This is a genomic window from Cutibacterium avidum 44067 (assembly GCF_000367205.1).
In the GTDB taxonomy this organism is placed as follows: Bacteria; Actinomycetota; Actinomycetes; order Propionibacteriales; family Propionibacteriaceae; genus Cutibacterium; species Cutibacterium avidum.
Genome location: NC_021064.1, coordinates 2128412 through 2243754 on the forward strand (window position 1 = coordinate 2128412; position 115343 = coordinate 2243754).

Below are 115343 nucleotides of genomic sequence, written 5' to 3' on the forward strand. Positions count from 1 at the left end.
TCTCCCCGGAACCTGCAACTTGCATTGGCGTCTCGACCTACCCACACCGTAGGTTCCTAGAACGCAGCAGATGCCCTTGCCCACTAGGCTCGCTGGCCATTAACCCTCGCTTAAGTCAGTGCAAGCACGGGTTTCCGACGCCCCAATGCGTCCTCCCCGGTCTCCCGAGGCAAACCTTTCCCGGCCCCAACGACGGGAGTCACTCAACCTCACGAACCAGCTGCAGTGGCGACCTTCAGCATTAAATGAGACTAATCTGAAATCTACACGGTCGTTACTTAATTGTGACACCCTCTACGTTATGATTTCGGCTGTGTCGTCCATACGGCCCTCTCTTCAGATCCCCTTCGTCTATCTCACTACTGTCTGCCTCCTCGCAACAGCCGCACCTGCCTCTGCACATTCCACAACCTCCCTCAGTGCAGACGACAGTGCAGCACTCACCCGCAGTGCAGCCGCCTCCGCCAGTGTCGCACCAACAACATACCGAGAGTTCGTTAGTGATAGTCCTACGACTGCATCAACAGCTCAGGACACCGAACGTACTGAAGTTCGTGCCTCTAACAGCGGTAATTCAATTACTCACTTCTCAAACAATGAGTCTTTCTCAGTTTCCCTACCCGGGTCCTCCAGCACCGTCACGAGGAGCAGCGATAGCACAGTCGCAACTCTCGGCGACGGTGCCAGATCGGATAACTTTACACTAGCTATCACCAGCCCTGCTGAAGGTGAAGCAGCAGTCCACTCAATCCTCCTGACTGAGAGCGCTCCTCAAACGTTCTCCTACACCTTCCACGACATCACTCGGATCAGCAGCGACGGGCATGGCGGCGCTGATCTGTTTTATGCGGATTCGAACGACGAACTCGTTCAAGTTGGGCACGTCGAGCGTGCATGGGCTCGCGACGCAATCGGCCGGCCTGTGCCAACGCATTACGAGATCCATGGTAAAAAGCTCACCCAGGTCGTTGATCACAGAAGCGGTGGCTACACCTATCCAATCGTCGCCGACCCATCGTGGTCGGAAATCTGGTCCGCAATCAAGCATGGCGGATCGAAGGTCGCCAGCGCAGCCAAGTGGCTTGGCTCGAAAGCTGGATGGGTCGTTGGCAAGAGTTGGTCAGGCGTCAAGGTAATGGCCCCAAAGGGACTCAAAGCGGGGAAGTTCCTCGCGAAGAAGGTCGGACCGGGGGCCATTGTGCTCTGTGCTGCGGGAGCTGGCTGGGCTTGGTACCGCTCCGACGCACACGGCTGGGTCCGCGTTGGTGACACTGTCAGCGGCTGCCTATTCTAGTCTAAGGATATTCATCACCATGTCTCAACACTCTTTGCGCAACGCCTTCCTGGCCTTGGTCGGCTGGCTTGTCGCCGGTTTCATCGTCGTCAAAATCACCGATGCGCTCACCCACGGCACGCACTGGTGGATCTACATCCCGTTCGCTGTGATCGGCCTCGCGTCAGGGGCCATTCATGCTGCCACCGCACGTAGTAGAAGCTCGGACTCTCATTGACGCAGGCGCCTCCCGCCAGCCCCGCACGCAATACGCCCCCACCCCACGGCCCTGCCCTGCTCCCACCCCCGTGTGGTATTCGCGCTCCTGACACGGACCCGTGCCACGAGAGATGGCACCACCGGCACGCAGAACCCGCATCACCACACGCCGACACACAACCAGGCGGCCCCGGTCAAACCGGGACCGCCTGGCCTGGACGCGTGTGAACTACCTGGCGTGCCTCATCACGCCAGGGTCCGAATCACTGATCGTCCACGACGATGACGTAGAGCTGACGGGGCCCATGCACGCCATCGATACGTGCCAACTCGATGTCGGAGGTCGCCGAGCCACCGGAGATGAAGGTCAACGGGTGACCATCGTGAACCGCGGGCTTGACGATCTGTATGGCCTCCGGGACGTCGGAGACGACCTGGCTGGCCTTGATGACACACACGTGGCGGTCCGGAACGAGGGTAATGGCCCGACGTCCCTGGTCCTCGACGTGAGTCAGGACGATCGAACCAGTGTCGGCGATCCCAGCCGCCGAGGCGGTGACGACGGCGTCGGTGTCGTTGAGCTCCTCCTTGGACAGCTGGGGCTCGTCGACGCGGGCGTCGATACCGGCTCCCTTGATCGCCTCGACCCAGGACTCGTCCAGCCCAACCGGCACGACGGCGCTGTGCTCGGCGCCGGTGACCTTGAGCCCCTCAACGACGGCCTTGGGAACGTCAGCCCCCTGAACCCGCACGACGGTGGCCTTGTAGTCGATAACCTTCTCGACGAAGGTTCCGACGACGTCGTCCATCTCGATGCCAGTGCCATACTCCCACTCGACCGGCACATCAGCGACCGGGTCGGAATTGGTGATGTCCGAGCTGGCGCGACGAATCCGGGCAAGGATCTCGGTACGCGCCACCGGATCAGTGCTGATGGTGGTCATCGCTTTTCCTCCCTGTTCTTCTTCCACCAGGTACGGAACGTGTCGGTCGGCGGCGCATCGACGTCGCGGTACTTCAGCCACCGCTCGGCCACCGGCACCGGAACCGGTCCCATCTTCTTTCCGCGCAGGACACGTCCCACGCCGCGCGAGCCGACCTGGATCGCCTCGAAGTGCTTGTAGTCACTGAACGCCCACGACGCGGTCTTCATGAGACCCATCTCGCCGGCAACCTCGTAGTCCTGCGGGATCTTGTCGGCCTTCTCGGACTTGACGACCTTGTTGCGCAACTCGAGGAGGATGTCGGTGAAGGGAATCTTCACCGGGCAGACCTCGTTGCAGGCACCGCACAGGGAACAGGCGTACGGCAGACCACGATCAACCGGGTGTTCGACGCCACGCAGCTGCGGGTTGAGCACCGCACCGATCGGTCCGGGATAGACCGAGCCGTAGGCGTGACCGCCGGCCCGCTCGTACACCGGACAGATGTTGATGCAGGAGGCGCAACGGATGCACCGCAGCACCTCACGCCCGAGGGTGTCGGCAAGGACGTTGGTACGGCCGTTGTCGAGGAAGATGACATGCTGCTCCTGCGGACCGTCACCCTCGGTCACGCCGCTCCACACCGAGTTGTACGGGTTCATCCGCTCACCGGTGGCCGAGCGCGGCAGCAGCTTGAGGAAGACCTCGAGGTCGTCGAAACTCGGCAGCACCTTCTCGATGCCGACAACGGACACCAGGGTGTCGGGCAGGGTCAGGCACATACGGCCGTTGCCCTCGGACTCGACGATCACCAGCGAACCGGTGTCGGCAAGGACGAAGTTGCCACCCGAAACCGCCATCTCGGCACGCAGGAACTTCTCGCGCAGGTGCAGACGAGCAGCGTTGGCCAGCTCCGGCGGGTTTTCCGAGATGTCCTCGGGTGCCGGACGACCGTAGTTCTTCATCTCATGGAGGAAGATCTCGCGGACCTCGGCACGATTACGGTGAATGGCCGGCACCACGATGTGGGAGGGACGGTCATGTCCGAGCTGCACGATGAGCTCGGCCAGGTCAGTTTCCCAGGTCGCAATGCCCTGCTCCTCGAGGTACTCGTTGAGGTCGGTCTCCTGGGTGGTGATCGACTTGATCTTGACGACCTCGTCGACCCCCTTCTCCTTGGCGATCTGGGCGACGATGCGGTTGGCCTCCTCGCCGTCACGGGCCCAGTGGACGTGGACGCCGTTGGCGGTGAGGTTCTTCTCAGCCTCGATCAGGTAGTGATCCAGGTGACGGCCGACGCGGTTCTTGATGGCCTCGGCGGCGTTGCGCAGATCCTCCCAGTCCGGGGACTCGGAGACGCGCAGGGCGCGCTTGTTGCGAATCGTCGTGGTGGCATTGCGCATGTTCTTGCGCTGCACCGACAGATTCAGCTCATTCTTGGCGGCCTTCGAGAACTTCGGCATACCCATGTACGTACCGGGCTTGTCGGGGGCCGGGGTCAGCCGGGCGACACCGTGATTCCCGTAGGTGACGCGACGTAGTTCGGTGCTCATGGGTCAGTCCTCCTCAGTGTTGGCGAGGATTTCGGCGATGTGAATCGGCTTCACGCCCGAGTTCTGACGGGACAGCACACCACCGATGTTCATGAGGCAAGAGTTGTCGCCTGCGACGACGTACTCAGCCTCCGTCTCACGAACGTGGCGAGCCTTGTCGCTGGCCATTGCCGCGCTCATGTCGGGGTTCTTGATGCAGAAGGTTCCCCCGAACCCGCAGCACTGCTCGGCCATCGGCAGGTCGACCAGGGTCATGCCGCGGACGTTCTTGAGCAGCTCATGGGGACGATCTCCCAGCTTGAGCAGACGCTTGCCGTGGCAGGACGGGTGGTACGTCACTCGGTGCGGGAAGTACGCGCCGACGTCGGTGACCCCGAGGATGTCGACGAGGAACTCCGGCAGGTCGTAGGTGATCTGGCTGGTGTGCTCGACCTCCTTGAGCAGTCCGGAGTCGCCGGCGTGCTCGGCGAGCATCGGGTGCTGGTCGCGGACGGCAGCGACACAGGATCCCGACGGGGCGACCACGTAGTCGTAATCCCCGAAGGCCCGCACATACTGACGGACGGTGGGAATGCCCTCGTCGAAGTAACCGGTGTTGGTCGTCATCTGGCCGCAGCAGGTCTGCTCCCGCGGGAACTCGACGTTGCAGCCCAGACGCTCCAGCAGGGTGGTGACGGCCACGCCAGTCTGGGGGAACATCACGTCATTGATGCACGTGATGAACAGCCCGACGGTGATGCCCGCCCCAGGCAAACCGGGCGAGGCAGCCCTGGTACCAGGGCTCGTAGTGGTTGTCATGGTGACCTCCATTGAGGATGAACGGATGCCAGGCGGTGTCAACCGTCAGCAGAATCAGGGGACCATCCATCCGAGCACCGGGGTCGACATGAGGCCGACGATGATGCACATCAGGACGAGCAGGATGATCGAGAACTTGAAGACCTTGCGCAGGATGACCGACTCGCCGCCAGCCAGGCCGATCGCGGTGGCCGCGATGGTCAGCGACTGCGGGGAGATCATCTTGCCGACGACACCACCGGAGGCACCGGCACCGACCAGTAGGTGACGCATGCCCTCGACACCGAGGTGGGACCCGGCACCGACCTGCTGACCGACGCTGCTCTGCAGGCCGGAGAACAGGATGTTGGCGGAGGTGTCAGATCCGGTGACGTAGGTGCCGATCCAGCCAAGGATCGGGGCGAGGAACGGATAGAGCGCTCCAGCGCCAGCAATGAACATACCGAGAGCCAGGGTCTGGCCGGAATCACCCATGACATAGGCGAGGGCGACGACCAGGCCGATGGTCAGCATCGAGAACTTCATCTTCTTGGTGTTGACCCACAGCTCCTTGAAGACGTCGGAGAGGGACACCTTGTAGATGAGGCCGACGAGGATGGCGACGACGGCCAGCAGGAAGCCCGGCTGGGACAGCCACTGCCAGGTGTAGGACTGGTGGGCCGCTGCCTTGCCACCAGTGGTCATGAGGCCGGACAGGCCAGGCCAGGCCATCTTGGTGTCGGCAGTCTTGAGGCCCTCCTTGACGGCCGGGATGGCGGCGATGCCGAAGACCACGATGACGAGGATGTAGGGCACCAGGGCCATGAAGATGCGGTTGCCGGTGAGGTCGGAGGTGTCGACCTCCTGAGCCTCCACGGGCTCGGTCTCGACGGCCGGGTCCATCGGGATGCCGATGCGCTCGGCGGCCTCGCGGCCACCCTTCGGCTTCCAGGCCTTGAGGAAGAGCAGGGAGAGGGCGACGGTGACGACGGCGGCGAAGATCTCGGTCAGGTTGTAGACCGGGGTGCCGCCGACGATGATCTTGGTGACGCCGAAGACGATGCCGACGAACAGACCAAAGGGCCAGCACTCACGCACACCCTTGCGGCCGTCCATGATGGCCAGCATGAGGAAGGGGACGACGAGGCAGAGAACCGCGCAGATACGGGCGGACACCGGGGCAACCATCGAGACGTCCAGGCCGCCGGTCTTGGCGGCCATGAGCACCGGCAAGCCGACGGCACCGAAGGCCACCGGGACGGTGTTGGCGACCAGGGCGGTGACGGCACCGCGAAGCTTGCCGAAGCCAATGGCGATCAACATGGCAGCCGCGATGGCGACCGGGGCGCCGAATCCAGCAAGGGCCTCGAGCAGACCGCCGAAGCAGAAGGCGATGAGGATGCCGAGGACACGCGGGTCGTCACTGATGAGGAAGAAGGTGCGGCGCAGGTCGTCGAAACGACCGGAGATGACCGTCACCTGGTACATCCAGATGGCGCCCAGCAGAATCCACGAGATCGGGAACAGACCGTAGAGGAATCCCTGAGCACTCGAGGAGATTGCCATACCGATCGGCATGTGGAATGCGGTGATTGCCACGATGAGGGCGACGCCCCACGAGAAGAGGCCAGCCAGATGCGCCTTCCAGCGCAGCGCACCAAGGGTGATGAGCATGGCCAGCACCGGCAGCACGGCAAGGAGGGCCGAGAGCCACTGCGACCCCAGCGGGTTGGCCGATGGGGTGAAGGTCTGGAGAAGAACCATCGAAGAACTCCGTTGTTCAACCATTGCCTCCGGTCGGCGAACCGTCGGCAAGGTCGGGCCGATTTGGTCCGACCAATAGTACGGTAGGACCATTACTTACAAACGTCAAGAACTCCCGTTCAATTGGCGAACGGACGATCAACCATCTGTGCAACAAATGAGGGTTGCCTAATTTCGGACCCTTTTCAGAGTCCTTTCATGTACTCAACCCGCTTCACAAAGTTGTTGGGCATACCATGCATGTTCGGTGACAATGAAGCGACTCACCGATGAGGATCTCAGCCATGACACAGACCCGCGACGCGGACGCCAGCCAGCCAGGCGCACATCCCGGACACTGGGTGTCAGAGTCGCACCCAGAATCAGGCGCTGACACTGATGCGAGATCCGGCGGATTCTCGGTCGTCATGCATCACATCGATGACGAGATCCTCACCGGGACCTGGGTCAATGGTTCGCGCCTCCCCCCGGAACGAGAACTCGCCGCCACCCTGGGCGTCAGCCGGGGAGCAGTCCGGGAAGCCATCCGCGCCCTGGAGGCCCTGGGAATTCTGACCTCGGGCACCGGTCGAGGCAACGGAACGCGCGTCGATGCCCATCCTTCCGACGCCATGGGCCGCATCCTGCGCCTGCAACTGGCCCTCGACGTCGTCTCCTTCGCCGACCTGACCGAGACCCGCGTGGCCCTGGAGAAGGCTGCCTGCGCGGCGGCAGCAAAGGTCCGCGCCCCCGGGCCACTGGCACGAGCCACCGACCTCCTCGGTCAGATGCATGACGCCATGCAGCCGGACTCCTTCAACACCCTCGACACCGCTTTCCACGTCGCCCTCGCCGAGGCTGGGGACAACCGCCTCATGAGCGATCTGACGATGGCCATCCGCGAGGCGGTACACCTGCCCATCCTGGAGGCAGAGCATTCCCTCATCGGGTGGGACAACTGGCGTGACGGCCTCGTCTGCGACCACGAGGAGATGCTCACCGCGATCGAGAACGGCGATCCGATTCGGGCAGCCGAGGTCACCGAGGCGCACATTCGCAACGCCTACGAGACCCTGCTGCTCGGACGGGACTGACGCCGCGCCAGTCCCGCTCGGCCAGTGTCCTCAGCCCTGCTGCTTGTCGAGCTGAGCCTGCAGGCGCTCGAGCTTGGCGTCCATCTCACCAGTGCGTCCGGGGCGGATGTCGGCCTTGAGCACCAGCGACACCCTGGTGCCGTACTGGGCAACCGCTTCGGTAGCTTCCTTGACGACGCCCATGACCTCGTCCCACGAGCCCTCGATCTCGGTGAACATGGACGAGGTGTGGTTGGGCAAACCGGACTCGCGAACGACGCGAACGGCAGCAGCCACGGCATCGGAGACGCCACCGTTTTCCCGCGAAGCTCGGCCACCGCTGGGTACAAGACTGAAGGCAACGATCATGCCCCCAGTCTTGCACCGCTCACCCACCACCCAACCAACCTCGCCGGGAGCACCACACCGAGCGCCGCAGAGCGTGAACACCATTAATTTTCGATACGCCAAACGTGCGTTATTACGTCATTGTCACAAGGTTTAGGAAAACATTCCTGCACCAAATCTCATTCCTCATACCCTGCCGTGCACGACCTTTCACACGTGGTCTAACATCGATTGCAGGTTCGCTTGTGAACCCCACATTCACGATCCGAAATGCCGCATTTCCAACAGGAAGAGCCAGGTATGAGCGCCGAGACCACGACGAGTGACACGACCGTCACCGACAACCAGAACGGGTACGTCATCAGGGAGAACCAGGACATCGCCGCACGTCCTGACCTCGCCCGCACGACAGGTCGCGTCACCCCGACCCGCACCCGCAGACCCGTCTACCTCGACATGCTCCCTCCTTGTAATGCCGGTTGCCCGGCGGGCGAGAACATCCAGGAATGGTTGCGTCTCATCAAGGCCCATGAAGAGGAGAAGGCATGGCGTCAGCTCACTGCCGACAACCCCTTCCCTGCCATCCACGGTCGTGTCTGCTACCACCCCTGCGAGGTGGCCTGCAACCGCGCCGACCTCGACGGCGCAGTGTCCATTCACTCCGTCGAACGTTACCTCGGTGACCTCGCCATCGAGAAGGGCTGGAAGTTCATCAAGCCCGTCGATGCCTCCGGACACCGCGTCCTCGTCATCGGGGCCGGCCCCGCCGGCCTGTCCGCCGCCTACCACCTGGCCATGCTCGGCCACGACGTCGAGATTCACGACGCCGGCGACAAGGTCGGCGGCATGATGCGCTACGGCATCCCGGAATACCGGCTACCCCGCGAGATCCTGGATGCCGAGATCGAGCGTCTCACCGATCTCGGCATCCAGATCGTCCTCAACCACCCCGTCAACGACCTCATGGAGGAGAAGGCGAAGGGACGCTTCGACGCCGTCTTCGTGGCCATCGGCGCCCACCTGTCCAAGCGCGTCGACATCCCGACCGTGGACGCCTCCCGCATGGTCGACGCGGTGAGCTTCCTGCACAACGTCGCCGCTGGCGAGAAGCCCCTCATCGGTCGTCGCGTGGCCGTCTACGGTGGCGGCAACACCGCCATGGACGCCGCTCGGGTGGCCAAGCGACTGGGTGCCGAGGAGTCCATCGTCGTCTACCGCCGCACCGCCGAGCAGATGCCGGCCCACGCCGAGGAGCGTGAGGAGGCCGAGCGCGAGGGCGTCCAGATGAACTGGCTGCGCACCATCACCGACGTCGGGGACGACCTGACAGTCGAGGTCATGGAGCTCGACGAGAACGGCAAGCCGCGTGGCACCGGACGTTACGAGAAGCTCGAGGCCGACACCGTCATCCTGGCCGTCGGACAGGATGCCGACACCGGATTCCTGCACAAGATGCCCGGCATGCGATTCCGCAACGACGTCGTCGACGTCAACCCCTCGACCCTCATGACCGACGTTCCCGGTATCTTCGCCGGTGGCGACACCGTCCCCTCTGAGCGCACCGTGACGATCGGTGTCGGCCACGGCAAGCGTGCCGCCCGCCAGATCCATCTGTGGCTCAACCGCGAGTCCGGCTATCCGGCCCCCAAGAACACCACAGTCGGTTTCAACGACCTCAATCTGTGGTACTTCGGTGACCACCTGCGTCGTCACCAGCCCGAGCTCGACCCGACCCAGCGTGTCGGATTCGACGAGGTCGTCGGCGGTCTCGACGACGAGCAGGCCCACTTCGAAGCCGGACGATGCCTGTCCTGCGGAAACTGCTTCGAGTGTGACGGCTGCTTCGGCTCCTGTCCCGAGGACGCCATCATCAAGCTCGGCAAGGGCCACCGCTACGAATTCGACTACGACAAGTGCACTGGATGCGCCACCTGCTTCGACCAGTGCCCGGTCCATGCCATCGAGATGATCCCCGAAGGCACCGATCCGGCAACCGTGCAGGGGTCCGGCAACCCCACCCCCGGATGGGCAGTGCGTCCTGAACCCAATCCACAACGGTCAGCTTCGATGAAGTTCACCGTCGACTCCGAGAACTGAGAAGGAGGACTGACCATGGCAACTAGCTCCGACTCCCGCGTCCGCACCATTGCCGACGGCAACACCGCCGCCGCCTCGGTCGCCTATCGCTGCAACGAGCTGTGCTCGATCTACCCCATCACCCCGTCCTCCCCGATGGCCGAGACCGCCGATGAGTGGTCCGCCGCCGGACGGAAGAACATCTGGGGCGACATCCCCACCGTCATGGAGATGCAGTCCGAGGGTGGCGCCGCCGGCGCCATGCACGGCGCTCTGCAGGGCGGCGCCCTGAGCACCACCTTCACGGCCTCCCAGGGCCTGCTCCTCATGATCCCGAACATGTACAAGATCGCCGGTGAGCTCACCAGCACGGTCTTCCACGTGGCCGCCCGATCGCTGGCTGCCCAAGGCCTGTCGATCTTCGGTGATCACCAGGACGTCATGGCTTGTCGTCAGACCGGATTCGCCATGCTGTGCTCCTCGACGGTGCAGGAATGCCACGACCTGGCCCTCATCGCCCAGGCCGCGACGATGCACTCCCGGGTGCCCTTCATGCACTTCTTCGAGGGCTTCCGCACCTCCCACGAGCTCAACGTCCTCGAGATGTTGTCAGACGACGACATTCGTCACTTCATCACTGACGACCTTGTCCACGCCCACCGGGAGCGCGCCCTGTCTCCGGCCCACCCGTTCATCCGTGGCACCGCCCAGAACCCCGACACCCACTTCCAGGCCCGCGAGGCCGCGAACAAGTACTACGAGAGCGTGCCGGGCATCGTCCAGTCCCTCATGGACGAGTTCGCCCAGGTCGTCGGACGCCAGTACCACCTCGTCGAGTACCACGGCGATCCCGAGGCCACCGAGGTCATGGTCTGCATGGGTTCCGGCGCCCGCACCATCGAGCGCACCATCAACCGTCTCAACGCCCAGGGACACAAGCTCGGCCTCGTCGAGCTGCACCTGTTCCGTCCCCTCCCGGCCGCCGAGATCGTCAGGGCCATCCCGGAGACGGCCCGCACCGTCGCCGTCCTGGACCGCACCAAGGAGCCCGGCTCCAACGGCGAGCCCCTCTTCCTCGACGTGCTGGCCGCCCTGTCCGAGGCCCACTCCCGTGGCACCCGCAACAACATGCCGATCGTCTCGGGCGGCCGCTACGGCATCTCTTCGAAGGAGTTCACCCCCGGCATGGTCGCCGGCATCGCCGCCGAGCTGGAGCTGGAGCAGCCGCGTCCCCGCTTCACCATCGGCATCGAGGACGACGTCACCGGCCTGTCCCTGCCGTGGGAGCCCCTCGACATCGAGGATCCCAAGACCATCCGCGCCGTCTTCTACGGCATGGGTTCTGACGGCACCGTCGGCGCAAACAAGAACACCATCAAGATCCTCGGCTCAGACCCCAACACCTACGCCCAGGGCTACTTCGTCTACGACTCCAAGAAGTCCGGATCGAGGACGACCTCCCACCTGCGCTTCGGACCCGACCCGGTCGAGGCCCCTTACCTCATCAGCCAGGCCGGATTCATCGGTATCCATGCCTGGGGAATCCTGGAGTCCATCGACGTCCTGACGATGGCTCGCGAGGGCACCACCGTCCTGCTGAACTCCCCCTATGACGCCGACGAGGTGTGGGACAAGCTGCCTGACACCATGCAGCGTCAGGTCCTCGAGAAGCACCTCGACCTGTGGACCATCGACGCCCTGTCCGTGGCCCGCAAGGTGGGTCTGCGCAACCGCACCAACACCATCCTGCAGACCTGCTTCTTCGCGATCTCGGGTGTGCTGCCCAAGGACGAGGCGATAGCCAAGATCAAGGACTCGATCCAGAAGACCTACGGCAAGAAGTCTCAGCAGATCGTCGAGATGAACCACGCTGCCGTCGACGCCTCCCTGGAGCATCTGCACCAGGTCAAGGTGCCTGAGCGGATGACCGCCAACCACAGCCTCATCCCGGCCGTGCGCGAGGACTCCCCGGAGTTCGTCAAAAACGTCACTGCCCGCATGATCGAGGGATTCGGCGACCTGCTGCCTGTCTCGGCCCTGCCCGACGACGGCACCTACCCCGCCGGCACCACCAAGTACGAGCAGAGGACGCTGTCCGACGTCATCGCGACCTGGGAGCCCGAGGCCTGTATCCAGTGCGGTAACTGCGCCTTCGTCTGCCCGCACGGCGTCATCCGCGCCAAATACTGCTCACAGTCCCAGCTCGAGGGAGCCCCGGAGTCCTTCCAGTCCGCCGAGCTCAACGCCGCGGGTCTGCCGGAGTCCCGTTACACCCTGCAAATCGTCCCCGACCAGTGCACCGGCTGCGGCCTGTGCGTCGAGGCCTGCCCGGCCCACCCGGTGGGCGAGCCCGACCGCAAGGCCATCAACCTCGAGGAGCATCTCGACAAGACGGTCCAGCGCGAGAACGTGAGGTTCTTCGAGACCATCCCGGTCAACGACCGCTCCCGTGTCGACTTCGCCACCGTGCGAGGCACCCAGTTCCTAGAGCCGCTCTTCGAGTTCTCCGGAGCTTGCTCGGGTTGTGGCGAGACGCCGTACGTCAAGCTCATCACCCAGCTCTTCGGCGACCGCGCCGAGGTGGCCAACGCCACCGGCTGCTCCTCCATCTACGGCGGTAACCTGCCGACGACCCCGTGGGGCAAGAACGCCCAGGGCCGTGGCCCGGCATGGTCGAACTCCCTGTTCGAGGACAACGCCGAGTTCGGCCTGGGCATGCGGATGGCCGCCAACGTCCAGACCGACCTGGCCAGGCGTCGGCTCCAAGAGGTCTCCGACCAGCTCGACCCTGAGTTCGTCGACGACCTGCTGCACGCCCCACAGCTCACCGAGCACGATCTGCAGCGTCAGCAGCGTCGGGTCAAGCAACTGCAGGCCAAGCTCTCCGACATGGAACAGACCCCGGCGGTGCGCGACCTCATGAGCGTCGCCGATCACCTGCTGCGTCGCTCGGTGTGGATCATTGGTGGTGACGGTTGGGCCTACGACATCGGTTCGGGCGGCGTTGACCACGTGCTCGCCTCCGGACGCGACGTCAACGTTCTGGTTCTCGACACCGAGGTGTACTCCAACACCGGTGGCCAGGCGTCGAAGTCGACCCCGCTGGGTGCCGTCGCGAAGTTCGCGTCCGCCGGCAAGCCGACCGCCAAGAAGGACATGGCCATGCAGGCCATCGCCTATGGATCGGTGTACGTGGCTCGCGTCGCCCTGGGAGCCGATCCACAGCAGACCCTGCGGGCCTTCCGCGAGGCGGAGGCCTACCCGGGCCCGAGTCTCGTCATCGCCTACAGCCACTGCATCGCCCACGGCTACGACCTGCGCAACGGCCTCGATCAGCAGTACAAGGCCGTCCACTGTGGACACTGGCCGCTGATGAGGTACAACCCGGTGTTGGCCGATGAGGGACGCAACCCGTTCCTGCTCGACTCTTCCAAACCCGACAAGACGTGGCGGGAGTACACCAAGCTGGAACTGCGTTACCGGATGCTGGCCAAGGCCCACCCGGAGGAGGCCGAACGTATGCTGGATCTGGGTCAGCGCCAGGTGGAGCGTCGTTATGCCGAGTACGCCGAGATGGCTTCCCGTACTGCCGAGGACTTCGCCGTCGATGCCCGTATGTCCCAGCTCGCCGCTTCATCCAACCGCGCCTGACAGCCCACGAAGGAATGACGTTTCATGAGTGATCTTCACACCAGGTACATGGGGCTCACCCTGAGGTCACCGCTGGTGGCCTCGGCCGGCCCCATCCAGCAGAAGGTCGACGGGGTCAAGGCCCTCGCCGACGCCGGGGTCGGAGCCATCGTCATGTACTCCCTGTTCGAGGAGCAGGTGAGGCATGAGGAGGCCCGACAGGCCGAGATCGAGTTGGAGTACATGGACTCGTTCGCCGAGTCGCTGAGCTTCTTCCCGACCGTGGCCAGCAACGAGGGCGGTATCACCGAGCGCTACCTCACCCATCTGGAGGCCAGCGCCAATGCCGTCGACATCCCCATCATCGCCTCGCTGAACGGCGCGACGAACGGTGGTTGGGTCGACACCGCGAAACGGATGGAGGATGCCGGCGCCGCGGGCATCGAGTGCAACATCTACATGGTGCCCGGTGACCTCGAGCAGTCCGCCGAAGAGGTCGAGGACCGTCACGTCGAGATCGTCCAGGCAGTCAAGGATGCCGTGACCGTCCCGGTGGCCGTCAAACTCTCGCCGTTCTTCTCGGCCCTGGGCAACATGACCACCCGTCTGGACGCCGCCGGGGCCGACGCCCTGGTGATGTTCAACCGCTTCCTGCAGCCCGATATCAACATCGAGAAGATGCAGGTCGAGCCCGGTGTGTGGCTGTCCTCCCCGGCCGACGCCCGCCTGCCGCTGACGTGGATCGCCGCCCTGTCGGGTCGTATCAATGCCTCGTTGGCTGCATCGTCGGGTGTCGAGACCGCCGATGATGTCGTCAAGTACCTTCTTGCCGGCGCTGACGTCGTCATGACCACTTCGGCGCTGGTGCGCCACGGTGCCGGGTATGCGGCCGAACTGCAGAAGGGCCTGGAGTCCTACCTACAGCGCAAGGAGCTCGGCCTCGACAAGCTGCGCGGCATGCTCGCCATCCCGGCCGACGCCTCGACCGCCGAGTACGAGCGCAACGGTTACGTCGCGGCCCTTGAGAAGGCCAAGACGACCTACGGATCCTGAGCGAATTCACGGCTGAGGGGCCGGTGGCCAATGCCACCGGCCCCTCGTTCTGTGCCATCCCTCGTCGTCGCCACCCACACTCGTGTGGTGATCGGGGTGTTGACAAGGCCAGCTGCCACCTCACATAGCAATCCCCCGGGTCGTAACCGCAATTACCACAGGCACGTCGGGTGTCGCCCACTCTGCTGCCAGATCCCATCTGACGAGGCCATATGTCGTCGTGACATGATCGGGGCCGGCGACAACAGTCACCGGCCACGGTCATCCCACTATCACGGGTGGAACGAGCATGACAGGGACGCGGATGAACGCCCGGTAAGGTTGTCCGCACGAGACGTCCAGGAGGAACGATGCCCCAACGCAAGGTCAGCGTGATCAACCACTACGCCTTCCCACCGGGGTCGGGTGGCATCACCCGCAACTTCGACATGTTCTCACGATTGCGCGGCTGGCAGCCCCACTTCTACGCCGCCAACATCAACCACACCTCTGGCGAGAGGATGACCGTTGACGACCCGCGTTACACCCTCGTCCCGATTCCGGAGTACAAGGGCAACGGGGCCAAGCGTGTCCTCGGCTGGATCGCCTTCGCCGCCGGTGCCGGCGCCCGGACGCTGGTACGCCCGGCCGACGTCATCTTCGCCTCCTCCCCACAGATCTTGGCCCCAGCCGCTGGCATGGTCGTCGCCGCTCTGCGTCGCAAGCCCTTCGTCGTCGAGGTGCGCGACCTGTGGCCGGATTCGCTGGTCTCCGGCGGCGCCCTCAAGGAGGGATCGGCCCTTCACAAGGTGCTCCAGGGGCTGGAAAAGACCATCTACGCCCATGCCCGCCAGATCGTCGTCGTGACGAAAGGCTGGGAGGACCACTTCCGCGAGCTCGGCATCAACGTCGACAAGGTCACCGTCGTCCCCAATGGCGCCGACCTGGCCGAGTACGAGGTCAACGAGTCCCGCGAGGACCTGCGCAAGGAGTTCGGCATCGAGGGATTCACCGCGGTGTTCTCCGGCACCCATGCCAACTACGTCGGGCTGGACCTCATCGTCGACGCGGCCCGTCGTCTGCCGGACGTCAACTTCCTCCTCGTCGGTGCTGGAGCTCGCAAGCAGTGGGCCATCGACGAGGTGAAGAAGCTGGGACTGACGAACGTCAAGTTCCACGACCAAGTACCCAAGTCCGAGCTGGTGCGCATCCTCTCGGCCTGTGACGTCGGTTTGCACACCGTCTCCCCGCAGTCGGTCTTTGACAAGGGCATGAGCCCCAACAAGCTCTACGACTACATGGCCGCCGGACTGGCCGTCGTCTCGAATGCCAAGGTGCCGATCCGCGACGTCATCAGTGACGACGAGGTGGGCGCCTGCGTCGATCCGACCGAGCTCGTTTCTGGGATCGAGCGGGTGCGTGACGCCGACGAGTCCACCATGAAGCGTTGGCACGAGCGGGCCCGCGAGCTCATGACGAACAAGTACTCCCTGCAAGCATCGGTCGACAAGCTCGAGACGGTGCTGGAGAAGGCGCTGTACCGATGACGTCGGAAACGAGCGGCTGGGGTGGGCAACCCCAGCCGCTCTGCATCGTCGGAGTCCATCACCCCAGCAGTGCCGCTGCAATGGCCGGGACGGCGATGACGAGGACAGCCAACGCGACTCCCCACAGGTCTCGTGTTCGCCAGCGCGACTCGACGGCGTAGGTACGACGAGTCGCCGTCGCGAAACCGCGAGAGTCCATGGCCCGGCTGAGCACCTCTGACGACCTCATGGCGTACAGCACCATCGCGAATGTCATCGAGGACAGGTACTTGACCCGAGATGACAGGGAGTACGTCGGCCCCATCCCGCGCAGGCGGCGCACATCGGACTGGACGCGCCACTGGTCGCCCAGGTGACCCATCCGGATCACACCTGCCACCGACGCCACCACCGGGCGCTGCGGAAGGTGGGTCTGCTGAGCCAGGGCGTCGCCGAACCGGGTGGGATCGACCGCGGCCGAGGCCAGTGCGCCCGGCAGGACGAAGACGAGGATCCTCAGCCCCTGACGGGTCGCCTCACTCCACACCGCTGGGTTCGTGAACCCGTTGTGGAGCAACAGGGTCGTCCAGACCAACATCACCGCAGCGATGAGGACCGGAATCGTCCGAACCGCCAGGGGCTTGACGCGGCGGGAACACATCGGAGCCATGGCGACGGCCGGGATGAGCCCGATGGCGCCGATGAGCGGAGATCGCACGAAGAGGGACCCGACAATGCCCGCGACGGCGATGAGGAGGACGACGAGAGGGTTGACCGTCGTCAGGAATGCCGACTTCCCCTGGGGGTTCTCGTCCGGGGCAGGATCCGGATCGCGGTACGAGGCGACGTCAACGACCTCGTCAGCCATCTCGATGAGCTGGGGGTCGTGGGCGGAGACGACGACGGCAACCCCGGAGTCCGCCGCGGCGCGGATGGCCGCCAGGACACTGGCACCGCGGTCGTCGTCGAGGCCGACGGTCGGCTCGTCGAGGAGCAGCAGGTCGGGTTTCTGAGCGAGTGCCGCCGCGATGGCGAGGCGCCTCTTCTCCCCGCCCGAACAGGTCATGGGGTGGGAGTCAAGGATCGGCTTGAGCCCGAAGGTCCTGACGAGGTCCCGCAGATCGGCATCCTCAGGGACCATGGGCGAGGCGAATAACTCGTCAGCAGCTGTGCGGGCGACGAGGTAGTTCTCCGGGTTCTGCGGCACCCAGGCGGTGTGCTCGGGCTGGGGGAGGGCGAGCTCGCCGGCAGCAGGGTCGTCAAGCCCGGCCAGCAGCCTCAGCAGGGTGGACTTGCCGATCCCGCTAGGCCCTGACAGGACCGTGACGTAACCGCGTCGGGCCGACATCTCGACGCCACGAAGCAGCACGTCGTCAGACTGCGGACGGTGAGCATCGAGGGCGACGGCCCGAGCGACTGCCTCGCCGGGAGTAGCGGGGTGCCACGGCACTTCGGTGGGCTCGCGCGAGTCGAGGTAGTCCTCGAAATCCCAGATCCGTTTGAGGCTGCCGTGATCGGTCAACTCGACAACCTGGTCGAGGATCCCACGCCACTGGTCCGGATGGTGGTCGACGACGAAAACCGTCCGGTCGTGGGCCATCCTGGCGACCTCGTCGCGAATCGCGCTGGCCGATTCCTCGTCGAGCATCGAGATCGGCTCGTCGAGGAGGAGAAGACCGGGGTCGGTGGCCAGGATTCCGGCGATGACGAGACGCTGCATCTGCCCGCCCGACATCTTCGTGGTGGAGTGGTCACAGGGAATGGTGAACCGGGCACGGCGTCGGGAGTCCTCGACGATCGGCCAGATCTCCTCGCGGGGAACGCGATGATTCTCCGGACCAAAGGCGATGTCACGTCCACAGGTCGCGGCGACGACGGAGTGGATCGGCTCCTGCTGCAGCAGACCGACGCTGTCGTCGCCCCACGTACTCACTTGACCCGTCAGGTCGTGACTCTCCTCCTCCAGCAACCCTCCGACGGCGTGCAGCAGGGTCGTCTTGCCAGCACCCGAAGGCCCTGTGACAAGCACCCTTGCGCCAGCCGACAGGTGGAGGTCGATGGGCCCGAGGATGGGAGCGTCGCGGCCCGGGACGCCGACAGTCAACCCCTCGACATCCACTGGCACCGCCCGCCGAGCGGAGACGTCGTCAGCCTGGTCAGTACGGGCCAAGACGTCAGTCATGACAGATTCCGTGCCGACGCCGTACTCCGCTTTCCTCCATGCAGTTCACGAGAAACCGCGAAGGGGTTGAGGGCGCCGGCGGCCGCCAGGCCGCGGACGATACCCCACGCCAGCAGACCGCCGAGCAGGGCTCCGGAGACGACCATGAGGATGAGGTAAACGACGGTGTCCCCGAAACGGAACATCGGGTAATAGGAAATACGTTCGTAGATACCCTCAGCGATACCGGTGAGAGCTCCGGCAACCATGGCGAGCTTCGGTCCAGCCTTGCGATAGGCGACGGCGAGCAGGCACAGCTCCATCGGCAGAGCCTGGATGAGACCCGAGATGAGGGTCCCGGCTCCCCACTGACTGCCAAGGGCGGCCTCAATGGATGCAGCGAGGACCTCCGCGAGAAGGGCAGCGCCGGGTTTGCGGACGATGAGGCCGGCGATGAGGGCGGGTAGGAACCAGATGCCGGCGAGAATACCCTCGGCCGGCAGGTACACCGAGGCCACCGGCTTGAGAAGGCTGTAGAGGGCGCCGTAGCCGAGGAAGATGACACCGAATGCCACCGCAATCATCACCGGAGTGACGATGTCAATGGTGCGGTACCGCATGGCAGGTTTGTCGTTGGTCATGGAAATCCTTCCGTCCCTTCGGAAGGGGGCGCACATGCGCGAAGAGCCCGACTCCCTACGCCGGTCCTAACCGGTTCAGGTTCGAGGGTCTGGGCGGTGCCCACTCTCAGCATCCGATGATGCTCCCCTGTCGTTGAGAGCCATCGTAGTCGCGGTTGGCGGGAAGTCTCCACCCACAACGGGTTCGGCGATCCTTGCGCGGGGCTCGGATGTCGTCGGGCGGGGTCCGTAGCCCGGACCTCGACGATGTCGGATCCCGACTCCTGGTGGAAATCGGGGTCATGAACCCCCGTCGTGCCATCTCCCGTAGCAGCTTTCACCGTCAGAACCCCGATCTCCACAAGGTTGCGGGTGGACCGGGACGGGAAGGGACACGTTGCTTGGGAACACGTCCTCAACTCCCGGGCTCAGCGTGGGTGCTGGACATGGCCCGCCGTCAGCTATGCCCCAACGCCCGATTCGTGCGCTTCGTGGGCATGGCTGTCAGTGGGTCCTCGGGCCAGGGATGTTTGGAATAACGTCCACGATTCTCCGCTCGCACCGAGGGGTAGACGTTGGCCCAGAAACTGGCGAGATCGTCGGTGACGGCCAACGGACGTCGGGCTGGGGACAACAGATGGAGCACCACCTTCACGCGGCCGTCACAGATCATCGGGCCGTCGGTCCACCCGAAACACTCCTGGAGCTTCACCGCGAGCACCGGAGCAGCGTCACTGCCGGGTTCCGGGTAGTCAACGCGGATTCGCGACCCGCTGGGGACCGTGACCGTCTCGGGGATGATCTCGTCAAGACGTGCCGATTCCTGCCACCCCAGCATCCCGCGTAGGCCAGAGGTGGCGTCACTCCCCTGCCCTGCGGCCAGGCCATCCAGATCGAGCCATTCCTCGGCGCGGGAGAGCAGAGCCTCATCACTGACGTCAGGCCAGGGGTCTCCGAGTACCTGGTGGGCCAGGGCGAGCCGACGCCTCAGGGACTCACCGTTCTTCGTCAGGCCTATAACCTCGAGCCCGCGGGATCTCACTTCTTCCAACACCGCTCGACGAGCCTCATCACGCCCTGGCCGGACCGGGGTGGACGACAACTCGATGGCACCAAGCCGCGAAACGCGTCGACCGCGAGCCTTGCCGCCATTCCAGGTGACCGTGGTCTCGGTCGCGAGCATCGCTGCACCGGCATCCAGAGCCGCTGATTCCGCTAGCGGGACCGCTGCCCGGATGAGGGCGCCGCTCGTGACGCGGGAGGTTCGGGCAACGGCCAACCAGGGCTGCCCAAGCAACCCGGGTGGGCAGTTGCGGGGTAGTTCAACCCCGGTGCCACAAGCCAACAGATAGGACGACGACCCCTCACCACGGCTGCGAGCGATCCAACCTGGGCGAGCCAGGGAGACGACCGTGGCGACAGCATCATCGTCGGTGATGTTGGTGTCGGGGACACCGTCAGTGAGACGCGAAAGCCGGTCAGCCTCGCGACGCCACACCCTCCCATCGGGGTGACGACCAGTCCGCAGCTGGCGCCACTGCCCGACGAGGTCGACCTGTCCGTCGTCGAGGCCGAGCATGGCGACGATCTCGGCGCAGCGACGAGACCCGACAATCGGTGCGCCGTCAATCAGGGCCCTTGCCAGACGCGGGTCCACCGGAACCGTCGCGAGCTGACGCCCTCTCTCGGTGACTCGACCGTCAGCGTCAACAGCACCCAGGTCACGCAGTTCCTCCTCGGCCTCGGCCACCCGGTCCTGTGGCAATGGGGTTGGTAGGGCCATGCCTTCGCCACGAGGCGAGCCCCAGACGGCCAGCGCAAACAGCGGCGCCACAAGGTCGGCATGATCAACCTCGGGGGCCGCGTCGGCATCCATCCCAGACCAGTCCTGGGGCCGCAGGCTCCGCACCGCGACGCCAGGGCCGAGACGAGCTGCGCGTCCGGCACGCTGAATTGCCGAGGCTCGAGATTCCCGGACTGTCACCAGGCCCGTCATGCCGCGATCACGATCCAGGCGCGGTTCCCGGGACAGACCCGAATCGACGACGAGCCTCACCCCCGGCACCGTCAGGGAAGATTCCGCAACCGCCGTCGAGACGATGACACGGCGCGCATCACCTGGGTCCGACAAGGCATGATCCTGCTCACGCACCGACATCGACCCTGACAGCCCGACGATCTCGACACCGTGGAGCCGGGAGCGCAGATCCGCGACGACGTGATCGACCTCACGCGCCCCCGGCACGAAGACCAGCGCCGAACCATCCGGGTGGCGATCGAGGGCCTCGACGGTGACACTGCCAAGGTGACTGAGGAATTCGGGAGTCACACCCCGAGAATCCACAGGGGATCCCGAGGCTGGGGCCCACTCGATCTGGAGCTCATGCAGGGCCGAGGGCACCTCGACGACCGGTGCCGGCTCGTCCGCACCGAGGAGGCTCGCCCACCCAGAGCTGTCGACGGTGGCCGACATCGCCAACACCATGAGGTCCTCACGCAACTGGGCCACCTCGCACACCATCGCGACGGCGAGGTCGGCATCGAGATGACGCTCATGGACCTCGTCGAGGATGACGGCGTCAACCCCTGTCAGGTCAGGATCGCGCATCAGGCGGCGAAGGAGAACCCCGGTCGTCACGAACTCAACCCTGGTGTCGCGGGTTGTCGTCGACTCCCCGCGCACGGTGTGGGAGGCGAACTCGCCGGGGCGGGTCCGGGTGAGTGTGGAAAGTCGGCGTGCGGCGGATCTGGCTGCCACCCGTCGTGGCTGGGTGACGATGACCCGACCCGAACACCGCGATGCAACCAGCGGCGGGACGAAGGTCGTCTTGCCGGTGCCCGGTGGGGCGACGATGACCGCCCTCCCAACGTCCAGGGCTGTGGTGATCTCGTCGCAATGATCGGCAACCGGATGCCCGGAGCCTATTGCGTCGAGGTCGGGACTCTGCGTCACTGGGCCGTCCTCCACCCCTCGGTCTCCCTCTCGTCCAGGGGATCAGGGGCAGTGGCCTCGGCGACCGTGCGGTTCGTCATTGCCTCCGTGGGGGCATCCTCCAGCGACCAGTCCGTCGCCCGGATAGGAATCCAGGAATCGGCCACCCGCTCGACGATCATCGTCATGATCATGACGGCATCGGGCTCGGCCCCCGGGAGCGCGGCGAACTCGTCAGGGCTGACCCACTGAAGCTCCAGAGACTCGCCAGGACGCGGTTTCTCCGCCGGATCACCATCAGCAACCATCGCCATGGCGATGTCGGAGTGGAAGTGCCCTGGGTAGGGGCTGTGGGTGTTGAGAAGCACCGGCGTCGGGTGCATGAGGTCATGGACCCCGTCAGGAAGCCGATTCCAGGGCTGCAGGACGCTCAACTGGTCAATGTGATAGCCAGTTTCCTCGTGAAGCTCGTGAACAAGGGCCTGCCAGGGGTTCTCGGTGTGCTCGACGTGTCCGCCCGGCTGAATCCACAAATTCATCTTGCGGTGTTTGTGCACGAGGGCCTTCCACTGCCAGCCACGTGAGCTGTCAGATGGAAACCTTCTCAGGATCCACGCACTGATCGTGACGTCGTGTCCATGTGGCTGGGTGTGGAGATGTGGCATGGTCCAAGCCTGTCACGCTGCAAGCTGAAGTGCCCGGCCCCAACCTACCCATGGGGCTCACATTATTGCGAAATACAGCACATTTTTGGGACAATCAGTATGTATCACCATCATTCGGAGGATCAGATGGACATCAATACCCTGTTGTCGGACATTGGCCTGCCGGGCCTGGGTCGCATACCGGTTCTGGCGGACTCCAAGCCTCGAGTCGTGATCGTTGGTGCTGGTTTCGGTGGCTTGGCGGCCGCTGAGAAGACTGCCGAAGCAGGGTGCGACGTCACCCTCATCGACCGCAACCCCTACACCACGTTCCAGCCGCTGCTGTATCAGGTCGCGACCGGTGGTTTGAACCCAGGTGACGTCACCTACCGCCTGCGTTCCTTCGCCGCTCAGAACGGTTCTCGCACCCACTTCCGTCGTGCCTCTGTGACCGACGTCGACACCGAGAACCGCATCGTCAACGTCGACAACGGCGACCCGATCTCGTACGACTACCTCATCCTGTCCCAGGGCGTCGGAGCCAACTTCTTCGGTACCCCCGGTGCCGCCGAGCACTCGTACACCATCTACACCCGCGCATCCTCGCTGCGCGCACGCGACGCCATCTTCACCTACCTCGAGGACCTCGACACCCAGCGTGACAAGACCTTCGACGTCATCATCGTTGGTGGCGGCCCGACCGGCGTCGAGATGGCCGGCACCCTGGCCGAGATGAAGTCGATCGGCATCCCGGCAATCTTCCCGGACGTGTCCACCGACCGCGTCCACGTCACCCTCGTCGAGATGGCTGACCACCTCCTCATGCCCTTCGACCCGGCTCTGCGCCACTACACCCGTCGCCAGTTGCAGAAGCGCGGCGTGGACGTGCGCACCAAGACCGCCATCGCCGAGGTGCGCGAGGATTCGGTGCTCCTCAAGGACGGTCAGACGCTTCCTGCGGACATGGTCATCTGGGCTGCTGGCGTCGGTGCCCACAAGTCCGTTTCCGACTGGGGGTTCGAGCAGGGTCGCGGCGGCCGTATCGCCACCGATGGCACTCTCCGCGTCAATGGTCACGATCGCATCTTCGCCGTCGGCGACGGTGCCATCAACACCGAGGACCCCAAACCTCAGCTGGCTCAGCCCGCCATCCAGGGCGGCGAGTGCGTCGCCCGTCAGATCGTCCACCTCGAACTCGGCGAGCCGCTGGAGAAATTCGAGTACCAGGACAAGGGCACCATGGCGACAATCGGCCGCAACTCAGCCGTCGTCCAGCTGTCCGAGAAGCTGAAGTTCACCGGTATCAGCGCATGGCTGACCTGGGTGATGGTGCACATTTACACCCTGTTGGGCGGTCGTAACCGTCTGCAGGCCATGATCAACCTCGGCGCTCGTTACATTGCGTTCCATCGCGAGGCCGGAGCCATCGTCGGCGATGTCCTCACCGAGGAAGGCAAGGAAGACAAGAACAAGAACGCTCTTCGCGACGATGACGAGAAGGGCGCCAAGCCCATCGACGGGAAGAAGTGATGCGCATGAGCAAGCTCGAGATCAATCCTGAGGAGATCGACAAGGGAACCCTGATTGCCGTCACGGTGGCTGCAGTCGCCGTCGCCGGGATCGCACTGGTGGCAGTGCGCAAGGGACCCAAGGACAAGAAGACGGGATCCCACGATCCGTCCTTGTTCGAGAACCTGTCCAAACGCAAGCCTGCCGGCGGACGGAGGGCTCGCCGTCGCGATCCGCGAGCCGACGGCCACGCCACCCCAATGGGTGGCACCGGGCGTGTGTCGACCGCCCCGGCCTTCTACTCCTACAAGTGACGATTCACTGACGGTGGGGTGACGCGAGAGCGTTGCCCCACCGTTATTCGTAGGGCCGGTAAGTCCGGGTCCCTCGCTCCCGTGCCTCGAGCCATGAGATGAGCGTTCCCCCTCCTGTGGCAATGGGGTTCCTGATGGTCGGCGGTGCAGCGCCACATTGCAGATGGGTTCATCGAAACCCCATTTTCCACAGCGGGACAACGCGAAGGTCAGGCTGGGCTGGGGACGCATGGGTCAGCGAACGGGACGAATCAAGACCCATCAGGGGGTAGGCTGCCCTCCTTCGCCGTTACAAGGTTGGATCCGCGAGCCTCAGGCTGGCGCGACACCGCCCATGATCTGCCGCAGGACGGATTCACTGAACATGGTTCTTGGCCGATGCCGCCGATGCAGGTGGGAGGCGAGCCAGTCCAGGACGAATCTCGGGGTCTTACGGAGCATCGTCGGGGTGACGTGGAGCACCTTCCAGCCATGACGGTCCAGATGGGCCGACCTCATCATCGTCTCCTCATAACCCCCGGCGGTGCCGTGAACTGACCGGCCATCAATCTCCAAGGCGACCTTCTCGGCCTCGAAGGCTTGGTCCAGGTAGTAATGACGACCTCCCACCCGGACCTTGTGGTTGGGCTTGTGACCGGTGATCCCGGTGGCGCGAAGCAACCTGCTCATCTCCAGTTCCGGGATCGACCATGCGGCCAGGAGAATGTCAGCCAATGCGGCATCGACCTCGGCCTTTGGGTATCGGCCGGTCAGGCTCTTGCGTGCCCGACGACAGGATTCGGGAGTCACGAGGCGTTGTCGCAGGGCCTCGCAGACCCACTCCCATTCCCCCTGAATGGCGAGGACGAGGACCGATACCTCAGCGGTGGCAATCCGAACCCGCTCCCGCTCGGTCACGAAACGATGCGGCACGTGCCAGCGACGTACCCGAATACCCGGTCGGACCAACCGACGGGTTGAGGAAAAGGCCTCCACTTCATTGATGGTTCGGAAGTCCATGGGCCTGTTGGCGCCAGGAGCGGTCATCCCGAGCAGCAAGAGAGCGGTCTTTCCGACGATCACGGCATCGCGGTGCCACAACAGCAGCGCGCGAAGGATGGTCTTGGGGTCTCTGGCAAGGGCTGTCGCAGCAACCACTCCTGGCAAGATGCGGACTGCGTCTCCTCGGGCCACCGCCCGGTCGGCCTGGCCTCGGATGTAGCTGTGACGGTGGATGCGGGCAACGCCACGGTGATCGAGTCGTTCTTGAAGGTTCCTCACACCCCAATTTGTCGGCGGGACCCGCGATTTCTGCCAGGCAATTTCAATTCTGTGGACAACTCTGGTCGGGGTAGCCAAATCTTCTGTGGAAAACCGTCTTCTGAACCCGATCCTCGCCAGGTGAGATGGCTCACCGCATGTTCATCACCCCAATCACCACAGGAATGGGACAAGGTGGGTCCCGGGCGGGGAGGAACTGCGGGAGAAGCAGGCACGAGGCAGGTTGGACCTGGGGCCAGGGTTGGTCAGGTTACGGAATCAATGGTGGGGAAGGTCCGACGTGCACCGGTAACCCCAGCCACGCGCTCGCTCCCGAGTAATCAGCCCTCGAGCAGGCGAGAAACCAGCCCCGTCAGCGCCTCAGCCTGGGACTCAAAGTTCAGCCCCGACTCGACGGCCCGACGTCCCGCCTGGCCCATCTCATGGCAACGCTTCGGATCGGCAAGCAGCGCGCCAACGGCATCAGCGGTCGCGGCGACATCCTCGGTGTCGACGAAGATCCCGGCACCATAGCCGTCGAACATCTCCCGCCATGCCGGGAAATCGGATGCCGCGAACGGTACCTGCGAGGCCATGTACTCGAACAATTTCGTCGGCAGAGAGGCGACGTAGTTCGGTAACGGTTTGAGGAATACCAACCCCAGCTGGCCGCTGGCCAACACCTTCGGCACTTCGTTCGGGCCAATAAGGCCCAAGTGCTCGACAAAGCCCTCGGCCACCGCGCGGTCAACGGTGTCCTGACAACGCGGCAGCACCCGTCCGGCCAGCACCAAATGGGCCCCTGGCACCCGCTGACGAGACCGACGCGTCACGTCGATCATGAAGGAGAGCTTGCGCTCCTCCGACAGGTCTCCGACGTACACCAGCCGCCCCGGCACCGGAGCCGGAGTCGCGTCGTAATTCGCCAGCCAGGGATAGTTGCGCACCACCGTCACCGGGGAGTGGTGAAACCTTTCCCCGACCGTCGGTGTCGCGGCAACGACGGCGTCGACCCCGCGGTCGGCCAGCCCGACGAGTCCACGCGCTGCCAACCGGGCCAGCGGCCGCGTCACCCTACCCAAGTACGGCTTCGTGTCGACCTGGCCGATGAGGTCCTCGTGAGCGTCGTGGATGACCTTGCAGTGGTGACGACGTCCCCACAGCAGCGCCAACGGGATGAGCTCGGGATCATGGATGTGCAGCACCTCAGGTTGAAGGGCCTGCAGGTGGTGCCACGCCTCCCGCTGACTGACGACCAGCCGACGGAGTCGTCCCTCCTCGCGGTGCAGAGCGACGACCGGAATCCCCTGGTCAACCCCGTCATGCTCGGCGGAAATGACGAGGTGATAGTCATGGCCGACCCCGACCAGGGCCCGCGCCTCCTTGTTGAAGACCCGGTTGTCGTGGCCGTGATGCACCGTCGACAGGGACACCACCCTGCCGAGGCGAGGGGAATCGGTCATCAGTCCGTCTTGCCGGCCTCGAGCAGTACCTTGGCGACATTGGCAGCAGCATTGCCGTCACCGTACGGATGTCCCGGATCGCCCTCGGGGTGCGGGCGGGTGGCGTACTCGGCGAGGTGCTCGGCGTCGGGATCGAGCACGTTCCAGCCATTCTCGACGGTCTCCACCCATTCGGTTTCGGTACGTACCGTCGTGCAGATGGTGCCGAGCAGGAAGGCCTCCTTCTGCAGACCGCCCGAGTCGGTGATGACGCCGACGGCATTGGTGACGGCATTGACCATGTCGGGATAAGCCAGCGGGTCGATGGTGGTGAGGTTGCCGCGGGCGATGGTGATGCCGTCGGCCTCGGCGCGGGCGCGCAGACGCGGGTGCACCGGCAGGATGACCTTACGGTCCAGGCCGCCGAGGGCATCAAGGATATGGGCCAGACGCTCGGGATCGTCGGTGTTGTCGGCGCGGTGGATCGTCGCCATGACGTACTTCTCGCCCTTCTCCACGCCGGGTACCGGGCGCGGGTTGGCAAGGACGGAGTCGCGCACCTGCAGGCAGACATCGGTCATGACGTCACCGACGAGCACCGATCGGGCAGCCAGCCCCTCGTCGGCCAAGTGACCCATGGCCACCTCGGTCGGAGCCAGGCAGAGGTCAGCAGCGTGGTCGGTGAGGACCCGGTTGTGCTCCTCGGGCATGCGGCGGTTGAAGGAACGCAGACCGGCCTCGAGGTGGGCCACCGGAAGGTGCATCTTGACGGCGGAGAGAGTGCCGGCAATGGTCGAATTGGTGTCGCCGTAGACGAGCACCCAATCCGGGTTCATCTCCTCCAGCACCGGGTCGAGCTGCTCGAGCATGCGACCGGTCATGAGGCCGTGGGAGCCGCCACCGACACCCAGGTGCAGATCAGGATTCGGGATGCCGAGCTCGATGAAGAAGGAGTCGGACATGTTGACGTCGTAGTGCTGGCCGGTGTGGATGATCTTGTGATCGATTCCCTCGGCCGCGAAGGCCTTGGCCACCGGGGCCAACTTCACGAACTGGGGACGAGCCCCGACGATGCTCACGACGCGCATTGATGAACCTTCCTGCCCGCGTACCGTACGTCGACCCAGCCTATCGTCCAGCGCCGTCAACTCACGCCTCCTCGCGAACAGCACGTCGCGCCATCACGGTATCTCGCGACCCGACCACGGTGTCGAGCAGGACGAGCACGGCCATCCACAGGGCGACGACGTTCGGCCCGACGAAAACACTGTTGGCCATCATGAGCACTGGGACCGCGAACATCATCGCGATGTACAGCCTGGCGATATGGCGGGTCTGTCCCGAGCGATGCGCACACCGCTGGAACGCCCGGACGATTCCCCACACCCATGCCACGACGAGTACAGCAGCGACGAGAACACCGTAGTCGGAGGCCACATGGATGAGTCCGTTATGGGGATTGGTCTTGTGGTGCAGGGAATACACTGCGGGGTGACGGGACAGGTGGGCGAACCCACCGGGTCCGACCCCGATCAGCGGGTGCGTCGCGATGAGGTGCAGCCCGAAGCCGAGCAGGGACAGCCTGACCGGCCAGGAGTGTGAGCCGAGATTGGCATGCTGCACCAGGACGGCGATGACGTCATTCCACGCCGAGAGCAGCGTCGCCCGACCTGCCCCGAGGGCCAGTACGACGACGGCCACGGCTCCCGCACCGACGACGATCCGACCGTATTTCCACGTCAGAGCCGCGCCGATGGCCATCAGTATCGCACCCATGAGGCAGAGCTTCGACCCGGTCAGCCACAGCAGGTAGAAGCTGGCAAGGGCCACGACGACGTGGCACCAGCGTTGCCAACCGCCCTTGACGACGGCGTGCCACGCGATCAGACCCAGACCCAGCACGAGGAACAGGCCGTAGTAGTTCGGGTTCGGGAAGAAGGTTCCCGGCAGCGGGTACACCAGCGGTCGGCCCCGCCACAGACCGTCGATGAACTGCGCCAGGTGACGCGTCGTGCGGTGCTCCCACACAGCAATGGGGAGGCTGACGAGGATGGCGACCTCCCACCCCAGGGTCAGGTCTTCCAGGGTGTCGTCATTCCTCACCCTGGACAGGGCCCACACCAGCACCAACCCGATGACGAGGTTGGCGAGATCGCCCCAGGCAGGCGTCCAGGACACCATGAGCCCGGACACCACACCGACGACCACCCACGCGAGACCAAAGATGATCAGCGGCCACTGTCGCGGCCACGACGTCCCCTTGATCAGAGCTATCACGGCCAGGGCGGCCACGTCTGCCCGGAAGGACGTCAAGGGCCCCACCGCCGCGTAGGTGCCGAAGAGCACCGTCAGCGGCAGCAGGGCCACCAGGACACGGGTGAGGATCCGGGTCATGCCTCGACGATCTGGGAGTCCTGACGCTTCAGGGCGCGCTCCTCGACAGTGACGAGGGCGTCGACGTCAGCCTCGAAGTTGAACTCCTCGGCGATGGCACGTCGACCGTTCTCACCGAGACGCTTGCAGCGCTCCGGGTCGGCCAGCAGCTCCTTGGTCGCCTCGGCCGCAGCCTTGGCGTCCTTCGAGGTGTCGACGAAGACTCCACAGTCCCACTTCTCTAACATGTTCACCAGGAACGGCAGGTCGGTCGAGATGAACGGGATCCCGGCCGCCATGTACTCGAAGAGCTTGGTGGGCAGCGAGTTGACGTAGTTCGGCAGCGGCTCGAGGAAGACCAGGCCGATGACCGAGGAGGCGAGCAGACCGGGCACCTCGTCAACCGGGATGGATCCGCAGTAGTCAACGCGCGGATGCTTGTCGAGCTCGTCGAACAGGTAGGCGACCTCGGGATCCTGCTTGCCGGCGATGACGAGGCGGGCGTCACCGTCCATCAGGGCCATCATGTCGAACATCTTGTCGGTCTGACGTCCCTTGGACAGCATGCCGACGTAGACGATCTGGCCTGGAACCTTCTCCCCCTCCACCGTGGTGTCGAAGCTCGACAGCAGCGGGTAGTTGTGGACCAACTTCTGGTTGCGGTGTCCGAAGTCCTCGGCAACCCCGTCGGTTACCGCGACCACACCGTCGAACCCCTTGTCAGCCATGGTGACCAGGGCCTTGGCGACCGTGCGGGCGACCGGCTTGATCTTCGGTGACAGGTATTCCTTGCCGTCGATCTGTGCGACGAGGTCCTCGTGAGCATCGAAGACCGCAGCCCGCCCGCGCAACTTCTTCCACGCCAGTACCAGCGGAATGAGCTCGGGGTCATGGATGTGGACGAGATCGGGGTTCACCCGGTCGAGGGCCTTCCACACCTTGGCCTGACGGCGGGTCAGACGGTCGATGCGGTTGGTGGCCTTGCCGATTCCCACCACATGTACCCCGTCGACGATCTCGTCACCGTCCTGGGCGCCGATGAACCAGACATCGGCGCCCCGCTTGGCGAGGCTGGCGCACTCCTTGCGGAAGATGCGGCCGTCGCGGGGGTTGTGAACGGTCGAGACGTGACAGACGCGGGCAAGGGACATACTCAGGCCTCCCCGTCACCAACGACGATGACCTCAACGCCGTCCCACTTGGCCGCGTCGACGACGTGACGACCGTCGACGAGGACCTTGATGCCCGGAAGATCGGCCGGGGTCAGCTCGGCGTACTCGGGGTGGTCGGCCTGCAGCAGGGCCCCGTCGACGGGCTCACCGACGTGGTAGGCCTTGAAGCCGAACTTGCCGAGCTCCTCGTCGGTGAACATCGGGTCATGGACGCTGACGTCGGCGCCGGCCTTGGCCAGGATCTCGACGGTGGGGAAGACGCCGGAGAAGGCAGTCTCCTTGACCTTGCCGCGGTAGGAGGCACCGAGGACGACGACCTTCTTGCCGGACAGGTCTCCCAGCACCGAGGCGGCCTGGTCGACGCAGTACTGCGGCATCGTCATGTTGGCCTCGCGGGCGGTACGGACGATGGTGGCGTCCGGGTCGGTCCACAGGTAGAGGCGCGGGTAGACCGGGATGCAGTGTCCACCGACGGCGATGCCGGGACGGTGAATGTGGGAGTAGGGCTGCGAGTTGCAGGCGTCGATGACCTTGTAGACGTCGATGCCGTTGGCGGCGGCGTACTTGCCGAACTGGTTGGCCAGGCCGATGTTGACGTCGCGGTAGGTGGTCTCGGCGAGCTTGGCCATCTCGGCGGCCTCGGCGGTGCCCATGTCCCAGACGCCGTTGACGCGCGGCAGGTCGTCACGATCGTCGAAGTCCAGGACCTGCTCGTAGAACTCGATGCCCTTGGCAGTGCCCTCGTCGGTCAGGCCGCCAACGAGCTTCGGGTAGCGACGCAGGTCGGCGAAGACACGGCCGGTGAGGACGCGTTCCGGGGAGAAGACGAGGTGGAAGTCCTTGCCCTCGGTCAGGCCGGAGATCTCCTCGATCATCGGCTTCCAGCGGTTGCGGGTGGTGCCGACCGGCAGGGTGGTCTCGTAGGAGATGAGGGTGCCCGGGGTGAGATGCTCCGCCAACGACTTGGTCGCGGCCTCCATCCAGCCGAAGTCCGGCTCCCAGGTCTCGTCGTTGACGAACAGCGGGACGACGAGAACGATCGCATCGGCGCCCGGAATCGCCTTGGAGTAATCGGTGGTGGCGGCGAGCTTGCCGGCCGGGACGAGTTTCTTCAGCTTCTCGTCGAGATAGGCCTCACCGGGGAAGGGCTCGTTGCCCTTGTTGATCTCGTCCACGACGCGCTGCTGCACGTCGACGCCGATGACGTCGTGACCCTTCTCGGCGAACTGCACAGCCAGGGGAAGCCCGATCTTGCCCATGGCGACGACGGCAATTTTCATTCCTGAACTCCTTGGGATTCGCGAATACCCCCGTCAGTCTAACCGGGCAGAGCGCCGCAATGAGTTCGTGTTATGCTCCCGCCATCACAGTCATCCCCGCATCATGCGCCTGACTAGGGATTTAGCCTGTTTGCGCTGGGGGCTTTTCGTTGAGGAGGGCCGGTGTATCCCGCCGAGAGACACAAGTGGCTCATCAACATCGCCCGTGAGACCGGTCGGGTGTCGGTGTCTGATGCGTCAGCCTCCCTGGGGGTCGTCCCGGAGACCATTCGGCGCGATCTCGATCAACTGTGCACCCAGAAGATGCTGAGACGCGTCCACGGTGGCGCCATCCCGATCGAGTTCGACCTGCTGGGAGATCAACCCCTCGACACCCGTGATTCCTCCGCGGTGAGCCAGAAGGAGCAGATAGCCAGGGCTGCGCTGCCCCACCTGCCGGCTGACAACGGATCGATCATCCTCGACGCTGGATCGACGACCGGTCGACTCGCGGCGATCATACCTCCCACAAGGCGCTTCACCGTTTTCACCAACTCATCACCGATCGCCAGCGCCATGGCAACCCACAGTGCATGCGACGTCCACCTACTGGGCGGGCGCCTGCGCCCGACCACTCAGGCCACCGTCGGGAATGTCGATGCCATTTCACGGCTGCGTGTTGACGTCGCCTTCATGGGCACCAACGGCATCTCCCTGGACCATGGTCTCTCCACCCCCGACGCCGATGAGGTCGCAACAAAGACAGCGATGATCGCAAGCGCCCACCACGTCGTCGTGTTGGCCGACTCCCGGAAGATGGGGGCAGAGTCAACGATGAGGTTCGCGGAGTTGGGTGACGTGGACGTCATCATCACCGACTCCGGGGTAACCCCACACCAGGTTGAGATGCTGCAGAAGTCTGGCGTCGAGATCGTCATCGCCTGAGGTCGGCCGCAGCCAGGACCATTTCAGTCTCCCCGGTCACTGCGCACGCTTCCCCCGGCACGCACTTCCACCGTGTGTGGTGTTTAGGTTGCTGACGTCAGCACGTGCAACCACAGGTGGCAGCAACCCCATTCATAAGACCGATCACCACACCGACGCCTGTCGCCGGATCAGCCCGTCAAACAGTCACCCCGAGGCATCGCGGCGCCCCGCATCACCAAATGTCCGTTTTAGTGTTTTATTGTTGCTTTTCCAGCTTTTATGTTTTAGAGTGTCACACATCCCAACATTGAAGGGTCGCTCATACCTGAGGGACCGTTGGGAAAAGCGACGAAGGAGTCCCCCGTGATCGTCACAGTCACCCTCAACCCGAGCATCGACCGCACTGCATCCCTGCCTGGGCCGCTGCAACGCGGCCAGGTGAACCGACTCGGCAATTCCACTGAGGTCTCCGCTGGCAAGGGAGTCAACATTTCCCGAGTCCTCTGCGGAGCTGGGGTCGACACCTGTGCCGTCGTACCGGCCGGAACCAAGGACCGGCTTGTCACCGGCCTCGCCAATGACAAGATCCCACACATCGCCGTCCCGATCTCGACGCCAGCGAGGACCAACCTCACCATCACCGAACCCGACGGCACCACAACCAAGATCAACCACCCCGGAGCCGCACTCACCACCGCCGAACTGACCGCCGTCGAGGAGATCATCCTCGAGACGTCGACCGACGCTGAATGGGTCGTCCTGTCCGGGTCTCTCCCTCCCGGCGTCCCTTCGGACTGGTACACCACCATGACCCGTCGGCTGCACGAAACCGGCGTCAAGGTCGCTGTCGACACCTCTGACAAGCCCCTGCAAGAGCTGTCCGGGAAACTCCCCGAGTCAGCTCCCGAACTCGTCAAGCCCAACTCCGTCGAGCTTGGTCAGCTCTGTGGGATCGACGGCAACTCCCTGGAGTCCGCCGCCGAGCAGGGCCATTTCGACGACGTCGTCGCTGCCGCCCGACGTCTTCGCGGCATCACCGAGGTGTTGGTCACCCTCGGCGGGGCGGGGGCCCTACTCGTCACCGAGACCGATGCCTGGCACGCCTGGCCCGAACCAGTCGAGGTGAGATCGACCGTTGGCGCCGGGGACTCCTCCCTGGCCGGATTTCTGCTGGCCCGTACCCGCGGCGACCAACCCGAGAACTGCCTGCGCACCGCCGTTGCCTGGGGCACGGCCGCCGCAGCCCTCCCGGGGTCGACCATGCCGACCCCTGCCCAGGCCGACGCCATCCACGTCAGCCTCACCCATCTGTGAGATCGGAGAACCGATGAACGCCCCTCTCATCATCCCGGAACTGGTATCCCTCGACGCTGACCTGGGCTCGACCAAGGCCGAGGTCATCACCTCGGTCGCCGGAATCATCGCCAGGGCCGGACGCGCCGACGCCCGCGGCCTGACCCATGACGCCCTGGATCGTGAGTCCAAGAGCCCGACCGGAATGCCCGGTGGATTCGCTATCCCTCACTGCCGCTCCGCCGCAGTCTCCCAGCCCTCACTCGGCTTCGCCCGGCTGTCTCCCACAGTTGACTTCAACGGACCTGACGGCCCTGCTGACCTCGTCTTCATGATCGCTGCCGCCGAGAACGGTGGTGCCGACCACATGAAGCTCCTCACGAAGCTGGCTCGCGCCCTCGTCAAGCCCGAATTCGTCGAGCAACTGCGCCAGGCCCCCGACGCTCAGACGGTCGTCGACCTCATCGGCGGGGTCGTCGAACCAAAGGAGGACGCGCCTGTACCGGCAACCACCACCGCCGCCGCGACAGACGCGACAGCTCCCGAACAGACACCCACCACCCACATCGTCGCCATCACAGCTTGTCCGACCGGCATCGCCCACACCTACATGGCCGCCGACTACCTCACGGCCGCGGGTAAGAAGATGGGTGTTGACGTCAAGGTCGAGCCCCAAGGTTCCACCGCTACCGAGCCCCTCGACGCATCCGACATCGAGGCCGCTGATGCCGTCATCTTCGCCACTGACGTCGGCGTCAAGGGCCGGGAGCGATTCGTCGGCAAGCCGGTCATCGAGTCAGGGGTGAAGCGTGCCGTCAACGAGCCCGAGAAGATGGTCGCCGAGGCCGTCGCGGCAGCCAAGGATCCGCACGCGCACCGTGTTCCGGCGGGCCACGGCGAACACCAGGAGCCCGAGCAGGCCGGTTCCCGGATCGGCTGGGGCAAGCGCATCCAGCAAGCCCTCATGACCGGGGTGTCCTACATGATCCCGTTCGTCGCGGCAGGTGGTCTGCTCATCGCCCTGGGATTCCTCTTCGGCGGGTACGAGATCGCCAAGGACGGCATGGACATCGCCCTCCACAACACCTTCAACAACCTTCCGGCGCCTACCGCTCATGCCCTGGGTGGATCGGCCACCATGACCTACATCGGCGCGGTCCTCTTTGCCGTCGGCCAGGCGGCTTTCGGCTTCCTGCTTCCCGCGCTCGCCGGCTACATCGGTTTCGGTCTGGCTGATCGTCCCGGCATCGCCCCGGGGTTCGTGGCTGGTGCCGTCGCCGGAGTTACCGGGGCCGGATTCATCGGCGCCATCGTCGGTGGTCTGTTGGGTGGCCTGGTTGCCTACTGGTTCACCCGTCTCAACCCGCCCCGCTGGCTGCGTGGTCTCATGCCGGTCGTCATCATCCCGCTCGTCGGATCCCTCATTGCCGGTGGCCTCATGTACGTGGTCCTCGGTCGACCGCTGGCCGCCCTCACCAACGCCCTCAATAATTGGCTGGGTGGTATGAGCGGAGCATCGGCTGTCATCCTCGGAATCATCCTGGGCCTCATGATGTGCTCCGACCTGGGCGGCCCCATCAACAAGGCTGCCTACCTCTTCGCGACGACGAACCTCGCCGTCACCAATGTCGGATCCCTCAAGGTGATGGCCGCCGTCATGGCAGCCGGGATGGTCCCGCCCCTGGCGATGGCCCTGTCGACGACTCTGCGTCCGAACCTCTACCAACCGGCAGAGCGCGAGAACGGCACCGCTGCCTGGTTGCTGGGTGCCTCGTTCATCTCCGAAGGTGCCATCCCCTTCGCAGCTGCTGACCCACTGCGCGTCATCCCCTCGATGATGGCCGGCGGAGCCGTCACCGGGGCCCTGTCGATGGCGCTGGGTGCTGCGTCCAAGGCTCCCCACGGCGGTATCTTCGTCTTCTTCGCCATTGACCGGGTCTGGGCCTTCATCCTGGCCATCGTCGTCGGCACCATCGTGGCAGCCTTGCTCGTGACCATCTTCAAGGCCTCAGCCAAGCGCAAGGCCGAGGCCACCGCCTGAAATTTCCACGCCAAAACACACAACCCTGAAAGGGACACCATCATGGCCAGCAGAATCGTCAAAGTCGGATCCTCCGTCGGGCTTCACGCCCGTCCCGCCGCAGTCATCTCCCAGGAAGCTGCCAAACTCGGCTCCACCGTCACCCTGGCCGCAGAAGGAGGCGAGCCGATCGACGCCAAATCCGTGCTGCTCATCATGACCCTCGGTGCTGGCGCGGGCGATCCCGTCACGGTCGCCGGTGGCAACGAGGATGACGTCAACACCATCGCTGATCTCATCGAGTCCGACCTCGACGCCTGATCCCGCTCCACGCACGACGAGGGCCGCTGTCATGACGACAGCGGCCCTCGCCCATCTCCACGTGGACCCGAAAGTCGTCAGAACGTCGCCACCGACCCGGAATCAACACGGTAGTTCGACCCATTGACGAAGGAGGCCTTGTCGGAACACAGGAATGCGATGACGGCAGCCACCTCCTCGGGCTCTCCGTGGCGCTTGAGCTCCATGTAGGGGCGCTCCTCGTCGAGGAAGGACTCGATGGCGTCGTCGAAGCTGACGCCACGTTCCTCGGACCGCTTGTTCATCATGGCGTCGGTCATCGGGGTGTGGATGAAGGCCGGGGAGACAGCGTTGACGAGCAGCCCCTCCCGGGCGTAGGTGCGCGACAGCCCCTTGGCCAAGGCCAACACACCGGCTTTGGCGGCGCAGTACGGGATCTCGTCGTCATAGGGCTGGACGCCATCCTCGGAAGCCAGCAGCACGACACGACCCCACCCGCCGGTACGCAGGTCGGCGATGAACTCCCGCAGCACCCGCACCGGGCCCATGAGGTCGATGTCGAGGGTGGAGAGCCAGCCCTCCTCGTCGATCTCGTGGAACTTTCCCTGGGCGCCGGTGACCCCGGCTGACTGGACGAGGATGTCGATCGGCCCGAAGGCCTCCTTCACCTGTTGGTGGAGCTCGGCCAAGGAGTCGGCGTCGGTGACGTCAGCCGGGAAGGCGACGAGACGGTCCTCGGCCGCGTCGAGGCCCTTCGCGGCCTTGGTGAGCTCGTCGGCGTCAAGGTCGGTGACGGCAACCTTCGCTCCCTCCGCAAGGAGGAGTTTCGCGGTGTTCCAACCGATGCCCGAATCGGCACCGGTGATGAGGGCTACCCGCCCGTTGAGTCCGAGATCCATGATGTTGTCTCCTGTGGTAGAAGTCAGTTGATGGCGTCCGAGAGGTCCTCGGGCGGGTCGGCAAGCACCTTGACGGCCTCGTCGGTTCGCCCAGGCAGGTTCCACAGCAGGACGCCGACCGGCTTTCCGTCCTTGAGGTAGTAGACGACCTGGCCGTCCCCGACCTCCACCGAGGTGGTCTGAAGGCTGGCGTCGAGAGCGCCAACGGCCTCCCAGCGAACCCCGAACACCTGCGAGTACATCATCGGGGTGTGGGCGTAGGGGGTGTCCGAACCGGCCATCGAGCGGCCCGCTGCCTTGCCCATCATGGTGGCGTTGTCGACGTGCTCGACGCGGGTGCGGCCCAGCACCGAGTCCGGGTAGTTCGCGATGTCGCCAGCTGCCCAGATGGCGGGGTCGTCGGTGCGCAGGTACTCGTCGACGACCACGCCGTTGTCGACGGTGAGACCGGCGTCCTCGGCCAGGTTGGTGACGGGAGTCGCCCCCAGACCGGCGACGACGTCGTCAGCCTCGAGGATGATGCCGTCGTCCAGGGTGACCTCGGCGTTCTCGTGCTTGCGCACCGAGGAGACACGATGCCCGGTGACGAGGTGGACTCCGGCATCGGCGAAGAGCTTCTGGTACTCCGACGCGATTTGGGCCGGGAACTGGGAACCGCCCAGGATCGGGTCGGGTGTGACGAGGCTGACCTCGCAGCCCTGCTGGACGAGGGCGGCGGCGAGCTCAGCGACGATGTATCCGCCACCGATGATCACCAAATGATGACCAGGCTGGGCCAGGGCACGCAGTTTCTGGTAGTCACGAGCGGATCGGAAGTAGAGAACGGCGTCTCCGTCATCGTCGATGCGCGACGGGGTCAGGCCGGTGACGAGCAGCAGTTTCTGGTAGCCGAAAACCTGACCTGAACCGACCAGAACGGTCTTCGCATCGCGATCGATGCTGAGGACCTCGGTGTCGAGGCGCAACTCGGCACCGGTGTCGGAGGCAGTGGCGAGGTCGGTCTTGTCCCAGGTGAACTCGGGATCCGTCCACAGCTTCTTGCTGAGGGCAGGGCGGGGGTACGGCGAATCAACGTCGGCGCTGAGGATGGCGATCGACCCGTCCTTGTCAATCTCGCGGATGCCGTGGGCGGCTGAGTCGGCGGCCATCCCGCCACCGACGATGAGGTACTGGTACGTCGTCATGTGTGCTCCCAAGGTTGGGTTCATCGTCGAAACGATGCGTACACAAACCACGTTAATCAGCCCTCAGCGTCCCTTCGAGGGTTCACGGCTGGCTTTCGCACCGAGCCAAGACGCTGGTGGAAGATCGGGTTCTGAACCCGTCGACTGCCACCTGGGATAGCACCAGGAGCTGTCAGCAACCCGATCACCACACACGGTGAAAGTACCTCTGCCAAGGTGTCTCTGACACAGAACCGGGTCGACACGGACCACCAACACGACGTGGGACCCGCCCCACCGGACGGGCCCCACCGACGAATCAGTAGCTTTCAGATTCAGTGGCCTTCAGATTCCGGGGTGACCCCGGCATCCTCGTGGCACACCTGATCGACGTCCTCCATCTTCGACTGGGTCCACGGGGCGATGGCGAAGAGCACGACCGCGACGACGATCGTCACGATGCCCAGACCGTAGTAGAACACCACGTCACCAAGATTCTTCGTGCGCTCGATCGTCACCGATGCCAGGCCCTGACCGCAGGCCGCAGCCAGCAACCACAGAGTCATGTTCTGGGATGCGAACTTCTTCGGGGCCAGCTTGGTGGCCGTCGAGAGGCCAATCGGGTTCATGAACAACTCGGCGACGGTCTGAATGACGAAGACGACGGCCAGGAACCACCACGGCGCGAGCTTGTCCCCGCCTGGCCAGCTCTGGAAGCCGAATCCCATCATGAGGGCGGTCAGCCCGATGATGAACACCGAGATCGCGAACTTCTGCGGGGTGTTGGGGAACTTCCCCTCCCGCTTCCGGAACCACATGCCCAACAGACCGGCAAGGATGAGCACGGCAGCCGGGTTGATCATCTGGTACTGCTCCGGCTTGAGAAGGGCGGAACCGGCGATGTGACCGTCGGTGTTGGCCTTGGCGAAGGTGGCCATCTTCCCGGCTGCCTGCTCGAAGATCATGACGAAGAGCACCTGCCCCACCCACAGCGGGACGAAGGCCCACAGGTGACCACGCTCCCGCTCAGTGACCTTCGAGGAGCGGAACATCGTCAAGAAGTACCCCAGAGCCGTCACGGTGGCGAAGGTGAACAGCGAGTAGGCGATAGCCGAGGTCCATTCACCCAGCAACGCCTTGAACCCGATGACGAGCACAGCACCAATCGCGATGATTCCCAGGGTCTTGAGCACCATCCGTCGCCCCTCACCCGGGGCGAGCGGATTGGGAATGTCAAAGGCGAAGTCGCGCAGCTTGGAACGACCATGGACGAAGGCCACGAGGGCCAGGGCCATACCGATGGCTGCCGCGATGAATCCGACGTGGTACCCGTAGTGGTCCTTGAGCAGACCGGTGATGAGCGGAGCGATGAGGGAGCCGATGTTGATCGACATGTAGAAGTACAGGAAGCCTTGGTCACGACGCGGATCGCCATCGTCATAGAGGCCACCGACGACCGTCGACAGATTCGGCTTGATGAAACCGGTACCGATGGCGATGCAGACAAGGCCGATCCACGACGTCACCACCTGAGGTATCGCCAAGATGACGTGACCGGTCATGATGATGAGACCGCCCCACAGGGTGGAGACCCACGGCCCGAGGATCCGGTCGGCGAAGATGCCGCCGGGAATCGTCATGAGCAGCACCGCAGCGCCATAGGAGGCCATCACCACCTGACCGGCATTGACCGGCAGCCCGAGGCCGCCATTCGCCAAGGTGTCGGTGATGAAGTAGACGAGGATGGCCCGCATCCCGAACCAGGAGAATCGCTCCCACATCTCGACCTGGAGCATCCACGGCAGTCCGCCCGGATGTCCGAGGAATGACTTGTCGTCGCGTGAGGGGCCGGTCACCAAGTGCTTGGGTCTGAACCCCCTCGCCCTTCCAACTGCGGTAACGCCTTCGGCATCGGCGGCGAGCGGCTCGAGGGACATCTAATCCTTTCCTTTCCCCATGGTCCGGGAATGACGAATCCGTCCGGACGGCGGGTTCAAAACCTCCCCGGCAACCCCGAAAACTACCTGCCCGGGCGCGGCATCGACATCCATGACCTGGCGACGTCATCGTCACTAATATGGATTGACGACGGATTCAGGCTAGTACTGTAGCCGTACCATCCGCTGACTCGCCCCGGAAAAAATCACGGCTGAGCGCACAATTTCCCGCCCGAATCAGTGGTCGACGGGCACTTCCTCGCGGTCATCCTTCCCCGTGGTCGTCACGAGCCGGCAGACGACCAGCGTGAAGAACCACCAGAACAGCGCGATCGGGAAGTTCTTGATGAGGTAGGTGTCCATCAGGAAGGCCGGGATCGTCGCGAGCACCCCGAGGCACAGCACCGGGAAGTGTCCGCGAATCCCCTTGATGCACACCGCGATGACGGTGCCCAGGGAGACCAGCAGCAGGGCGAGGCCAATCGCCCCGAGCTCCCCCAGCACCTGGGCGACCAGGCTGTGAGCGTGCGGAAGACTGTAGCCGTACAGGGTCTGGCGCATCCCATGGGAGGACCCGGGCATGAAAGTGGACTCAAGGACGAACCACGGCCAGATGGTCCCATAGCCGGTTCCCATCAGGAAACGACCCGGTGACTCGAGGACGACGCGTCCCGCCAAGGCCCAGGTCCTCGCCCTCGCCGGATCCACCAGAGACCCCGTCCGCACCGTTGAGACGAACCAAATGGCAACTCCGGCCACCACTATCCCCAGGACCGCGAGGATGGTCCATTGCTCACGGCTTCTCCTGCGGTGAGAGCGTCCGAGGAGAACCAGACCGAGGATGAACAGGGCCAGGCAGATAATCCCGGCACGGGACCCGGACGCCGCCAAGCAGGCCAGGTGGCTGACGACGGCCACGCTCGAGAGGATCCGGTGACGGTTCCGGATGACGGCGTCGACTGCGACGGCCCCGGCGAGGATCAGCAACACGTGACAGATCGCGGCCCCACCGAGCTTGGTGGCAACCCGCCATCCCGTCGTATGACCTGCTGAGTACTCGTTGACGAGCCCAATTGGGTTCGCGATCGCCATCAGAACGGACAGTCTCCACAGCGCTCCCTCGAGGTTCTCCACCGCGATGAGTCGGCAGGCGAAGACAGCGACGAGAATCGTCATCGTCGCCTCGGCCAGGGGCACGACGAGGGCATAGAGCGGCAGGCCCCTGACGACCCCCATGGAATAGTCATAGACGACATGGTCATGGAAGGGGATCGAGGCCGCAGCCCAGGCCAGCAGCGCCAGGAAACTGCACGCCACGATGGTGAGGGGACGGGACCACTCCCGCGGAGTCGGTACCCCCCGTGCATCCCTGACGATGCACAACACTTCCAGCACCACGGCAGCTACCGCGAAGAGCGGGAGCATCAGCGGGCACGCGCCATTGTCGAAAAGTGGCTGGGCCACTGTGACATAGGTACACGTGAGGAAAAGACATGCGACGACAACCTCGGCCGCCCCGCTGAACCACTGGGCGGGGTCTACCGAGCGCGATGCCACGGCCCGCAGGCCGGCAGGGAATTCGTGGAGACCAAAGATGCCAGCCATCCTACCCTCGAGGCCGGTGGTGACTCGGCCGCTCGACCCAGGCCGAACGCGTCGGTGAACGCAATCGGGCCGGGCCTCGACGGCCCGGCCCGATCATGACCGATGTATCAGGAGATCTTGACGAACTCCCCGGAGGCGGCGGAGTTGATCATCGCCTCGCAGACCTGGACAACCTTGGCGCCCTGAGTCATCGTCACGATGTCGGATCCCTTACCCAGCACAGCGTCACGGAAGTTCTCGTGCTCGGTGCGCAGCGGCTCGGGCTTCGGGATCGCGAACCTGGTGACGTCACCCTCGGCAACGCCACGGAAGTTGGCGATGTCGTCCCACACCGTCGCAACCTTGGCGTTGGAGTAGAAGGTGAGGTCAGCGGTCAGGGTGTCCGCGATGAACATGCCCTTCTCGCCGGTCACGAAGGTACGACGCTCCTTGGTCGGGGTCAGCCAGTTGACGAGGTGGTTGCTCATGAGCCCACCGGAGAGCTGGCAGGTCGCCGAGACCATGTCCTCGTAATCCCGGCCAGCCTTGAACATGGTGCGGGCGGCAACCAGCTCGAACTCACGCTGGGTGACCCAGGCGGTGAGGTCGATGTCGTGGCTGGCGAGGTCCTTGACGACGCCGACGTCGGCGATACGGGCCGGGAACGGACCCTGACGACGGGTGGCCACTTGGTAGAGGTCACCGAGGTCGCCGTTCTCCAGACGCTTGCGCAGCGACTGCAGGGCCGGGTTGTACCGCTCGATGTGACCGACGGCACCGATGAGACCCTTGCTCTCGAAGGCCTTGGCCAGACGGGTGGCGGCGGCGGTGTCGTAGGCCAGCGGCTTCTCGATGAGGGCGTGAACCCCCGCCTCGGCCAGCTTGAGACCGATCTCCTCGTGGAACTTGGTCGGGGCCGCGACGACGCAGTAGTCGACTCCAGCCTCGATGACCGCGTCGACGTCGGGCAGGACGGGCAGGTCACCGGCGACCCCGAACGGGTCCTTGCCGGAGGCGTCCGCAATCGCGACCAGGTCGACGCCGTCGATGGCGCGCAGGTTGCGGACGTGGTTCTTGCCCATCGAGCCGATACCGACCATGCCGGCACGCAGGTTCGCCATCAGGCACCTGCCTTCGCGCAAGCGTTGACAGCGGCGACGATGCGCTCGAGGTCGGCCTGGGACAGCGAGGGGTGAACCGGCAGCGAGACGCACTCTGCGGCAACCTTCTCGGTGTTCGGCAGCTCGAGGCCAGGGGCATACGGGGCCAGCGAGGGCAGACGGTGGTTCGGAATCGGGTAGTAGACCCCCGAGCCGACCTGGTGCTCCTCCTTGAGGGCGGTGACGAAGCGGTCGCGCTCCTCGCCGGTGGCTCCCTCGAGACGGATCGTGTACTGGTGGTACACGTGCACGTAGCTCTCGGGAACGACCGGGGTGACGGCCTCGGTGATGTTCTTCGACAGGAAGGCCGCGTTCTCCTGACGGGTCTTCGTCCAGCCGGCCAGCTTGGTGAGCTGAACACGACCGATGGAGGCGTGAATGTCGGTCATGCGGTTGTTGAGGCCGACGTACTCGTTGGCGTAACGCTTCTCCATGCCCTGGTTGCGGAGCATGGCAGCCTCGCGTGCGACCTCCGGGTCGGAGGTGGTAATCATGCCACCCTCACCCGAGGTCATGTTCTTGGTCGGGTAGAAAGAGAAGGCGCCGAAGGTACCGAAGGTACCGACGTGCTTGCCGTCGATGCTGGCGGCGTGAGCCTGGGCGCAGTCCTCGAAGACCCTGAGGCCGTGCTTCTCGGCGATCTTGAGGATCTCAGGCATGTTGGCCGGCAGTCCGTAGAGGTGCACCGGCATGATCGCGGCAGTCTTGTCGGTGATGGAGGCCTCGATGGAGACCGGATCCAGGTTGAAGGTCACCGGGTCGACGTCGGCGAAGACCGGCTTGGCGCCGGACAGGGCGACGGAGTTGCCGGTGGCGGCGAAGGTGAAGGAAGGAACGATGACCTCGTCACCCTCACCAATGCCGGAGGCCAGCAGACCGATGTGCAGGGCCGAGGTGCCCGAGTTGACGGCCACGCAGTGGACCCCGTCGACGACCTGGGAGGAGAACTCCTCCTCGAAGGCGTGGACCTGGGGGCCCTGGGCGACCATGCCGGAGGCGATGACCTCGTCGACGGCCTTGCGCTCGTCATCACCGAGGATCGGCTTGGCAGGTGGAATGAACTGGGCAGTCACGTTGAAAGCTCCTAACTGTTCGGACACGATGTCCGGTTTGTGGGCGCCGTGGCACCCACAAAAGGGGGACTTGGGTTGGGGGACGACGACCTCAGGCCTGCTCGCCCTCGCTGACGAGAGTCAGCGTGTCGGTCTCGGGATCCTCGACGAACCGGTCCCCGGTTCGCGAGTCGATCCACTTGTTCTCACCGTCGGGATCCAGCGGGAAGCCGGAACGACCCACCCACTTGACTCGACGAGCTGGTACACCAGCCACCAGGGCATAGGCCGGGACATCCTTGGTGACGACCGATCCGGCCGCCACCGTGGCCCACTCACCGATGGTGACGGGGGCGACGCACACAGAGCGGGCGCCGATGGCGCAACCGCGCTTGCAGGTCACGCCCACCTGCTCCCAGTCGTCAGCCGACTTGAGGGAGCCGTCGGGGTTGATGGCGCGGGGGAAGTGGTCATTGGTGAGGACCACCGCCGGACCGATGAAGACCCCGTCCTCCAGCTCCGCCGGCTCGTAGACCAGCGCGTAATTCTGAATCTTGCAGTTGTCGCCGACGCGGACGCCCTCGCCGATGTAGGCACCACGGCCCACCACGACGTTGCGTCCGAGGACAGCTTCGCTGCGGACTTGGGAGAGGTGCCAGATCGACGAACCGTCGCCGATGGTCACACCGTCGTCCAGATCGGCGGTGTCGATGATCCGTGGTTCACCCATGTGGGACGCCTTTCATGCCGGTTGCATCGGGTCCAGCGTACTCGCGCCCAGGACAAGACGCCGACAGGGCCGCTCTCAGGAGGCCGAACACGCCACAGGACATTGGCCCTCAGATGTGGAAGGGGCTCACTTCTGGCCGGCAGAGATGGCTCGAGCCAGAACTCGGCGTCGACGGGGAAGCCGCCGGTCGTCGACATGGTACTTCGCAGATCTGCGTGGAGAGAGGCTGGTCCTGAGCAGGTACTGGCACCACAGCGCAATGGTGGCCATCTGGCACCAGACCGCCGGGGCCTTGAGGTACGAACTGTTGGCCATGGCCAGCACCGGGCAGAGGAGCAGGCTCACGCCCACCGCCTGCAGCAGGATCGTCTCGGTGTAGCCGGGATGCCCCCCGGCGCGGCGAATGGCTGCGATGAGAGCGGCCAGCGCCAGCGCGACCAGGATGACGCCGACCAGGAGGCCGTACCCCACGAAGACCTCGGTGAAACCGTTGTGCGGATCGATGGCGCCGTAGGTCCGCCACGGCGCGGCGGTCACTTCCACCGTGTACCGACCCGGTCCGATGCCGACGCCCTTGGTGTTCACGAACAGCCATCCGGCGTTCTGGTACAGGTGCAGACGGGTCTGACCGGAATTCGAGTTGAGGTTGACGATGAAGGTGTTGTAAGCGTCGATGAGTTGGGGAATCATCCCGGCGGCAATGACGAAAATGGCACCCACGCACACCCCGATGGCTGCGATCATCGTCAGAACTCGAGAGCGCACGCACATCCAGGCCAACAGCACCAGACAGGCTGCCATGCAGAGTCTTGACCCGGTGAACCAGGTCACCGGCGCCACGAGGAGAGCGACGATGAAGTACGTCCACTTCAGCCAGCCCTTCTCGAGCTGCCATCCGACGATGAGGGCAACCATGCCGGCAGTGATGAAGTAGGCAAAGAGGTTGGGATTGACCATGAAGGAGGCGATGTCGGTCGCCGTCCTGCGGACATAGGCCGAGGCACCCAACCGGTAGTTGGGCATGTGTTTTCCTGTGGCAATCTCGAACAAGCCGGGCAGGATCGCGATGATGACGCCGCCGAGCCAGGCCCGGCACATGAGGATGATCCAGGACAGCCCGTGGCCGACGAGGGTCAGGGAAATCATCGTCAACAGGCCGACGAGAACTCCCAGAATCTCCTTGAGGCCCTCAGCATCCCTCATGAGGAACAAGCCCATCGCGATCCAGAACATGCCGACGGCGATGAGGACCTGGGAGACGATCTCCACCCGTGGGCGCGCCGCCAGAGCGGCCAGTACCAGGACGACGACCAGCAACCGCACCGGAGGCAGACCGGCGATGGTGATCGTCGAGGCCCATGCCGACGCGAAGGGCAACAAGATGAGGAAGAACTTCACGAACCACATTGCGACCCGGGAAGGCTGGGAGCTCGGAAGATCGGCCCGCTGTGCCAGCGTTGTCATGCCTGCGCCACCGTCACCATTCGGTCGACGAAGACGTCGAAGTTGTGGTCGGCGTCGTACTTCTCGGCCACCAAACGGGCCACCTCCTGACGAGTCCGGTCGGACTTGGCGTCATCCATCCGCGCCGCGATGAACTCGGCCACCTCTGACGCTGATGGATCGGACGGCATCAGCCAGTCCGGAGGAAGGATCTCACGAACCCCGCCCACATCGGTACCGATGACCGGTACGCCGCGCACCATCGCCTCCATCATGGACACTGGGATGCCCTCCGAGGAGCTGGTGTTGACCAGGACGTCGGCCTGGTGGGTGCGATACCAGGCGAAGAGCTCGTCGTGTCCGAGCTGGCCCAGCCATTCCACCTCGACCCCACGAGGCTGGAGTTTCTCGGAAACTCGGGCAGCAAGCTCGTCATGGAGACGCCCCTCACCAGCGTGAACCCAGCGCAGGGTGGTTGATCCGCATCGCTGGGACAGTTCCGCCAGAGAATCGATGAGCAGGTCGAGCCGCTTGAAGGGGGTCATGGTGCTGACGGAGAAGACGGTGAAGACGCCGTCCGGGCTGGGCCGGCACCACTCCTCGCGCGAGGGGATGTCGACACCCAACCGGCTAACGACCACGTTATTCTCATCAAAACCATAGCGATCAACACAGAACTCGGCGCCATCGGCCGCGATCGGGGCCAGCAGGTCGACCTCGTCAACGATCTGGCGCACCGCGGGATGATGGCGCAGGGGGTGACGATCCTCGTAGATGTCGGCGTTGTGAGCCCGAGACGCCACACGGCGCACTACCCCCTGCTTCTTCGCCAACGCAGCACCCACTGTCGAGACGGCCAGCCAGTAGGTGTAGACGAGATCGATCCCGCCGTGTTCTCTCGACAGTTCGGCCAGGGTGCGTCGGACCATGGTGATCTGGGCACAGGACCGCAGGGCGAAGACGAAGCGAGAACGGTTCAGACGGCCCAAACTGGCGAGATCGCGAATTTCTCGCCAGAAAACGCCGGACGTCAGGGCATCGAGAACTGACAGCACACGTCCTTCATGGCTTCCCCACTTCTTCACCAGGCGGGTGTCGAGGGTGACACCTGCAGGAAGATCACGGGGCTGGACATTCGGTGTGTCGTTCTTCTCCGGCAGGATCACCATGTCGATGCCGCGACCCGCCCAGTGAGGCAATTCCGCGACAATGAACTGCTCGGCAGATCCGTAGGGAAACCGGGACGTCACCAGGACGACCAGCGGCGTGTCATGGTGTCGGCTGGTTGCCTGGCCCGAAACTCCCTGGGAAGGGCGGCCATGGCGAACCCGCTGCGCAAGCCAATGTTGTGCGCGTCCCAACACGCCAGACAGTGCGCCTGATCGTTGCATGGCTGATGCTCCTCAGTTGTCCTACGGGCTATGGTTGTTCCAGCCTATACACACCTCCACCCCTGACAGATCGGTTGTTGGATGCAGCTACGTACAGTGTTCCGGAACGCGCGCCATTTCCTGGCCTCATCGGCGATTACCGCCGTCATCGTCGCAGTGGTCGCCGGGGTCGGCCACTACGCCATGTCCCATGCGAGCTACGAGGCCGAGGCCGACGTCTTGTTCACGTCAGAAGCCTTTAACACCTTCCAGAATCCGGCGGCGGCCTCGGAATACACCACCCATCTCGTCACCTCTTATGCCGACTACCTCAGTTCGGCCGCGGTGCTGGAGCCCCTCGGTGCCAGCCTGGACCCCCAGGTGTCGTCAAAGTCGTTGGAACAGGCGATCAAGGTGACCCCTTCCCCGATGTTCCTGCAGATCATCTACTCCGGCGACGATGAGGACGACACCAAGAGGATCGTCGACACCATGGTCACGGACCTCAAGAAGGCTGTCTCCCAGGTGCCGCATGCCAGCAACAACAAGCCGGTGCTGTCCATCTCCAAGGCGACCGTCATCACCTCCCCGGTGCGGGGAAGTGAACGCTCCGTCACCAAGAGCATCATCGTCGGTGTGCTCATCGGCATCCTCGTCGGTCTCATCTACCTCTTCGTCCGAGCCATCCTGAACACCAGGATTCGCACTCCGGAGAACGTCGCCGAGGTTGTCGATTCCTCGGTTCTGGGCCGAGTCTCGGCATCCCCGACGACCAGCGAGATCACCCCGCTGGCCCACAACATCTCCTTCATGCCGGCCCGTGACGGCATCCGTACCGTCTCCTTGTGCCCCAGCTCAGAGCGCACCCAGGCCGGAGCGATTGCCGCGGCTGTCGCCGGCAGCCTGGCCCGCACCGGTACGAGGACGGTGCTCGTCGACGCCGATCTGGCCCATGGCAGCGCAACCCAGGCACGCGGCCTCGACCGTTCCACCGCTGGGCTGTCTGATCTGCTCGCCGGTCGCGCTCATGAGGCTGACGTCCTCGTCACCGGCAAGGGTGACGAGGCCGACTTCATCCCGGCCGGAACGGCCACCGACAACGGCGGCGAGTTGCTCGGCGGTGAGGCGCTGACGGCCCTGCTGCACGAGCTGGGCTCCCGCTACGACACCGTGATCGTCAACGCCTCTGCAGGGTTCGAGGCCTCTGACTCCCTCACGGTTGCGTCCAAGACCGCCTCGACGATCGTTGTCGTGGGCGAGGGAGTGACCTCACGGCGCGAACTCAGCGATCACCTCGAACTGCTGTCGATGTGCCACGCTCACCTGGACGGTGTGGTTCTGGCTCGCAAGAAGTAAGCGCTTCTGGAAGACCTCTTGAGTGACGGTTGCCGGTTTCCGGCAACCGTCACTTTCCTTGTCCCGAGAGGATCGTCTCATCAGAGGGCCGCGGTCAGGAGCTGCCGTCGCGACGTCGTACAGCCTCAATCAGTACTACTCGGAGTGTCCGCTGCCTGATTCACCAGGGCATGATTCAACAGTGCCGGGGCTTTCCAGCGAGGCTGCCACCGGACCAACCCGTTCTCCATCACAGCCGCGAGAGGCCAGCACACAACCAGCAATGAGCCACCACCACGTCGAGACGGCGAAGTTCTTCAGCAGATAGGTGTCGAAGACCCAGGCGGCCGTGGTGGCAGCCAGAACCATCGAGGTCACCGCCCAGGCCGAGCGACGACGCACATCATGCCAGGCATTGGCCCACACCAGGACGACAGACGCACACAGCACCAGGAACATCAGGATGCCCAACTCCGTGAGCACCGCGACGAAGACTGAGTGGGCAGAATTGAGGGCACTCCCGAACGGAGTGCCGATGATGCCGGCCCCCGGAGCCGCAATGAACTTGTCCTCGATGGAATACCACGGGAAGACCCGACCGGATCCCACGCCGAGAAACAGGTACGTCCAGGAGCCGGAGACCGCATTCCATCCGACCGAAGCGGCATGAAGACGAGCAGGGGAGGCCCACGTGGCCAGACGTTGCAGGGCGGGTACACAGATGACGAGGGCGGCCAACATCGCCGCTCCGGCCGCCGCAAGACCCCCCACGATGCGGGGATGGTATCGTCCCCAGGCTGCCAACGCCCAGGCACCGAAGATGAACAGCACGATGAGGGCGGCACGGGAACCGGTGGCGATCGTCATGCCGACGGCAAGACATCCCACCATGGCCAGGGCGAGCCGTCGCGGACGCGTGCGAGTCACCCTCGAGGCGTCGAAGAAGACACCGGCTGCCAGGAGGATCGCGACGTGAAGAACCGCCGAGCCTCCCATCGCGCTGGCAAGCCTGGGACTGCGGTGGATGGACGCCTGAACCGGCCAGTCCACGAGAGCTCCGAGAAGCACCGCGGTGGACCCTCCGAGGGCGGCCAGTCGGCGAGCAGGGCGTGACATGACAAGTACCGTCGCCACTGCCGCCATCAAGGTGACCAGGGCTGTCACAGGTGGCATCACCTGGTGGATACGTGGCACCGTCGTCCGCCACACGACGGCTTTCGGGGCCACCATCGAGGAGATCAGGGCCCAGACCAGGATCGTCGCGATCTCGACGATGAAGATCCAGCCAGTTCGACTCATGGAATGACGTCGTCGCCATGCCGCTGGGGCCAGACAAATGGTCAGGATGGCGCACCCGACAAGCTGAATCGAGACTGTCCAAGGGGTCCACAAACCATGACGGGTGTCGATGAGTTGCATCGCGAACAACGCGACCACGACGCCAACCACGACGATCTTCTCAAGGGTCGGGAGAGTCCAGACCTTGCGCGCGTATACGAGCCTCAACTGGCCCACCCCCCGGTGAAGAATCGCCAGCCCCACCACGCCACGACGGCGAGATCGGCGACGATGACGATGCCCATGACTCCGCGCCACAGCAACACCAGACCGGGCGGTTTGGACGGGCCACGAGTGAGCTCAGCCAGCGCGACGAAGAGCGGGAACCACAACAGAGTGGCACGGTTGACGCTCATGTACCAATAACCGATCGAGAAGGCCACGACTTGGATACCAACCCACGCTGCCGAGGCCCAACGGCGACGGATCAGGCAGTAGATGAAGACGAGGATACCCAGGACGACCGAGACCAGCTCGAGCCGAAACACGATCGCCACTCCGACTGGCCCCGAGCCGTAGGTGGCTTCCCAGGTCTCGGGGTGGGTCGCGGGCAAGGTGTGCCGCAGTGTCTCGACCGGGGTGGTGAAACCGCGTCCCCAACCCTTGGTCTGCGCCTGGGACCAGGCCGTCCACGACCCTGTCAGCCGATGCAACCACACCGCGAAGGCCACGAGAACAGCAGCTGGCACCAGCAGGGTCGAAAGCCGATTGACGATCTCGGTATTACGGCGGCGTCGAGCGGCTTGGCTGGTGAGACGACGCTGGTCCCCGTCGCCAAGGACTGCCATCACGGCCAGGGCACCGACGAGGAAGAGCCCTGACACTCGGAAGGTGCATGCCAGTCCGGCAAGCAACGCGGCTGGCCACCATTTCCCGGCTCGGGCACGCTCCCAGGACCAGAATGCGGCGGCGCAGAACGGGGACTCGGTGTACCCGACGACGGTGAAGACCGCCGTCGGGGCGATCAGCCACAAACACGCCGGGACCGTGCCGCCGATACGGAACAGCGCCCAGGCCGCCAAGGCCGACCCGACCAGGCCGAGCAGAACTCCGGTGACCTCCATCGGTAGACCGATGAGGCTGCCGACCTTGAGCAGTGCCGGAAGGCCAGGAAAGAAGGCCATTTCCAGGGGATCGGCGTACCCATTGCGGGCGATGGACATGAAGTGCTGGACGTCCCAGTTACCCGTCACCTGGGAGAAGGTGCGGTGGTACCCGGCCATGCCGACCACGGCGATGATGAACAGGATCGCTCGACTCCCCAACCATGTCTGGGCCACCAGGCGTCCGTCATCGGCGGGGGTGAATGACGTCGCGACTCGCGTCGACCTCATTGCTCCGGTGCGCGTCACCGGGCAGCCTCCGCGACGGGTTCACCTTCGGGCGCTGGGTCTGGTGCGTGGTCGAGCACCCCACCGGTGGGATCGTCGGCATACCCCACCCTGACGACGTCATTCCACGGCCGTCGGATGTCGTCGACAACTCCCCACGCGAACCAGATCTCACAGGCCAGGCGCAACACGATGGAGGCCCAGTAGACGATGTCGGCATCGGACCCGCCCGGCAGGGACAGCCCGCCGAGATGGGCCCAGACGGCCAAGGAGTAAAAGCACTCCCCCACCATGAGGACGGCCCAGTCGCGGAAATCGGGGCGGGCCAGGGCAGCCAGCGGAACGAGCAGCAGCACCCATTGCGGCGAGTACACCTTGTTGGTGATGAAGAGGATCAACAGGGCCACGCAAGCGACCTGTGCGATCCGCGGACGTCTCGGGACCGTCATCGACAGCCATGCCAGACCGAGCAGGCCGCCAATCGTCAAGGCGCCGGTGATCCAGCCGATCCCAGGGATTGTGCCGCCCGAGGAGTCCTGGATGACGTACCACATCGTGCCCAGACCGGTGCCTGACCAGAAGGCCGAACGCAGGTAGGTCCACCAGGTCGTCAGACTGAGGCAGCACGCGATGACATGACAGGCCATCAACACGAGGAACCCGGACAGCAGGTATCGCCCCAGCTCCGGAAGCCGCGTGGCGCGCAGACAACACACCAGGACGGCGAAGGCCACCACGGCGGCCTGCAGGCTTCCCGCGCAGGCCAGACCGACGAGGATCCCGGCCAACCATGGACGGCGACGGGACCAGGCCAGCATCGACGTGGTGGCCAGGGCGACCGGGACCATGGAGAAGTCGATGAGACCGGCCAGGTAGACCGCTGGACACAGCACCACCCAGAAGACGTCCCAGGAACGGCGTCGGACCTGGGTGGGACGGCCCTCTTCATCGACGGGAAGGTTGGTGTCCGAGCTGCGCCCCAGCAGCATAACCGAGATGACGACGGCCAGGAAAGCCACGAAGAGCACGACCTGGGCGACTCCCCAATAGGCGTTGGCTGCGTCGAGAACCTGCTGGTCAGTGGCCTTCGGGGAGACTTCCGCACCGAAGACCCACACCACACGGCGACAGAAGGCCATGAGAACAGTCACGAGAGGGGTCTGGGCGACGTCGGGGTTCGAGAAGAGTGATCCGCCGTGGCCCATTCCCGAGGACCGATAGATCGTCGGAATGTCCGAGTAGCACTGCCGCTGGTACGGATCGACGGTCTTGGACGCGACATGCTGCACGCACGGAGTGACGCGGTAGATCGTGAGCAACCACACCACGATCGCGCTCATGACAGCCCACGGACCTGGGTCGAAGAAAATGCCGCGTGGCCAGGCATGACGCCCCATGCGCCCACCAATACGGCGATCCAGCCCCAGCTGAGACACGCGGGATCGCCTCGGGACGTCAAGGGCACGGCGACCTGCGTAACCCGTGGATCCGCCGTTCGGGCGTGCGACCGCATGACTGTTGACCGCCACGGCGTCGTCGTTCTGATCGGGGATGGTCACGTCGTCAGGCTACCCACTGTGTGCCTGATCACCCGGTTGACTCCCGCCGCGCGTCGTCTCTCCCGAAGTGGGATGGATAGTGTGTGTCGGTCTGGCGGTGTGCGTCGGGCGCCGGGTGTGGGTCGGCTCAGTCCTCGTCATCGTCGAAGACGGCTTGGGAGGCTCCTGGCTGGCCGTCGACGACGGCTTGGAACTCGGGGTCGTCGATGCTGCAGGGACCGGCGCCGACGGCTCAACCGGCGACTCGGGATCGTTCGAGTCCGAATTGTCGGAGGTGTCCCGAGAATCCTCTTCAACTGGCACTTCCGGACGCTTGGCCTCGCCGTAGTGCTTGCCGGACAGATTCACCCAATCAGGGTCGGCAAAGGACTCATCAGGCGTCCCCTTCATCGCCGTCTCCATGTAGTCGCGCCAAGTGCGCGCCGGGTAATCGCCGCCATGGAAGCCGGTAGCCCCCTCGCGAGCGTAGGGGTCGAGGTTCTCGTTGCCGCTGTCACCTGCGACGAACATGACGGCCGTCGAGATCTGCTTGGTGTAAGCGACGAACCAGGCAGCCGTCACCCCGTCCCCGACGCCGGAAGTACCCGTCTTTCCAGCGACGTGATGGTCGAAGTCGGCCACGATTCGACCGGTGCCTTCCTCGACCACAGACTGCAGGGCGTAGCTGAGATCGTGGCTGATATCAGCCTCAATGGTCTGCTTCGACGGTTTAGGAGCCTGATAGACGACCTTTCCGGACTGGTCGACGACCTTGCCAACGACGTGAGGGGTGGCCTTCTTACCGTCATTCGCGATCGTTGCGTAGCCGCCGGCCTGGGCCAGTGGGCTCACCTCGGCGGTGCCCAGGGCGATGCGGTTGTTGAGGTCCCATCCGGTGCCCTTGGGAACCCCGGCGGCATTGGCGGCCTGGACAACGTCCTTCGGGCCGTCCTTCATCCGCGAGACCATGTCGACGAAGGCGGTGTTGATCGACTTCGCAATGGCTCGCCGCATACTAACGGTGCCGTAGTTCCGGTTGTTCTCATTGCGGACCTCCGTCGTGTCGCCGTCGGGAGTGAAGGCGTCGCCTTCCAACCGGGAGCGCAGGCTGAAACCATGCCGCATCCCAGCCACAGCCGCATAGGTCTTGAAGGTGGACGCCGACGGGCGCGGAGTGCGAGCCCAGTTACGAGTGTTGGAAATGTAGTCGTCACCACCGTAAATGGCCAACACACCACCAGTCTTGACGTCGACCGAGGCGAGAGCCGGATGAAGATTCTCCGCCCCCTTGGAGCCTGCGTTGCGACCTGCGATCCTCTTGTACTTCTGGCCGGCCGCAACCGCTGCCTTCTGGTCGTTGCGATCGAGGGTGGTCGTCACCTTGAGCCCGCCACCCTTGATCTGCTGGTCTGAGAATCCCCTCGCGATGAGCTCGTCATGGACCATCTTCATGAGGTAGCCGTCGGTTCCCGCCCACCGGTTGTAGTCGGGGACCTTCGGGAACTTCGGCAGCTGCCGATACGCCTCGTCGTGCTGGGCCCGGGTGATGTTTCCGGCCTCGAGCATACCGTCGAGGACGTAGCGGTAACGCTGCAGCAACCTCTCTCGGGCGGCCACTCCGCCGTTGGGGTCAAAGTTGGCAGGGCTGTTGAGGACCGCCGCCAGCACTGCCGACTGAGACAAGGTGAGCTTGGAGGCGTCGGTGTAGAAGAACGCCTTCGCGGCAGCCTGGGCTCCGTAAGCTCCGCGACCGAAGTAAATGGTGTTGAGGTAGCCGGCGAGAATGTCCTGTTTGGACACCTCCTTGCCCATCTTCACCGCGAGGAGGAGCTCCTTGAACTTGCGGCTCATGGTGCGTTCCTGGGACAGGTACAACACCTTGATGTACTGCTGGGTGATCGTCGAGCCCCCTTGCATTTCACCACCTCGCGCAATGGCCCACGCGGCGCGAACCATGCCCTTGACCGAGATGCCAGGATCCGTCCAGAAGGTACGGTTCTCGGCTGAGACGACAGCGTTGCGCAGGTCCTTGGGCATCGACTCATAAGGAATCGACTGACGGTTCTGCACCGAGAAGGATCCGAGCCGGCTGCCGTCACGGTAATAGATGAACGAGGTGTTCGTCTGGAAGTCATGGTTGGGGTCGGGCAGCTCGGTGCGTTCATAGGCGACGAAGACACCAATGACGGCGATGATCGCCAGCGACAGGATCGTCACCAGCATGCCCCACAGGAACTTCTTCAGCTTCCCGTGGCGTCCGCGCCTGGGTCTGGCTGCGGGGAAAGCCGACCGGGCGCCACCCGGTGCGGGAGCGGCTCGGCGTGCTGGCCGCTTGGCAGGTTTGTGATCAGCCATAGATGTCCTCCACGGTCGGCTGATGGCGAGGTGGGCGACGACGTCGACCATCCCCCAGGACGTAATCGACGAGGATGTGGTTCCACAGGCAGTCGGGACAGACCTCGACCTCATAAACGTGGAACTCACCGAACTGGTGCTCCATCTCCTCCAGTTCGTCAACGGTGCGGATGCGTCCCGAGTACTGGCCCAGCTGGTGGCCGAAGACATGGCGCAGCAGGACTAGCCGCGGCGACTCGCAGACCGGACAGTCGTGGTCGAGGGGCTCGCCGTGGTGCATGGCGGCACGCACCAACATGGGGTCGGCGTCGCATGCCGTGGGGGCATTGAGGTCGACCCGGGGGCTGAGCAACGCCTCCAGGGTGTGACGGCGTTGCAGGGCGTGGGACACCACGTTTCGCTGCGTCTGCATACCCTCCAGAGTACGGCGCGATAAGGACGGATCGGCGCAGGTGGTGTTCCGCAACGGGTTGTGGGAGAGATTTTGAGGGTCCTTCTGCCCGCCTGTGGTGATCGGGTTGATGATCGTGGGCAGTGCTACGGAAGGTGGTGGCACCGAGCCTCAGAAACCACTTCGCCACCGCGAGCCGACCCACGGCGTCATCGGCTGCCCCTATGCTCGAACCCATGTCAGAAGGCCTCCAGCTACACCGCACGACCCTTGACAACGGGATGCACGTGGTCGTCAATCCGGACGCCACCTCCCCCGGTGTCGCCGTCAACATCTGGTACCAGGTGGGATCGGCCGACGAGGAGGTCAGCCGTTTCGGATTCGCCCACCTCTTCGAGCACCTGATGTTCTCGGGTACCACGAGCGGCATCGCGTCAAGCGAACACCTGGCCACCGTCGAGTCGGTGGGAGGGTCGGCCAATGCGTCCACCAGCTTTGACCGCACCAACTACTACGAGACGGTTCCCGCCGGGGCGTTGGAGCTGGCGTTGTGGTTGGAGGCCGAGCGGTTGGCCCATCTGGCCGTCACCGAGGAGAACCTCGCCACCCAGCGGGAGGTCGTCAAGGAAGAGAAACGGCAGCGCTACGACAACACCCCTTATGGTGACCTGCTCGATCTGCTCCTGGACGGACGGTTCGGGGAGACGCATCCGTACGGGCATCCGACCATCGGTTCGGTGCCCGATCTCGACGCTGCCCGCCTCGACGACGTGACGGCCTTCCATTCCACCTGGTATCGACCCGACAACGCTGTTCTCGTCATCTCCGGGTGCGTCGAGGCTGATGAAGGTCTCCTTCTCGCCGAGAAGTACCTGGGAGCGGTACCCACCGCCACCGGTGACCTCCCGACGCGCATTCAGGGACCAGTTCGCCACGACAACCCGCGGGTGGTCGTCGAGCGCCCGGTGCCCCGGACCGCGGTGACCCGATCCTGGGCCACCCCGCCCATCACCGATCCTGACAACCTCGCCGTGGCGATGGCCATCGATGCCATCGGATCCGGGATGAGTTCGCGTCTCATCCGCGCCCTCGAGCGGGAGCGTCACCTGGTCGACGGCGTCGCGATGAACGACTTCGGGCTGTCCCGGGGGTCCTCGGCCGCCTTGGTGTCGGCCCACCTCAAGCCGGGAGTCCCCGAGGAGGAGCTGACCGGAGCCGTCGACGAGATCATTGCCGAGTTCGCTGCCAACGGGCCGCGGGAAGCCGAACTGGAACGGGCCCGGGCGCAGGTGGAACGGGACTGGTTGGAATCCTTGGCCGTCGTCGACGAACGGGCCGACCTGCTCAACATGCACGAGACCCTGTTGGGGGACGCCAACCTCGTCAACACCCACCTCGACCGGGTGCGTGCGATCACCGCTGCCCAGGTCACCGAGGCCGCGAAACGGTGGCTCTCCCCTGAGCAAGCATCGACCGTCGTCCACAAGGAGGTGGCGTGATGAAGACCCTCAATGATCGTCCACACGTGCAGCCCGGCTCGCCGTGGTCCTTCCCTCGGTGCAGCGTCGAGACCCTGTCGACCGGTCTGACGGTGGTGCGCATCCCGATGCCCGGTCAGCGCATCACCACGATGGAAATCGGGTTGGACGCGCCCCTGGGTGCTGAGCCGGCTGGCCTCGAAGGTCTTGCCGGACTCGTCGTCCGCACTGCCGACGAGTCGACCGGACCCCACCCTGATGCCGCATTCGCCGAGGCGATGGAATCGATCGGGGCCAGTTACGACGGGTCGGCCGGGTTGACCGGCAGCCACGTCGGCGTCGACGTGCCCATGACACGGTTCAATGGCGCTGCCGAACTCTTCGTCGAGCTGCTGAGGGCCACCAGCCTGGCCGAGGCCGACATCTCCCGTCAGGTCGACGTCGCCCGGGCTTCCCTGGCCCAGACCAGCCAGCGTGGGTCGGCCCTGGCCGGGCTGGCTGCAGCCCGTGCCCTCTGGCCGGAGGGGTCGCGGTCAGCCCTGCCCACCATTGGCACCCTGACATCGGTAGAGAAGCTCGATGCCGAGGCTGCCCGGGAGTTCTGGACCGCACACTGGACCCTCAGCGACGCCGTGTTGGTGGTTGCCGGAGAAGGGGTCGAGAGCCTCGACCTTTCGGTGTTCGAGCAGTGGACCGCCGGTGGGTCGCCGGTGGAGGTCGCCCCGTCGAGGTCTCGCGTTGGTGGGCCGCGAGTGATCCTCGTTGACCGTCCCGACGCTGTGCAGGCCGATGTGAGGATCCAGCAGGCGACGGTGGGACGCTCCCACCCAGGATGGGCGGCCCTCAAGGTGGCGTGTGGTGCCTTGGGCGGCACCTTCGGGTCGCGGCTCAACCAGGTGTTGCGAGAGGACAAGGGCTGGTCCTACGGGGTGGGGATGTCGGCTCGCCCGCTGCTCGACGGCGGGGTGGCGACGGTCTCTGGATCCTTCCGCACCGAGGTCGGCGCTGACGCCGTCGCCGAAGCGTTGAGCATCCTCACCTCCGATGACGACCTGCGTGACGACGAGGTCGATGCCGCCCGCGACCACTCGGTGGGTATTGCCCCGCTGCAGTTCGACACCGCCGGAGCCGTGGCCCATCAGGTGGCTGCTCTGGTGCGGGCGGGTCTGGCGCCGACCTGGGTCGACGATCACCTGGCTGCAGTGGCCTCGGTGAGGGTGGATGGTCAGGAATGGTCAGCCAACACTGCGTGGCGCCAACTTCTCAACCCCGACGACTGGCGGATCGGGATCTGTGGTCGAGCCGAGGACCTGGCTCCGGCGTTGGCCAAGCGTGGGTTGGAGCCAGTCGTCGTCAACCCCACCGAGGTGCTGTCATAGGCGGCTTGTTCTACACGGAACTGCCAGAAAACCGGGATGGTGACGTCATCATCGGGTTTTCAGGCAACTTTTTGGCAGCTCCGTGTAGCAACGCGCCCGTACTCGACTCGCCGAAAGGGGCTGAGTTCCCCTAGACTGTTCGGGTCCACGGGGCATTGGCGCAGTTGGTAGCGCGGCTGCTTTGCAAGCAGTAGGTCAGGGGTTCGAATCCCCTATGCTCCACGTAAGAAAAGAAAATCGAAACCTGCCCCGCCTGATGGCGGGGCAGGTTTGTTTCTGCGGTGACTTCGGCCGGGGCGTCGGTGAGACTGACGAGCCTTACCGTGATCTTGGTCGAGACTGTCCGGCGGTCTCTCGTCCCGCCACTGTGCCGGGGCTCTGAAGAGGTGCACACGGAGTGAGCACTTGGATGTTGACGTCGATTTGGTGTCAGCATCCAACTTGCTTTACGCCACCAGCGTTAACGAGGGATCTGTGTGCCCGCGCAACGACGATCGTAGTCGGGGACATCTCCTCGAACGTCACCAAGGCCAACTACTCCACGGATGGCTACCGTGACCAGTACTGGGATGCTGTGGGCTTCAGCCAAACCCCGAGCGGGATCGTGAGCACACAGCATGGCAGTACGACAACCGAGCAGACCGGTGCGGGTACGTTTGCGTCCCCGCTGCAGCGGAACGGTGCCGGACAGAACAACACCGATAGGCCGTGGGTAGACACCTTCACCTTCGGCAGCGTGTCCTCCAGTGGACTGACGATGGAATACACGAACCGCTTCCTCAAGGAAGCCTTGATTGGCGGCGGCACCTACGTTGGTAAACCAGGCGAGCCGCTCTTCGGCTGGCAGGCCATCAACATTCAGTCGATCTCGTTCACGAGCAACAACTGCGCATGATCGAAACGGAACGGAGATGATGGTCAGCTCTGTTCAGGGCTGACCATCATCGTTCCACGGTCGGCGCGCTGAATCTCCGTCAGCGATGGTCGGAGGACCCCGGCCAAGCCCGAGGATCAGTCGTGCGGATCAAGCACCAACCGATACCCCATCCCCGCATCGGTGATGAGATACCGAGGATTACTCGGCTCGGGCTCCAACTTCTTGCGCAACTGGGAGATGTACAACCGCAAATACCCCGTGTCGGTGACATGCTCCGACCCCCACACCTGGCTCAGCATCGTCTGTCGAGTCACCAACCGACCCTCGTTGTGGATCAACAGCTCGAGCACCCGCCACTCCGTCGGCGTCAACCGGACATTAGCCCCGTCACGAGTAACGGTGTGCGAGGTGAGATCAACCCGCACCGACCCGAAAGCGATAACCGGCTCGGAATCCCCCTCGTCCTGGCCAATCCTCCTCGTCAGGACCCGAATCCGCGCCAACAACTCATCCATCGAGAAGGGCTTGGTGACGTAATCCTCAGCCCCGGCGTCGAGGGCCTCCACCTTCTCCGCCGACCCCGACCGTCCCGAAATAACCAGGATCGGCGCCTGGGACCACCCCCGCACCGCCTCGATGACCTGAACCCCGTCCAGACGCGGCATGCCGAGATCCAGCAGGATGATGTCGGGCTTGTGATCGACAGCCATCTCGAGGGCGTGCTGACCATCGCGGGCCAGCAGGATCTCGTATCCGCGCGCCCCCAGGGTGATCCGCAGCGCCCGCAGGATCTGCGGGTCGTCGTCAGCAATGAGAATCTTCATCGAGCACTCCCCTCCTCAATGTCATCGTGATCCACATCATCGTGGCCAGCCGCCGCATGGCCCACCCTCGGCAGGCTGATGACCATCGTCAGGCCACCACCAGGAGTGTCCTCCAACGCGAGGGTGCCATCCATCCCCTCGACGAAACCCTTCGAGAGGGCCAGCCCCAGTCCCAGCCCGACGGTCGAGTCGGCGTCCCCCAACCGTTGGAAGGGCACCATGACGTCATCGCGACGATCCTCCGGAATCCCCGGACCATGATCGATCACGCGGATCTCCACCCGGTCGGCGAAACTGCTTGTCGCGAGCCGAACCCGGCCACCTGCTGGCTCATATCTCAGCGCATTCGACAACAGGTTGACGACCACCCGCTGCAATAGGGCCGGATCGGCGACCATCTCGGGCACGTCGGCTCCCAGATCGATCTCGACATCCGCCGGCCCCAGGGACAACTCATCCAAGGCCGGCATGATGACCTCGGCCGGGTCGACCGACATCACCGAGACCCCGAGCACGCCGGACTGCAGCCGGGAGACGTCGAGCAGGTCGGTGACGAGGTTGGCCAGTTTCCCCAGGGCGTCATCGGCGGTCTCCAACAGGTCATCACGATCCTGGTCGGACAGACCGGCTCCCTCGCTGCGCAGACCTGAAACGGCAGCGGTCGCGGCCGCAAGGGGCCGACGAAGGTCGTGTCCCACCGCCGACAACAAGGCCGTTCGCACTCGGTCCGTGGCGGCCAGTGGCTCCACCGCCTTGGCCGTTTCCTCCAGTTGCCGCTGGTCCAGGGCCGTCCCCAACTGGGTGGTGATCACCGACAGCAGGCGACGCTCGGAGGCGTCCGGCTCAGGCCCGTGGAACTCGACCACCGAATGATCGTCGATGTGCTGCTCGGTGACTTCATCGCTGGTCGTACCCGAGCTTGCCACGACGCGTCCGTCGGTCAGCACCCGGGCCCCCGACAGCCCGAAGGCCTCGGTCGCCTTGGACAACAACGACTCGACGGCGTCCTCACCGTGCAGCACCGATCCGGCCACCGACTCCAGCAGCCCTGACTCGGCGGCCGCGCGACGTGCCACCCGGGTCTTGCGGGCAGCGCGGTCGACGACGAAGCTCACCAGGGCGGCCGTGAGCAGGTACAGCAGCAGAGCCACCATGTGCAGCGGCTCGTTGACGGTGACGGTGTAGAAGGGCTTGGTGAAGTAGTAGTCCAGGGCAATACCCGAGGCCAGAGCCGCGACGAAGGACGGCAGGGCACCGCCGACCAGGGCCACCACGACAGCCAGAAACTCATAGGTCAGCACATCCGTCGTCAGGGCCTCGGGGCTGCGCGTCGACACCAGCAACCAGGTCAGCAGTGGCCCGAAGACCGCCAGCACGACGAAACCGGCGATGCGGCGACGAGTCGACAAGGACCCACCCATCCGTGGCAGCCGGATTCCCTTGGCCTGGGCACCATGACTGACGATGTGGACGTCAATGGCACCCGAAGCCCGAATGATGTCGGACTCGACGTCATGACCCGTCAGCAACCGCGACAACTTCCCACGCCGACTCGCCCCGATGACGAGCTGGGTGGCGTTGACCGACTTCGCGAACTCGATGAGAGTCTCCGGGATGTCGTCGCCGACGAGCTGGTGAAAGGACCCTCCCAACTGGTCCACCAATCCACGCTGACGAGCCAGTTCACCCGGGTGCGGGGAGCGCAGACCGTCCTCGGTGGTGACGTGGACGGCCAACAGTTCACCACCCCCGGCTCGAGCGGCGATACGGGCACCGCGACGCAACAGGGTCTCCCCCTCGCGTCCACCGGTGAGGGCGACGACCACCCGCTCGCGGGCCTCCCAGTGGGAGTCGATCCCGTGCTCACTGCGGTAATCGGCCAGGGCGTGGTCTACCTCGTCAGCAACCCAGAGCAGGGCCAGCTCGCGCAGGGCGGTGAGGTTGCCCAGTCGGAAGTAGTTGGACAGGGCGGCGTCGATCCGCTCTGCCGGGTACACCTTGCCGCCCGAGAGCCGATCGCGCAGGGCCTGCGGGGCGAGATCGACAACCTCCACCTGGTTGGCCTTGCGCAGCACGGTGTCCGGGATGGTCTCGCGCTGCGGCACCCCGGTGATCTGTTCGACGACGTCATTAAGCGACTCGATGTGCTGGATGTTGACCGTCGAGATGACATCGATCCCGGCGTCCAGCAGTTCCTCGACATCCTGCCAGCGCTTTTCGTGACGCGACCCGGGCGCGTTGGTGTGGGCCAGCTCGTCGACCAGGGCGACGTCGGGATCGCAGGCGAGTACCCCGTCGAGGTCCATCTCGGACAGCTCGATGCCGCGATGTACGACGAGGTGGCGGGGGACGATCTCCAGCCCCTCAGTCATGGCCGCGGTGGCTGCCCGGCCGTGGGTCTCGACGACGGCGATGACGACGTCGGACCCACTCTTGCTCAGGTGCTTGCCCTCGTCGAGCATGGCGTAGGTCTTGCCGACGCCCGGTGCCGCGCCGAGCAGCACCCGCAATCGTCCCCGAGCAGCCACCTCGTCCTCCTTCAGGCCATGATCACGAACTGATCACGTCAGTCAGTGCTGACGATCCAGTTCGGCATTGAGGGTCACGACATTGACCCTAGTCGCACCGAGGAATCCGAGCTGGCGTCCGTCAGTGTTGTTGGCGACAATCCCACGGACGACACTGGGATCGAGGTGACGGGCCTTGGCGACCCGGCTGACCTGGATCTCGGCGTAGGCGGGGCTGATGTGCGGGTCCAGACCAGAGGACGACGCCGTCAGGGCATCGGCCGGAACCCTGCCGGCATCCACCCCGTTGAAGGTCGCCACCTGGCTGCGACGCTCCTTGATGGTCTTGGCCAGGTCCGGGTTCTCAGGCCCCATGTTGGAACCACCCGAGGAAGACCCGTCGTAACCGTTGTCACCGGCGGCCGACGGGCGCGGCTGGAAGTACTCCGGCAGCGGCTTGCCGTCCTTGTCGGTAAAGGACTGACCGATGAGGGTCGAGCCGACCACCTTGCCGTTGACCTCCAGCTGGGAGCCATTGGCCTGCCGATGGAGGACGAGCTGTCCCAGCCCGGTCATGACGCCGGTGTACACGACGCCGACGATGACGGTGAACAACAGGATCGAGCGCAGCCCGACGAGGAGGGTACGAGTCCTGGAGGAAATGATCATGATGGGCTCCGATCAGAAACCGGGAATGAGACGGACGAGCAGGTCGATCAGCCAGATGCCGATGAATGGCGCGACAACTCCGCCCAGGCCATAGATGCGCAGGTTCCGGGCGAGAATCTTCGACGCCCCGGCAGGCTTGTAGGACACTCCCTTGAGAGCCAGCGGCACCAGGATGACGATGATGATCGCGTTGAAGATGATCGCCGAGAGCACCGCAGACGCCGGGGAGTGCAGGCCCATGATGTTGAGGGCCGACAGGCCCGGGTAGGTCGCCATGAAAATCGCGGGGATGATCGCGAAGTACTTGGCGATGTCATTGGCGATGGAGAAGGTCGTCAGGGCGCCGCGCGTGATGAGCAACTGCTTGCCGATCCCGACGATGCTGATGAGCTTGGTCGGGTCGGAGTCGAGGTCGACCATGTTGCCGGCCTCCTTGGCGGCCGAGGTACCGGTGTTCATGGCGACACCCACGTCCGCCTGGGCCAGGGCCGGGGCGTCGTTGGTGCCGTCACCGGTCATTGCGACCATCCGGCCGCCCTCCTGCTCCTTGTGGATGTAGGCGAGCTTGTCCTCCGGGGTGGCCTCAGCCAGGAAGTCGTCGACCCCGGCCTCCTTGGCGATGGCGGCAGCCGTCAGCGGGTTGTCACCGGTCACCATGACGGTGCGGATGCCCATCCGACGCAACTCGGAGAACCGGTCGGTCAGGCCTTCTTTGACGATGTCCTTGAGATGGACGACGCCGAGGACCTTGCCGACATGGTCGGGGGTGCGCACTGCGACGACGAGCGGGGTGCCACCGGACTCGGAGACGGCGTCGACGCGACGATCCATGTGGGCGAGGGTGTCGATGTCCATGTCGATGTGGGACTCCGTCAGCCAGGCTCGCACGGCCGAACCGGCACCCTTGCGGATCTCGGTGCCGTCGGGCAGGTCGATGCCGGACATCCTGGTCTGAGCGGTGAAGGGGACAACCTCCCCCTGGTCACCCCAGGCATCGGCGTCGAATCCCTGCTCGCGAGCCAGGTCGACGATGGAGGTGCCCTCCGGGGTCGGGTCGGCCAGGGAGGACCGGGCGGACACGTCGCGGATCTCCTCCTCACTGACGCCGGGCATCGCGATGAACTCGCTGGCTCGACGGTTTCCGTAGGTGATGGTGCCGGTCTTGTCGAGCAGCAGGGTGGTGACGTCACCGGCGGCCTCGACGGCTCGGCCCGACATGGCCAGCACGTTGTGCTGCACCAGGCGGTCCATACCCGCGATACCGATGGCCGAGAGCAGGGCACCGATGGTGGTCGGGATGAGGCAGACCAACAGGGCGACGAGAACCGTGATGCCCACCGGCCTGGCGGCCAGGGAGGCGATCGGGTTCAGGGTCAGGGCGACGATGACGAAGACGATCGACAGGCTCGCCAGCAGGATGTTGAGGGCGATCTCGTTGGGGGTCTTCTGGCGTCCGGATCCCTCCACCAGTGCGATCATGCGGTCGACGAAGGACTGGCCGGGCTTCGAGGTGATCTTGACGACGATGCGGTCGGAGAGCACCTTCGTGCCACCGGTGACGGCGGAACGGTCGCCGCCGGACTCACGTACCACGGGGGCGGACTCACCGGTGATGGCCGACTCGTCGACCGAGGCGATGCCCCAGATGATGTCCCCGTCTCCGGGGATCGTCTGGCCTGCCGTCACGACGACGACGTCGCCGTACTTGAGGTCCGAGGAGACGATCTCGGTGGTCGTGGTGTGCTCGGCCGAGGGATCGTTCTTCTCGTCCCAACCATCGACGCGCAGCGCGTTGGTGGCGGTGCGGGTCTTCCTCAGGGTCTCGGCCTGGGCCTTGCCGCGGCCCTCGGCGATGGATTCGGCAAGGTTGGCGAAGACCACGGTGAGCCACAGCCAGACCGCGATGACCGCGGAGAATCCGGTCGGCACACGGCCGTCGGTGATGTGGGTGAACGGCTCCATGACGGCGACGATCGTCGTCAGGGCCGCGCCGACCCACACCAGGAACATGACCGGGTTGCGCCACTGGGCACGCGGGTCGAGCTTGCGGAAGGCACCGGGCAGGGCCTGGCGGACCTGGGCCCCGGTGAGGCCGCGGGAACGCGAATTCGAGGTGATGACGGTCATGATCAGATCAGTCCTTCGGCCAGCGGTCCCAGTGTGAGGACCGGGAAGAAGACGAGCGCCGTGACGAGGATCACCGTGAAGACGACGAGGGTGATGAACAGGGCGTTGTGGGTGGGAAGGGTGCCTGCGGTGACCGGGACGGGCTCGCGTTCGGCAAGGGCTCCGGCGAGGGCGAGGGCGAGGATGATCGGCAGGAAGCGACCGAGCAGCATGGCGACGCCAATCGCCGCGCACAGCCAGTTCGTCGAGGCATCCAGACCGGCGAAGGCGGAACCGTTGTTGTTGGCACCCGAGGTGAAGGCGTAGACGAGCTCACTCAGTCCGTGCTCACCCGGGTTCGAGATCGAGGTGTTGACGACACCATCCCGAATACCGGGGATGGCCAGGCTGAGGGCCACCCCGCACAGCACCAGGGCCGGCATGACGAGGATGTACAGGGCCGACAACTTCATCTCTCGCGGGCCGATCTTCTTGCCGAGGTACTCGGGGGTACGACCGACGAGGAGTCCAGCGATGAACACCGCGATGACGGCGATGACGAGCATGCCGTACAGGCCAGATCCGACGCCGCCAGGGCTGATCTCACCCAGCATCATGTTCAGCATGGTGAACATGCCACCGATGGCGGTGTAGGAGTCGTGCATCGAGTTGACGGCGCCCGTGGAGGTCATCGTCGTCGCGTTGGCGAAGAGGACCGACTGGGTCAGGCCGAAGCGCTGCTCCTTGCCCTCCATCGCGGCGCCGGCGAGGCGCCCGGCGGTGCCGTGTCCGGAGAACTCGGCAGCAGCCATCGCGAAGAGGTTGATGAGGAACAGCACGATCATTGAGATGAGGATGGCGCGGCCCTGACGCACGTCCTTGACCATCTTTCCGAAGGTGCGCGGCAGCGAGAATGGGATGAGCAGGATGAGGAAGATCTCCAGCATGTTCGTCCACGGCTGGGGGTTCTCGAAGGGGTGGGATGAGTTGCCGTTGAAGAAGCCGCCACCGTTGGTGCCGAGCTCCTTGATGACCTCCTGGGAGGCGACAGGCCCGCCCGGGATGATCTGGTCCCCACCAGCGATGCCGGTGACGTGCATGAAGCCGATGAAGTTCTGCGCAGCCCCACCGACGATGAGCAGGAAGGCTCCCACAGCGGCGATCGGCATGAGGATGCGAAGGGTGGTGCGGGTGAGATCGACCCAGAAGTTGCCGATGGTGTGCTCACCACGTCCGACGAATCCACGCACCAGGGCGATCGCGACCGCGATGCCGGTGGCTGCGGAGACAAAGTTCTGCACGCACAGGCCGGCGAGCTGGACGAAGTGCCCCAGGGTCGCCTCCGGGGAGTAGGCCTGCCAGTTGGTGTTGGTGACGAAGGAGACCGCGGTGTTGAAGGCCACGGCTGGGTTCACCGACCCCTTGTCCATGGACCAGGGCAGCCACGACTGCAGACGCTGGAGGGCGTAGAGCAGGACGACACCGCAGAAGCTGAAGGCCAGCACCGAGCGGGCGTAGGACTTCCACGTCTGTCCGGCACGGGGGTCGACGCCCATGATGCGGTAGCAGAAGGCCTCGACCTTGGTGTCCTTGTCAGAGGTGAAGACACGGGCCATGTAGGAGCCCAGGTGATGCTGGGCGATCCCGAGCGCGAGGGCGAGAAGAGCAAGGCTCGCCAAGAAGTAGAACCACGTCATCAGAAACGCTCCGGACGGATGAGGGCGATCACGAGGTACACGACAGCGGCAATGCCGAGAATGGCCGCGACGATGTTGAGGACGGTCACAGCGCGTCGACCCCCTTCACGCACAGGGCGAGTAGGAGGAAGAGGACGACGACACCGAGCAGCCAGATAACGTCCAGCATGACAAGGCTCCTTGACGATGACCCGGGGTTTCCGGAGTGCCGGTTTTGGCACCAGGAACCATCGAAATCGTGTCGTAAGGGGGTTGTCGCGCTCCCCTACGGATCCCATACGGGGGTGAGCGAGATCCTAACGATTTGCTAACAGGCGAGTCCCGAACGGTTCAGAAAGTGTGACGTGCGTCACCGTTCGGCTCAGGGGAATCAGCCCTCCCGGCCACGATCGAAGGCCGCGATGGCCTGCGCGACCACCGCGGCGGGATCGTCAGCGGCCATCACGGCGCGCACCATGGCAACCCCTGCGATGCCGGTTGTCGCCAGCGCAGCCACGTCGTCAACCTGGACGTCCCCGATGGCGACGACGGGCCGAGAGCTCGCCTGCACCAGGGCCGGGTACCCCTCCACCCCCAGCGGTGGGCGTCCGGAGTCCTTCGTCGGGGTGGGTCGGAAAGGCCCGGCACCCAGGTAGTCCAGGGCGTCCGCGAGGGGCTCGGCCGACCTCACCAGGTCCAGGGTTCCGGTGGTGTAACCCACGATGGCGTCGGGCCCGAGCATGGCCCTGGCGTCACGTACCGGAAGGTCCTCGACCCCCAGATGCACCCCGTGGACGTTACCGCGGGCGCGCATCGCCGCCCAGGCGACGTCGGCTCGATCATCGACGACAACCCGCGTCTCCGGGTTCGCACGACGCACCGCCTCGCCGACCTGGAGAACCAGCGACAAGAGGTCTCGGGTCGCCAGGGTCTTGGCTCTCACCTGGACGATGCCGGCGCCTGCCCCAGCAGCCAACGCAGCCGTCTCGACGGTGTGACGGTCGGTTCCCGAGGTCACCAGGTAACAGCGCAGGTCCAGGGTCATCTCGTCTCCTCCACTCCGGTTCTCGCGACCTCGTCGAGGGCGTCGAGCAGTTGCACACGAAAAGTACCGGGTCCGCCGGCACGGGCCGCCGCGACCTCACCGGCGACGTCGAACCAGGTCACGGCCGTCACCGCGGCCTGCACCGGATCATCGGTGGCCACCAGGCACCCCGCGGTCAACGCGCCCAGTAGGCAGCCGGTCCCGGTCACCCGGGCCATGAACGGATGGCCTCTGGAGATCTTCTCGGCCACCCCATCGGTGGTGACGACGACATCCGTCGGCCCCGACACCACGACGACTCCCCCGGTCCGTCGCGCCACCTCGATAGCTGCGTCGACGGCGTGCTCGGGGGCATCCGCCGAGTCGGCTCCGCGTCCCCCTCGTCCTCCCACGAGGGCGAGGATCTCGGAGGCATTCCCCTTGACGACGTCAGGTCCCTCGTCCAGGAAGTCGCGAGCCATCCGGGTACGCACCGGTGCCAGCCCGATCGCCGTCGGGTCGAGGACCCACGGGACGCCGTCAGGACGAGCGGCGACGGTGGCGGGGATGCCGACCATGCCATCGGTCGACAGGGTGCCCAGGTTGACCGACAGGGCGTCGGCGGCCGTGACGACGACCGGGGCCTCCTCGAGGGTCTCCGTCATCATCGGACGCAACCCCGCCGCCAACAGGCCATCGGCCACCAAGGACATACTCACCGTCGCGGTGAGGCAGTGAACCATGGGCGGATTGCGTCGAGCAGCCGCCACCACCTCGTCAATCGTCATGCCACCCTCGCCACCTCGTCGATGTCAGCGTCGATGTCAGCCCCCGACAGCCGCGGGCCGAGGACGGCACCGAGCACTACCAGCAAACCACCGAGGACGACGAGCACGAGCACTGCCCCGAGATGCCCGAACAAGCCCTCCAGCCCCGGCAGGTAGAACGGGTACAGCGCCGGCAGGATGAGGGACAGGCTGTACCCCATGCCGTAGCCGGTGGAGCGCACCTCGGTGGGGAACCTCTCGGACAGGTAGGCCGAGATGGGACCGTAGGCCGACACCGTCGCCACCTGGAGGGCGACGGCGAAGACGGCTGCCCTGCCTGCTGATGCGGAACTGATCGCTCCCCACCACAGCAGCGGGCCGAGCACCGCGGCACTGATTCCCCAGCACACCAGCAGACGGCGCCGTCCCACCCTCGTGGACCAGTGCCCGGCCAGCGCCATGAAGATCGCCTGACCAACGGAGGCGACTCCCATCACCCAGGAGGTCGCCGTAGCCGTCAGCCCGGCGTCGGTGCGCAGTCGCGCGGTGAGGATCAGCACGGTGGTGTCGGTGAGCAGCCACAGCCCCGTCATGAGGGTGAAGACCTGCCAGAAGGCCGGCGCCCACGCCCCGGCGATGACCTCACGCACACCGGGGGTCGGGGTCTTCCAGGCATCCCTGGAGTCATGGGTGCGGTGGAGGAGAGGGGCGTCGCAGACCCGCCGGGAATAGTAGATGATCATCCCGATGCTCATCGCAGCACCGATGACGAAGAGGATGCGCCATCCCCACGCGGCGTAGCGGTCCGGCCCGAGAGCGGCCAGCATGACGGCGACGGCGAAGGCGATTGACGCCTGGGCCCAGGGAGCCATCGACAGGATGACCCCGGACGCCAAGCCGCGTTTCTTGGGAGATGACCATTCCATCGCCAGCGGGATGGCGGCGGAGTACTCACCGGCAACGAAGATCCCGCCCAGGAATCGCAGCAGCAGGATGAGCCCGATCGTCCACGCCCCGATGAGCTGGTGGGTGGGCATGACGGCGATGAGCCCGGCGCAGGTCGCGGTGCCGGCAATGGCCAGGCGGGTGGTACGGGTGCGTCCCAGCCGGTCGGAGATCCGTCCGAAGATCATCCCGCCGAGGGGACGTCCCAGCAGCATGGCGATGACGACGAGGGCGCCGACGGAGGCGCTGGCCGAGGGGCCGGCGAGCACCACCATCGCGGGGGCGAGGGCCGTCAGGGGTAGGAAGACGTGGATGTTGTCAATCCAGTTGCCGACGACGCCGGCCCGCAGAGCGGCCCGTCCTTCGGGTGGCATCGTCCCCTTCGACGAGGTGTTCGGAACGGTGGGCAGTGATGTTGTCGTGGTCATGGGGGCAAGTCCTTGAACAAGTGTGGATGGTGCGGTCTGGAGCGGGGCGATGGCGGCTCAGACGCGCATCGCCTGGTCGAAGAACTCCAACTCATGACGACAGGCCGTCAGATAGGCATGGGCAGCACGTGCCCGAGCAGTCGGACCAGCTTGTTCGAAGGCCTTCTCCACGACGACGAGGGTGTGCGAGGTAGCCTCGACAAACCCCGGGGCCCGGTAGGTGTCGAGCCACAACGCATAGGGATGGCCTTCCGGAACCTGCGGCAACCCGGCTCCCACCTGGGCATACAGCCAGAAGCAGGGCAGGACGGACGCCACCCCGACGACGTAGTCGTCACCCAGAGTGTGTGCCAGCAGGAAATTCGTGTACGCCGTCGTCACCGGGCCGGCCGGAGCCTGATCGCGTCCCTCCAACCAGGCGCGGTGCAGGGCAGCCTCTTCGACGATGCAGGTCTCGGACGACTGCGCCCACCACGCCGCGTCCTGCGGGTCGACGGCGCGAGCAGCCAGAGCGGCCAGGGCTCGTGAATAGCAGGCCAGATATCGGGCGTCCTGACCGAGGTAGAAGTTGAAGGCGTGACCCGTCAAGGTGCCATCGACGAGGGCAGCGACGAAGTCCGATCCCTGGATCTGACGGGCCAGATCCGCGCTGGCCTGCCACAGGGCCGTCGTCCACGGACCAACCGGGTCCACCGCAGCAGTGGGTGCTGACCCCGCCGAACCGACGAGGGCCTTGGGAGACTCCAGCGGCTCGATCGGCCCGAACCAAGCCACCGCCGAGGCATCGGCGGACAGCCGTCGTGCCCGGTGGGAGTGGTCGACCGGACCGTGTCCCCGGCCAACCTTCAGCTCTGACCCGTGCAGGATCGCCTCGTGCAACCAGTCGGTGACCCATCCCAGGGCCTCGCCGGGAGCATCCCCTGCACCCAGCCGGGTCGCCAGAGCCGAGGAGAGCGAGCATCCGGTGCCGTGGGTGTTCGTCGTCTCCACCCGGGTGCTCTGCGCGGTGTACGTCGTCCCTTCCGAGCCCACCCAGATGTTGTCGACACGCCGGGAGTCGAGATGGCCGGTCTTGACGACGACGGCGACCCCGGTCTCCTTGGCCCAGCCGCGCGCCTGTTCCAGGGCTTCCTCGGCGCCCTTCGCCGGTCCGGTCTCGCACAGCACTGCGAGCTCGGGAATGTTCGGGGTGACGACGGTTGCCCGGCGACAGAACTCGCGCATGGCAGCCTCGGCGTCAGGGGCGAGGAGCCGGTCTCCGCTGGTGGCGACCATGACCGGATCGACGACGACGATGGGCGGACGGTGCTCGTCGAGGAATCTGGCGACCGTGTCGATGATCTCGACCGTTCCGAGCATGCCAGTCTTGACGGCGTCGATCGCCACGTCATCGCTGACTGCCGCCAACTGCTGCCTCAGGAACTCGGTGGGTGGGGTGTGGATCGCGCGCACCCCTTGAGTGTTCTGGGCAACCAGGGCGGTGACGACGGCCATCGCGTACCCACCGGCCGCGGTGATGGACTTGGTGTCGGCAGCAGTGCCGGCACCCCCGGAGGGATCCGTTCCCGCGATGGAGAGGACGCGCGGGACTGAGCCCTGCGACGGGTTTCTGGGGGTGGAAGAAGCCATCTCGGACATCCCTTCGCCAGTACGAACTAGATCAGGTTCCACGGGTGTGATCTCAGCGCCGATACGGCGCACCCCGTGTCCAGCGATAAGTATGGCACCCGACTGCGACAAGGCACTGCACCCCGAGTCCCGACGACGAAGAACGCTCAAGAAAACTCTTACGAAAGTCTCAAAAAGAGGGCATTCCATCACACCCTTCCGGCGCTATCGTGAGGCTAGTCGAAGTTCACCGGAGAACTTCCGGCGAAGTCGTATGACGAGTGAATCATGACGAACTTCCAAAAGATTTATCAGCGCAGCTTCCCGGTCAGCCCGGATGGCAACCCGTTCGTTCACAACGACCTCGGTCGTTACACCATGAACCACCCGGTGCCCCCGGACGACATCGCTGAGCGCAAGGCATACCTGGTCGGCTCTGGTATCGCTGCACTAACGGCAGCCGTCTTCCTCATCCGTGACGCCAAGATGCCTGCCGAGAACATCACGATCCTCGAGGAGCTCCACCAGCCCGGCGGCGCCTTCGACGGCGACGGCGACACCGAGAAGGGCTTCATCGCCCGTGGCGGTCGTGAGATGGAGCAACACTTCGAGTGCTTCTGGGACGTCATGAAGGACATCCCGGCCCTCGAGATGCCCGAGCCCTACAGCGTCATGGACGAGTTCCGGATCGTCAACGAGAACGATCCGAACGTCAATCACTGCCGCATCATCAACAATCAGGGCCAGAAACGCTCGGCCTACAATGATGGGCATCAACAAGAAAGGCCAGCTCGCCGTCCTGAAGCTGCTGCTGGCCAAGGAGTCCGACACTTACTACAAATCCATCGAGGACTGGTTCGACGAGGACTTTCTGCATTCCACCTTCTACACACTGTGGAAGACGATGTTCGCCTTCGAGCAGTGGCAGTCCCTGACCGAGTTCAAGCGCTACATGCACCGCTTCCTCCACCTGCTGCCCGGATTCTCGGACCTCTCCTGTCTGCTGTTCAGCCGCTACAACCAGTACGACTCCTTCGTCGTCCCGCTCATGAAGTGGCTGACCGAGCGCGGCGTGAAGTTCCAGTACGACACCTTGGTCTACGACGTCGACCCGGAGATCACTGCTCACCGCAAGGTCGCCCGAGGCATTCTGTGGCGCGACAAGGAGGGCGGCGAACATCGCATCGACATGACCCCGAAGGACCTCGTCTTCGTCACGAACGGTTCACTGACCGAGTGCACCGGCTACGGCGACATGGACCACCCCGCCCCCTACAACAAGGACGAGGTCGCCGGCTGGGAGCTGTGGCGCAACCTGGTCCGTCGTTCCGCCGTGTTCGGTCGTCCCGACGTCTTCTGCAGCGACGCCGACAAGACGGTGTGGCAGTCGATCAGCTTCAACTTCATCGGTGAGGACCATCCATTCCTCCAGAAGATCAGGGAACTGACGGGCAACGATCCACTGTCCGGACGCACGGTCACCGGCGGCATCATCACCGCCGAGGACTCGTCGTGGTGCATCTCGCTGACGATGAACCGTCAGCCACAGTTCCACGATCAGCCGAAGGACTGGGGCGTCGCCTGGGCCTACGGCCTGTACCCGTTCGAGAAGGGCGACATCGTCAAGAAGCCGATGCTGGAGTGCACCGGAGAGGAACTGCTCAAGGAGTACTGCTATCACTTCGGTCTGCTCGACCAGTTCGAGGAGATCAAGGCTCGCACCAAGGTTCGCATTGCGACGATGCCGTGGATCACAGCCTTCTTCATGCCTCGTGGCAAGGGAGATCGCCCGGAGGTCATCCCGGACGGTTGCGTCAACCTGGCCTGCCTGGGCCAGTTCGTCGAAACCCCGGACGACTGCATCTTCACCGTCGAAGGATCGGCTCGTACCGCCATGATGGCTGTCTACGGGCTGCTCAACCTCGACCGCGACATCCCACCGACATGGCCTGCTCAATACGACATCCGTTCTCTGCTGGCCTCCGCCAAGACACTTAACGACGGGCACCTGCCCGGTGGTCGACTGTTGTCGGTCCTGCTGCGCAATACCTACTACGAGGACATCCTGCCGTGACGTGCTGACGTCATGACGTCCTTCCAGTGCAACTTCGGGGCGGTCGCGGTTGAATGACACCGTGACCGCCCCGAACCATCTCCCCTCATCCCCCCTACCCGTCACGAGGCTGCGTGACCTGCTGGTGGCTGATGTCCCGGCTTCTCGTCTGGTCATCGCCTGTGACACCATCGGTGGGATCGGCCCGCGTCCTGACGACTCCTACCCAGCTGACCCGGTGTGGTGCGCTCATCTGGGAGCGCGGGTACCCCTCCTGGAGGTGATGTGCGCCGGTGCGCGTCCTCTCGTCCTCGTCAACACCCTGTGCCAGGACTGGGAGTCAGCCCAGCCCATGATCGAGGAGTTCCGACGCTGCGCGGCCGCCGTCGGGATTGACCCCACGGCGGTCACGGGCTCGACGGAGGACAACGTCGCGACGACCCAGACCGGGATTGGCGTGACAGTCATCGGCGTCATGCCAGAGGGAGAACTCCCCCGGGCCCATGACGGTGACGTGCTGGTCTGCGTCGGGACTCCCGTCTCGGCCCCTGATGACGACGTCGCCCCTGGCCGGCGCGAGATCGTGCCACTCGCGGAGGTGCGAGACCTGGTGGCCTCCGGGAAGGTTCACGACTGCGTCCCGGTGGGTTCTCACGGGGTGGCGTGGGAGGCCGCACAGCTCGCCTCCACCGCGGGGTTACGGGCCGAGTTTCGGGACGTGGAGGTTGACCTGGCTCGCTCCGGAGGGCCCTCGACCTGCCTCGAACTGGCCTGTGATCGGGGCGACGTCGAGGAGCTACACGGTGTGGTGGCCCCGCATCGGCCGTGGGAGGTCATCGGTCGGCTCGCATCGGGATCCTGAGGACTCGATACCTGAGGATTACCACACGGAGCTGCCAAGAAATCGCGATGGTGACGTCACCATCGTGATTATGGGCCAATTCTTGGCAGCTCCGTGTGTCATACCCCTTGCTCACCGCCGTTGACACGGGGTGTTAGTGTGCGATTGCCTCGAATCGGACTCGGTCCGGGGTACTCCTCGGTGAGCGAAGTCGGTGGGAATCCGACACTGTCGCGCAACGGTGATGCCTCACAGCTCAGTCCGGTCGACTCCCTACGGAGTGGCAAGTAACGACTCTCGCCGTAGGAGTCTGCCGGGCACACGACGCGGGTGCCACCGTGAGTCCTGCGGCATGACCGCAGGGAGAACCGCGTGAGTACTCCGAAGACGAAGACTACGCCGAGAAGGATCTCGGCCCTCATCACCCTCCTCGTTGCCCCCAGCCTCGCACTGGCAGGATGTTCGGGCTCCGAGGACAGGACCACTTCAGGCGACAGGCCAACGACATCCTCCTCCGCCAACACCGGCGACAGCATGCCCGGCTGCATCAAGGACTTCGACCCCTCGAAGGACTACTTCGGCGACAAAGCGACCTTCAGCGACGCCCGCGGCCTCACCGTCACCTACCACAAGTCCTACAAGGTGGTGACGGTCAAGAACCCGTCGAGTACCTCGTCCAAGGAGACCAAGTACGTCCTGGTGCAGTGTGGCGCCCCCGACCCGCACCTGGACGGTGAGCTCGCCAAGGCGCAGCGGATCACCATTCCCACCACCAGGGTTGCTCTTGGATCAACGACCGAGCCGATGAAGTTCCAGATGATGAACAAGCTGGACGCCGTGATCGGAATGGCCAGCGTGGACATGGTCGGTGACCCAAAGACCCGTCAGGCCCTCAAGGACGCTCATGTCGCTGACTTCGGCGTCGGGGACGGCACCACTGAGGTCAACACCGAGAAGCTGGCCGCCCTACGTCCTGATCTGTTCATCATCAGCGGCCACGACGACCCCAGCAAGTTTGCCAAGGTCAGGGAGATGGGCACACCGGTCGTCGCCGAGCCCGACTTCCTCGAGAACACCCCGCTGGGACGGGCCGAGTGGATCAAGTACGACGCCCTCTTTGTCAATGCGGAGAAGGTCGCCAATGAGAAGTACGACGAGATCGCCAAGAAGTACCACGAGACGGCCCAGCTCACCTCCAAGGTCAAGACGCGACCCATCGTGCTCTACGGCTCCCAGTTCAAGGGGGTCTGGTACATCAAGTCCAACGAGAACTACTCCATCCAGTTCCTGCGTGACGCTGGCGGTGAGTACGTCTTCAAGGACGTCCACGGCGTGGTCTCGTCGAAGCTGGACACCGAGACGGTCCTCAAAAGGGCCCATGACGCCGACTTCTGGATCGATGGCCAGATCAATGAGTCGCAGAAGGCCTCCATCCCGACCATCGTCAAGGACGACCCGCGCATGAAGGCCCTCAAAGCGGTACGCACCGGCACCGTCTGGAACGCCGTCCTGCGTGCCGACCCGAAGCACGGCAACGACTACTGGCAGACCGGCGTCGTCCGTCCTGATCTGGTGCTGGCAGACCTGTCCGCCATCCTGCACCCTGAGCTCAGTCCGAACCATGAGTTCACCTTCTACAAGAAGGCCCCGACCAAGTGACCGCAGCACACCGGACGACGCAACGGCGGCGTGGACTGCCGCTGCCCGTCCGCTTCGCGATCCTCGGAGTGATCTTCATCCTGGTGGCGATGGCCGGGCTGACCCTGGGATCGGTGAACATTCCCCTCGACGACGTCATGACAGCCCGCGGAATCGACGTCGAGCAGGCCCGTCGCAAGGCCACCTTGCGGATCTTCGGTTGCCCGCCCGGCGGTTACGGTGCCGGTGTGGAGGAACTCATCGAGACCAAGGCATGGCAGGACAAGGCCGATCTGGGCCGGGCCTACATCGCCGCCTCCTCCCACGCCTACGGTGAAGGGGTGTTCGGAGACGTCGAGACGGAGAGATTCACCGCTGCCCTGTCTCGGATGGATGTCACCGTCAAGAATGAGGACACCCGCGAGTACGACATGCTCAGCTGCACCGATTTCTACAACTACTACGGCGGACTCATCGCTGCTGCGACGACGGTGCGGGGTGAGGCACCGTCGTCCTTCGTGGGGGATTCCTCGGATCCATCCCGGATCGCCACCAGGACGACCACCGAGGAGGCCCGGCTCATCCTGAGGTCCCGGATCCTCAACCCGTCGTGGATCTCAGGTCTGCAGCGTCACGGGTACAAGGGAGCGGGTGACCTGTCCAAGGTTCTCGACATCCTCATCGGCTGGGACGCCACCGCCGATGTCGTCGACGACGGCCTGTGGGAGAAGGTGGCGCGTCGTTACGCCCTCGACCCCGCCATGCAGGAATGGTTCCGAGAGGTCAACCCACATGCCCTGCACAACATCGTCGACAAGCTTCTCGACGCCGCTCAGCGCAAGGTCTGGGAGGCCGACCCGATCACCGTCGAGGAGCTGCAGGACACCTATGCCGACATCGAGGGAACCATCGAGGAGGTTTCCGACGACCCGCACCAGTCCGCTGCTCCGACGCCCACTGCGTCAGTCACCGCCGACGGCGGACTCGACCTGGCCCGGCTGGGGTTGGCCTGATGACCTACCCTTTCACCGCCATCGTCGGACAGGACGAGACGAAACTTGCCCTGCTGTTGTGCGCGGTCAACCCCCGTATTGGCGGGGTCGTCCTCAGTGGTGAGAAGGGAACGGCCAAGTCGACGGTGGTCCGTGGTCTGGCGGAACTGCCGCCGAGTCAGGTGATGAGGACGTTGGCCCTGGGCGCCACCGAGGATCGCCTCGTCGGAGGACTCGACCTGGAGGCCACCCTGACGTCGGGCCGGCCGGTGCTCCAGCCGGGTCTGCTGAGCGAGGTCGACGGCGGGGTGCTCTACGTCGACGAGGTCAACCTCCTCGACGACCACCTCGTCGACCTCGTCATCGACGCGTGCGCCGGAACCGTCCGGGTCGAGCGCGAGGGGCTGAAAGCTGCCCTGGCAAGCCGTTTCGTCCTGGTCGGAACGATGAACCCGGAGGAGGGAGCGCTGCGACCCCAGTTGCTCGACCGGTTCGGACTGTGCGTCGAGGTACACGGCGAGGCGGACCCGGAGGCCCGTGCAGAGATCATTCGGCGTCGTCTCCGTCACGACGCCGACCCCGCTGCTTTCCTCTCGACGTGGCGGGAGGAGCAGGGTCGTCAGGCTGATGTCATCGAGCGGGCCCGCGGAATGGTCAACGGGGAGCGCCTCGACAACGTCGTCACCGAACTCATCTCCTCACTGTGCCGGCAAAACCACGTCGCCGGCCACCGGGCCGACATCGTCATGGCGGAGGCCACCCGAGCCCACGCCGCCCTGGCCGGCCGCGGGGTCGCCACCGAGGACGACGTGCTTGCGGTCAGCGAGATGGTGCTGCGGCATCGCCGCCGCGACGAGACCCCGTCGGACCCGCCACCGCCACCGGAACCGCCACAGCAGGAGCAGTCCGAGGACCAGCAGCCCAACCAACCAGATCAACGGCCTGATCAGCCCGACCCTGGCCCCAGTGACGCTGTGGACAACGGGTCGCAGGACGAGGATGATGCTCCCCCACCCGGCAGCCAGGACGATCAGCAACCCGATGACCACACGGATCCTGCCGACCAGAACAATCAGCAGGAACAACCGAACCAACAGCCCAACCCCGGGGAACAGGTCGCTGCCATCGGGGATCCTTTCGCCATTCGGCCTCTGGAACCCGGTCAGGATCGTCTGGCGCGCCGCGCCTCCGGACGACGCCTGCGTACCCGCAGCAAGGATCGACGCGGTCGTTACATCTCGGCCCGCCTCACGACCGTACCCGACGACCTTGCCCTGGACGCCACCCTGCGTGCCGCCGCGGTGCACCAGAGGTCACGCCGAGCCGACCCGAATCGCCCCGCGATGGCGGTCCACGTCGAGCCGGTTGACTGGCGGGCCAAGGTGAGGACCGGACGGTCGGCCTCCTGCGTCATCCTCGTCGTCGACGCCTCCGGGTCGATGGGGTCACGGGGCCGGATGACCGCCTCCAAGGGGGCCATCCTCTCCCTGCTGCTCGACGCCTACGTCAAGCGTGACCGGGTCTGCCTCATCGGTTTCCGCCGCGACCGGGCCGAGGTGCTCGTCCCGGTGACCTCCTCGGTGGAGGTCGCCCAACGCGGCCTGGCCGAGCTTCCCGTCGGCGGTCGCACTCCTCTGGCGGCTGGGCTCGTGACGGCCTGCGAGGTCGTCCGGCCCCTGCTGTTCAAGGACCCCGGTCTGCGTCCGCTGTTGGTGCTCGTCACCGACGGACGCGGCAACGTCGATCTGGACGGCAAACCCAACTCCCGCGCCACCGACGAAGCCCTCAAGGTGGCGGACGAGATCGGTGCCGACCGGCGTCTCAGCTGGGTCGTCATCGACACCGAAGACCCCCGCGGCATCCAACTGTCCAGGGCCAACGACATCGCGATGGCCCTGGGCGGACCCTGCCTGCGCATCGACGACCTACGTGCCGACGACCTCGTGAACGTCGTCTCCCAACTCGACCCGACCCAACCCCGAAAGGACCGCTGACATGGCACAACGCCCCGTCTACCCCTTCTGCGCCATCGTCGGACAGGAGGAGATGAAGCTGGCCCTCATCCTCGCCTCGATCAGCCCCGATCTGTCCGGGGTACTCATCCGCGGCGAGAAGGGAACCGCGAAGTCCACGGCGGTGCGTGGCCTGGCAGCCCTGCTCCCGGAGCACCAGGAGGTTCCCGGGGCCTACCACCTGTCCCCCGAGGAGTATCCGGTCCACGCTACCGAGCTCAGGCTGCCCGAGACCATACCCGAGCCGCGCACCGTCCGGGTGCCCGTGGTCGAGCTGCCGGTGGGAGCCACCGAGGACCGCGTCACCGGAACCCTCGACATGGAGACGGCCCTGCGCGAGGGGCGACGCCGCTTCGAGCCCGGTCTGCTGGCCGCAGCCCACCGCGCGATCCTCTACGTCGACGAGGTCAACCTCCTCGACGACCACATCGTCGACCTGCTGCTGGACTCGGCCGCGATGGGGGTCAACACCGTCGAGCGCGAGGGCGTCAGCGTGACCCATCCGGCGCGATTCACCCTGGTCGGCACCATGAACCCCGAGGAGGGAGAACTGCGTCCCCAACTGCTCGACCGGTTCGGACTGTGCGTCACCGTCGGAGGTGAGGACGACCCCGAGAAGCGCATCGAGGTCATCCGGCGTCGTCTGGCCTTCGAGGACGATCCGACCGGCTTCTCACGCAAGTGGGAACAGGAAGGTCACGAGACCAGCAAGAGGATCGGACGGGCCACCGAGCTCGTCAAGGAGGTACAGATCGACGACGAGACCCTCATGACGGTCGCCCGCACCTGCATCAACGCTCATGTCGACGGCCACCGGGCCGACATTATGATGGTGAGGGCCGCACGCACCCTGGCGGCGTGGAACGGACGCACCGATATCACCACCGACGACCTCACCCAGTCCGCCCGGCTCGTCCTGCCACACCGCATGAGGCGGCGTCCCCTCGAGTCGGTCGGCGGTCCGGGGGCAGCGTGATACGTACTCCCCGTCGGCACTGGCAGCCGAGGCTGAGTTGGCTTCCACACATCCCCAGACAGACCCCGCCGCCCATCGACGTCCCTCTCATCGACCTCGACGAGGTCCACGACGGGCGGGCCGTGGTGCGTCAGATGTCTCACGACGGGAAGCGGTGGCTGCTGCCGGGGTCGATCGCCTCAGCCTTCGTCAGCCTGGTCAACATCGGGGTGCCGATGGCCCTCGGCCGCGCCATTGATGACGGAGTGGTCGCGGCCAATGCTGCCGCCCTCGCCAGCTGGCTGACCCTGGTTGCGCTGGCCTACGTGGTCCGTGCGGTGGCCCAGACGGTGCGGATGCAGACCAATGTCGGGGCCGGGCTGGCCGAGCACGACCTCCGTGTCCAGGCCCTCGATCGGATCACTGCTCCGGGGGGAATAGGTGGGACGTCCCGTCTTCCCGGTGATCTTCTCGCCGTCGTCGTCACCGACGTCCGGGCGGTGTCGCGAGCCTTCATCGCCCTGACCTCGATCCCCGGCAACGCCGTCACCCTGCTCGGTTCCCTCGTCGCGATGGCTCTCATCAACGGGTGGTTGGCACTGGCGACGGTGTGCATCGTCCCGCTGCTCATCCTGTTGTCGGTCAAGGGGGTCGCCCCGGTCAAGCGCAGCACCCGCCGAGAGCGGCGGGCCGAGGCCGCGGTGGCCGGGTCCGCAGCCGATCTCACCAGCGGGCTGCGCGTCATCCAGGGACTGTCGGCCGAGCACCGCGCCACCGAGAGATTCCGCGCGGCGAGTCGGGAGGGGCTGGCGGCCACCCTGCGCAACCGTCGGATCAAGGGGGTCTACACCGGCACCATCAACGCCTCGGTCGGCGTGTTCATCACCGCCCTCACGGTGCTGGCCGGGTGGCTCGCCCTCACGGGTCACATCAGCGTCGGGCAGCTCGTCACCGTGGTGGGTCTGGCGCAGACCCTTGGGCCGCCGCTACGAGCCCTGGGCGTCGACACCGCAACGATGCTATCCAGCGCCAACGCCTCCGGGGACAGGCTCTGCGAGCTGCGTGACAGCCCTGCGGCCTGGCCGGTCCATCCCGACGACGGGGCCCGCACCACTCCCGGAGACGGCCCGGTCTGGCTACGGGTTCCAGTCGAGGAGCCGGACTTCTGTCTGGACGTCCCGTCCGGGACACACCTGGGGATCGTCGCCCCGCAGCAAGTCTGCGACGCACTGGCTGACGCCATCGACCACGGGCCGAAAACCCTGCTCAACGGGGTGCCGGCCAGTCGTCTCAACCCGTCCCAGCGACGTCGTCTGGTCCTGGTGGCTCCACGCACCCCGGAACTCTTCGACGACACCGCGCGGGCCAACATCGTGCTGGATCGCCAGACGACGGTTGCCAAACTCAATGCTGTCGTCGACGCCGCCGCCCTGGACACCGTCGCGAAAGCGCTGCCGCGCGGTCTGGAGACCGAGGTCGGGGAGGGCGGACGCCATGTCTCCGGAGGTCAGCGTCAGCGCCTGGCCCTGGCGCGAGCCCTGCTGCACTCCCCTGACGGTCTGGTGCTGATCGATCCCACCACCAGCATCGACGCCGCCACGACCGCCACCATCGCTGAACGGCTGCAGGAGTTGCGGCGGGGACGCACCACCGTCATCGCCACCACGTCCCCGGCCCTGCTGGACTGCATGGATGAGGTCGTCATGCTCGACGGTGACGGCCACGAAGTCGCCCGCGCTCCACATCGCGAATTGCTGACCCGCGAGGATTACCGGGGGATGTTGTCATGAGCACTCCTCGTTGGCTGCCACTCGCCTCTGCCGCCCAGGTTCGTCACGAGGTCCACCGGGCGGCACGCGGCGTGCGCGGGTACTTCGTCGGCGCGATCGTGGTCATCACGGCGGCGGCCCTGCTGGACCTGGCTGTACCGATGGCGACCGGATGGATCATCGACGCCGCTCGGGCCCGCCGTTCGCCCTCGTCCCTGCTCTCCCCGGCCCTCGTCATGGCCGGCACGGTGATCGGGTCGGGAATCTGCAACGGCGTCGCCCAGGCACTGACGCCGTCCTTCTTCACGACTATCGTCACCCGGTTGCGGGAGTCGATGATCCGGGCCGGCCTGGGGCTGGACCAGCAGCGGGTGGAGCGGGCGGGTACCGCCGACCTGGTCTCACGCGCGTCCGACGACGTCCAAGCGGTACGCGACGCGGCGAATGGCGCCCTTCCGCGCCTTGTCAACACCATGATCATGGTGATCGTGTCAGTGAGTGCATTGGCCAGTCTGCATCCGGCCTTCTTCATCCCGGTGCTCCTCGCCGCCGTGCTCTACGGCCTGGCCATCCGGGAGTTCCTGCGGACTGCCCCGCCCGTGTATCGCGCTGAGAGGCGGGCCTCGACAACCCAGTCCCAGCACATCCTCTCGACCATCCACGGCCTTGACGTGGTGCGGGCCTTTGGGCTGGAGAATCTGCGTATTCGGACGGTGGCGGGCGGATCCTGGCAGGCCATCCGCTGGAACCTGCGCGGACGGTTCCTCGGGAACAGGCTCGTCATCAGACTGCTGGCCGGTGAGGCCGTGGCGACCATCGGCGTCGCCTGGACGGGATACCTACTCGTCACCAGCAACAAGCTCAGCGTCGGTGCGGCGGCGACGGCAGTCCTGGTGCTGCTGAGGCTGTTCTCCCCGGTACGGTTCCTGCTGATGTTCCTCAACAACCTGCAGGCTGCCTGGGTATGCCTGCAGCGGGTAGTGGGTGTGATCCACGCCCGTCACGAGGAACCGACCGTCGTCGAGCACACCCACCAGGGCCCGTCGTCGGTTCACGTGGAGGGGCTGAGTTTCGGCTATCAGGACGGTCCGGACGTGCTGCACGAGGTGAGCCTGGACATCCCTGCCGGGCACACCATGGTTCTCGTCGGGGAATCCGGTGCTGGCAAGTCGACCCTGGCAGCACTCGTGGCTGGCCTGCTGGAACCTCGGTCTGGTCAGGTCGTCATGTCCCCTGGCGAGGCTCGAACCGTGCTCATCAGCCAGGAGATCCACACCTTCTCGGGCAGCCTTCTCGACGATGTGGCTCTCGGGTTACCAGCCACCGCCGAGAACTGGCCTGACGACCAGGTTCGCGGGACCGTCATGGAGGCTCTGGAACAGGTTGGTGCCGAGTGGGTGAGGAATCTGGCCGACGGTGTCGACACTCTGGTGGGACGACTGGGAACCCGGCTCTCCCCGGCCCATGCCCAACAGGTGGCGCTGGCACGGGCCTTGCTGGCCGACCCCCAGGTCATCATCTTGGATGAGGCAACGGCCGAGGCCGGAAGCTCGGGCGCGGCTGCCCTCGACCGGGCCGCCGTCGAGGTCGTCAGGGGAAGGACGGCCCTGCTGGTCGCCCACCGGCTGTCCCAGGTGGCCATGGCTGACGAGGTCGCGGTCATGGAGGACGGGCGGATCGTGGAGGTCGGGCCTCCCGAGCGGCTGCGCGAGGGCAGCGGCCCCTTCGCCAAACTGTGGCAGGTGTGGTCGAGTCAACACTGAGCCGCTCTCGGGCACATAGCTGGACCACCTTGTGGCACCCGCACCGCGACAAGCCCGGCGCAGGTGCCGAAACCGGCGCAGCTGGGAAGAGAGGGTCTCCGGGGAACCCTGATTCCCCGGAGACCACGAGTGGGTCAGAGCGGCATCACATCGTGGACTCGACCCTGTCAGCGACACCGGCATCGATATTGCGCCAATAGGTCAGGGTGTTGCCGATGACCGGCTCCTCCATGTCGAAGTTCGTCAGCAGGTCGACGAGGGTCTCCACCAGCTCGTCGCGCTCCTGCTCGGAGAAGACGTCGTGGACCAAGGTGTGGGCCTGGCCGAAGTCGTCGTCCTCGGAGTGAAGGGTCTGAGCGGCACGAACGAGCTCGCCGTCGGTCTCCCAGGTGACCTCCGACCCGGCACGGTAGCCGGTGGCGTGGTCGCGACCGTAGGAGTTCGGGGCGTAGGTCGGGGCCGAGCCGGCATGCTCGTAGGTCATTTGGCCGTCGAAGGTGTACTGATTCGTCGCGACGGTCGGACGGTTCACGGGAAGCTGCTCGTAGTTGACGCCCAGACGGTTGCGGGCGGCATCGTTGTAGGCGAAGGCGCGGCTCAACAACATACGGTCGGGCGAGAGGCCGGTGCCCTCGACGGTGTTGGACGGGGAGAAGGCCGCCTGCTCGATCTCGGCGAAGAAGTTCTCCGGGTTGCGGTCCAGGGTGAACCTGCCGATGGTGTGCAGCGGATAGTCCTTGTGTGGCCACACCTTGGTGATGTCGAAGGGATTAAAGCGGTAGTCCTTGGCATCGTCGTAGGGCATCAACTGCACCTTGACGGTCCAAGACGGGTGGTCGCCGTCAGCAATGTGATTGAACAGATCCTCGCGGTGGAGGTCCGGGTGATCCCCGACGACGGCCTTGGCCTGGTCGGCGGTCATGGTGTGGACGCCCTGGTCGCTGATGAAGTGGTACTTCACCCAGGTGATCTTCCCCTCGGCGTTCACCCACGAGTAGGTGTGCGAGGAGTAGCCGTTCATGGTGCGGTAGCTGAGCGGAATGCCTCGCGGGCCCATGAGGTAGGCGACCTGGTGGGCCGACTCCGGGGAGAGGCTCCAGTAGTCGTACATCATGTTGGGGCTGCGCAGGCCAGAGTTTGGCAGGCGCTTCTGTGAGCGAATGAAGTGGGGGAACTTCATCGGGTCGCGCATGAAGAATACCGGGGTGTTGTTGCCAACCATGTCGAAGTTGCCTTCGTCGGTGTAGAACTTCAGCGAGAATCCACGGACGTCACGCCACGTGTCGGGGCTACCGAGCTCACCGGCGACCGTGGAGAAGCGGGCCAGCATCGGGGTCTCCTTGCCTCTCTGCAGGAAACCGGCCTTGGTGTATTCCGAGACGTCAGCGGTGGTCTCGAAGTGTCCGAAGGCCCCCGACCCCTTGGCATGCGGCTTACGCTCGGGGATGTTCTCGCGGTTGAAATGGGCCAGGGTGTCAATCAGGTGGGCGTCGTGCAGCAGCACTGGGCCGTCGGCACCGACGGTCAGGGAGTATTCGTCGCTGGGCGCGGGGGAACCGTTCGTATTGGTTGACGGCTTACTGGGATCAATGGGCATGACGACTTCTCCGGATAGGTCGAGTACTTCCTTCCACACTGCCCCTTGGCACGGTCACTTCCAAGCAAATGACGCCATCCGTGAAAGCACCTGCGAAGGCCCTGGCAATAGGGCCGCAGTTGCCCGACGATGGGAGCATGAGCGACGTCATCGTCACCAAGAACGACCAGCAGTCACGCTACGAGTCTCATATCAACGGTGAGCTCGCCGGATTCGCAGAATTTCGCCGCGAGGGGGACGTCGTCGTCATGCCTCACACCGAGGTCTTCGACGCCTTCGGCGGCAAGGGAGTCGGCAGTGCCCTGGCCCGATCTGCCCTCGACGACATCGCCTCCCAGAACCTGACGGTACGCCCGGACTGCACCTTCATCAGGGGATGGCTGGACAAGCACCCCGACCACCCGGTGAACGTTATCTAAAGGTGTGTGGGTGAGACCATGCCTTTTCCAAGACTCAGCCCCACCCACACGCTCTCACACTGGAAACTTCGACGGATTGTGCAAGGGCGGCATTCACCCGACTGCGAGCATCACCCCATAGGAAACCATGCAGGCAACCGATATGGAGACGATGCCGGGAATCAGGAATGAATGGTTGAAAATGTACTTTCCGATCCTCGTCGTCCCGGTATCGTCCATCTCGACCGCAGCCACCACGGTGGGATACGTAGGTAGCAGGAACAGTGCCGAGGCCGCCGCAAAACATCCGACCAGCACCGACACCGGAAGCCCGAGGGCCGCCGCAACCGGCATGAACGTAACCGTAGTTGCGGCTTGCGAGTAGAGCAACGATGCGGCCAGGAACAGCACCACGAACAACAGCCACGGCGCCGAGTGAATGACTCCCGATCCGGCAGTTTTTATGGTGCCGATGTTCGAACTCACGAAGGTATTGCCTAGCCAAGCAACCCCCATTACGCAGATGGCGGCAGAGGTACCACTTCTGTAGGTTGCCTGGGAGGTGATCTCGTTGAGCGGGACTTTACACAGGGTGGCTATGACGAGGGCGGCAGTCATCATAAAGGTCATGATGGCGGCACCTCGTGGCAACGGGGGCTTGTCCACAGCGGAAATGGCAGCGGCATAGACCATCACTACGATCAAGGACACCACGAAGATTATCAGTGACCGTCTTGCGTATGGCTTGATGTTGTAGTTCTCCGCCCTGCGGTGCGAGACTTGGCCCTTTTTCAGTCGCTGCAGATAGACCGGGTCGAGTTCCAACTCACATCCGAGTCTTGAGGAGACAACCGCACCGATCATCGAGCCCGCGTAGCCCCCAATGATCGAGACCAGGACCAGTTTCGGATACGAGACGCCCAGAGGGCCAACAATGGCCGCCATCGCCACCATCGCCGCCGAAATCGGCGAAGCACATATGCCGATCTGCGAGGCCACCGCAGCTACGGATAGTGGGCGGGAGGGCCTCACCTTCTGTTCCTTGGCCACTTCCGCGATGACGGGGAGAGTGGCGAATGCGACGTGTCCGGTACCACACAAAACAGTCATGAAGAACGTCACGGTGGGTGCCAGGAAGGTGATTCTCCTCGGATTGTGCCGCAATATCCGCTCGCTGAGCATCACCAGCAGTTCCAGACCGCCGGCTACTTCCATCGCCGCCACGCAGGAAATCACCGAGATGATGACCCCAATGACATCCCACGGAATACCAGTACCTGGGTCGACCTTGCAACCAAGTATTCCCAGGGCGATGACGCCGGCACCCCCTGCATAGGCGATGCCAAGTCCTCCCTTGCGTGCCCCCAGGAAGATGAACAGTAGGACGACGGCCAGTTGAATGAAGAGCATCATCGCGTGTCAGCGATGCTCAGACACGAATGTCCTGGGGTCCTCCGGGAGACCGCGGTCGCTCGGCTCGTATGTGCGTCCTGAGTATCGAGGGTGCAGGAAGTTCTGGGTCGACATGATCTCATCCAGCCTTTCCTCCGGAATTAGGCCGCGTTCGAGGACGACATCACGAACTGATTTTCCGGTACGGGCAGCCTCCTCGCCAATGAGATCGCCCTGATGGTGTCCAATCACATCGTTCAGGTAGGTCACAATGCCAATGGAATTGGTGACATACTTTCGGCACCGTTCCGCATTTGCAGTGATCCCGTCAATACATTTGCTACGCAAGGTGTCGCAGGCGTTGATCAGAAGGTGGATGGACTCGAACATTGCTTGTGACAGGGCCGGTTCCATCACATTGAGTTCCAGCTGACCAGCTTCGGCGGCGAAGCAGACGGTGACATCGTTTCCGAATACCTTGAAGCAGATCTGGTTAACGACCTCGGGAATAACCGGATTCACCTTCGCCGGCATGATGGACGATCCTGCCTGCATCTCTGGAAGGTTGATTTCCTTGAGCCCAGCCCTTGGTCCAGATGAGAGCAATCGCAAATCGTTGCAGATCTTGGAGATCTTCGCCGCCAGGCGTTTGATGATGGAATGGACAGCAATGTAGGCACCGTTGTCGTAGGACGATTCCATGAGGTTGGTGGAAGGGCGAATCGGGTACCCGGTCACCTTGGCCAGCTTCTCTGCGGCAAGTTCGGCATATCCGTCTGGGGTGTTGATCCGAGTGCCGATGGCGGTGCCGCCCAGGTTGACCTCTACGAGAAGATCGCTTCCGACATCAAGCCGGTCCAGTTCAGCACGGATGTTGTGCGCGTACCCGTCAAACTCCTCACCCAGAGTCATGGGGACAGCATCCTGCAACTGGGTGCGTCCCATCTTCAGCACATCGGCAAACTCCTTGGCCTTGGCATCGAAACTATCTGCAAGGTCGGCGACGGCCTGTTTCAGCCCCTCCAGCAGGGCGTACACCCCGAGCCGGAACCCGGTGGGGTAGGCGTCATTGGTCGACTGGGACTTGTTGACGTCATCGTTGGGATGGATGACGTCATAGGTACCCTTCGGATATCCCAACATTTCGAGAGCCAAGTTGGCGATGACCTCGTTGGTATTCATGTTGATCGAGGTTCCCGCTCCCCCCTGGAAGGAATCAGTCGGGAATTGGTCCATACAGCGCCCATCATTCAAGATCGCATCGCATGCGGCGACAATGGCGTCAGCGACATCACTCGGAAGAACCTTCAACTGCTTGTTCGTCAGAGCTGTCGCCTTCTTCACCTGAACCATTCCACGAATGAAGTCAGGCTCGTCGTTCATGCATCCGCGTGAAATTTGGAAATTCTCTAGAGCACGCAACGTATGGATTCCATAGTAGTACTCATTCGAGATTTCCCGTTTTCCAAGAAGATCCTCTTCGATCCGACTCTCAATCACCTTTACCCCTAACCGATAGATTATTTTTGTTATCTAGGCTTGCGCGCATCCTTCGAAACCATATTTAATAATTGGAGAAATCGAGGGAGAAGAAATGATTCGTAAATCAGAAAAATGACACCCCGCAGGTGCAGGAATTAGCCATCAATCCTAGTACCAAACAACCGTAAATCACAAATTTACACGAAATTAATAACGATACGTCCATCTCCTTATGGACACCAGATATGCAGACATACTAACACCCTTCCACATGCTGGACAACCTGACTCCCGACGAGCGCAAGATCACCATGTCTGCACACTCCGAACCACGTCATCCGAGAGACCTGCTTGCTCCTGCCGTCCCGGGTGGGATAGGTAGAAAAGACCTCGACGCACGTAGTATTTTGAGGAATCGATCATCGAAAAGAGGACTCCCCGTGCCCACTTCCTCCGTCGGATCGCGCCGAGCCTGGCTCATGGTCGGGGCCGGAATCTCCCTGTTGGCGGGCCTTGACGGCGCCTTGTTACTTCTTGGCGTCTGGTCCCCGGTGATGTCGTCACGGCTGTCGGACTGGCACGGACCCCTCATGGTGCTCGGCTTCGTCGGCACCGTCATCTGCCTGGAACGGGCCGTCGCCCTGGGGAAGAAACCTGGCTACCTCGTCCCGTTGGTCTCGGGACTCGGCGTGGTCGCCCTCCTCGTGCCCCTCATACCTCCCCGGTTCGGCCTGGCCCTGCTCACCCTGGCGCAGTTCGGCCTGCTGGGCATATATGTCCCGCTGTGGAAACGCAGCCACGACGACGCCACCGTCATCCAGATTGCCGGCGCCTTCTGCGCCGCCGGTGCAGCCGCCCTGCTCACCTCAGGGGCCGACGTCCCTGACGTCATCGGATGGCTTGCCTGCTACCTCATCCTGACGATCTGCGGCGAGAGGCTGGAACTCTCCCGTCTGACGATGACTCGCAATCGCGCCCTCCCCGCTCTGTGTCTGACCGTCGTGGCCGCTCTCTTCGTCTCGGTCGCCAGCCCCCAGATCGGATACCGACTGCTCGGACTCGTCCTCGTTGCTCTGGCGGTGTGGCTGTGCCGTAACGACGTCGCCCGCGGCGGGCTGAAGCGTGGTGGGCAGGCGGCCTACATCGGCCTGTTGCTCATGATCGGTTACCTGTGGCTAGGTCTGGCTGGTCTCATCTGGACGGTCAATGGCCTCCTCACCACCGGACGGGCCTATGACGCCGTCGTCCACTCAGTCTTCCTAGGATTCACGATGGGGATGATCCTCGGCCACGCCCCGATCATCCTCCCCGCGGTACTGCGCGTCAGACTGAACTGGACGACGTGGTTCTGGCTGCCGGCCTTCCTGCTGGAGGCCTCCCTGCTGGTGCGCATCGGCATCGGTGACGCCTTGGATCGTCCCACCGCCGTGCAGGCTGGCGGTGTCGTCAACGTCCTGAGCCTGCTGACCTTGGTGGCCGTCGTGGCCACCCATGTTCGTTCGCGAAGTCGGCCCGACACCCACCCGAAGCCTGCAACCCCACACACGACACTCCCCCTCAGGAGGGACCATGGCTGAGATCACGTCCGCGTCGGTCGGCCGCAAGCCGGACACGAACAAGCGCAGTTGGCACCGCAAGGCGTCCCGTCCGGTCTCCGGGTGGCTGGCGGCCCTGCTCATCGTGGCGATCGTGAGCCGGTGGATCCCGCAGTCGCGCTGGCTGTTGGTCCACATGGTCACCCTGGGCGTCGCGACGACCTCGATCATGGTGTGGGGCCAGTACTTCACCGAGGCGATCCTGCACAACAACCTCACCGAGGCTGATCGCAGTCGTCAGGTCTTGCGCATCCGTCTGCTGACGGCCGGCATCATCGTCACCTGTGTCGGCATGGTGGCGGACTGGCCGTGGGTGACGGTCGTAGGAGCAGTGATCGTCGGCTCGATGCTCACCTGGTACGCCTTTGACTTGGGCCATCAGGTTCGCCACGCCCTCCCCGGTCGTTTCGACTCCACGGTGAGGTTTTACTGCGCGGCCGCCTGCCTGTTGCCCCTGGGAGCGACTCTCGGCGCGATCATGGCCTTCTCCCCCGTCGAGCCGTGGCGAACCCGTCTGCTCGTCGCCCACCAGGCCCTCAACCTGCTCGGATTCGTCGGTCTGACCGTCGTCGGCACCCTCATCACCTTGTGGCCAACCGTGCTGCGCACCAAGATGCAACCCGCCCAAGATCGCCACGGCAGGTACTCCCTCTACGTCATGATGGCCGCGGTCGCCGTCACCACCGTCAGTGCCCTGTGCGGGCTGTGGTGGCTCGCTGCCGTCGGCGTCACTGCCCACATCATTGGCGTCTGCATCGTGCTCGGAGACCTCGTGGCCTGTGCCGTCCACAAGCCGCCGCGTGACTTCCCCGGATTCACCATGGGGGCGGCCATCTGCTGGATGCTGGTGTGGCTCGTCTGGCTGGCCTGGAAACTCGCTTCCAAGGGCACCGGGCTGCTGGCTGACGACATCTTCACCCTCTCGGTGCCCGTCATCGTCGGTTTCCTGCTCCAGCTCCTCATCGGCGCCATGAGCTACCTCATGCCGATGGTCATGGGTGGCGGGCCGAGGATCGTCCGGGCGACCAATGCCAAAATGCACGCCTTCGGAGCGCTGCGAGCCACCATCACCAATGCCGGGCTGTTGCTGTGGGTGCTCGCCATGGGTACCTGGACTCGTCGCCTCGGCATGGTGATGGCCGTCGTCGGACTGGCCACCTTCCTGCCTGCCACCGCAGCGATGGTGCGCACCGGCGTCCCCCTGCTCAAGGAGAAGGGACGCCAGATGGCGGCTCGGACGGCTACCCCTGCCGAGAAGGGAGGAACCCCTAGGGCCTCCCCCGAGAGAGCAGCCGACTCACCTGCCGCCAAGCCCACAGCCACCACATCCACCGAATCCGACGCCCCGAACCGTTCCACCGTCACCGGCATCACGCCCAAGACCGTCGACCCGGCTCCCACCGCTCCGACTGATCGTCGCTCCTTCGTCGGGGCCTTTGCCGGTGCTGCCACCGCCCTGACGGCAGCCGCCGTTGGTCACCGACTGGACCAGAACGCGCCCACCGAGGGCACCGACGGCCCCGCTGCGGTGGTCGGGAAGGTCTCCCCCACCGGACACACCACGACGGCCAACGTCACGACCGAGGGGATGAGGTACCACCCCAGCACGATCAGCGTGCCGGCCGGTGACGAGCTCGTCGTCGAGATCACCAACAAGGATCCCAATCAGGTCCACGACCTACAGTTCGCCAATGGCGCTCATTCACCACGCCTCGACCCGGGGGCCCATGCCACTGTCAAGGCGGGAGTCATCACCGGCCCGACCGAGGGCTGGTGCACCATCGTCGGCCACAAGTCGATGGGCATGGTGCTCAAGGTCCAGGTCAATGGCATGCCAGGAGGCGCCGAGCACGACGACCGCATGGGTTCGGCCGATCCTCGCCGCAAGATCGACCTCACCAAGGCTCCTGGCAGGGGATTCACGACCCGTGACGCCGTCGTCCCCCCACTGCTGGCCGGACGCGTCCACACGATGACCTTGACCGCGAAGGAATCCGTGCAGGAGATCGCCCCGGGGACGACCATCGACGCCATGACCTACAACGGTCGCTACATGGCACCGGTCATCCACGCCCGAATCGGCGACGAGATGCGGGTACACCTGGTCAACAGGGGGACGATGGGTCACTCCCTGGACTTCCACGCCGGTACCGTCTCCCCCGACGAGGTGATGCGCACCATCGCACCGGGCCAGGAAGTCGACTACAACTTCACCCTTCACCGCGCCGGAATCTGGCTCTACCACTGCTCCACCATGCCGATGTCGGCCCACATCGCGGCTGGCATGTTCGGTGCCGTCATCGTCCCCCCGCATGACCTGCCGCGCGCCGATCGCGAGTACTACTTGGTGCAGTCGGAGACCTACCTCAGCGAGCACAACGGGGCCGAGGTCAACATGGCCAAGATCGCCAACGAGACCCCGGACCTGACGATATTCAACGGTCACGCCAACCAGTACGTCTTCGAGCCGCTGAAGGCCAAGGTCGGTGAGCGGGTACGCATCTGGGTGCTGGCAGCCGGCCCGAGTCGCGGCTGCTCCTTCCACGTCGTCGGCACCCAGTTCGACACCGTGTTCAAGGAGGGCGCCTACACCCTCAAGCGTGGCAATCCGGAGGGCGGCGGCTGCCAGGCCCTCGACCTGTCCAGCGCCCAGGGTGGTTTCGTCGAGATGGTCTTCGAGGAACCGGGCCATTACACCTTCGTCAACCACTCCTTCGTGGAAATGGAGCGCGGAGCCCGGGGCATCATTCAGGTGACGGCATGAGAAAACGTGACGGGATGAGTGACACCAGCCTGGTAGACCCGGGATCCGAGAAGCGGATCGACGAGGTCGCCGATGCCCTGCAGAAGCGTGGCGGTTCTGCCACCAGCGCCGACGTGGCAGCTGACCTGGGGATTCACCCCTCGACGGCGCGATTCCACCTCGATCGTCTCGTCGAGCAGGGACGAGTGGAGACCACCCGCCAACACCGGACCACTCGGGGCCGACCCCACACCGTCTTCACCCTCGTCAACGACGAGGGACCGCGTGCCTACCGACTGCTGGCCCAGATGCTCGTCGAGGAGATTGCCACCAGCGACGATCCGGCAGGGACCGCCACGCGTATCGGTCAGCGCTGGGGACGTCATCACCCCGGGAACCTCGTCGCCGTCCTCGACGAGATGGGCTTCTCCCCCGCCCCCGAGGATGAGGGAATCGTGCTTCGACACTGCCCCTTCCTCGACCTGGCCCTCGGTCACCCGCAGGTGGTCTGTGCCCTGCACTGCGGGGTCGTCGAGGGCGTGACGGGGAAGGCGACGACCATTGACGCCAACCCAGGGGGAAAGTGCGTGATCCACACCGCAGCCTGAAGGACGGCAGACAGACGAATGCCCCTGGCCGAGGCCAAGGGCATCACAACTCAATCGCCGAGGCCCGTTCCGACCTCGCGAGCTGCCTCGACCCACGGATGGTTGGAGGGCACGTACTTGACCTTGCCAGCGACCTCCTTGAGCGGAACGGTCATCGTGTCCCCACCCTTGGCAGCCACCATGACGCCGAACTCACCGTCGTCAACGAGCTTGGCGCCCATGGTTCCCAGGCGAGTGGCGAGCAGCCGGTCATGGGCGCACGGGATGCCGCCACGCTGCACGTAGCCGAGGATGGAGACTCGCGATTCCAGCCCGGTGGCCTCCTCGAGCTGGGTCGCCAGCTTGAGGGTGTTGTCGCGCATCGAGTGTTCGAGGTCCTTCTTGGCCTTCTTGGCAGCAGCCTTCGTCTCTGGGGTCTTCGAGGCATCGACGAGGGCCTGGGCCCCAGCCATCGCAGCGGAGTCGGCCTCGTCGCGGGCTCCCTCGGCCACCGCGATCACGGAGAAGTTGAGGCCCTGCTTCCGGCGCCTCTCCACCGCCTCGACGATGGAGTCAACCTTGTAGGGCACCTCGGGCAGCAGGATGACGTCGGCGCCGCCGGCGATGCCAGACCCCAGGGCGAGCCAGCCAGCACGGTGGCCCATGATCTCGGCCAGGATGATGCGGTGGTGGGAGTGGGCGGTGGAGTGCAGCCGATCGATGGCCTCCGTGGCGATCTCGAGCGCCGTCGAGAATCCGAAGGAGTCATCGGTCCCGACGATGTCGTTGTCAATGGTCTTGGGCAGATGAAGGACGTTGAGTCCGGCCTTGGCGAGCTTGTAGGCATTCTTGGCAGTGCCACCGCCCCCCAGGGTGACCAGGGCATCCAGTCCCAGCTTCTCGTAGTTGTCGACGATGGTGGGGACCATGTCCTTTTCCTCACCAGCAATGATCATGCGATTGACCTTGTCACGGCTGGTTCCCAGAATGGTTCCGCCGACAGTCAGGATGCCGGACAGAGCGCCCGGACCCAGGGTGACGGTGCGGTTCTCCGCCAGTCCGAGGAAGCCGTCCTGAACACCAATCAGCTCCATGTCGTGCTGTCGGATGGCTGCCTTGCCAAATCCACGGATTGCGGCATTGAGTCCAGGGCAGTCACCACCAGCGGTGAGGATGCCGACCTTCTTCTTGGACATGACGACTCCTGATCTGTGTCGGGTGCGCTCCATCCTCCCACGGATGACGTCACCAACAGACTCGCCGGATGTAAGGGTCCACCTCGTCCCACGATCAATCACTTCAGCTTTTTTCCTTAACGCTGTTATGATTAAGGCAATGACCTCAAGTGCGAATGAGGGGATGTGATCATGCTCGCCTGGGTGATCCTGGCCGATCAGCTCGAAAGCCGCAGTCATGACGACGAGGTCCCCACTCTCCTGGATTCCCTCACCTCCCCGGGACTCCTCGTCAGCCCGACGGATTACCGCGTCGGCACGCCACACTGGACCCTTCCACCAGAACGCACCTCCGGGGACGAGGTCCAGGCCCTCTCGACCGACCCTGCCACCCTCATCCATGCGCTGTGGACAGCCGGTTGCGGGCCGTGGCGAATTGGCCTCGCCCATGACGAGGTCGTCACTCCCCTGCCAGATTCCACGAGAGCTGCGCGCGGACCGGCATACGTCAAAGCCCGTCAGGCCATCGAGGAGTGCAGACGCCGTCGCGCTGATGTCCAGGTGGCCGCTGACGGGACCGACGCCATGCGACGGTTCTCCCAGATGGCCAGTGTCGTCGTCGACCTGGCACGCGGATTGCGCCCAGCCTCTCGCGACATCGTCGCGTCCTACGATCTGTCCATGACCAACGAGGAGACCGCACGAGCCTTGGGTATCAGCACCTCAGCCGTCAGCCAACGTCTCACCCGTGCCCACTGGGAGTACCTGGTGCAGACTCGCCAACTCGCCGTCGACCTGGCCCGGGATGTGCAATGACCATCGCCATGAGGATCGCGGCCGTCCTCGTCGTCATCGCCGCGGTGTGGGCCGGGAAGTACGTCGTCTCCCTGGTCTTCCACGCTGCCGGGGTCCACACTGACGGTGACAAGGGCCTGCTGCGTGGCGGGCTGTGGATCGGCTATCTGGAGAGACTCGGCATCGTCACCGCCATTCTCACCGGATATCCAGCCGGCATCGCCGTCATCCTCGGCGTCAAGACCCTCGCCCGCTATGCCGAACTGAAATCCCAACCCACTCCGGGTACCGGGGCTCAGGAGGCCAACGAGGAATCCAGCGCGGCCATCGAGCAGTTCATCATCGGGACGATGGCATCGGCCTTGTGGGCCGTCCTGCTGGCCCTGGCCACCAAGGCCCTGTGGCGCTGATCCCTTCTCACCGGCGTATCAAGGATCCCGAGGCACGAGTCTCGACACACGAGGAGATGGAGAAGCCGGGCCACCCGTAGGCAGCCCGGCTACCGCCGTCGTCAGTCAGCCGACGCTCGCTCAGTCGATCGGAGCCGGATCCAGCTTCCACACCTGCTCGGCGTAGTCGCGGATGGTGCGGTCCGAGGAGAACCGGCCGGACTGGGTGATGTTCACCCACGCCTTGCGGGCCCAGCCGCGGGCATCGGCATGGTCGGCAGCCATAGCGTCCTTGACGGTGCGGTAGGACTCGAAGTCACCGAGCACGTAGTAGACGTCGGGGCCTTCCCAGCCGGGCTCCATGAGGCTCTGACGCAGGTCGTGGAACCAGCCGGACCCGTTGTCGTCGAGGGTGCCGTCGGTCAGTGCGTCGACGACTCGCTTGAGACCGGGCACGTTCTCGTACTGCCAGCGCGGGTCGTATCCGCGCTTGAGGGAGGGCAGCTGCTTCTCGGTGGCACCGAAGATGTAGGCGTTCTCGTCACCAACGGCGTCGAGGATCTCGACGTTGGCCCCGTCCAGGGTGCCCAGGGTGAGCGCGCCGTTCATCATGAACTTCATGTTCGAGGTGCCCGAGGCCTCCTTGCCGGCCATCGAGATCTGCTCGGAGACGTCGGCGGCCGGGATGATGTGCTCGGCCGGGGAGACGTTGTAGTTGTGGACGAAGACGACCTTGATGCGGCCGTTGATGTCCTCGTCGTCGTTGACCAGGCGAGCCACCTCGTTGATGAACTTGATGATCGCCTTGGCGAGGATGTAACCGGGAGCGGCCTTGGCTCCGAAGACGAAGACCCGCTTGGGGACGTCGAGGGTCGGGTCGTCCTTGAGACGGAAGTACAGATCCAGCACGTAGAAGGCGTTGAGCAGCTGGCGCTTGTACTCGTGCAGACGCTTGATCTGAACGTCGAAGATGGCATCCGGATCGATCTCGACGCCTTCGCGCTCGGCCACCCAGGCCGCGAAGTCGACCTTGTTGGCGTGCTTGATCTCATTGATGCGGTCGTAGACCGAGTCGTCCACGGAATCGGTGTAGTTGGCGAGCACCGAGAGGTCCTTGACCCAGGCGTCGGACCCGGTGACCTCGGTCAGCAGGGCTGCCAGACGCGGGTTGCACTGGTTGAGCCAGCGACGCGGCGTGACGCCGTTGGTCTTGTTGTTGAACCGCTCCGGCCAGATCGCGTGCCACTCCTTGAGGGTCTCGCGCTTGATGATCTCGGTGTGCAGGGCGGCGACACCGTTGATCGAGTAGGAGGCGTAACAGGCGATCCACGCCATCCGCACCTGGTTGCCCGAGACAGGAGCCATGTACTCGATGGTCTGGCCGTCGAGGCCGCGCTTGCCCATGTCCTCACGGAAGCGACGATCGATCTCGCGGACGATCTCGGAGATGCGCGGGAAAATGCGATCGAAGATCTGCATCTCCCACCTCTCCAGGGCTTCAGCCAGCACGGTGTGGTTGGTGTAAGCGAAGGTGTGGGTGACGATCTTCCAGGCCTCGTCCCAGCCCATGCCGTGCTCATCGAGCAGGATGCGCATGAGCTCGGGGATGGACAGCACAGGATGGGTGTCGTTGAGCTGGATCGAGTTGTACTTGGCGAAGTCGGTGAGGTTCTCGCCGTGGTGCTTGACGTAATTGTCAACGATCTCCTGCAGGGAGGCCGAGCAGAAGAAGTACTGCTGACGGACCCGCAGCACCTTGCCCTCGAAGGTGGTGTCGTTGGGGTACAGCACACGGGAGATGTCGGAGGTGCGCTCCCGCTCGACGATGGCGTCGGTGAAGCGCTGGGAGCTGAAGGCCTGGTAGTCGAACTGCTCCATCGGCTCGGCCTTCCACAACCGCAGGGTTCCGACGTTGCGAGTTCCGTAACCGGTGATCGGCATGTCGTGGGGGATGGCACGCACCCACATGTCGGCGTAGCGGACGATGCGCTGCTGCTCCTCGCGGCGGATGACGAAGGGGTAGCCCTCCTCCATCCACGGGTCCGGGTGCTCGGTCTGGAAACCGTTGTCGAAGAGCTGCTTGAACAGGCCGTAACGGTAGAGGATGCCGTAGCCGGTGACGGGTAGTTCCAGGGTGGCACAGGAGTCGAGGAAGCAGGCGGCCAGACGACCGAGGCCACCGTTGCCGAGGGCTGCGTCCGGCTCCTGCTCGAGCACCTGGGACAGGTCGATGCCGAAGCTGGCCAGGGCCTCCCGGGTCTCGTCGACCAGGCCGAGGTTCGACAGGTTGTTGAGCAGGGCTCGTCCCATGAGGAACTCGGCGGAGAAGTAGTGCTCCTGACGTCCTGCCTTGTAGACGGCGTCAGTGGTCTCCCAGTCGCCGGCAATGCGGCCCACGACGGAGGCTGACAGCCCCTGCCACACCTCCATAGGGGTCGACGCGGTGACGGAACGTCCCGAGGTCGATCGCACCTGGAATGCGATTGCTGAAGCCAGATCCTGAGTCATGTGCCCTTCCTTGGTTGGGAGGATCGCCGCGCGGCGGCTGGTACATCCAGGTCAGACTATCGCGAACCTGATGTATTCCCCGGAGCGCGACCGATCCCTCCGTGGAACCCCGGCCCTCGTTTGCCGATGAGGACGAAACCAGCCCACCCGAGCAGCACCGCGACGACAACGACCGGAACACCCAGTGCCCCGGCACGGGTCAGCTCCAGGGCGAAGGCGACCGCGAACAGGGGGGCACGCTGGGTCATGGACAGCACACAACCGGCTCCCACAATGGCCATCATCGTGACCTGGGAGGGGGAATCAATTCCCGCCGCTGCCGCGATGAGAGTGCCGATGAGAGCACCGGATGCCAGGGACGGGGTGAGCAGACCGCCGGCAGCGCCGGACCTCAGAGCCACCGTGGTGGCGAGGATCTTCCCGACGAGCAGAATCGCCAACGTGGCCGGGGCGACGGGGTGGGCCAGTACCAGATTGACGATGACCTGACCGTTTCCGACCACCTGGGGAGCCATGAGGGCGATGGCCGTCACTCCGATCGATCCGAGCGGCACCGTCCACCACAGTCGGGAGGTCACCGGGACGCGACGTTTCATCTCCCCGAAGAGCACGCCCATCCCTGCTCCGATGGGGGTGGCTACTGCGACGAGGAGGACGATCCATCCCAGACCGGAGGGGGTGACCTCGGCCACCGGGGAGCGGTAAATGGGCCGATCATGGTTGAAGATCCAGGCCGTCACCGTCGAGAGCACCGAGATGACGACGGCAATCCCAACCTGTCCCCAACCGCGCCGGGTGCGCAGGTCGGGACGCACCGTCAGTTCCAAGGCATAGAGGGCACCGGCGACCGGCACGTTGTAGACCGACGCCAAACCAGCCCCGGCGGCACTGGCCAACAGCACTCGTCTCGTCGAGCCGTCAACGCGGAATCCGTCGGACAGCCCCTGGGCGGCCAGGGCAGCCATCTGACGAGGCGCGGCCTCTCGGCCCAGGGAGCTTCCCGACCCGACGACGACGAGCTGGGCCAGGGCGTCAACGATGGTTTCGATCGGCCGCAAACGTTTCGGGGAGTCGATGTCAACAGCCTGGCGTACCGAGATGATCGAACCTGACGGACGCGGACGCAACCACCACCACGTCAGGCCCGCGATGACAGCGCCCGCGATCGGGGCGACCAACCGTCGCCACATGACGACCCCGCCGACGCCGGTCGTCGAGGAGGAGAAGGGAGCACCGAAGGCACAGGCCTCGATGAGGTGGGACAGCTCGCCGATGAGGCCACCGATGAGTCCGGACACCAGCCCCGTCAGGAGGACGGCGGTGATGAGTCGGAGACGTGAGGTGCCCACCCGGCAGACGCTACCGTCCCACCCTCGAGATCACGTCCTTTGAGTCACGCCGGAAGAGCGACGTAGATCGTCTCCAGGAATTCCTCAATGCCCTGGTAGGAACCTTCTCGGCCCAGACCGGACTCCTTGACACCACCAAATGGGGCAGCCGCGTTGGAGAAGACACCGAGATTGGCACCGATCATGCCGGTCTCCAGCTTCTGACCCATCCGCAGGATCCGCGCGGTGTCGCCGGTGAAGACGTAACCGGCCAGTCCGACGGGGACGGAGTTGGCGATGGCCAAGGCCTCTTCCTCGGTGCTGAAGGTGGTGATCGGGGCGATCGGTCCGAAGATCTCGGTCTGCATGATCTCGGCATCGGCGGACACACCGGAGAGCACCGTCGGCGGGTAGAACCAGCCCTTGCCCGCAGGGATCTCGCCGCCGCAGCGAACAGTCGCACCGGCCTCTACCGCGGAACGAACCAGGTCGTCGACCTTCTCACGATCCTTCTCGGTGATCATGGGGCCGACCTCGGACTTCTCGTCCAGACCATCCCCGACGGTGAGGCCGGACATCATCTCGACCATCCGGTTGGTGAACTCCTCGGCCACCGACTCGTGGACGATGAACCGGTTGGCAGCGATGCAGGCCTCTCCCATGTTGCGCATCTTGGCGCCCTTGGCACCGGCAATGGCCTGGTCGAGGTCGGCGTCGTCGAAGACGATGAAGGGAGCGTTGCCGCCCAACTCCATCGAGGTGCGCAGCACGTGCTTGGCTGCCTTCTCCAACAGGTTGACGCCAACCCCGGTGGATCCGGTGAAGGAGAGCTTGCGCAGCCGCAGATCCTCCAGGACGGCGTCCGTGACGGCGTGGTCACGACCGGTGATGACGTTGACGACCCCGGCGGGAAGACCGGCGTCGACGAGGGTCTTGGCGAAGAGCAGGGTGGTCAGCGGGGTGGCCGAGGCCGGGCGGATGACCACCGTGCAGCCAGCGGCAAGGGCCGGGGCGATCTTACGGGTGGCCATGGCCAGCGGGAAGTTCCACGGGGTGATGAACAGGCACGGGCCGACGGGTCGCTTGGTGACGAGCTGGCGGATCTTGCCCTCCGGGAGCAGGCCGTAGTCACCGCGAATGCGCACTGCCTCCTCGGAGAACCAACGCAGGAACTCCCCGCCGTAGGCGACCTCTCCGTAGGACTCGGCCAGCGGCTTGCCCATCTCGAGGGTCATGAGCTTGGCGAAGTCGTCCTTGCGCTCGGTGACGAGCTCGAAGGCCTTGCGCAGGATCTCACCGCGCTCACGCGGGGAGGTGTCGGCCCAGGACTCCTGGGCACGGACGGCGGCGTCGAGGGCGTCAGTGCCCTGGTTGACGGAAGCATCGGCGATGGCGACGAGTGACTTCTCGGTGGAGGGGTCGAGGACGTCGAAGGTGCGGGACGCCTCGGCGTCCACCCATTCTCCGTCAATGAGCAGCTGAGAGGGCAGATCTGATGGGAGCGAGCGGTCGTTGGTCGTCATGGACACACCATACGACGGGACCTCGACGATCCGAGGGGTTCGGGGACTGTGCGGTCGGGACCGGTGCCGATGGGGATCTGCCGACGCGGCGGGCCATGGCGAGGCCGATCAAGATTTTTGCCTTTAATCTCTTCTAGTCTCTTCATTGCTCCCGGAGGTGTACCTTTTAATCCAAAGGGACCTTATACATGCCAGGAAGTATATCTGTCGGCTCGCCGATCCATCCGATTCCATTATTTATTACTTGTATTTCACTAGGTTCGCGAATATCTATGGCGAGCATCATTGCCATATGATGAATCGCGTTGTTTGCGGGGTCAATATGATCAAGTACTCTTACGATGGAATCTGGATCCATCGTCTCTATTTTTGGTGGATTCGGGATCTTGTCTCCCCAGTCCTCTACTGGCTCGTAGCGAGCCCTACCGCGCAGGAGGTTACTTTCCTCGATTCTGTACACTACTTGCACTATATCTAATGGGTCACTGACCCAGAATCCCAGTACCATGTTGCGTAGTTCGGATGAGATCTTGAGGTAGTACTTAAAATAATAAATGTAAGCATCGCGTGGAGACATCAATTCCATTGCTACAGCCTCTCGCAGGGCGCCGTACAACAACTAGAGGATAGGGATCTATTCAACTCTGGTCACGGCACCAATCTGAGACAGCGAACAACCCTGCGCGCTGATCTTCTTCCTCGACGCTCCCATGATCATCGGAGCCGAGCCCGTGACACCACCGTTCTCCCACTACAGGAGGACCCTCCAATTCGTCCGCCAGCACGATGTGCGACGAGGGGCCCGGGCAGCACGGTGGATGACATGTTGACGCCAACCCGACCCAACCCTCACGCCGTCGCCGAACCTGTCCCCGGCGCTCACCTCCGCACCCTGGGACTGACGAAGACCTACGGGACGACTCGTGCCCTCGACCACGTCGACATCGCCATCCCGGCCGGCCAGTCGGTCGCCGTCATGGGGCCGTCCGGATCGGGAAAGACCACCCTGTTGCACTGCCTGTCGGGGATCCTCTCGGCCGACTCCGGCAGCATCGAGCTGGGTCTGCCCGACCGCGTCGTCAACGTCGAGAGTCTCTCCAGCGAGGGACGGGCCCAACTGCGTCGCCAGTCCCTCGGGTTCGTCTTCCAGCAAGGAATGCTCGTCCCCGAGCTCACCGCCGTCGAGAACACCGCCCTGCCTCTCATGCTCAATGGCGCCTCTCGGTCCCAGGCCGTCGGGTACGCCGTCCAGTGGCTGAGCTCGATGGGACTGGGAGGCATGGAGGAACGACGCATCGGTCAACTCTCCGGCGGCCAAGCGCAGCGAGTGGCCATCGCCCGATCCCAGGTCATCGACCCGGCGATCGTCTTCGCCGACGAGCCCACCGGAGCCCTCGACTCGGCCACTGCCGTCGAGGTGATGTCCATCCTGCTCTCGGCGACGACCGGGAGGGGACGCACCCTCATCGTCGTCACCCATGACGAGGGCGTCGCCCGCCGCTGTCAGCGCATCCTGCGCCTGCAGGACGGCCGGATCGTCTCCGACGAGATGCGCCATTCCGACGGGAGGTGGTGACCATGACCACGAAGTCCACCATTGAACCGGGAACCGCGGATCAGCAGATCCCGTCGATCTCCGTCCCCGAACCACTCGCGACCAAAGCGGGACGCCCGGCGACCTCGTCGATCCTCAGCATGACCCTGCGCACCTCGGCCGCTGATCACTCGACCTGGCGGCTGCCGGTGGTCGCCTTCGCGGTCATCACGACGATCATCCTCGACGTCACCGGCGGTGCCGTCATGATGTGGCACCTGCCCGGTGAGAATGCCTCCTTCTACAAGCTGACCTCGTCAATCGCCGTCATCCTGCTGGTGTTGCCGCTGATGACCCTGGCCTCCTCGGCCGCGCGGTTGTCCGCCCGACGTCGCGACGATCGGCTGTCCTCCTTGCGTCTCATCGGGGCGTCATCCCATCTGTTGCGGGTGGTCACACTGGTCGAGGCAGGCCTGCAAGCTCTCGTCGGGTCCCTGCTCGGCATCGTCGGCTACCTCATCTGCGTGCCCCTACTGGGACGACTGTCCTTCAACGGCAGCCAGATCGGTGCGGGCTCGGTCCTGCTCGGGCCCGCTCCGGTGGCCGGGGCCATCCTGGCCCTGGTACTCCTCGCCCTTATCAGTTCCGCCATTGGTCTGAGACGGGTCGACGTCTCTCCCCTCGGAGTGCGAATGCGCAGTCAGCCTCGCTCGGTGTCATGGGTTCGGCTGGCCATCGGGGGAGCCATCGTCTTCGTCCTCGTCTCCTCGAAGGCTGTACTCAGCGTCCTCGGACGTCAGACCGGCGTCGTCGGTGTGTACGTCTTCCTCGCCATCCTGCTGGGAGCCGTCGTCGAGCTCGCCAACATCATCGGCCCCAAGCTGTTGTCGATGTACTTCAAGCACCGCCTCAACAAGGCCAGGAATGCCACCGATCTGGTCGCTGCCCGTCAGGTGCTGGAGAACCCGCGGGCTGCCTGGACCCAGGTCGCCTCCCTGGGAGCGGTGTGCGTGGTGGGAATGCTCGCAGGAACCGGGGCCGCCATGATGCAGGCGGCGGGCAACGGCACCAGCGCCGACCCTGCTGCCCAGATCATCGGGCAGGACCTGCAGACCGGCACCATCCTGCTCATTGTCTTCGCCTTCGCCACGGTGGCCTGCTCGGTGGGCGTCAACCAGGCCTCTGCGATTCTCGACCGCCGCTCGGTCGAGGTGGGTCTGGACATCGTCGGGATGGATCTGGCCACCCAGGACAAGGTGCGACGGATCACCGTCATCTCACCAATGAGGTTCGCCATGGTGACAGGCCTGGTCGCCACGGGACTGCTGATCGTCCCGATGGTGGGGGTGGCCCTCGTCCTGAGGCCGGTGACGATCCTCGTGACGGTCGGCACCATTCTCATCGGTGCAGGCATGGTGCGGCTGGGTCTGTGGGCGACCCGTCCGACCCTGAACCGGGTGCTTGCCGACGGGCTGGCTCGGACCGAGTGAGAGAAGACCCGACAAGACCGGACCTGGCGAGGGGCGAGGTGGTCTCGACGACCAGCTCCGCTGCTCGTCGTCGGGGCCTTCCTCAATCCCCTCCATGCCGAATCGCCACACCTCGTCGATCCAACCCCTCCGCACCGAGCGGATCCGGCTGGTCACTGCAACGACACTGGCCAGAACGGCAAGACTCGCGAGGAGGGGTTTGTTCATGGTGCCACTCTAGATCGCTGCCGCACGCTCAGGCTGCGCTGGCGGCCAGCAGTTCCCTGACACTGGTCTGACGCCGTCGCGCCACTGCGAGCAGACTGGCGATGAGGGCCGCCACCGCCCATATGACAACGGCCAGCAGGGATCCGAAGCTGGGATTGTTCCCGGCCACCACAGCCCGCTCCGCCTGCAAAGCAGGTCGCAGCGGGGAGATGGCGTCGACCCAGTGCACCGGGGAGGGGACGGTGCTCGCCAGCCCGGCAGCAACACTCGCCGTCACCAGGACGACGCTGATGAGCCGCCCCAGGCCATGCAACCAAGCGGCCAGGGCGTGGTTGATCAGGCCGAACATCGCCCCGATGAGGAGCAGCAATCCTCCCAATCCGATCGACCGTGGTACCGAGAGACCCAACACCACCCCGCCGATGACCGCCAGGCCAATACTCACCGCGACGGTCACGATGGCGCCGACCGACATCGTCCGGGCCAGCAGGCCCAGGGTCGAGCGCGCGGAGCTCAGCGCCCGCGAGGGAACTGTGCGAGCCACCAGCCAGGTCGCCAGAGCAGCGATCCAGGCACCAAGGATGAGCAGAACCGCCACCGCGGCCACCGAGGTCGCAATGGCAGGCCCATCCCCATTGACGGGAGCGGACACGACGTCAGCCAGCTTGGTGCGGTCATTCTGAGAGTAGGTCGGCACCTTCTTGGTCCCGGCCGCAAGCTCACCGGAGAACTTTCCAGTGCCGTCGGTGAGTCTCTGGGCCCCACCGTTGAGTTTCGTCATCCCGGACGCAAAGGTGCCGACCCCCGCGGAAGCCTTCCTCACCCCGTCAGAGAGGTGATTCACACCGCCGACGTACTGATTGACCCCCTGCTCGAGCTCCGAGGTCGAGGCGGCCGCCTTGGAGGCCCCGCCGGTGTAGGCGTCAACACCATTGGCGAAGGTCACAGCCCCCGCGGAGAGCTTGGCCCCGCTTTCCTTGAGTTGCTGGGACTTGGCGGCCAAGGTCTGGGCGCCAGTGGCGGTCTGATGGATGCCATCTCGCAGCTGGGCAACCTGGCCGACCACCTTGGGCAGTCCGGTACGTATCTCGACCGTGAACTTGTCGACACCCTGGGACAGCTGCGAGGAGCCGTCAGCCAGCTGGTCGATGCCGTCGTCGATGCTCATGCCGGAGTTGGGGTCCTTGACGGACATCGCCTTGACGGCCACCGCCGATCCAGCCCTCACCCCGAGGGCGTACCCGTCGGTCATGGCGTCGCGGACGAGGGGCCGCAGGTTCTGGCAATCCTGTGCGGTGTGCCTCTGGGTGCAGCGTGCCATGAAGTCCGCCTCACCCTTGGACAAGGACTCCTTCTTGAGTTCGGCGGTCTTCTCCCCGGAGGCGTACTGACGAATCTCGGTGCGATATCCGACCAGGCCATCGGTGAATTGGTCGATGCCGTCCGCTAATTGGCTTGCCCCGTCGGTGAGCTGGTTGAGCTGGGAGGTGTCGATCTTGCCGGTGGCCGCGCTGACCTTCTGGTCCATCGTCGTCAGGCCGGCGGACAGCTGACCGATTCCGTCGACGACCTTGCCGGTGCCATCGGTGTAGGTCGCCACCCCGCTGGCCAGACCGTTCGCACCGTAACTGAGCTGTTTTCCCTTGTCGGACAGGATGTTGAGACCACCCGAGAGCTGGGAGACGCCGTCGGTGAGCTTGCCGCCACTGGTCTTCAGCTGCTGGGCTCCCCCGCTGAGCTTCGTCATGCCAGCGGCCAGGGTTCCCGCCCCGGCGGCTGACTTCTTCGTGCCGTCGGCAAGTTTCGTCGCCCCGTCATCGAGCTTGGCCGCGGCGTCGGCCATCTTGCCCATCTGCTGGGCGAAGCGGTTGAAGCCGATGTAGACGTTCTCGAGGTACCCCGAGGTCAGGGTGGTGTTGAGGGAATGCCGCGCCACCTGAGCGGTGAGGGCCGCGATGGTGGTGTCGGAGACCGGGGAGGTTTGGGAGGTGGTGACGTCGATGAGGGCTGGCTTGGCCTTGGCCGCGTCATTGGCGGAGTAGGAGGTGGCGTCGGACGAGAAGGACTCCGGGATCGTCACGACCGCCGAGTAGGTGCCGTCTCGCAGCCCCTTGGCGGCCCCGTCGGCGTCGGTCAAGGTCCAGTCGACGGTGTGGCCGTCAGTGGTGTGAGAGCCAGAATCGACCAGTTCCGCGGTGAGCTGGCGTCCGATGGGAACCAGTCGTCCACCGACCTCGACGGCCTTGTCCTCGTTGACAACCGCCGCCTTCACCTGGCCCAGCCGGTCAGTGGTCCGCCAGGTGGTGCCGACCAGGCCGGCCACCACCACCAACGGTACGAGGATCAGGGCGACCACCGCCGGCCACCGCAACCTGATCGTGGAGTGGGAACGTTCGGTCATCATCGGGTACCTCCGAGGGATGGCTCGGGTTGGTGTTCGGTCAGGTCATGAACGGCCTGTGGCTCCAGCCAGTCAATGCGGCCGGCACGCTGGGCTCCCAGGATCACGGCGGCCTCACCGGCCTGATTCACCTCGACAATGAGGGATTCCAGCTGGTCGCGGTGGGACTGCTCGACGATCTGATCAGCGTGGTCAATGAGGAACAGACGCGGTGGGCGTCGCGGCGGATGGGTGAGGGCTGCTGCGGCTGCCTGCAGTTCCTCGGTGAGGTTCTTGTCGGCGGCATCGATGAGCCATGCCACCCGACGCACCACGGAGGCCCGCTCGGGGAGGAGACGGCCGCCCGACCTCATCCGACCGTGGTCGATGGCAAGTCGTCCCCCGGCCGCCAGCAGCACGGCCGTGACCGAGCCCGGTGACCCCACGACGGCCTGCACCTCATGTGGCTCGACGTGCAGGTCGAGGTCAGCGAAGAGACCATCGACCCCGATCCCCTCGGCGTGCAGGGCCTCGGTGTGGTCAGGGGTGGGCCATTCGGCGAGTCTCTCCTCGTGGGCAATCCCCTCCCCCTCGATGTCGAAGCGGGGCAAGCGGCGATCCAGCCATCCGGGCAGCCACCAGGCCTTGTCACCGAGCAGGGCCATGCCGGCCGGGACGAGGGTCATTCGCACCAGGAAGGCGTCGGCGAGAATGCCGATGGCCAGGGCCAGGGCGATCTCCTTGATGGCGTTCATGCCTTCTGGGACGAAGAAGGCGAAGACCGAGAACATGATGACGGCTGCTGCCGTGACGACCTTGCCCGAACCGATGAAGCCCCTGATGACGGAACCACTGGCGTTGCCGGTGTGGACGTACTCCTCGCGCATTCGCGACACCAGGAAGACCTCGTAATCCATGGCCAGACCAAAGAGAATGCCCATGACGACGATCGGCATGAAGGAGATGATCGGGACTGGACGGTCGAGGTTGACCACCGACAGGCCGATGCCTCGGTTGAAGACCAACTGCGCAGCTCCGAAGGCAGCCAGCACTGAGAGCAGATAGCCGACAGTCGCCTTGATGGGGACCGCGATCGACCGGAACACCACCGTCAACAGCACCAGACACAGCCCGACGACGAAGACTCCGAAGGGCAGCAGGGCGGCTCCCAGACGGTCGGAGACGTCGAGTTTGATGGCCGTCAGTCCGGTGACGGCGGTGTCGACCCCGTACTCGTCATGCCATTCGGCCTTGTGGTCGCGCAATTCGCGGACCAGGTTGTTGGTCGCCTCGTCGGTGGGACCCGTGGTCGGCAGCACCTGGACCATGGCGGTGTCGGCGTTCTGGTTCGGTACTGCCAGAGCGACGGTGTCGACGCCGGGGAGCTTCTCGATGTCGGCCTTGAGCCCGTTGACGATCTTCATCGGGTCGGTGGAGGTGACGATGTCGGCGGTGACGATGACCGGGCCATTGAATCCCGGCCCGAACTTCTTCTCCAGGGCGTCGTAGGTCTGCCGGGCCGTGTTGTCTGCGGGCAGTTCTGCGGCGGTGGGCAGGCCGAGGTGGAGGTCCTTCATCGGAACGGCCAGCGCTCCCAGACCCACCACGACGACGAGGATGGTCGCCAGCGGGAAGCGGGTGACGGTGCGTACCCACCACCCGAAGATGCCGCCGGAACGTTCCCCCTTACCAACCGCTTTGGTACCGGTTGACGGTGTCTCCGTGCCGGCTGTGGCATCGTCGTTCCTGCTCGCTCTGGCTGTCACCTGGGCTGGTTTCGACCCCCGTCCGCGACGAGATTTCCGCGGACGCAGTCTCTCCCCCATCAGGCCCATGAAGGCCGGCAACATCGTCAGGGCGATGACGACGGCGAGAGCGACGCCGACGGCGGCGAAGACGCCCATGACGGTGAGGAAGGGGATCTTGGCGATGGCCAACCCGATGAGAGCGATGACGACCGTCGTCCCGGCGAAGACAACGGCCGACCCCGACGTCGCGACGGCTCGAGCAGCCGATTCCTGCACCTCGAAGCCGTCACGCAACTGATCGCGGTGGCGGGAGAGGATGAACAGGGCGTAGTCGATCCCGACGGCCAGCCCCAGCATGACGGCGAGCATCGGGGTGACGGAGTTGACCGTCGTGAACCGGGTGAGGATCGCCATGATCGCGTAGGTGATGCCCACCCCGAGGACGGCTGTGATGATCGGCATCCCGGCTGCCACCAAGGATCCCAGGGTGACGGCGAGGACGACGAGGGCCACCCCGACCCCGATGACCTCGGTGATCGACAGGGAGGGCAGCATCGCCTCGAAGGCCTGGCCACCGACATAGACATGTGATCCCGACGGCAGGTCGGCCTGGATCTCGTGCCCCAGCCGTTGCAGATCATCACGTCCGGAGTCGGGAAAGGTCACCGAGCTGACCTGCCCCAGTTCAACCTGAATGACGGCCGCGGTGTGATCCTTGTTGATCATCCCGGTGACGTGCTTGTTCCAGGGCGAGGTCGCCCCCGTTACGTCCTTGAGGTCCCTGAGCTCCTCGACACCTCTCTCGATCCGGGAACGAATGGGTTTCGACGAGATGTCGGTGCCATCGGGCACGGTGATGACGACGTTGGCGCTCAACGCGGAGGCCTGCGGGAAGGTCACCTGGAGGTTGTCGTAGGCCACCTGGGAGGGGGCGCCCGGGATGGTGAAGGAGTCGTCGTATTCGCTCTGCAGGGCGACCATCCCCACCCCGAGCAGGACCAACAGGCCCAGCCACAGGGCGACAACGGTCTTGGCCCTGCGGAAGCAACACTCCCCGACATCGTGAAGGAAGGAGGACATCATCACCCCGCAATGAACTCGCCCGAGCACCACTCGATACAATTTTGTATTCGATGCAGTATCGTATCCGATACACTGTCGTATTCAACCCGCGAGGCCTCCAGGAACGTCATGTCCACCACCACAGTCTCTGCTCGTCGCGCAGTCACCCAGGCACGACTGGCCGACGCCGCTGTCGCCGTCTTCGCCCGCAAGGGGGTACCGGGGTCGACCGTCGAGGAGATCTGCGAGGAGGCCGGGTTCACCCGCGGAGCGTTCTACTCGAACTTCGATTCCAAGGACGAGCTGTGCATGGCGGTGTTGAGCCGCTACGCCGAGAAGAATCTGGCTGTCCTCAGCTCCTCCTTGGACTTCCCCAATGACGGCCAGGACGTCCTGCGGGATCGAATCCACGACATCATCGCCCTCTTCTCGTCGGCGGTCGGCTCGGACCCGACGACGGTTGTGGCGATCCTGGAGATCACCCTCGAGGCAACACGAAATCCACAACTGCGGGAGGCATACCAACACGTCGAGGCAGCCATTTCTCCCGCCCTGCGCGAGATGGTGGAACGAGCCCTGCGCGACCACGACGTCACGACGACGATCAGCGTCAACGACCTCATCGAGGTCACCCGCGCGGTCTTCGACTCCCGGGTGCTGGCGACCATGGCGTCAGGGCGAAAGGCCGACATCGACCGGATGACCAACCAGCTGACGACGATGGTGCTGGCCTTCATCCGTCCACTCTGACACCGTCACATCGCCCCCGGAATCACGCAGCCCGGGAAAACACCACCGGCCCCGCACGAGTGCGAGGCCGGTGACGGGTCGAGGGTTCGGGAGATCAGTAGCCCAAGATCTTCTTGCGCTCAGGCACCCATGCGATGGCGTCACGAATACCGTCGGCCGGAGTCAGTTCCGCGCTCCAACCCAGCAGGTCCTTGGCCCGGCTGGACACGGTGTAGGCCCCTGCGACGTCGCCGGGGCGCGGCGGACCGTAGACGACATTGAGAGGCTTGCCGGTGCCCTCCTCGAAGGCCTTGACGAGCTCCTTGACGGTGACGCCGTTTCCGGTGCCGATGTTGAACACCTGGTAGGGATCATCGGTCGTGACCTCGTCGAGGTGTTCCAGGGCGGCGACGTGGGCACGGGCGAGGTCCCAGACGTGGATGAAGTCCCGGATGCCCGAACCGTCACGGGTGGGCCACTCAACACCGGTGACGGTGAAGGTGGAGTCCTCCATCCAAGCGTCGATCATCTTGCCGAGCACGTGGGTCGGGTGCTCGATCTGCTGGCCGGTGCGCAGCTTCGGGTCCGAACCGATCGGGTTGAAGTAGCGCAGGCTGAGGGCCTTGAGGTCGGAGGAGTGGGCGGCGTCACGCAGGATGAACTCCACCATGAACTTGGTGGTCGCGTAGGGGGAACCGGGGTCCAGGGCGGACTGCTCGGTCACCTTGAATTCTTCGTCGGTGGCATAGATCGAGGCGGAGGAGGAGAACAGGATGCGGTGCACACCGTTGCGCTCCATGCCCTTGAGCAGGGCGACGGTCTTGCCGACGTTGTTGTCGTAGTAGGTCAGCGGCTCATCAACCGACTCCGGGACGATGATCTTAGCCGCGCAGTGCACGACAGCGTCGATCTGGTTCTCGGTGAAGACGCGGTCGAGCAGGTCCTGGTCAGCGATGTCGCCCTCGTAGAAGGTGCGGTCGCGGACAAACTCGCGGCGTCCCGCGGACAGGTCGTCCAGGACGACGACCTCGTGGCCTGCCTCCTCGCATGCCGAACCGACCGTCGATCCGATGTAACCGGCCCCGCCGGTGATGAGAATCTTCATGGGAACCTTCCGTGTCGCCGTGATCGTCAGTCCCAAGTCTAGGGGGCGGCTCACCGACCCAGCCTGCGGGCGAGCTGTGTGTGGCGAAGTGGTCACCGACCGTGCGCGTTGCCATTCCACACACCGTCACCCGACATCAGAAACCAATCCACCATGGTTGGACGGTCTTCCTAGACTGGCGGTCATGGAGGAGACCGGATCGCAGACCTCGACCACGGACAACCGTTCCAACGGATCCCTCGGATCCGGTGTGCGTGCCCGCCTCAACCGGTTCAACCCGACCCGCAACAACGTCCCGCAGATCTCCATCCCCGGCATGGAGGAGGTGCTGGACCCCAAGCTCGACGACGGTCGTCCGGCAGACACCGAACGGGCCTGGTGGGGAGACGTCACCCTCACCCTCGTGATGGCCGTGGTGACGATCGTCCCCTATCTCGTCAGCCTGGTCGAACGACCCCATCCCGAGTACGCCGCGGCCCTCGTCTCCTCCATGATCATGGTGGCCTCGCTGCCGATGCGCCGTGATCATCCCCTGCTCATGATGACCCTGGTGGCCCTCGGCGGGGCCATCCAATTCATCTTCGTGCCCTTCCCGGTACTGAGCATCTTCATCGTCCCCATCGCCTCCTACTCGGTGGCCAGATGGGTGGACGGCCACCAGTCTCGCTGGGTGTTGTGGGTCGGAGCGCTGGGTTCGGTGATCGGCCCGATGAGATGGCAGCTCACCATCGCCGCTGGATATGACCCCACCTCGGGGACGCCGTGGGTGCTGCTGATCCTTGCGATGGCGGTCTGTGCCGGCTTGGTCCTGACCCCCTACGCGGTGGGACGACGACTGCGCGAGTCCGCCCTCATCGACTCCCAACAGCGCATCGCCAAGGCCCAACGCTACCGAGCCATCCTCGCTGAACGTGAGCAGCAGGCCAGGGTCGCCGAGGAACGCACCCGCAACGAGATCGCCCGCGAGCTCCACGATATCGTCGCCCACTCACTGTCGGTCATGATCGTGCAGGCGGAGGGCGGCAAGGCCTTGGCGACGAAGAAGCCGGAGAAGGCCCCCGAGGTCCTCGACACCATCGCCGAGACCGGTCGCGAGGCCCTCGTCGAGATGCGTCGCATCGTCGGGGTGCTGCGACAGGACACCGACGCCGACTACTCCCCCTCCCCCGGGCTGGCGGAGATTCCCGAGCTCGTCGAGAAGTCTGGGGTGAAGGTCACCTTCACCGTCACGGGACAGGAGCCGGTCGTCTCCCAGGCCCTCGGTCTGGTGGCCTACCGAGTCGTCCAGGAGGCCCTCACCAACGTCCTCAAACACGCTGGCCCGGGCGCTCACGCCTCAGTGACCTTGGCCTATTCGCCAACCGCAATCCATGTGGAGATTGTCGACGACGGGTATGGAGACGCCGTCCAGGGAGACGGGCGCGGCCACGGGCTGCAGGGCATGCGTGAGAGGGTGACGTCGATGGGCGGACGACTGTCCGCGGGGCCTCGCAAAGAGGGCGGGTTCTGCGTCATGGCGAAGCTGCCAGTCCAGGCTGACTCCCGCCAGAGATGAGCTCTGTTCCGTAACCACTCACCGCAACAGTTCAGCAAGGAACCCGAACCGCTCTGGGTCTCGCGGTATCCAGGCGAGTAGATCCTCAGGTGTGAGCGGATCCGTGGTCCCGTGCGCTCGCGACGTGACGATGGCTCCCACCAGGGCTGCAACATCGAGCTTTCGGGCCAACGAGACCTGCCATTCCCAGCTCCAGGCCAGGCCAGCCACGGTGGCGTCTCCGGCACCTGTGGTGTTGACCGGATCAATGGCCACTGCCGGAACATGGGCCTCCTCACCAGTGCGGGAATCCACACCGACGATCCCGTCGCCGCCACATGTGACGATGACGACCGGCACGTGCTCGGCGAGGGATCGCGCCGCCCGCACCGGATCGTCGGTACCGGTCAGTTGCATCGCCTCAGCTGCGTTAGGCGTGTAGCAGGTACATCCCGACACCGCCTCGAGCACCCCGGATTCCTGCCCCTCCTCAAATCCATGGTCTGCAATCACCGGGATTCCGGCATCGGCGGCTTCGTACAGCCAGACGTCAGCGGGAATCGAGACATGGGTGACTACTGCGTCGACTCCGTCAAGACTAGGAGCGGGGAAAGGGACTGGCAACGCCGTTTCTACGGTCGTCATAGCCCGCTCGGTGCCACACGCCTGGCTCATCGTCACCGGGAGCGCCCAGCCCGGATTGATCGGGCTCTGGGCCAGATCGATGCCCCAGTCGATCAATTCACGACGACACATCTGCGAGTTGAGGTCGTCACCTAGACCCGTGAGCAATTGCACCCGTGCTCCCAGGCTTGCTGCAATCCGAGCCGTGTTGGCAATCCCACCCCACGTGGCGACGAAGTCCGTGCCGTAGCGTTCCTCCCCCAACGCAGGCAGCCGCCCGATTCCAGAGATGACGAGGTCGCGGTACGTAATACCTGCGGCGAGCAGCCGAGGATGGCGGTTGACGGGCATGGGCATAGCTCCTGTGCGCGATTGGTCGTCCCCCAGCATAAGCAACTCCAATCCCAGGTAATCTGTGGAGCACCCTATTGGCAGGCGATGCCACGAGGAGTAGAGATGCCCGTCCCCTCCAACGACACCCTGATTCGAGGCTTGTGTCCCCAGCCCCGCCACGTGCAGTTCACCGAGGGACGATTCCCCCTGCCAACCGTCCTCTCCTGGGCTGGCCCCGACGAGGTCACCGATGCTGTCACCACCCTTGCCGAGCGACTGGCCCCGGCATTGGACGTCGTGCGCGTAACGTCACACACCGACACCATTTCTCTCATCGTCACAGTGAATCCCGCCTTGGAGGCAGAGGGATACCGCATCGAGATCGACACGCAGATCCGCATCACCGCCGGCGACCCAAATGGCGCACGATGGGCGGTGCAGACCTTGCTGCAGCTACTCCCCCCGTGGGTCCACGGGCCCGGCCCGCTGGCCCGAGAACACCTGCACCTTCCGAAGGGTGTCATCGTCGACGCGCCACATTACAGTTGGCGAGGGGCGCACCTGGATGTCTCGCGGCATTTCATGCCCGCCTCGTTCATCACGCGCTTCCTGGATGTGCTGGCCATGCACAAGCTCAACCGGCTGCACCTACACCTCACCGACGACCAAGGATGGCGCCTGCCGGTACCGGGGTGGCCACGTCTGACCACGGTAGGGGCCTGGCGTCCGGGAACGGTACGAGGGCACCAACCACCACCCGACGACAACGAT

General features: G+C 64.7%; 86 protein-coding genes, 1 tRNA gene, 2 pseudogenes and 2 riboswitches (1 of these 91 cut by a window edge). Of the genes and pseudogenes, 37 read left to right on the forward strand and 52 right to left on the reverse strand.

What is annotated here, in order from left to right:
• Positions 1 to 922 precede the first annotated feature (922 nt).
• Together PALO_RS13105 and PALO_RS09830 are read left to right on the forward strand one after the other, a co-directional pair.
• Positions 923 to 1294 (forward strand): hypothetical protein, encoded by a 372-nt coding sequence (locus tag PALO_RS13105; protein ID WP_004810293.1) that lies wholly within the window; start codon positions 923 to 925, stop codon positions 1292 to 1294.
• A 19-nt stretch (positions 1295 to 1313) separates the two neighbouring features.
• On the forward strand, positions 1314 to 1511 hold the full coding sequence (locus tag PALO_RS09830; protein ID WP_015583419.1) for a hypothetical protein: 198 nt from the start codon (positions 1314 to 1316) through the stop codon (positions 1509 to 1511).
• 244 nt (positions 1512 to 1755) lie between these two features.
• Here PALO_RS09830 and PALO_RS09835 read toward each other — a convergent pair whose 3' ends face one another.
• The 4 genes from PALO_RS09835 to PALO_RS09850 are packed head-to-tail and all read right to left on the reverse strand — an operon-like array spanning position 1756 to position 6509.
• A complete protein-coding gene (locus PALO_RS09835; RefSeq protein WP_015583420.1) occupies positions 1756 to 2436 on the reverse strand; it encodes a LutC/YkgG family protein in 681 nt (226 codons plus the stop codon).
• Positions 2433 to 3968: a LutB/LldF family L-lactate oxidation iron-sulfur protein gene (locus PALO_RS09840; protein ID WP_015583421.1), complete on the reverse strand. Its 1536-nt coding sequence runs from the start codon at positions 3966 to 3968 to the stop codon at positions 2433 to 2435. The genes PALO_RS09835 and PALO_RS09840 overlap by 4 nt, the downstream gene beginning before the upstream one ends.
• 3 nt (positions 3969 to 3971) lie before the next feature.
• Positions 3972 to 4778 carry a (Fe-S)-binding protein gene (locus PALO_RS09845; protein WP_036909875.1) on the reverse strand — a complete coding sequence of 269 codons (807 nt, stop codon included), beginning with the start codon at positions 4776 to 4778 and terminating at the stop codon, positions 3972 to 3974.
• 42 nt (positions 4779 to 4820) lie between these two features.
• Positions 4821 to 6509: an L-lactate permease gene (locus PALO_RS09850; protein WP_015583423.1), complete on the reverse strand. Its 1689-nt coding sequence runs from the start codon at positions 6507 to 6509 to the stop codon at positions 4821 to 4823.
• Between the two features lie 407 nt (positions 6510 to 6916).
• Between PALO_RS09850 and PALO_RS09855 the strand changes: the two genes are divergently transcribed.
• Positions 6917 to 7582 carry a FadR/GntR family transcriptional regulator gene (locus tag PALO_RS09855; protein WP_036910058.1) on the forward strand — a complete coding sequence of 222 codons (666 nt, stop codon included), beginning with the start codon at positions 6917 to 6919 and terminating at the stop codon, positions 7580 to 7582.
• 30 nt (positions 7583 to 7612) lie between these two features.
• On the opposite strand, the gene PALO_RS09860 is transcribed toward PALO_RS09855, so the two are convergent.
• A complete protein-coding gene (locus PALO_RS09860) occupies positions 7613 to 7930 on the reverse strand; it encodes a thiamine-binding protein (protein WP_015583425.1) in 318 nt (105 codons plus the stop codon).
• A 249-nt stretch (positions 7931 to 8179) separates the two neighbouring features.
• Here PALO_RS09860 and PALO_RS09865 point away from each other — a divergent pair, with 249 nt between their 5' ends.
• The 4 genes from PALO_RS09865 to PALO_RS09880 all read left to right on the forward strand — a co-directional run bounded on the left by PALO_RS09865 (position 8180) and on the right by PALO_RS09880 (position 16194).
• The gene (locus PALO_RS09865) at positions 8180 to 10006 is read left to right on the forward strand and encodes an NAD(P)-binding protein (RefSeq protein WP_036909876.1); all 1827 of its coding nucleotides are present in this window, start codon (positions 8180 to 8182) and stop codon (positions 10004 to 10006) included.
• Between the two features lie 15 nt (positions 10007 to 10021).
• Positions 10022 to 13636, forward strand: a complete 3615-nt coding sequence (nifJ, locus tag PALO_RS09870) for a pyruvate:ferredoxin (flavodoxin) oxidoreductase (protein ID WP_015583427.1) — start codon at positions 10022 to 10024, stop codon at positions 13634 to 13636.
• 24 nt (positions 13637 to 13660) lie between these two features.
• Positions 13661 to 14668, forward strand: coding sequence for a dihydroorotate dehydrogenase-like protein (locus PALO_RS09875; RefSeq protein WP_015583428.1), 1008 nt, complete (start codon positions 13661 to 13663; stop codon positions 14666 to 14668).
• Between the two features lie 350 nt (positions 14669 to 15018).
• Entirely contained in the window at positions 15019 to 16194 is a 1176-nt protein-coding gene (locus PALO_RS09880) for a glycosyltransferase family 4 protein (protein ID WP_004810282.1), read from the forward strand.
• Between the two features lie 58 nt (positions 16195 to 16252).
• On the opposite strand, the gene PALO_RS09885 is transcribed toward PALO_RS09880, so the two are convergent.
• From PALO_RS09885 to PALO_RS09900, 4 genes are all read right to left on the reverse strand, one after another.
• Entirely contained in the window at positions 16253 to 18355 is a 2103-nt protein-coding gene (locus tag PALO_RS09885) for an ATP-binding cassette domain-containing protein (protein WP_015583429.1), read from the reverse strand.
• Positions 18352 to 18975 (reverse strand): ECF transporter S component, encoded by a 624-nt coding sequence (locus PALO_RS09890; protein WP_015583430.1) that lies wholly within the window; start codon positions 18973 to 18975, stop codon positions 18352 to 18354. The genes PALO_RS09885 and PALO_RS09890 overlap by 4 nt, the downstream gene beginning before the upstream one ends.
• Positions 18976 to 19010: 35 nt before the next feature.
• Positions 19011 to 19114, reverse strand: a riboswitch (TPP riboswitch).
• Between the two features lie 297 nt (positions 19115 to 19411).
• A complete protein-coding gene (hrpB, locus tag PALO_RS09895) occupies positions 19412 to 21907 on the reverse strand; it encodes an ATP-dependent helicase HrpB (RefSeq protein ID WP_015583431.1) in 2496 nt (831 codons plus the stop codon).
• A complete protein-coding gene (locus tag PALO_RS09900) occupies positions 21904 to 22551 on the reverse strand; it encodes an NUDIX hydrolase (RefSeq protein WP_023033283.1) in 648 nt (215 codons plus the stop codon). Before PALO_RS09900 ends, hrpB begins: the two co-directional genes overlap by 4 nt.
• Before the next feature lie 126 nt (positions 22552 to 22677).
• Between PALO_RS09900 and PALO_RS09905 the strand changes: the two genes are divergently transcribed.
• The gene (locus PALO_RS09905; RefSeq protein WP_015583433.1) at positions 22678 to 24060 is read left to right on the forward strand and encodes an NAD(P)/FAD-dependent oxidoreductase; all 1383 of its coding nucleotides are present in this window, start codon (positions 22678 to 22680) and stop codon (positions 24058 to 24060) included.
• Positions 24057 to 24353: a hypothetical protein gene (locus tag PALO_RS09910; RefSeq protein WP_171023434.1), complete on the forward strand. Its 297-nt coding sequence runs from the start codon at positions 24057 to 24059 to the stop codon at positions 24351 to 24353. The genes PALO_RS09905 and PALO_RS09910 overlap by 4 nt, the downstream gene beginning before the upstream one ends.
• Before the next feature lie 312 nt (positions 24354 to 24665).
• Here the strand turns inward: PALO_RS09910 and PALO_RS09915 are convergent, their stop codons facing one another.
• The 6 genes from PALO_RS09915 to PALO_RS09940 form a co-directional block, all read right to left on the reverse strand.
• A complete protein-coding gene (locus tag PALO_RS09915) occupies positions 24666 to 25613 on the reverse strand; it encodes an endonuclease domain-containing protein (protein WP_004810275.1) in 948 nt (315 codons plus the stop codon).
• 320 nt (positions 25614 to 25933) lie between these two features.
• Complete coding sequence (locus tag PALO_RS09920; RefSeq protein WP_015583435.1) at positions 25934 to 27055, reverse strand: glycosyltransferase; 1122 nt, start codon at positions 27053 to 27055, stop codon at positions 25934 to 25936.
• Positions 27055 to 28122 carry a non-hydrolyzing UDP-N-acetylglucosamine 2-epimerase gene (wecB, locus tag PALO_RS09925; RefSeq protein ID WP_015583436.1) on the reverse strand — a complete coding sequence of 356 codons (1068 nt, stop codon included), beginning with the start codon at positions 28120 to 28122 and terminating at the stop codon, positions 27055 to 27057. Before wecB ends, PALO_RS09920 begins: the two co-directional genes overlap by 1 nt.
• Before the next feature lie 61 nt (positions 28123 to 28183).
• Complete coding sequence (locus PALO_RS09930) at positions 28184 to 29428, reverse strand: O-antigen ligase family protein (RefSeq protein ID WP_015583437.1); 1245 nt, start codon at positions 29426 to 29428, stop codon at positions 28184 to 28186.
• Entirely contained in the window at positions 29425 to 30558 is a 1134-nt protein-coding gene (locus PALO_RS09935) for a glycosyltransferase (protein ID WP_015583438.1), read from the reverse strand. The genes PALO_RS09930 and PALO_RS09935 overlap by 4 nt, the downstream gene beginning before the upstream one ends.
• Positions 30559 to 30560: 2 nt before the next feature.
• The gene (locus tag PALO_RS09940; protein WP_015583439.1) at positions 30561 to 31859 is read right to left on the reverse strand and encodes a nucleotide sugar dehydrogenase; all 1299 of its coding nucleotides are present in this window, start codon (positions 31857 to 31859) and stop codon (positions 30561 to 30563) included.
• Positions 31860 to 32021: 162 nt separating this feature from the next.
• On the opposite strand from PALO_RS09940, the gene PALO_RS09945 reads away from it, so the two are divergent.
• From PALO_RS09945 to PALO_RS09960, 4 genes are all read left to right on the forward strand, one after another.
• Positions 32022 to 32783 carry a DeoR/GlpR family DNA-binding transcription regulator gene (locus PALO_RS09945; RefSeq protein ID WP_015583440.1) on the forward strand — a complete coding sequence of 254 codons (762 nt, stop codon included), beginning with the start codon at positions 32022 to 32024 and terminating at the stop codon, positions 32781 to 32783.
• 345 nt (positions 32784 to 33128) lie between these two features.
• Positions 33129 to 34079: a 1-phosphofructokinase family hexose kinase gene (locus PALO_RS09950; protein WP_004810268.1), complete on the forward strand. Its 951-nt coding sequence runs from the start codon at positions 33129 to 33131 to the stop codon at positions 34077 to 34079.
• A 13-nt stretch (positions 34080 to 34092) separates the two neighbouring features.
• The gene (locus PALO_RS09955) at positions 34093 to 36099 is read left to right on the forward strand and encodes a PTS fructose transporter subunit IIABC (RefSeq protein WP_015583441.1); all 2007 of its coding nucleotides are present in this window, start codon (positions 34093 to 34095) and stop codon (positions 36097 to 36099) included.
• Between the two features lie 42 nt (positions 36100 to 36141).
• Positions 36142 to 36399 (forward strand): HPr family phosphocarrier protein, encoded by a 258-nt coding sequence (locus PALO_RS09960; protein WP_004810266.1) that lies wholly within the window; start codon positions 36142 to 36144, stop codon positions 36397 to 36399.
• 77 nt (positions 36400 to 36476) lie between these two features.
• On the opposite strand, the gene PALO_RS09965 is transcribed toward PALO_RS09960, so the two are convergent.
• From PALO_RS09965 to PALO_RS10005, 9 genes are all read right to left on the reverse strand, one after another.
• Positions 36477 to 37277 carry an SDR family NAD(P)-dependent oxidoreductase gene (locus PALO_RS09965; protein ID WP_015583442.1) on the reverse strand — a complete coding sequence of 267 codons (801 nt, stop codon included), beginning with the start codon at positions 37275 to 37277 and terminating at the stop codon, positions 36477 to 36479.
• A gap of 23 nt (positions 37278 to 37300) precedes the next feature.
• The gene (locus PALO_RS09970) at positions 37301 to 38485 is read right to left on the reverse strand and encodes an NAD(P)/FAD-dependent oxidoreductase (protein ID WP_187290320.1); all 1185 of its coding nucleotides are present in this window, start codon (positions 38483 to 38485) and stop codon (positions 37301 to 37303) included.
• A gap of 290 nt (positions 38486 to 38775) precedes the next feature.
• Complete coding sequence (locus tag PALO_RS09975; RefSeq protein WP_015583444.1) at positions 38776 to 40377, reverse strand: peptide MFS transporter; 1602 nt, start codon at positions 40375 to 40377, stop codon at positions 38776 to 38778.
• Positions 40378 to 40614: 237 nt separating this feature from the next.
• Positions 40615 to 41982 carry an O-antigen ligase family protein gene (locus tag PALO_RS09980; RefSeq protein WP_015583445.1) on the reverse strand — a complete coding sequence of 456 codons (1368 nt, stop codon included), beginning with the start codon at positions 41980 to 41982 and terminating at the stop codon, positions 40615 to 40617.
• A 107-nt stretch (positions 41983 to 42089) separates the two neighbouring features.
• Positions 42090 to 43082: a Gfo/Idh/MocA family protein gene (locus PALO_RS09985; protein WP_015583446.1), complete on the reverse strand. Its 993-nt coding sequence runs from the start codon at positions 43080 to 43082 to the stop codon at positions 42090 to 42092.
• A complete protein-coding gene (locus PALO_RS09990; protein ID WP_015583447.1) occupies positions 43082 to 44194 on the reverse strand; it encodes a DegT/DnrJ/EryC1/StrS family aminotransferase in 1113 nt (370 codons plus the stop codon). Before PALO_RS09990 ends, PALO_RS09985 begins: the two co-directional genes overlap by 1 nt.
• 91 nt (positions 44195 to 44285) lie before the next feature.
• Entirely contained in the window at positions 44286 to 44903 is a 618-nt protein-coding gene (locus PALO_RS09995) for an acyltransferase (RefSeq protein WP_015583448.1), read from the reverse strand.
• Positions 44904 to 45029: 126 nt separating this feature from the next.
• The gene (locus tag PALO_RS10000; RefSeq protein WP_015583449.1) at positions 45030 to 46367 is read right to left on the reverse strand and encodes an O-antigen ligase family protein; all 1338 of its coding nucleotides are present in this window, start codon (positions 46365 to 46367) and stop codon (positions 45030 to 45032) included.
• Positions 46364 to 47737: a glycosyltransferase gene (locus PALO_RS10005; protein WP_023033279.1), complete on the reverse strand. Its 1374-nt coding sequence runs from the start codon at positions 47735 to 47737 to the stop codon at positions 46364 to 46366. Before PALO_RS10005 ends, PALO_RS10000 begins: the two co-directional genes overlap by 4 nt.
• Before the next feature lie 81 nt (positions 47738 to 47818).
• Here PALO_RS10005 and PALO_RS10010 point away from each other — a divergent pair, with 81 nt between their 5' ends.
• Positions 47819 to 49072 (forward strand): tyrosine-protein kinase domain-containing protein, encoded by a 1254-nt coding sequence (locus PALO_RS10010; RefSeq protein ID WP_023033278.1) that lies wholly within the window; start codon positions 47819 to 47821, stop codon positions 49070 to 49072.
• 135 nt (positions 49073 to 49207) lie between these two features.
• On the opposite strand, the gene PALO_RS10015 is transcribed toward PALO_RS10010, so the two are convergent.
• The 5 genes from PALO_RS10015 to PALO_RS10035 form a co-directional block, all read right to left on the reverse strand.
• Positions 49208 to 50566, reverse strand: coding sequence for an O-antigen ligase family protein (locus tag PALO_RS10015; RefSeq protein ID WP_015583452.1), 1359 nt, complete (start codon positions 50564 to 50566; stop codon positions 49208 to 49210).
• Entirely contained in the window at positions 50554 to 51741 is a 1188-nt protein-coding gene (locus tag PALO_RS10020) for a mannosyltransferase family protein (RefSeq protein ID WP_015583453.1), read from the reverse strand. The genes PALO_RS10015 and PALO_RS10020 overlap by 13 nt, the downstream gene beginning before the upstream one ends.
• Complete coding sequence (locus PALO_RS10025; RefSeq protein ID WP_036902167.1) at positions 51738 to 53117, reverse strand: membrane protein; 1380 nt, start codon at positions 53115 to 53117, stop codon at positions 51738 to 51740. Before PALO_RS10025 ends, PALO_RS10020 begins: the two co-directional genes overlap by 4 nt.
• A 171-nt stretch (positions 53118 to 53288) precedes the next feature.
• Positions 53289 to 55613 carry a transglycosylase domain-containing protein gene (locus PALO_RS10030; protein ID WP_015583455.1) on the reverse strand — a complete coding sequence of 775 codons (2325 nt, stop codon included), beginning with the start codon at positions 55611 to 55613 and terminating at the stop codon, positions 53289 to 53291.
• On the reverse strand, positions 55606 to 56025 hold the full coding sequence (locus PALO_RS10035) for a DUF5318 family protein (protein ID WP_015583456.1): 420 nt from the start codon (positions 56023 to 56025) through the stop codon (positions 55606 to 55608). The genes PALO_RS10030 and PALO_RS10035 overlap by 8 nt, the downstream gene beginning before the upstream one ends.
• 203 nt (positions 56026 to 56228) lie before the next feature.
• Here PALO_RS10035 and PALO_RS10040 point away from each other — a divergent pair, with 203 nt between their 5' ends.
• The 4 genes from PALO_RS10040 (at position 56229) to PALO_RS12940 (ending at position 59756) form a co-directional block, all read left to right on the forward strand.
• Complete coding sequence (locus PALO_RS10040) at positions 56229 to 57503, forward strand: M16 family metallopeptidase (RefSeq protein ID WP_036909878.1); 1275 nt, start codon at positions 56229 to 56231, stop codon at positions 57501 to 57503.
• Between the two features lie 107 nt (positions 57504 to 57610).
• Positions 57611 to 58861 carry a M16 family metallopeptidase gene (locus PALO_RS10045; RefSeq protein WP_187290352.1) on the forward strand — a complete coding sequence of 417 codons (1251 nt, stop codon included), beginning with the start codon at positions 57611 to 57613 and terminating at the stop codon, positions 58859 to 58861.
• 149 nt (positions 58862 to 59010) lie between these two features.
• Positions 59011 to 59083, forward strand: a tRNA-Ala gene (locus PALO_RS10050).
• A gap of 382 nt (positions 59084 to 59465) precedes the next feature.
• On the forward strand, positions 59466 to 59756 hold the full coding sequence (locus tag PALO_RS12940) for a hypothetical protein (protein ID WP_238138339.1): 291 nt from the start codon (positions 59466 to 59468) through the stop codon (positions 59754 to 59756).
• Positions 59757 to 59872: 116 nt separating this feature from the next.
• On the opposite strand, the gene PALO_RS10060 is transcribed toward PALO_RS12940, so the two are convergent.
• From PALO_RS10060 to PALO_RS10110, 11 genes and pseudogenes are all read right to left on the reverse strand, one after another.
• Positions 59873 to 60562 (reverse strand): response regulator transcription factor, encoded by a 690-nt coding sequence (locus tag PALO_RS10060; protein WP_004810245.1) that lies wholly within the window; start codon positions 60560 to 60562, stop codon positions 59873 to 59875.
• A complete protein-coding gene (locus PALO_RS10065) occupies positions 60559 to 63090 on the reverse strand; it encodes a sensor histidine kinase (RefSeq protein WP_015583460.1) in 2532 nt (843 codons plus the stop codon). The genes PALO_RS10060 and PALO_RS10065 overlap by 4 nt, the downstream gene beginning before the upstream one ends.
• Before the next feature lie 42 nt (positions 63091 to 63132).
• Positions 63133 to 63738, reverse strand: a complete 606-nt coding sequence (gene kdpC, locus PALO_RS10070) for a potassium-transporting ATPase subunit KdpC (protein WP_015583461.1) — start codon at positions 63736 to 63738, stop codon at positions 63133 to 63135.
• A gap of 12 nt (positions 63739 to 63750) precedes the next feature.
• Positions 63751 to 65865, reverse strand: coding sequence for a potassium-transporting ATPase subunit KdpB (kdpB, locus tag PALO_RS10075; protein WP_015583462.1), 2115 nt, complete (start codon positions 65863 to 65865; stop codon positions 63751 to 63753).
• 2 nt (positions 65866 to 65867) lie between these two features.
• Positions 65868 to 67541 carry a potassium-transporting ATPase subunit KdpA gene (gene kdpA, locus PALO_RS10080; RefSeq protein ID WP_015583463.1) on the reverse strand — a complete coding sequence of 558 codons (1674 nt, stop codon included), beginning with the start codon at positions 67539 to 67541 and terminating at the stop codon, positions 65868 to 65870.
• The gene (gene kdpF, locus PALO_RS10085) at positions 67541 to 67630 is read right to left on the reverse strand and encodes a K(+)-transporting ATPase subunit F (RefSeq protein ID WP_015583464.1); all 90 of its coding nucleotides are present in this window, start codon (positions 67628 to 67630) and stop codon (positions 67541 to 67543) included. The genes kdpA and kdpF overlap by 1 nt, the downstream gene beginning before the upstream one ends.
• Positions 67627 to 67819, reverse strand: a pseudogene (locus tag PALO_RS12240) (hypothetical protein). Before PALO_RS12240 ends, kdpF begins: the two are co-directional and overlap by 4 nt.
• A gap of 92 nt (positions 67820 to 67911) precedes the next feature.
• The gene (locus PALO_RS10095; RefSeq protein WP_004810240.1) at positions 67912 to 68565 is read right to left on the reverse strand and encodes a thiamine phosphate synthase; all 654 of its coding nucleotides are present in this window, start codon (positions 68563 to 68565) and stop codon (positions 67912 to 67914) included.
• Positions 68562 to 69332, reverse strand: coding sequence for a hydroxyethylthiazole kinase (thiM, locus tag PALO_RS10100; protein WP_015583466.1), 771 nt, complete (start codon positions 69330 to 69332; stop codon positions 68562 to 68564). Before thiM ends, PALO_RS10095 begins: the two co-directional genes overlap by 4 nt.
• Positions 69329 to 70684, reverse strand: a complete 1356-nt coding sequence (locus PALO_RS10105; RefSeq protein ID WP_015583467.1) for an MFS transporter — start codon at positions 70682 to 70684, stop codon at positions 69329 to 69331. Before PALO_RS10105 ends, thiM begins: the two co-directional genes overlap by 4 nt.
• Positions 70685 to 70741: 57 nt before the next feature.
• Positions 70742 to 72322: a bifunctional hydroxymethylpyrimidine kinase/phosphomethylpyrimidine kinase gene (locus PALO_RS10110; protein WP_041710145.1), complete on the reverse strand. Its 1581-nt coding sequence runs from the start codon at positions 72320 to 72322 to the stop codon at positions 70742 to 70744.
• Positions 72305 to 72399: riboswitch (TPP riboswitch) on the reverse strand. Its footprint overlaps the gene before it by 18 nt.
• Before the next feature lie 271 nt (positions 72400 to 72670).
• On the opposite strand from PALO_RS10110, the pseudogene PALO_RS10115 reads away from it, so the two are divergent.
• From PALO_RS10115 to PALO_RS10150, 8 genes and pseudogenes are all read left to right on the forward strand, one after another.
• Positions 72671 to 74366, forward strand: a pseudogene (locus tag PALO_RS10115) (oleate hydratase).
• Positions 74367 to 74427: 61 nt separating this feature from the next.
• Complete coding sequence (locus tag PALO_RS10120) at positions 74428 to 75207, forward strand: AIR synthase related protein (protein ID WP_015583469.1); 780 nt, start codon at positions 74428 to 74430, stop codon at positions 75205 to 75207.
• Between the two features lie 429 nt (positions 75208 to 75636).
• A complete protein-coding gene (locus tag PALO_RS10125) occupies positions 75637 to 76845 on the forward strand; it encodes an ABC transporter substrate-binding protein (RefSeq protein WP_290126508.1) in 1209 nt (402 codons plus the stop codon).
• Positions 76842 to 77837, forward strand: coding sequence for a cobaltochelatase subunit CobN (locus PALO_RS10130; protein ID WP_015583471.1), 996 nt, complete (start codon positions 76842 to 76844; stop codon positions 77835 to 77837). The genes PALO_RS10125 and PALO_RS10130 overlap by 4 nt, the downstream gene beginning before the upstream one ends.
• Positions 77837 to 79810 carry a magnesium chelatase subunit D family protein gene (locus PALO_RS10135; RefSeq protein WP_015583472.1) on the forward strand — a complete coding sequence of 658 codons (1974 nt, stop codon included), beginning with the start codon at positions 77837 to 77839 and terminating at the stop codon, positions 79808 to 79810. The genes PALO_RS10130 and PALO_RS10135 overlap by 1 nt, the downstream gene beginning before the upstream one ends.
• 1 nt (position 79811) lies before the next feature.
• Positions 79812 to 80804, forward strand: coding sequence for a magnesium chelatase ATPase subunit I (locus PALO_RS10140; RefSeq protein ID WP_015583473.1), 993 nt, complete (start codon positions 79812 to 79814; stop codon positions 80802 to 80804).
• Between the two features lie 134 nt (positions 80805 to 80938).
• The gene (locus PALO_RS10145; RefSeq protein ID WP_187290353.1) at positions 80939 to 82573 is read left to right on the forward strand and encodes an ABC transporter ATP-binding protein; all 1635 of its coding nucleotides are present in this window, start codon (positions 80939 to 80941) and stop codon (positions 82571 to 82573) included.
• Positions 82570 to 84315, forward strand: coding sequence for an ABC transporter ATP-binding protein (locus tag PALO_RS10150; RefSeq protein WP_015583475.1), 1746 nt, complete (start codon positions 82570 to 82572; stop codon positions 84313 to 84315). The genes PALO_RS10145 and PALO_RS10150 overlap by 4 nt, the downstream gene beginning before the upstream one ends.
• Before the next feature lie 145 nt (positions 84316 to 84460).
• Here PALO_RS10150 and PALO_RS10155 read toward each other — a convergent pair whose 3' ends face one another.
• Positions 84461 to 85912, reverse strand: a complete 1452-nt coding sequence (locus PALO_RS10155; protein ID WP_015583476.1) for a catalase — start codon at positions 85910 to 85912, stop codon at positions 84461 to 84463.
• A gap of 137 nt (positions 85913 to 86049) precedes the next feature.
• Between PALO_RS10155 and PALO_RS10160 the strand changes: the two genes are divergently transcribed.
• Positions 86050 to 86331 carry a GNAT family N-acetyltransferase gene (locus PALO_RS10160; RefSeq protein ID WP_015583477.1) on the forward strand — a complete coding sequence of 94 codons (282 nt, stop codon included), beginning with the start codon at positions 86050 to 86052 and terminating at the stop codon, positions 86329 to 86331.
• Between the two features lie 93 nt (positions 86332 to 86424).
• Here PALO_RS10160 and PALO_RS10165 read toward each other — a convergent pair whose 3' ends face one another.
• Positions 86425 to 87723: an anaerobic C4-dicarboxylate transporter gene (locus tag PALO_RS10165; RefSeq protein WP_015583478.1), complete on the reverse strand. Its 1299-nt coding sequence runs from the start codon at positions 87721 to 87723 to the stop codon at positions 86425 to 86427.
• 6 nt (positions 87724 to 87729) lie between these two features.
• On the reverse strand, positions 87730 to 89202 hold the full coding sequence (gene aspA, locus PALO_RS10170; RefSeq protein WP_023033267.1) for an aspartate ammonia-lyase: 1473 nt from the start codon (positions 89200 to 89202) through the stop codon (positions 87730 to 87732).
• 460 nt (positions 89203 to 89662) lie between these two features.
• Here aspA and PALO_RS10175 point away from each other — a divergent pair, with 460 nt between their 5' ends.
• From PALO_RS10175 to PALO_RS10185, 3 genes are read left to right on the forward strand one after another with little or no spacing between them, the layout of a single operon-like run.
• On the forward strand, positions 89663 to 90760 hold the full coding sequence (locus PALO_RS10175; RefSeq protein ID WP_036910075.1) for a hypothetical protein: 1098 nt from the start codon (positions 89663 to 89665) through the stop codon (positions 90758 to 90760).
• Positions 90753 to 93542, forward strand: coding sequence for a multicopper oxidase domain-containing protein (locus PALO_RS10180; RefSeq protein WP_015583481.1), 2790 nt, complete (start codon positions 90753 to 90755; stop codon positions 93540 to 93542). Before PALO_RS10175 ends, PALO_RS10180 begins: the two co-directional genes overlap by 8 nt.
• Positions 93539 to 94129 carry a helix-turn-helix transcriptional regulator gene (locus tag PALO_RS10185; RefSeq protein ID WP_004810210.1) on the forward strand — a complete coding sequence of 197 codons (591 nt, stop codon included), beginning with the start codon at positions 93539 to 93541 and terminating at the stop codon, positions 94127 to 94129. Before PALO_RS10180 ends, PALO_RS10185 begins: the two co-directional genes overlap by 4 nt.
• A gap of 50 nt (positions 94130 to 94179) precedes the next feature.
• Here the strand turns inward: PALO_RS10185 and PALO_RS10190 are convergent, their stop codons facing one another.
• Positions 94180 to 95337, reverse strand: a complete 1158-nt coding sequence (locus tag PALO_RS10190) for a 6-phosphofructokinase (RefSeq protein WP_051048761.1) — start codon at positions 95335 to 95337, stop codon at positions 94180 to 94182.
• A 138-nt stretch (positions 95338 to 95475) separates the two neighbouring features.
• On the opposite strand from PALO_RS10190, the gene PALO_RS10195 reads away from it, so the two are divergent.
• Both PALO_RS10195 and PALO_RS10200 read left to right on the forward strand, forming a co-directional pair.
• Complete coding sequence (locus tag PALO_RS10195) at positions 95476 to 96099, forward strand: sigma-70 RNA polymerase sigma factor region 4 domain-containing protein (protein ID WP_015583484.1); 624 nt, start codon at positions 95476 to 95478, stop codon at positions 96097 to 96099.
• Complete coding sequence (locus tag PALO_RS10200) at positions 96096 to 96488, forward strand: hypothetical protein (RefSeq protein WP_004810206.1); 393 nt, start codon at positions 96096 to 96098, stop codon at positions 96486 to 96488. The genes PALO_RS10195 and PALO_RS10200 overlap by 4 nt, the downstream gene beginning before the upstream one ends.
• Positions 96489 to 96608: 120 nt before the next feature.
• Here PALO_RS10200 and PALO_RS10205 read toward each other — a convergent pair whose 3' ends face one another.
• The 4 genes from PALO_RS10205 to PALO_RS12145 all read right to left on the reverse strand — a co-directional run bounded on the left by PALO_RS10205 (position 96609) and on the right by PALO_RS12145 (position 102442).
• Complete coding sequence (locus tag PALO_RS10205; RefSeq protein ID WP_015583485.1) at positions 96609 to 98975, reverse strand: glycogen/starch/alpha-glucan phosphorylase; 2367 nt, start codon at positions 98973 to 98975, stop codon at positions 96609 to 96611.
• Between the two features lie 56 nt (positions 98976 to 99031).
• Positions 99032 to 100324, reverse strand: coding sequence for a chloride channel protein (locus PALO_RS10210; RefSeq protein WP_015583486.1), 1293 nt, complete (start codon positions 100322 to 100324; stop codon positions 99032 to 99034).
• A gap of 44 nt (positions 100325 to 100368) precedes the next feature.
• Positions 100369 to 101826, reverse strand: a complete 1458-nt coding sequence (locus tag PALO_RS10215; protein ID WP_015583487.1) for an NAD-dependent succinate-semialdehyde dehydrogenase — start codon at positions 101824 to 101826, stop codon at positions 100369 to 100371.
• Between the two features lie 166 nt (positions 101827 to 101992).
• Positions 101993 to 102442: a hypothetical protein gene (locus PALO_RS12145; RefSeq protein WP_231097122.1), complete on the reverse strand. Its 450-nt coding sequence runs from the start codon at positions 102440 to 102442 to the stop codon at positions 101993 to 101995.
• A gap of 207 nt (positions 102443 to 102649) precedes the next feature.
• Between PALO_RS12145 and PALO_RS10225 the strand changes: the two genes are divergently transcribed.
• Positions 102650 to 103402, forward strand: a complete 753-nt coding sequence (locus PALO_RS10225; protein ID WP_004810197.1) for an ABC transporter ATP-binding protein — start codon at positions 102650 to 102652, stop codon at positions 103400 to 103402.
• A gap of 2 nt (positions 103403 to 103404) precedes the next feature.
• A complete protein-coding gene (locus PALO_RS10230) occupies positions 103405 to 104850 on the forward strand; it encodes an FtsX-like permease family protein (RefSeq protein WP_015583490.1) in 1446 nt (481 codons plus the stop codon).
• Between the two features lie 235 nt (positions 104851 to 105085).
• Here the strand turns inward: PALO_RS10230 and PALO_RS10235 are convergent, their stop codons facing one another.
• Positions 105086 to 107461, reverse strand: coding sequence for a YhgE/Pip domain-containing protein (locus PALO_RS10235; protein ID WP_041710149.1), 2376 nt, complete (start codon positions 107459 to 107461; stop codon positions 105086 to 105088).
• Positions 107458 to 110268 (reverse strand): MMPL family transporter, encoded by a 2811-nt coding sequence (locus PALO_RS10240; RefSeq protein WP_041710150.1) that lies wholly within the window; start codon positions 110266 to 110268, stop codon positions 107458 to 107460. The genes PALO_RS10235 and PALO_RS10240 overlap by 4 nt, the downstream gene beginning before the upstream one ends.
• 108 nt (positions 110269 to 110376) lie before the next feature.
• Between PALO_RS10240 and PALO_RS10245 the strand changes: the two genes are divergently transcribed.
• A complete protein-coding gene (locus PALO_RS10245) occupies positions 110377 to 110997 on the forward strand; it encodes a TetR/AcrR family transcriptional regulator (protein ID WP_015583493.1) in 621 nt (206 codons plus the stop codon).
• 94 nt (positions 110998 to 111091) lie between these two features.
• On the opposite strand, the gene galE is transcribed toward PALO_RS10245, so the two are convergent.
• Positions 111092 to 112081, reverse strand: coding sequence for a UDP-glucose 4-epimerase GalE (galE, locus tag PALO_RS10250; protein WP_015583494.1), 990 nt, complete (start codon positions 112079 to 112081; stop codon positions 111092 to 111094).
• A gap of 184 nt (positions 112082 to 112265) precedes the next feature.
• Here galE and PALO_RS10255 point away from each other — a divergent pair, with 184 nt between their 5' ends.
• Positions 112266 to 113636 (forward strand): sensor histidine kinase, encoded by a 1371-nt coding sequence (locus tag PALO_RS10255; RefSeq protein WP_015583495.1) that lies wholly within the window; start codon positions 112266 to 112268, stop codon positions 113634 to 113636.
• A gap of 18 nt (positions 113637 to 113654) precedes the next feature.
• On the opposite strand, the gene PALO_RS10260 is transcribed toward PALO_RS10255, so the two are convergent.
• Entirely contained in the window at positions 113655 to 114629 is a 975-nt protein-coding gene (locus PALO_RS10260) for a carbohydrate kinase family protein (RefSeq protein WP_187290322.1), read from the reverse strand.
• A 66-nt stretch (positions 114630 to 114695) separates the two neighbouring features.
• Between PALO_RS10260 and PALO_RS10265 the strand changes: the two genes are divergently transcribed.
• A protein-coding gene (locus PALO_RS10265; protein ID WP_015583497.1) for a beta-N-acetylhexosaminidase crosses the window boundary here: on the forward strand, positions 114696 to 115343 show its 5' portion. It continues 897 nt past the right edge of the window; only the first 648 of its 1545 coding nucleotides appear in the window; the start codon lies at positions 114696 to 114698; the stop codon falls past the right edge of the window.

Coding starts and splice junctions, on each gene's coding strand:
- PALO_RS10105 (WP_015583467.1), bottom strand. CDS start 70,684: ATGACCACGACAACATCACTGCCCACCGTTCCGAACACCTCGTCGAAG.
- PALO_RS09975 (WP_015583444.1), bottom strand. CDS start 40,377: ATGTCCCTCGAGCCGCTCGCCGCCGATGCCGAAGGCGTTACCGCAGTT.
- PALO_RS09865 (WP_036909876.1), top strand. CDS start 8,180: ATGCCGCATTTCCAACAGGAAGAGCCAGGTATGAGCGCCGAGACCACG.
- PALO_RS10035 (WP_015583456.1), bottom strand. CDS start 56,025: ATGCAGACGCAGCGAAACGTGGTGTCCCACGCCCTGCAACGCCGTCAC.
- PALO_RS09960 (WP_004810266.1), top strand. CDS start 36,142: ATGGCCAGCAGAATCGTCAAAGTCGGATCCTCCGTCGGGCTTCACGCC.
- PALO_RS09880 (WP_004810282.1), top strand. CDS start 15,019: ATGCCCCAACGCAAGGTCAGCGTGATCAACCACTACGCCTTCCCACCG.
- PALO_RS10010 (WP_023033278.1), top strand. CDS start 47,819: ATGCAGCTACGTACAGTGTTCCGGAACGCGCGCCATTTCCTGGCCTCA.
- PALO_RS10145 (WP_187290353.1), top strand. CDS start 80,939: ATGTCTCACGACGGGAAGCGGTGGCTGCTGCCGGGGTCGATCGCCTCA.
- PALO_RS10000 (WP_015583449.1), bottom strand. CDS start 46,367: ATGACAACGCTGGCACAGCGGGCCGATCTTCCGAGCTCCCAGCCTTCC.
- PALO_RS10225 (WP_004810197.1), top strand. CDS start 102,650: ATGTTGACGCCAACCCGACCCAACCCTCACGCCGTCGCCGAACCTGTC.
- PALO_RS10095 (WP_004810240.1), bottom strand. CDS start 68,565: ATGACCCTGGACCTGCGCTGTTACCTGGTGACCTCGGGAACCGACCGT.
- PALO_RS09850 (WP_015583423.1), bottom strand. CDS start 6,509: ATGGTTCTTCTCCAGACCTTCACCCCATCGGCCAACCCGCTGGGGTCG.
- PALO_RS10150 (WP_015583475.1), top strand. CDS start 82,570: ATGAGCACTCCTCGTTGGCTGCCACTCGCCTCTGCCGCCCAGGTTCGT.
- PALO_RS09955 (WP_015583441.1), top strand. CDS start 34,093: ATGAACGCCCCTCTCATCATCCCGGAACTGGTATCCCTCGACGCTGAC.
- PALO_RS10040 (WP_036909878.1), top strand. CDS start 56,229: ATGCTCGAACCCATGTCAGAAGGCCTCCAGCTACACCGCACGACCCTT.
- PALO_RS09835 (WP_015583420.1), bottom strand. CDS start 2,436: ATGACCACCATCAGCACTGATCCGGTGGCGCGTACCGAGATCCTTGCC.
- PALO_RS10045 (WP_187290352.1), top strand. CDS start 57,611: ATGCCCGGTCAGCGCATCACCACGATGGAAATCGGGTTGGACGCGCCC.
- PALO_RS10235 (WP_041710149.1), bottom strand. CDS start 107,461: ATGATGACCGAACGTTCCCACTCCACGATCAGGTTGCGGTGGCCGGCG.
- PALO_RS09900 (WP_023033283.1), bottom strand. CDS start 22,551: ATGCCACATCTCCACACCCAGCCACATGGACACGACGTCACGATCAGT.
- kdpB (WP_015583462.1), bottom strand. CDS start 65,865: ATGACCGTCATCACCTCGAATTCGCGTTCCCGCGGCCTCACCGGGGCC.
- PALO_RS09890 (WP_015583430.1), bottom strand. CDS start 18,975: ATGACCAACGACAAACCTGCCATGCGGTACCGCACCATTGACATCGTC.
- PALO_RS09985 (WP_015583446.1), bottom strand. CDS start 43,082: ATGGCGAACCTGCGTGCCGGCATGGTCGGTATCGGCTCGATGGGCAAG.
- thiM (WP_015583466.1), bottom strand. CDS start 69,332: ATGACGATTGACGAGGTGGTGGCGGCTGCTCGACGCAATCCGCCCATG.
- PALO_RS10155 (WP_015583476.1), bottom strand. CDS start 85,912: ATGCCCATTGATCCCAGTAAGCCGTCAACCAATACGAACGGTTCCCCC.
- PALO_RS09875 (WP_015583428.1), top strand. CDS start 13,661: ATGAGTGATCTTCACACCAGGTACATGGGGCTCACCCTGAGGTCACCG.
- PALO_RS10005 (WP_023033279.1), bottom strand. CDS start 47,737: ATGCAACGATCAGGCGCACTGTCTGGCGTGTTGGGACGCGCACAACAT.
- PALO_RS09935 (WP_015583438.1), bottom strand. CDS start 30,558: ATGTCCCTTGCCCGCGTCTGTCACGTCTCGACCGTTCACAACCCCCGC.
- PALO_RS10260 (WP_187290322.1), bottom strand. CDS start 114,629: ATGCTGGGGGACGACCAATCGCGCACAGGAGCTATGCCCATGCCCGTC.
- PALO_RS10255 (WP_015583495.1), top strand. CDS start 112,266: ATGGAGGAGACCGGATCGCAGACCTCGACCACGGACAACCGTTCCAAC.
- PALO_RS09940 (WP_015583439.1), bottom strand. CDS start 31,859: ATGAAAATTGCCGTCGTCGCCATGGGCAAGATCGGGCTTCCCCTGGCT.
- PALO_RS10110 (WP_041710145.1), bottom strand. CDS start 72,322: ATGTCCGAGATGGCTTCTTCCACCCCCAGAAACCCGTCGCAGGGCTCA.
- PALO_RS10205 (WP_015583485.1), bottom strand. CDS start 98,975: ATGACTCAGGATCTGGCTTCAGCAATCGCATTCCAGGTGCGATCGACC.
- PALO_RS09830 (WP_015583419.1), top strand. CDS start 1,314: ATGTCTCAACACTCTTTGCGCAACGCCTTCCTGGCCTTGGTCGGCTGG.
- PALO_RS10230 (WP_015583490.1), top strand. CDS start 103,405: ATGACCACGAAGTCCACCATTGAACCGGGAACCGCGGATCAGCAGATC.
- PALO_RS10030 (WP_015583455.1), bottom strand. CDS start 55,613: ATGGCTGATCACAAACCTGCCAAGCGGCCAGCACGCCGAGCCGCTCCC.
- galE (WP_015583494.1), bottom strand. CDS start 112,081: ATGAAGATTCTCATCACCGGCGGGGCCGGTTACATCGGATCGACGGTC.
- PALO_RS09840 (WP_015583421.1), bottom strand. CDS start 3,968: ATGAGCACCGAACTACGTCGCGTCACCTACGGGAATCACGGTGTCGCC.
- wecB (WP_015583436.1), bottom strand. CDS start 28,122: ATGCGCGTCGTGAGCATCGTCGGGGCTCGTCCCCAGTTCGTGAAGTTG.
- PALO_RS09965 (WP_015583442.1), bottom strand. CDS start 37,277: ATGGATCTCGGACTCAACGGGCGGGTAGCCCTCATCACCGGTGCCGAT.
- nifJ (WP_015583427.1), top strand. CDS start 10,022: ATGGCAACTAGCTCCGACTCCCGCGTCCGCACCATTGCCGACGGCAAC.
- PALO_RS09885 (WP_015583429.1), bottom strand. CDS start 18,355: ATGACTGACGTCTTGGCCCGTACTGACCAGGCTGACGACGTCTCCGCT.
- PALO_RS10185 (WP_004810210.1), top strand. CDS start 93,539: ATGAGAAAACGTGACGGGATGAGTGACACCAGCCTGGTAGACCCGGGA.
- PALO_RS10160 (WP_015583477.1), top strand. CDS start 86,050: ATGAGCGACGTCATCGTCACCAAGAACGACCAGCAGTCACGCTACGAG.
- PALO_RS10060 (WP_004810245.1), bottom strand. CDS start 60,562: ATGAAGATTCTCATTGCTGACGACGACCCGCAGATCCTGCGGGCGCTG.
- PALO_RS10245 (WP_015583493.1), top strand. CDS start 110,377: ATGTCCACCACCACAGTCTCTGCTCGTCGCGCAGTCACCCAGGCACGA.
- PALO_RS10025 (WP_036902167.1), bottom strand. CDS start 53,117: ATGGGGCGTCATGCCTGGCCACGCGGCATTTTCTTCGACCCAGGTCCG.
- PALO_RS10180 (WP_015583481.1), top strand. CDS start 90,753: ATGGCTGAGATCACGTCCGCGTCGGTCGGCCGCAAGCCGGACACGAAC.
- kdpA (WP_015583463.1), bottom strand. CDS start 67,541: ATGACGTGGTTCTACTTCTTGGCGAGCCTTGCTCTTCTCGCCCTCGCG.
- PALO_RS10240 (WP_041710150.1), bottom strand. CDS start 110,268: ATGATGTCCTCCTTCCTTCACGATGTCGGGGAGTGTTGCTTCCGCAGG.
- PALO_RS10195 (WP_015583484.1), top strand. CDS start 95,476: ATGCTCGCCTGGGTGATCCTGGCCGATCAGCTCGAAAGCCGCAGTCAT.
- PALO_RS09930 (WP_015583437.1), bottom strand. CDS start 29,428: ATGACCCGGATCCTCACCCGTGTCCTGGTGGCCCTGCTGCCGCTGACG.
- PALO_RS09920 (WP_015583435.1), bottom strand. CDS start 27,055: ATGACCGATTCCCCTCGCCTCGGCAGGGTGGTGTCCCTGTCGACGGTG.
- PALO_RS10165 (WP_015583478.1), bottom strand. CDS start 87,723: ATGATGCTCTTCATTCAACTGGCCGTCGTCCTACTGTTCATCTTCCTG.
- PALO_RS09860 (WP_015583425.1), bottom strand. CDS start 7,930: ATGATCGTTGCCTTCAGTCTTGTACCCAGCGGTGGCCGAGCTTCGCGG.
- PALO_RS10190 (WP_051048761.1), bottom strand. CDS start 95,337: ATGGAGCGCACCCGACACAGATCAGGAGTCGTCATGTCCAAGAAGAAG.
- PALO_RS10215 (WP_015583487.1), bottom strand. CDS start 101,826: ATGACGACCAACGACCGCTCGCTCCCATCAGATCTGCCCTCTCAGCTG.
- PALO_RS10135 (WP_015583472.1), top strand. CDS start 77,837: ATGACCTACCCTTTCACCGCCATCGTCGGACAGGACGAGACGAAACTT.
- PALO_RS10175 (WP_036910075.1), top strand. CDS start 89,663: ATGGTCGGGGCCGGAATCTCCCTGTTGGCGGGCCTTGACGGCGCCTTG.
- PALO_RS10140 (WP_015583473.1), top strand. CDS start 79,812: ATGGCACAACGCCCCGTCTACCCCTTCTGCGCCATCGTCGGACAGGAG.
- PALO_RS09845 (WP_036909875.1), bottom strand. CDS start 4,778: ATGGAGGTCACCATGACAACCACTACGAGCCCTGGTACCAGGGCTGCC.
- PALO_RS10200 (WP_004810206.1), top strand. CDS start 96,096: ATGACCATCGCCATGAGGATCGCGGCCGTCCTCGTCGTCATCGCCGCG.
- PALO_RS09905 (WP_015583433.1), top strand. CDS start 22,678: ATGGACATCAATACCCTGTTGTCGGACATTGGCCTGCCGGGCCTGGGT.
- PALO_RS09995 (WP_015583448.1), bottom strand. CDS start 44,903: ATGGGTGAACCACGGATCATCGACACCGCCGATCTGGACGACGGTGTG.
- PALO_RS09980 (WP_015583445.1), bottom strand. CDS start 41,982: ATGGCTGGCATCTTTGGTCTCCACGAATTCCCTGCCGGCCTGCGGGCC.
- PALO_RS09970 (WP_187290320.1), bottom strand. CDS start 38,485: ATGAACCCAACCTTGGGAGCACACATGACGACGTACCAGTACCTCATC.
- PALO_RS09855 (WP_036910058.1), top strand. CDS start 6,917: ATGCATCACATCGATGACGAGATCCTCACCGGGACCTGGGTCAATGGT.
- kdpC (WP_015583461.1), bottom strand. CDS start 63,738: ATGATCATTTCCTCCAGGACTCGTACCCTCCTCGTCGGGCTGCGCTCG.